The organism is Sphingomonas sp. EC-HK361 (assembly GCF_902498785.1).
GTDB lineage: Bacteria > Pseudomonadota > Alphaproteobacteria > Sphingomonadales > Sphingomonadaceae > Sphingomonas.
In genome coordinates this window covers 1-113,712 of record NZ_LR701494.1, presented here as the reverse complement: position 1 = coordinate 113,712, position 113,712 = coordinate 1, and the positions used below count along the sequence as shown (strand labels likewise).

General features: G+C 67.5%; 103 protein-coding genes and 1 tRNA gene (1 of these 104 only partly in view). 48 read left to right on the top strand and 56 right to left on the bottom strand.

The features are described 5' to 3' along the window. The 4 genes in view from coaBC to BOS5A_RS07660 are tightly spaced (at most 52 nt apart) and all read left to right on the top strand, a layout consistent with a single transcriptional unit that may run on beyond the window. Positions 1-476: the 3' portion of a bifunctional phosphopantothenoylcysteine decarboxylase/phosphopantothenate--cysteine ligase CoaBC gene (gene coaBC / locus BOS5A_RS07675; RefSeq protein WP_151954654.1), read on the top strand. Its footprint begins 706 nt before the window's first position; only the last 476 of its 1,182 coding nucleotides appear in the window; its start codon lies beyond the left edge, outside the window; it ends in the stop codon at positions 474-476. Between the two features lie 52 nt (positions 477-528). Further along, a complete protein-coding gene (dut, locus tag BOS5A_RS07670; RefSeq protein ID WP_151954653.1) occupies positions 529-975 on the top strand; it encodes a dUTP diphosphatase in 447 nt (148 codons plus the stop codon). After that, entirely contained in the window at positions 972-1,403 is a 432-nt protein-coding gene (locus tag BOS5A_RS07665; RefSeq protein WP_234419266.1) for a hypothetical protein, read from the top strand. Before dut ends, BOS5A_RS07665 begins: the two co-directional genes overlap by 4 nt. Next, on the top strand, positions 1,400-2,161 hold the full coding sequence (locus tag BOS5A_RS07660; RefSeq protein WP_151955894.1) for a molybdopterin-synthase adenylyltransferase MoeB: 762 nt from the start codon (positions 1,400-1,402) through the stop codon (positions 2,159-2,161). Before BOS5A_RS07665 ends, BOS5A_RS07660 begins: the two co-directional genes overlap by 4 nt. Here the strand turns inward: BOS5A_RS07660 and galU are convergent. Next, a complete protein-coding gene (galU, locus tag BOS5A_RS07655; protein WP_151954652.1) occupies positions 2,158-3,027 on the bottom strand; it encodes a UTP--glucose-1-phosphate uridylyltransferase GalU in 870 nt (289 codons plus the stop codon). The genes BOS5A_RS07660 and galU overlap by 4 nt on opposite strands. Before the next feature lie 115 nt (positions 3,028-3,142). On the opposite strand from galU, the gene wecB reads away from it, so the two are divergent. The 4 genes from wecB to BOS5A_RS07635 all read left to right on the top strand — a co-directional run bounded on the left by wecB (position 3,143) and on the right by BOS5A_RS07635 (position 6,824). After that, the gene (wecB, locus tag BOS5A_RS07650; RefSeq protein WP_151954651.1) at positions 3,143-4,270 is read left to right on the top strand and encodes a non-hydrolyzing UDP-N-acetylglucosamine 2-epimerase; all 1,128 of its coding nucleotides are present in this window, start codon (positions 3,143-3,145) and stop codon (positions 4,268-4,270) included. Then, positions 4,254-5,552: a UDP-N-acetyl-D-mannosamine dehydrogenase gene (gene wecC / locus BOS5A_RS07645; protein WP_151955893.1), complete on the top strand. Its 1,299-nt coding sequence runs from the start codon at positions 4,254-4,256 to the stop codon at positions 5,550-5,552. The genes wecB and wecC overlap by 17 nt, the downstream gene beginning before the upstream one ends. A gap of 81 nt (positions 5,553-5,633) precedes the next feature. Continuing rightward, positions 5,634-6,392, top strand: coding sequence for a metallophosphoesterase (locus tag BOS5A_RS07640; protein WP_151954650.1), 759 nt, complete (start codon positions 5,634-5,636; stop codon positions 6,390-6,392). Positions 6,393-6,581: 189 nt separating this feature from the next. After that, positions 6,582-6,824 (top strand): hypothetical protein, encoded by a 243-nt coding sequence (locus BOS5A_RS07635; protein ID WP_234419265.1) that lies wholly within the window; start codon positions 6,582-6,584, stop codon positions 6,822-6,824. 122 nt (positions 6,825-6,946) lie between these two features. Here BOS5A_RS07635 and BOS5A_RS07630 read toward each other — a convergent pair whose 3' ends face one another. Together BOS5A_RS07630 and BOS5A_RS07625 are read right to left on the bottom strand one after the other, a co-directional pair. Then, the gene (locus BOS5A_RS07630) at positions 6,947-8,218 is read right to left on the bottom strand and encodes a spinster family MFS transporter (RefSeq protein ID WP_442800509.1); all 1,272 of its coding nucleotides are present in this window, start codon (positions 8,216-8,218) and stop codon (positions 6,947-6,949) included. A 79-nt stretch (positions 8,219-8,297) separates the two neighbouring features. Beyond that, positions 8,298-10,715 (bottom strand): TonB-dependent receptor, encoded by a 2,418-nt coding sequence (locus tag BOS5A_RS07625; RefSeq protein WP_151954649.1) that lies wholly within the window; start codon positions 10,713-10,715, stop codon positions 8,298-8,300. Positions 10,716-10,879: 164 nt separating this feature from the next. On the opposite strand from BOS5A_RS07625, the gene BOS5A_RS07620 reads away from it, so the two are divergent. After that, entirely contained in the window at positions 10,880-11,533 is a 654-nt protein-coding gene (locus BOS5A_RS07620) for a TetR/AcrR family transcriptional regulator (protein ID WP_151954648.1), read from the top strand. A 42-nt stretch (positions 11,534-11,575) separates the two neighbouring features. Here BOS5A_RS07620 and BOS5A_RS07615 read toward each other — a convergent pair whose 3' ends face one another. The 5 genes from BOS5A_RS07615 to rpmF form a co-directional block, all read right to left on the bottom strand. Then, a complete protein-coding gene (locus BOS5A_RS07615; protein WP_151954647.1) occupies positions 11,576-11,953 on the bottom strand; it encodes a MerR family transcriptional regulator in 378 nt (125 codons plus the stop codon). 4 nt (positions 11,954-11,957) lie between these two features. Next, entirely contained in the window at positions 11,958-12,257 is a 300-nt protein-coding gene (locus tag BOS5A_RS07610) for an integration host factor subunit alpha (RefSeq protein ID WP_151954646.1), read from the bottom strand. 79 nt (positions 12,258-12,336) lie between these two features. Then, complete coding sequence (locus BOS5A_RS07605; protein WP_151954645.1) at positions 12,337-13,305, bottom strand: beta-ketoacyl-ACP synthase III; 969 nt, start codon at positions 13,303-13,305, stop codon at positions 12,337-12,339. After that, positions 13,302-14,360 (bottom strand): phosphate acyltransferase PlsX, encoded by a 1,059-nt coding sequence (plsX, locus tag BOS5A_RS07600; protein ID WP_151954644.1) that lies wholly within the window; start codon positions 14,358-14,360, stop codon positions 13,302-13,304. Before plsX ends, BOS5A_RS07605 begins: the two co-directional genes overlap by 4 nt. 35 nt (positions 14,361-14,395) lie before the next feature. Next, the gene (rpmF, locus tag BOS5A_RS07595) at positions 14,396-14,575 is read right to left on the bottom strand and encodes a 50S ribosomal protein L32 (RefSeq protein ID WP_151954643.1); all 180 of its coding nucleotides are present in this window, start codon (positions 14,573-14,575) and stop codon (positions 14,396-14,398) included. Between the two features lie 218 nt (positions 14,576-14,793). Here rpmF and BOS5A_RS07590 point away from each other — a divergent pair, with 218 nt between their 5' ends. Beyond that, positions 14,794-15,237, top strand: coding sequence for an MAPEG family protein (locus BOS5A_RS07590; protein WP_151954642.1), 444 nt, complete (start codon positions 14,794-14,796; stop codon positions 15,235-15,237). A gap of 4 nt (positions 15,238-15,241) precedes the next feature. On the opposite strand, the gene BOS5A_RS07585 is transcribed toward BOS5A_RS07590, so the two are convergent. Continuing rightward, positions 15,242-15,901, bottom strand: a complete 660-nt coding sequence (locus tag BOS5A_RS07585; RefSeq protein WP_151954641.1) for an MBL fold metallo-hydrolase — start codon at positions 15,899-15,901, stop codon at positions 15,242-15,244. 80 nt (positions 15,902-15,981) lie between these two features. Here BOS5A_RS07585 and pabB point away from each other — a divergent pair, with 80 nt between their 5' ends. The 4 genes from pabB (at position 15,982) to msrA (BOS5A_RS07565) (ending at position 19,958) form a co-directional block, all read left to right on the top strand. Further along, positions 15,982-17,763 (top strand): aminodeoxychorismate synthase component I, encoded by a 1,782-nt coding sequence (gene pabB / locus BOS5A_RS07580; protein WP_151954640.1) that lies wholly within the window; start codon positions 15,982-15,984, stop codon positions 17,761-17,763. A 35-nt stretch (positions 17,764-17,798) separates the two neighbouring features. Further along, positions 17,799-18,998, top strand: a complete 1,200-nt coding sequence (locus tag BOS5A_RS07575) for a pyridoxal phosphate-dependent aminotransferase (RefSeq protein WP_151954639.1) — start codon at positions 17,799-17,801, stop codon at positions 18,996-18,998. Between the two features lie 169 nt (positions 18,999-19,167). After that, positions 19,168-19,311 (top strand): hypothetical protein, encoded by a 144-nt coding sequence (locus BOS5A_RS07570; RefSeq protein WP_199857285.1) that lies wholly within the window; start codon positions 19,168-19,170, stop codon positions 19,309-19,311. Then, positions 19,311-19,958 carry a peptide-methionine (S)-S-oxide reductase MsrA gene (gene msrA / locus BOS5A_RS07565; protein WP_151954638.1) on the top strand — a complete coding sequence of 216 codons (648 nt, stop codon included), beginning with the start codon at positions 19,311-19,313 and terminating at the stop codon, positions 19,956-19,958. The genes BOS5A_RS07570 and msrA (BOS5A_RS07565) overlap by 1 nt, the downstream gene beginning before the upstream one ends. Positions 19,959-20,097: 139 nt before the next feature. Here the strand turns inward: msrA (BOS5A_RS07565) and pdeM are convergent, their stop codons facing one another. Beyond that, positions 20,098-20,760 (bottom strand): ligase-associated DNA damage response endonuclease PdeM, encoded by a 663-nt coding sequence (gene pdeM, locus BOS5A_RS07560; protein WP_151954637.1) that lies wholly within the window; start codon positions 20,758-20,760, stop codon positions 20,098-20,100. 119 nt (positions 20,761-20,879) lie between these two features. On the opposite strand from pdeM, the gene BOS5A_RS07555 reads away from it, so the two are divergent. Next, a complete protein-coding gene (locus BOS5A_RS07555; RefSeq protein ID WP_151954636.1) occupies positions 20,880-22,823 on the top strand; it encodes a potassium transporter Kup in 1,944 nt (647 codons plus the stop codon). Positions 22,824-22,955: 132 nt separating this feature from the next. Here BOS5A_RS07555 and BOS5A_RS07550 read toward each other — a convergent pair whose 3' ends face one another. From BOS5A_RS07550 to BOS5A_RS07525, 6 genes are all read right to left on the bottom strand, one after another. Continuing rightward, on the bottom strand, positions 22,956-24,362 hold the full coding sequence (locus BOS5A_RS07550; protein ID WP_234419264.1) for a M20/M25/M40 family metallo-hydrolase: 1,407 nt from the start codon (positions 24,360-24,362) through the stop codon (positions 22,956-22,958). A gap of 19 nt (positions 24,363-24,381) precedes the next feature. Continuing rightward, a complete protein-coding gene (locus BOS5A_RS07545) occupies positions 24,382-25,335 on the bottom strand; it encodes an aspartyl protease family protein (protein ID WP_199857282.1) in 954 nt (317 codons plus the stop codon). A gap of 75 nt (positions 25,336-25,410) precedes the next feature. Further along, positions 25,411-26,355 carry a retroviral-like aspartic protease family protein gene (locus BOS5A_RS07540; RefSeq protein ID WP_151954633.1) on the bottom strand — a complete coding sequence of 315 codons (945 nt, stop codon included), beginning with the start codon at positions 26,353-26,355 and terminating at the stop codon, positions 25,411-25,413. 44 nt (positions 26,356-26,399) lie between these two features. Further along, positions 26,400-28,829 carry a ligase-associated DNA damage response DEXH box helicase gene (locus tag BOS5A_RS07535; protein ID WP_151954632.1) on the bottom strand — a complete coding sequence of 810 codons (2,430 nt, stop codon included), beginning with the start codon at positions 28,827-28,829 and terminating at the stop codon, positions 26,400-26,402. A 48-nt stretch (positions 28,830-28,877) separates the two neighbouring features. Next, entirely contained in the window at positions 28,878-29,765 is an 888-nt protein-coding gene (locus BOS5A_RS07530) for an AraC family transcriptional regulator (protein WP_151954631.1), read from the bottom strand. Then, entirely contained in the window at positions 29,762-30,694 is a 933-nt protein-coding gene (locus tag BOS5A_RS07525; RefSeq protein ID WP_151954630.1) for a helix-turn-helix domain-containing protein, read from the bottom strand. The genes BOS5A_RS07530 and BOS5A_RS07525 overlap by 4 nt, the downstream gene beginning before the upstream one ends. An 82-nt stretch (positions 30,695-30,776) precedes the next feature. On the opposite strand from BOS5A_RS07525, the gene BOS5A_RS07520 reads away from it, so the two are divergent. The 6 genes from BOS5A_RS07520 (at position 30,777) to BOS5A_RS07495 (ending at position 37,565) form a co-directional block, all read left to right on the top strand. Continuing rightward, positions 30,777-31,817: a ligase-associated DNA damage response exonuclease gene (locus BOS5A_RS07520; protein WP_151954629.1), complete on the top strand. Its 1,041-nt coding sequence runs from the start codon at positions 30,777-30,779 to the stop codon at positions 31,815-31,817. A 108-nt stretch (positions 31,818-31,925) separates the two neighbouring features. Next, positions 31,926-32,993: a type III polyketide synthase gene (locus tag BOS5A_RS07515; RefSeq protein ID WP_151954628.1), complete on the top strand. Its 1,068-nt coding sequence runs from the start codon at positions 31,926-31,928 to the stop codon at positions 32,991-32,993. Continuing rightward, complete coding sequence (locus tag BOS5A_RS07510; RefSeq protein ID WP_151954627.1) at positions 32,990-33,679, top strand: methyltransferase domain-containing protein; 690 nt, start codon at positions 32,990-32,992, stop codon at positions 33,677-33,679. Before BOS5A_RS07515 ends, BOS5A_RS07510 begins: the two co-directional genes overlap by 4 nt. Next, positions 33,658-34,758 (top strand): NAD(P)/FAD-dependent oxidoreductase, encoded by a 1,101-nt coding sequence (locus tag BOS5A_RS07505; protein ID WP_151954626.1) that lies wholly within the window; start codon positions 33,658-33,660, stop codon positions 34,756-34,758. The genes BOS5A_RS07510 and BOS5A_RS07505 overlap by 22 nt, the downstream gene beginning before the upstream one ends. A gap of 31 nt (positions 34,759-34,789) precedes the next feature. Next, a complete protein-coding gene (gene msrB, locus BOS5A_RS07500) occupies positions 34,790-35,194 on the top strand; it encodes a peptide-methionine (R)-S-oxide reductase MsrB (RefSeq protein WP_151954625.1) in 405 nt (134 codons plus the stop codon). A gap of 82 nt (positions 35,195-35,276) precedes the next feature. Next, complete coding sequence (locus tag BOS5A_RS07495; RefSeq protein ID WP_151954624.1) at positions 35,277-37,565, top strand: transglycosylase domain-containing protein; 2,289 nt, start codon at positions 35,277-35,279, stop codon at positions 37,563-37,565. On the opposite strand, the gene BOS5A_RS07490 is transcribed toward BOS5A_RS07495, so the two are convergent. From BOS5A_RS07490 to BOS5A_RS07480, 3 genes are read right to left on the bottom strand one after another with little or no spacing between them, the layout of a single operon-like run. Beyond that, a complete protein-coding gene (locus tag BOS5A_RS07490; RefSeq protein ID WP_234419263.1) occupies positions 37,535-38,215 on the bottom strand; it encodes a M48 family metallopeptidase in 681 nt (226 codons plus the stop codon). The two genes, BOS5A_RS07495 and BOS5A_RS07490, sit on opposite strands and share 31 nt — an antisense overlap. Then, a complete protein-coding gene (locus BOS5A_RS07485) occupies positions 38,212-38,652 on the bottom strand; it encodes a YcgN family cysteine cluster protein (RefSeq protein ID WP_234419262.1) in 441 nt (146 codons plus the stop codon). Before BOS5A_RS07485 ends, BOS5A_RS07490 begins: the two co-directional genes overlap by 4 nt. A 4-nt stretch (positions 38,653-38,656) precedes the next feature. Beyond that, positions 38,657-39,265, bottom strand: coding sequence for an SCO family protein (locus BOS5A_RS07480; RefSeq protein ID WP_234419261.1), 609 nt, complete (start codon positions 39,263-39,265; stop codon positions 38,657-38,659). A 52-nt stretch (positions 39,266-39,317) separates the two neighbouring features. Here BOS5A_RS07480 and BOS5A_RS07475 point away from each other — a divergent pair, with 52 nt between their 5' ends. Then, positions 39,318-39,911, top strand: coding sequence for an ankyrin repeat domain-containing protein (locus BOS5A_RS07475; RefSeq protein ID WP_151954622.1), 594 nt, complete (start codon positions 39,318-39,320; stop codon positions 39,909-39,911). A gap of 554 nt (positions 39,912-40,465) precedes the next feature. Here BOS5A_RS07475 and BOS5A_RS16250 read toward each other — a convergent pair. Further along, positions 40,466-41,296, bottom strand: a complete 831-nt coding sequence (locus tag BOS5A_RS16250; protein ID WP_151954621.1) for a cold-shock protein — start codon at positions 41,294-41,296, stop codon at positions 40,466-40,468. Positions 41,297-41,574: 278 nt separating this feature from the next. Between BOS5A_RS16250 and BOS5A_RS07465 the strand changes: the two genes are divergently transcribed. The 5 genes from BOS5A_RS07465 to rpoN all read left to right on the top strand — a co-directional run bounded on the left by BOS5A_RS07465 (position 41,575) and on the right by rpoN (position 45,918). After that, the gene (locus tag BOS5A_RS07465) at positions 41,575-42,195 is read left to right on the top strand and encodes a ribonuclease D (protein ID WP_151954620.1); all 621 of its coding nucleotides are present in this window, start codon (positions 41,575-41,577) and stop codon (positions 42,193-42,195) included. Beyond that, positions 42,188-42,826 carry an LPS export ABC transporter periplasmic protein LptC gene (lptC, locus tag BOS5A_RS07460; protein WP_151954619.1) on the top strand — a complete coding sequence of 213 codons (639 nt, stop codon included), beginning with the start codon at positions 42,188-42,190 and terminating at the stop codon, positions 42,824-42,826. The genes BOS5A_RS07465 and lptC overlap by 8 nt, the downstream gene beginning before the upstream one ends. Positions 42,827-42,834: 8 nt before the next feature. Continuing rightward, complete coding sequence (locus tag BOS5A_RS07455) at positions 42,835-43,392, top strand: LptA/OstA family protein (protein ID WP_151955888.1); 558 nt, start codon at positions 42,835-42,837, stop codon at positions 43,390-43,392. Between the two features lie 99 nt (positions 43,393-43,491). Beyond that, on the top strand, positions 43,492-44,268 hold the full coding sequence (gene lptB, locus BOS5A_RS07450; protein ID WP_199857279.1) for an LPS export ABC transporter ATP-binding protein: 777 nt from the start codon (positions 43,492-43,494) through the stop codon (positions 44,266-44,268). 150 nt (positions 44,269-44,418) lie between these two features. Beyond that, on the top strand, positions 44,419-45,918 hold the full coding sequence (gene rpoN, locus BOS5A_RS07445; protein ID WP_151954618.1) for an RNA polymerase factor sigma-54: 1,500 nt from the start codon (positions 44,419-44,421) through the stop codon (positions 45,916-45,918). A 167-nt stretch (positions 45,919-46,085) separates the two neighbouring features. On the opposite strand, the gene gyrB is transcribed toward rpoN, so the two are convergent. The 8 genes from gyrB to plsY form a co-directional block, all read right to left on the bottom strand. After that, positions 46,086-48,587: a DNA topoisomerase (ATP-hydrolyzing) subunit B gene (gene gyrB, locus BOS5A_RS07440; RefSeq protein WP_151954617.1), complete on the bottom strand. Its 2,502-nt coding sequence runs from the start codon at positions 48,585-48,587 to the stop codon at positions 46,086-46,088. A gap of 68 nt (positions 48,588-48,655) precedes the next feature. Next, complete coding sequence (locus BOS5A_RS07435; protein WP_151954616.1) at positions 48,656-49,600, bottom strand: GGDEF domain-containing protein; 945 nt, start codon at positions 49,598-49,600, stop codon at positions 48,656-48,658. 44 nt (positions 49,601-49,644) lie between these two features. Continuing rightward, a complete protein-coding gene (locus BOS5A_RS07430) occupies positions 49,645-50,409 on the bottom strand; it encodes an OmpA family protein (RefSeq protein WP_151954615.1) in 765 nt (254 codons plus the stop codon). Positions 50,410-50,496: 87 nt separating this feature from the next. Next, a complete protein-coding gene (gene recF, locus BOS5A_RS07425; protein ID WP_151954614.1) occupies positions 50,497-51,540 on the bottom strand; it encodes a DNA replication/repair protein RecF in 1,044 nt (347 codons plus the stop codon). Between the two features lie 127 nt (positions 51,541-51,667). Next, the gene (locus BOS5A_RS07420) at positions 51,668-52,459 is read right to left on the bottom strand and encodes a Coq4 family protein (protein ID WP_151954613.1); all 792 of its coding nucleotides are present in this window, start codon (positions 52,457-52,459) and stop codon (positions 51,668-51,670) included. Positions 52,460-52,640: 181 nt separating this feature from the next. Further along, positions 52,641-55,208: a type I DNA topoisomerase gene (topA, locus tag BOS5A_RS07415; RefSeq protein ID WP_151954612.1), complete on the bottom strand. Its 2,568-nt coding sequence runs from the start codon at positions 55,206-55,208 to the stop codon at positions 52,641-52,643. Between the two features lie 92 nt (positions 55,209-55,300). Next, complete coding sequence (gene dprA / locus BOS5A_RS07410; protein ID WP_151955886.1) at positions 55,301-56,407, bottom strand: DNA-processing protein DprA; 1,107 nt, start codon at positions 56,405-56,407, stop codon at positions 55,301-55,303. After that, positions 56,404-57,012 (bottom strand): glycerol-3-phosphate 1-O-acyltransferase PlsY, encoded by a 609-nt coding sequence (gene plsY, locus BOS5A_RS07405; RefSeq protein WP_234419259.1) that lies wholly within the window; start codon positions 57,010-57,012, stop codon positions 56,404-56,406. The genes dprA and plsY overlap by 4 nt, the downstream gene beginning before the upstream one ends. 99 nt (positions 57,013-57,111) lie before the next feature. Here plsY and murI point away from each other — a divergent pair, with 99 nt between their 5' ends. Further along, positions 57,112-57,909, top strand: a complete 798-nt coding sequence (gene murI, locus BOS5A_RS07400) for a glutamate racemase (RefSeq protein ID WP_151954611.1) — start codon at positions 57,112-57,114, stop codon at positions 57,907-57,909. Between the two features lie 19 nt (positions 57,910-57,928). Here murI and ppc read toward each other — a convergent pair whose 3' ends face one another. The 3 genes from ppc to BOS5A_RS07385 are packed head-to-tail and all read right to left on the bottom strand — an operon-like array spanning position 57,929 to position 61,685. Beyond that, positions 57,929-60,616: a phosphoenolpyruvate carboxylase gene (ppc, locus tag BOS5A_RS07395; protein ID WP_151954610.1), complete on the bottom strand. Its 2,688-nt coding sequence runs from the start codon at positions 60,614-60,616 to the stop codon at positions 57,929-57,931. A 39-nt stretch (positions 60,617-60,655) separates the two neighbouring features. After that, positions 60,656-61,087, bottom strand: a complete 432-nt coding sequence (locus tag BOS5A_RS07390; RefSeq protein WP_199857277.1) for an EF-hand domain-containing protein — start codon at positions 61,085-61,087, stop codon at positions 60,656-60,658. A gap of 31 nt (positions 61,088-61,118) precedes the next feature. Further along, positions 61,119-61,685: an HNH endonuclease gene (locus BOS5A_RS07385; protein ID WP_151954608.1), complete on the bottom strand. Its 567-nt coding sequence runs from the start codon at positions 61,683-61,685 to the stop codon at positions 61,119-61,121. Positions 61,686-61,768: 83 nt separating this feature from the next. Between BOS5A_RS07385 and gluQRS the strand changes: the two genes are divergently transcribed. From gluQRS to egtD, 5 genes are all read left to right on the top strand, one after another. After that, the gene (gene gluQRS, locus BOS5A_RS07380; RefSeq protein WP_151955884.1) at positions 61,769-62,641 is read left to right on the top strand and encodes a tRNA glutamyl-Q(34) synthetase GluQRS; all 873 of its coding nucleotides are present in this window, start codon (positions 61,769-61,771) and stop codon (positions 62,639-62,641) included. Between the two features lie 10 nt (positions 62,642-62,651). Further along, the gene (locus tag BOS5A_RS07375; RefSeq protein WP_151954607.1) at positions 62,652-62,879 is read left to right on the top strand and encodes a twin transmembrane helix small protein; all 228 of its coding nucleotides are present in this window, start codon (positions 62,652-62,654) and stop codon (positions 62,877-62,879) included. Between the two features lie 4 nt (positions 62,880-62,883). Further along, positions 62,884-63,447 (top strand): cob(I)yrinic acid a,c-diamide adenosyltransferase, encoded by a 564-nt coding sequence (locus BOS5A_RS07370; protein WP_151954606.1) that lies wholly within the window; start codon positions 62,884-62,886, stop codon positions 63,445-63,447. Between the two features lie 74 nt (positions 63,448-63,521). Beyond that, positions 63,522-64,781, top strand: coding sequence for an ergothioneine biosynthesis protein EgtB (egtB, locus tag BOS5A_RS07365; protein WP_151954605.1), 1,260 nt, complete (start codon positions 63,522-63,524; stop codon positions 64,779-64,781). Continuing rightward, complete coding sequence (gene egtD, locus BOS5A_RS07360; RefSeq protein WP_151954604.1) at positions 64,781-65,758, top strand: L-histidine N(alpha)-methyltransferase; 978 nt, start codon at positions 64,781-64,783, stop codon at positions 65,756-65,758. The genes egtB and egtD overlap by 1 nt, the downstream gene beginning before the upstream one ends. Positions 65,759-65,836: 78 nt before the next feature. Here egtD and BOS5A_RS07355 read toward each other — a convergent pair whose 3' ends face one another. Next, positions 65,837-66,955 carry a DUF1176 domain-containing protein gene (locus BOS5A_RS07355; protein WP_199857276.1) on the bottom strand — a complete coding sequence of 373 codons (1,119 nt, stop codon included), beginning with the start codon at positions 66,953-66,955 and terminating at the stop codon, positions 65,837-65,839. Positions 66,956-67,028: 73 nt separating this feature from the next. Here BOS5A_RS07355 and BOS5A_RS07350 point away from each other — a divergent pair, with 73 nt between their 5' ends. Beyond that, positions 67,029-67,898 carry a 3-hydroxybutyryl-CoA dehydrogenase gene (locus tag BOS5A_RS07350; RefSeq protein WP_151954602.1) on the top strand — a complete coding sequence of 290 codons (870 nt, stop codon included), beginning with the start codon at positions 67,029-67,031 and terminating at the stop codon, positions 67,896-67,898. 88 nt (positions 67,899-67,986) lie between these two features. Here the strand turns inward: BOS5A_RS07350 and msrA (BOS5A_RS07345) are convergent, their stop codons facing one another. Then, positions 67,987-68,529 (bottom strand): peptide-methionine (S)-S-oxide reductase MsrA, encoded by a 543-nt coding sequence (gene msrA / locus BOS5A_RS07345; protein ID WP_151954601.1) that lies wholly within the window; start codon positions 68,527-68,529, stop codon positions 67,987-67,989. 67 nt (positions 68,530-68,596) lie between these two features. On the opposite strand from msrA (BOS5A_RS07345), the gene galE reads away from it, so the two are divergent. Then, entirely contained in the window at positions 68,597-69,592 is a 996-nt protein-coding gene (galE, locus tag BOS5A_RS07340) for a UDP-glucose 4-epimerase GalE (RefSeq protein WP_151954600.1), read from the top strand. Then, entirely contained in the window at positions 69,592-70,425 is an 834-nt protein-coding gene (locus BOS5A_RS07335; RefSeq protein WP_199857406.1) for an HpcH/HpaI aldolase/citrate lyase family protein, read from the top strand. The genes galE and BOS5A_RS07335 overlap by 1 nt, the downstream gene beginning before the upstream one ends. 1 nt (position 70,426) lies before the next feature. On the opposite strand, the gene recG is transcribed toward BOS5A_RS07335, so the two are convergent. Then, a complete protein-coding gene (gene recG / locus BOS5A_RS07330; RefSeq protein WP_151954599.1) occupies positions 70,427-72,481 on the bottom strand; it encodes an ATP-dependent DNA helicase RecG in 2,055 nt (684 codons plus the stop codon). Between the two features lie 158 nt (positions 72,482-72,639). Here recG and BOS5A_RS07325 point away from each other — a divergent pair, with 158 nt between their 5' ends. Both BOS5A_RS07325 and mfd read left to right on the top strand, forming a co-directional pair. After that, positions 72,640-72,906 (top strand): FAD assembly factor SdhE, encoded by a 267-nt coding sequence (locus BOS5A_RS07325; protein ID WP_151954598.1) that lies wholly within the window; start codon positions 72,640-72,642, stop codon positions 72,904-72,906. Between the two features lie 118 nt (positions 72,907-73,024). Continuing rightward, on the top strand, positions 73,025-76,483 hold the full coding sequence (mfd, locus tag BOS5A_RS07320) for a transcription-repair coupling factor (RefSeq protein ID WP_151954597.1): 3,459 nt from the start codon (positions 73,025-73,027) through the stop codon (positions 76,481-76,483). 113 nt (positions 76,484-76,596) lie between these two features. Here the strand turns inward: mfd and BOS5A_RS07315 are convergent, their stop codons facing one another. After that, on the bottom strand, positions 76,597-77,022 hold the full coding sequence (locus BOS5A_RS07315; protein WP_151954596.1) for a YybH family protein: 426 nt from the start codon (positions 77,020-77,022) through the stop codon (positions 76,597-76,599). Further along, the gene (locus BOS5A_RS07310) at positions 77,019-78,527 is read right to left on the bottom strand and encodes a bifunctional diguanylate cyclase/phosphodiesterase (protein WP_199857275.1); all 1,509 of its coding nucleotides are present in this window, start codon (positions 78,525-78,527) and stop codon (positions 77,019-77,021) included. Before BOS5A_RS07310 ends, BOS5A_RS07315 begins: the two co-directional genes overlap by 4 nt. 106 nt (positions 78,528-78,633) lie before the next feature. Here BOS5A_RS07310 and moaA point away from each other — a divergent pair, with 106 nt between their 5' ends. The 3 genes from moaA (at position 78,634) to BOS5A_RS07295 (ending at position 80,608) form a co-directional block, all read left to right on the top strand. Further along, positions 78,634-79,695, top strand: a complete 1,062-nt coding sequence (moaA, locus tag BOS5A_RS07305; RefSeq protein WP_151954594.1) for a GTP 3',8-cyclase MoaA — start codon at positions 78,634-78,636, stop codon at positions 79,693-79,695. Next, complete coding sequence (locus tag BOS5A_RS07300; RefSeq protein ID WP_151954593.1) at positions 79,692-80,471, top strand: NAD kinase; 780 nt, start codon at positions 79,692-79,694, stop codon at positions 80,469-80,471. The genes moaA and BOS5A_RS07300 overlap by 4 nt, the downstream gene beginning before the upstream one ends. Positions 80,472-80,533: 62 nt before the next feature. Next, a tRNA-Asn gene (locus BOS5A_RS07295) sits at positions 80,534-80,608 on the top strand. Positions 80,609-80,659: 51 nt separating this feature from the next. On the opposite strand, the gene BOS5A_RS07290 is transcribed toward BOS5A_RS07295, so the two are convergent. Further along, the gene (locus BOS5A_RS07290) at positions 80,660-81,238 is read right to left on the bottom strand and encodes a class I SAM-dependent methyltransferase (protein ID WP_151954592.1); all 579 of its coding nucleotides are present in this window, start codon (positions 81,236-81,238) and stop codon (positions 80,660-80,662) included. A 182-nt stretch (positions 81,239-81,420) separates the two neighbouring features. Here BOS5A_RS07290 and BOS5A_RS07285 point away from each other — a divergent pair, with 182 nt between their 5' ends. After that, positions 81,421-82,017 carry a CC0125/CC1285 family lipoprotein gene (locus BOS5A_RS07285; protein ID WP_151954591.1) on the top strand — a complete coding sequence of 199 codons (597 nt, stop codon included), beginning with the start codon at positions 81,421-81,423 and terminating at the stop codon, positions 82,015-82,017. Between the two features lie 74 nt (positions 82,018-82,091). Here BOS5A_RS07285 and secA read toward each other — a convergent pair whose 3' ends face one another. The 4 genes from secA to BOS5A_RS07265 form a co-directional block, all read right to left on the bottom strand. Then, the gene (gene secA / locus BOS5A_RS07280; RefSeq protein ID WP_151954590.1) at positions 82,092-84,842 is read right to left on the bottom strand and encodes a preprotein translocase subunit SecA; all 2,751 of its coding nucleotides are present in this window, start codon (positions 84,840-84,842) and stop codon (positions 82,092-82,094) included. 110 nt (positions 84,843-84,952) lie between these two features. Beyond that, positions 84,953-85,210: a hypothetical protein gene (locus BOS5A_RS07275; RefSeq protein WP_151954589.1), complete on the bottom strand. Its 258-nt coding sequence runs from the start codon at positions 85,208-85,210 to the stop codon at positions 84,953-84,955. A gap of 49 nt (positions 85,211-85,259) precedes the next feature. Then, positions 85,260-85,634, bottom strand: a complete 375-nt coding sequence (locus tag BOS5A_RS07270) for a type II toxin-antitoxin system VapC family toxin (protein WP_199857274.1) — start codon at positions 85,632-85,634, stop codon at positions 85,260-85,262. Further along, positions 85,618-85,920, bottom strand: coding sequence for a type II toxin-antitoxin system Phd/YefM family antitoxin (locus BOS5A_RS07265; protein WP_151954587.1), 303 nt, complete (start codon positions 85,918-85,920; stop codon positions 85,618-85,620). The genes BOS5A_RS07270 and BOS5A_RS07265 overlap by 17 nt, the downstream gene beginning before the upstream one ends. A gap of 80 nt (positions 85,921-86,000) precedes the next feature. Between BOS5A_RS07265 and argJ the strand changes: the two genes are divergently transcribed. Then, entirely contained in the window at positions 86,001-87,227 is a 1,227-nt protein-coding gene (gene argJ, locus BOS5A_RS07260) for a bifunctional glutamate N-acetyltransferase/amino-acid acetyltransferase ArgJ (protein WP_151954586.1), read from the top strand. Between the two features lie 74 nt (positions 87,228-87,301). Here the strand turns inward: argJ and trxA are convergent, their stop codons facing one another. From trxA to BOS5A_RS07210, 10 genes are all read right to left on the bottom strand, one after another. Continuing rightward, on the bottom strand, positions 87,302-87,625 hold the full coding sequence (trxA, locus tag BOS5A_RS07255; RefSeq protein WP_151954585.1) for a thioredoxin TrxA: 324 nt from the start codon (positions 87,623-87,625) through the stop codon (positions 87,302-87,304). 51 nt (positions 87,626-87,676) lie between these two features. Further along, complete coding sequence (addA, locus tag BOS5A_RS07250) at positions 87,677-91,117, bottom strand: double-strand break repair helicase AddA (protein ID WP_151954584.1); 3,441 nt, start codon at positions 91,115-91,117, stop codon at positions 87,677-87,679. Further along, positions 91,101-94,070, bottom strand: coding sequence for a double-strand break repair protein AddB (addB, locus tag BOS5A_RS07245; protein WP_151954583.1), 2,970 nt, complete (start codon positions 94,068-94,070; stop codon positions 91,101-91,103). Before addB ends, addA begins: the two co-directional genes overlap by 17 nt. Continuing rightward, entirely contained in the window at positions 94,063-94,818 is a 756-nt protein-coding gene (locus BOS5A_RS07240) for a nucleotidyltransferase family protein (RefSeq protein ID WP_151954582.1), read from the bottom strand. Before BOS5A_RS07240 ends, addB begins: the two co-directional genes overlap by 8 nt. Then, positions 94,815-95,798, bottom strand: a complete 984-nt coding sequence (locus BOS5A_RS07235) for an aminoglycoside phosphotransferase family protein (protein ID WP_151955882.1) — start codon at positions 95,796-95,798, stop codon at positions 94,815-94,817. Before BOS5A_RS07235 ends, BOS5A_RS07240 begins: the two co-directional genes overlap by 4 nt. Positions 95,799-95,824: 26 nt before the next feature. Next, positions 95,825-96,265: a tRNA (adenosine(37)-N6)-threonylcarbamoyltransferase complex ATPase subunit type 1 TsaE gene (tsaE, locus tag BOS5A_RS07230; RefSeq protein ID WP_151954581.1), complete on the bottom strand. Its 441-nt coding sequence runs from the start codon at positions 96,263-96,265 to the stop codon at positions 95,825-95,827. Next, the gene (locus BOS5A_RS07225) at positions 96,262-98,613 is read right to left on the bottom strand and encodes a sensor histidine kinase (protein ID WP_151954580.1); all 2,352 of its coding nucleotides are present in this window, start codon (positions 98,611-98,613) and stop codon (positions 96,262-96,264) included. The genes tsaE and BOS5A_RS07225 overlap by 4 nt, the downstream gene beginning before the upstream one ends. A gap of 176 nt (positions 98,614-98,789) precedes the next feature. Beyond that, positions 98,790-101,003, bottom strand: coding sequence for a catalase/peroxidase HPI (katG, locus tag BOS5A_RS07220; RefSeq protein ID WP_199857273.1), 2,214 nt, complete (start codon positions 101,001-101,003; stop codon positions 98,790-98,792). A gap of 116 nt (positions 101,004-101,119) precedes the next feature. Next, the gene (locus BOS5A_RS07215; RefSeq protein ID WP_151954579.1) at positions 101,120-101,401 is read right to left on the bottom strand and encodes a hypothetical protein; all 282 of its coding nucleotides are present in this window, start codon (positions 101,399-101,401) and stop codon (positions 101,120-101,122) included. Next, positions 101,401-102,399 (bottom strand): glycerophosphodiester phosphodiesterase, encoded by a 999-nt coding sequence (locus tag BOS5A_RS07210; protein ID WP_151955880.1) that lies wholly within the window; start codon positions 102,397-102,399, stop codon positions 101,401-101,403. The genes BOS5A_RS07215 and BOS5A_RS07210 overlap by 1 nt, the downstream gene beginning before the upstream one ends. 133 nt (positions 102,400-102,532) lie before the next feature. On the opposite strand from BOS5A_RS07210, the gene BOS5A_RS07205 reads away from it, so the two are divergent. The 5 genes from BOS5A_RS07205 to BOS5A_RS07185 are packed head-to-tail and all read left to right on the top strand — an operon-like array spanning position 102,533 to position 107,811. After that, positions 102,533-103,051, top strand: a complete 519-nt coding sequence (locus tag BOS5A_RS07205; RefSeq protein WP_151954578.1) for a 2Fe-2S iron-sulfur cluster-binding protein — start codon at positions 102,533-102,535, stop codon at positions 103,049-103,051. Then, on the top strand, positions 103,048-104,034 hold the full coding sequence (locus BOS5A_RS07200) for an FAD binding domain-containing protein (RefSeq protein ID WP_151954577.1): 987 nt from the start codon (positions 103,048-103,050) through the stop codon (positions 104,032-104,034). The genes BOS5A_RS07205 and BOS5A_RS07200 overlap by 4 nt, the downstream gene beginning before the upstream one ends. Positions 104,035-104,089: 55 nt before the next feature. Beyond that, positions 104,090-106,303: a xanthine dehydrogenase family protein molybdopterin-binding subunit gene (locus BOS5A_RS07195; RefSeq protein ID WP_151954576.1), complete on the top strand. Its 2,214-nt coding sequence runs from the start codon at positions 104,090-104,092 to the stop codon at positions 106,301-106,303. 10 nt (positions 106,304-106,313) lie between these two features. After that, positions 106,314-107,234 (top strand): XdhC family protein, encoded by a 921-nt coding sequence (locus tag BOS5A_RS07190; RefSeq protein ID WP_151954575.1) that lies wholly within the window; start codon positions 106,314-106,316, stop codon positions 107,232-107,234. Then, positions 107,221-107,811 carry a nucleotidyltransferase family protein gene (locus tag BOS5A_RS07185; protein ID WP_151954574.1) on the top strand — a complete coding sequence of 197 codons (591 nt, stop codon included), beginning with the start codon at positions 107,221-107,223 and terminating at the stop codon, positions 107,809-107,811. Before BOS5A_RS07190 ends, BOS5A_RS07185 begins: the two co-directional genes overlap by 14 nt. Positions 107,812-107,820: 9 nt before the next feature. Here the strand turns inward: BOS5A_RS07185 and BOS5A_RS07180 are convergent, their stop codons facing one another. The 5 genes from BOS5A_RS07180 to BOS5A_RS07160 form a co-directional block, all read right to left on the bottom strand. Further along, on the bottom strand, positions 107,821-109,029 hold the full coding sequence (locus BOS5A_RS07180; RefSeq protein ID WP_151955879.1) for an ABC transporter permease: 1,209 nt from the start codon (positions 109,027-109,029) through the stop codon (positions 107,821-107,823). A gap of 100 nt (positions 109,030-109,129) precedes the next feature. After that, complete coding sequence (locus BOS5A_RS07175; RefSeq protein WP_151954573.1) at positions 109,130-109,849, bottom strand: ABC transporter ATP-binding protein; 720 nt, start codon at positions 109,847-109,849, stop codon at positions 109,130-109,132. Further along, positions 109,842-111,233, bottom strand: a complete 1,392-nt coding sequence (locus tag BOS5A_RS07170) for an efflux RND transporter periplasmic adaptor subunit (RefSeq protein ID WP_151954572.1) — start codon at positions 111,231-111,233, stop codon at positions 109,842-109,844. Before BOS5A_RS07170 ends, BOS5A_RS07175 begins: the two co-directional genes overlap by 8 nt. Then, positions 111,233-112,702 carry an efflux transporter outer membrane subunit gene (locus tag BOS5A_RS07165; protein ID WP_151954571.1) on the bottom strand — a complete coding sequence of 490 codons (1,470 nt, stop codon included), beginning with the start codon at positions 112,700-112,702 and terminating at the stop codon, positions 111,233-111,235. The genes BOS5A_RS07170 and BOS5A_RS07165 overlap by 1 nt, the downstream gene beginning before the upstream one ends. A gap of 114 nt (positions 112,703-112,816) precedes the next feature. Further along, the coding region (locus BOS5A_RS07160; protein WP_151954570.1) for a biotin/lipoyl-containing protein at positions 112,817-113,712 on the bottom strand (896 nt) is incomplete at its 5' end.

Here is a 113,712-nt window from a genome sequence, read left to right as displayed (position 1 = left end):
TTGCGCTGCCGACGCCGCGAGGCGTGACCCGCGTCAATGTGGAAACGGCGCGCGAAATGGCGGCGGCCGTCGATGCCGCTCTGCCCGTCGACGCCGCCGTCATGGTCGCCGCGGTCGCCGACTGGCATGTCGAGCAGGCAAGCGCTCAGAAGATCAAGAAAGGTGATGCGGCGCCATCGATCGCGCTGGCGCAGAATCCCGACATCCTCGCGGACTTGTCGCGCAGCCCGGATCGCCCGGGGCTGCTGGTCGGCTTTGCCGCCGAAACGGAGCGGGTAATCGATCACGCGACGGCAAAGCGCGCGCGCAAGGGCGCCGACTGGATCGTCGCCAACGACGTTTCGGGCGACGTGATGGGCGGCGATTCGAACAGCATCCATCTTGTTACCGCCGATGGCGTGGAAAGCTGGGACCGGGCGACCAAGGACGTCGTGGCGTACCGGCTGGCGGAGAAGATCGCCGCCGCGCTGGGGTGATTCAAAGGGGCGCCGTTCGACTCGCTGCTGGCGTTACGATATGGCGACTCCGATGACCTCGCCGATCCGGATTCAGCTCAAGCGTCTGCTCAATGGCGACGACTTGCCCCAACCTGCCTACGCCACCGATGGCGCGGCGGGGATGGACATCGTGGCCGCCGAAGACGTGACTCTCGCTCCCGGCGCGCGCCACGCGGTCGCGACGGGGTTCGCGGTCGCCATCCCGCCGGGGTACGAGATTCAGGTCCGTCCGCGCTCCGGCCTTGCGCTCAAGCACGGCATCACCTGCCTCAACACGCCGGGCACGATCGACAGCGATTATCGCGGCGAGGTGAAGGTGATCCTCGCCAATCTGGGCGACGCGCCCTTCGCGGTCGTGCGGGGCGAGCGGATCGCGCAGCTTGTCCCCGCGGCGGTGCAACCGGCAACGCTCGATCTCGTCGAGGAACTCGACGAAACCGCGCGCGGCGCCGGCGGGTTCGGATCGACCGGTCGGTGATCGCGCTCGCCTTCATTGCGGCCGCCTTGATCGGGGACGCGCAGACCGTGGTCATCCCGCCGTCCGTGCCCGCGCCGGTTCAGGCCCCCGCGACCATTGCACCCACGGACTGGACGACGCTTCCCGACCTTCGGCTGATCCGCCCGGCGCCGCTCCCTGCCTCACTGTCCGATTTCGTTCGTGGCGAGGTTGACGCGGGACGCTGCGCGAGCGCTCGCCACACTATCGCGGGCGGCTACACCCTCGCCGTCAACCTGATCGTCCGGATCGGCGCCAACGGAACCGTGCTCGAAGTGGTCCCCCGCGCGATCGGTTGCCCGACGGTCGAGCAATATGCGAGCGGCATCGTGTCGCGCATGGCGCGCGGCAACGTGCTGCCCACCGCGGGCTGGTTCCGCACCGCGATCGTCTTTGCATGGCCGCAGTGACGCTCGGGCCGGACGAACTTCAGCGCTACGCCCGGCACATCGTTCTGAAGGAGTTCGGCGGGGCGGGCCAGCGACGGGTGAAGACCGCGCGCGTCGCGGTGATCGGCGCCGGCGGGATCGGATCGCCAGCGCTCCAGTATCTCGCCGCGGCCGGGGTGGGGCGCATCGCCGTCATCGACGACGACCGGATCGATCCGTCGAACCTGCAACGCCAGACGCTGTTCGCCGCGGACGATGTCGGCATGCCCAAGGTGGAGGCCGCATGCGCTAGGCTCGCAGCGCTCAATCCGCACGTCGAGGTTACCGCGCACACGGCGCGGCTGGGGAGCGAGAATGTCGGCGCGCTACTCGGCGACCATGAGGTCGTTCTCGACGGCTGCGACAATTTCGCGACCCGGCTCATCGTCGCCGATTACGCGCTCGCGGCTCACATCCCCCTCGTCTCGGCCGCTGTCGGCCAGTTCGAAGGCCAGCTCGCCGTCTATCGCGGGTGGGAGGCGGAGAAGCCCTGCTATCGCTGCTTCGTCGGCGGCAGTCCGGAAACACCGGGCGCAAGTTGCGCCGAGGACGGCGTGCTCGGCCCGGTTACCGGCATCCTCGGCAGCCTCGCCGCGCTCGAGGTGCTGCGCCAGATCGTCGGTTTCGGCACCGACGGCGCGGGCACGCTGCTGCTCGCCGACCTGCTGTCGCTCCGTTTCCGCACGCTTGCGCTGCCGAAGGACCCCGGCTGCCGATGGTGCGGCGACGCGTCAGCCTAATTCAGCAACGCCCTAGCAAATTCGCGCACGACAGGCCCGATATCCTCGCGTTGCAGCGCCAGCGCGAGATTGGCCTGGATATACCCCGCCTTGTCACCGCAATCATAGCGTGCACCGTCGAAGGTGTAGCCGTGGAACGGCTGGCGCCCGATCAGCTGCGCCATCGCATCGGTCAGCTGGATTTCGCCGCCGGCGCCCTTTTCCTGCGTTTCCAGGATACGCATGACCTCGGGCTGGAGGATGTAACGGCCCGGGATCATCAGGTTCGACGGCGCGGTGCCTCGGGCGGGCTTTTCGACGAGCGCGGTGACCTCGGTCAGCCGCCCATAGACCTTGCCGGGTGAGATGATGCCGTATTTGTCCGTCTCGCTGTCTGCCACTTCCAGCGCGCCGATGACATTGCCGCCGACCTGGCGATATGCCTCCACCATCTGGCTGAGAAAGCCTGGCGTGCCAGCCATCAGCTCGTCGGGCAGCAGCACCGCGAAGGGTTCGTCGCCAACGATGTCGCGCGCGCACCATACCGCGTGTCCCAGCCCCAGCGGCTCCTGCTGGCGGACATAGACCGGCGAGCCCGGCTTCTGGCGCAGCCCCTCCAGCGCCGACAGGCTCTTGCCCCGCGCGCGCATCGTGTCCTCGAGCTCATAGGAGATGTCGAAATGATCCTCGAGCGCGCTCTTGTTGCGCCCCGTCACGAAGATGATCTGCTCGATTCCCGCTTCCAGCGCCTCCTCGACCGCATACTGGATCAGCGGCTTGTCGACGACGGTCAGCATCTCCTTCGGCATCGCCTTGGTGGCGGGCAGGAAGCGCGTGCCCAGCCCCGCGACGGGAAGAACGGCCTTGCGGACGGGTTTGAAGGTCAAAGCATGCTCCGGGTTTTATGACTGCTGCGTCGAATATCGCACGCCCGTGCGCGCCGCAATTTGGGCAAGCGGCGGCTTAGCTGCAAATTAAGCCAATCCACCCTACCCTTTTGCGATGGCCAGCAGAACCGTTCTCGTCATTTTCGGCACCCGCCCCGAAGCGATCAAGATGTTTCCCGTGGTTCGCGCGCTCGCCGATCGTGCCGGAATCACCGTGCGGACGTGCGTGACCGCGCAGCACCGCGGGCTGCTCGACCAGGTGCTCTCGATCGCCGACCTCGTGCCCGATATCGATCTCGATCTCATGGAGCCGGGGCAGACGCTCGACCGGCTGACGGCGCGGCTGCTCACGGCGCTCGGCGGCGTCATGGACCGCGAGACGCCCGATCGCGTGATCGTCCAGGGCGACACCGCAACCGCGATGGCTGGCGCACTCGCCGCCTATTACCGCAAGGTGCCGGTCGCCCATGTCGAGGCCGGGCTTCGCTCCGGCGACATCTACCATCCCTGGCCCGAGGAGATTAACCGCCGGATCGTCGCGCCGATCGCCGACCTGCACTTCGCGCCGACGCAGACCGCCGCCGCCGCCCTTGCACGCGAGAACATCACCGACGGCGTCCACGTGACCGGAAACACGGTCATCGATGCGCTGCACTGGACCGGCGCGCGGATCGCGGCAGACCCCTTGATGGCGGCCGGCCTCGATACGACGCTCGCGCGCTTTGCCGGCAAGCGGATCGTCCTCGTCACCACCCACCGGCGCGAGAATTTCGGTGACGGCATGGCCGCGATCGCGCGCGCCATCGCGCGGATCGCCGCGCGCGACGACGTCGCGGTGCTGTTTCCCATGCACCCCAACCCGAACGTCGCGTCGGTCATGGACGCCATCCTTGGCGATGCGCCCAATGTCGCGCGCATCGCGCCGCTGGATTATCCCCACTTCATCCGCGCGCTCGGCGCTTGCGATCTCGCGCTTACCGATTCGGGTGGCGTGCAGGAGGAAGCCCCAGCCTTCGGCAAGCCGGTCCTCGTCATGCGTGAGACGACCGAAAGGCCAGAAGGCGTGGCAGCAGGCACCGCAAGGCTCGTCGGCACCGACGAAGACCGCATCGTTTCCGAAGTCTTCACCCTTCTCGACGACAAGGGCGCCTACGCCGCGATGGCCCGCGCCCACAATCCGTTCGGCGATGGCCACGCTGCCAAACGGATTGCGGGGATCGTCGCGGATGCTTTCGGACTCTGATCTCAAGGTCGTCGTCCTCGGTCTTGGTTATATCGGCCTGCCGACCGCCGCGGTCATCGCGCGGACGGGCGCGGCGGTCCTCGGCGTCGATGTGACACCCGCGGTCGTCGAGACGGTCAATTCCGGCAAGGTCCATATCGAGGAGGTCGATCTCGACGGCCTCGTCTCCGGCGTCGTCGCGCGCGGCAGCCTGCGCGCCTCTCTCGAGATCGAGCCAGCGGACGTCTTCGTCATCGCGGTGCCAACCCCGTTCAACGCGGATCACGCGCCCAATATCGGCTATGTGCTGCGCGCCGCGACGACGATCGCGACCGTGCTGAAAGCGGGTGACACGATCATCCTCGAATCGACCTCGCCCGTCGGAACGACCGAAAAGGTGCGCGATCTCCTCGCCGATCTCCGTCCCGACCTGAAGGTGCCGGGCCGCAGCGGCGATCAGCCCGACATCGCGATCGCCTATTGTCCCGAACGCGTGCTGCCCGGCCGCATCCTCGTCGAGCTGATCGACAACGACCGGGTCATCGGCGGCATCACCCCGCGATGCGCACGCAAGGCGCTGTCCTTCTACCGCCGCTTCGTGCGCGGCGCCTGCGTGACGACGAACGCGCGCGCGGCCGAAATGACGAAGCTGACCGAGAACGCGTTTCGCGACGTGAACATCGCGTTCGCCAACGAGCTGAGCCTGATCGCCGACACCATGGCCGTCGATGTTTGGGAGGTGATCCGCCTCGCCAACCGTCACCCGCGCGTCAACATCCTCTCGCCCGGCCCGGGCGTCGGCGGGCACTGCATCGCGGTCGATCCCTGGTTTCTCGTCGATGCCGACCCCGACAACACGGCGCTGATCCGCACTGCACGCGAAGTGAATGACGGCAAGACCGACAGGGTCGTCGAGAAAGCCACCGCGCTGATCGAATCGATGCCCGGCGTGCCGGTCGCGTGCATGGGCCTCGCCTTCAAGGCGAACATCGACGATTTCCGCGAAAGTCCCGCGCTGAAGATCGTGGCCGAACTCGCCCGTCGATTCGGCCAGCGCATCCGCATTGTCGAGCCCTATGCGACCGCGCTTCCGACCGCCTTCGCCGGGACGGGGGCGCGCCTGATCGACATCGATACGGCGATCGAGGACTGCGGCATCATGATCGTCCTGGTCGATCACGATCTGTTCAAATCGGTCCCCGCCGAGGAGCGCGTGGGCAAGGCTGTGCTCGACACGCGGGGAATCTGGGGCAACGCGCTACCTGCGGCTGCACCGGTGGTCCCCCTGCTTCGCGCGGGCTGAGCCACAGCCCTACCTCTCCCGGCGCGTTGCGCACCGCGCGATGCAAGCCTATCTGGCGCGCATTCCCTAGATCGGTTGTGCATGCTTTCCAGATTGTTGAAATCGCGCCGCGCGCCGGCGCCGCTTCCCACCATTCCCGACGGTCAGCGGGTCTATGCAATCGGGGATATCCACGGCCGGCTCGACCTGCTCGACGATCTCATCGCACGGATCGACGCCGACGATTCGCGCCGTGCGCCTGCCGAAACGACGATCATCGTCCTTGGCGATCTCGTCGATCGCGGGCCCGAATCGGCCGGGGTCGTGGATCGGCTCGCGGAATTGGCGGAAGACCGCGGCAACCTCCGCTTCCTCAAGGGCAATCACGAGGAGCTTTTCTTGAGCGCGCTCGATGGTGACGCAAAGGGTCTGCGCATGTTCGCGCGCGTCGGCGGGCGCGAGACGGCACTCAGCTACGGGATCGACCCGATCGCGTATGAGCGCGCCGATTTCGGGCAGCTCCATGCGTTGCTCATTGCCGCGGTCCCCGATCGGCATGCCGCGTTCCTGCGCGATTTCGAGGACATCATCCGAATCGGCGACTACACGTTTGTTCATGCGGGGATTCGCCCCGGCGTCCCGCTCGACGAGCAGTCACCGCGCGACCTGCGCTGGATCAGGGAGCCTTTTCTGAGCGCCCGCGAAACCGGCGGGATGATCGTCCACGGACACACTATTACCGAATCGCCGGACGAGCAGGCCGGCCGCATCGGAATAGACACGGGTGCTTACCTTCACGGCATCCTGACCGCGCTGGTCCTGGACGGGCAGGAGCGCGGCTTTCTTCAGAGCGCCGGCTGACGAATCTTTCCAAGATCGGCCGACAAGCCTTTCGCACCGATCGCAATCTTGATAGGCGTCGCCCGATCGGCAGCACGTGTTGCAATGCGGCAACGTGTTCAGTGCAAAGGCCGATCGGTTCTGTTTGCGGTTGCGCCCAAAAATCTTTTGTGCGATTGCCGCCGTGAAGTTTCCAAGAGGGAGTTTATCATGCGTTTTGCAAAGTATATGGCGGCGTTTGCCGCTGCCTCGATGGCGGTTGCTCCCGCGGTTGCGGCTCCGAATGCCGCTTCGAGCCTGTCGGTCGCCAAGTCGGCTCGCGTTGCTGCTCCGACCACCGGCGCCAAGAAGGCTGCTGGCGGCGGTATCATCATCGCCGTTCTCGCAGCGGCTGCGGTCATCGCGGGCATCGTGATCATCGCCGACTCGGACGACAACGCTTCCAGCAACTAAGCTGGTCAGCAGTTTCGAAGAAATAGCGGCCTTCGGGCCGCTATTTTTTTGCCCGACGAAGATCGAGAGGCGGCGGAAAGGCGGGGGATCGGGCGTTCGACCCGCGCGCTTGCTGCCATCGTTCAGTCTACCCAATCCTCCGCCAGCGTCCGCGAGCCCAGCCACATGAGCAGCCCGGCGAGGAGGTAGAAGACCAGCCCGGAGAGCATGGCGTAGCGCAGCGCATCCTCCGCGAAACGCGCGGTGAAGCCATCGCTGAGCGCGCCCATCACCCATGTTCCGGCGCCGAGCCCGATCAGATTGTTGATGAGCAGAAAGGTCGCGCTGGCGGTCGCGCGCATATGCGCCGGCACCAGATGCTGAACCGCGGTGATGACAGGGGCGAGCCACACATAGGCGAGCGCCTGCGGGATCAGCAGGAACAGAAACGCCGCGGTCGTCGTGTGCGACAGGATGCCGGCTGCGAAGAGCGGCACCGCGATGAAGAAGCTGATCGCCGGCGCCTTGGCATAGGCACCTTTGGCCCGCGCACCGAGCCGGTCGCCGAGCACGCCGCCGAGCATCACGCCGGCAACTCCGCCGATCAGCAGAAGTGCGCCGTAGAATTTGCCGGTCGCGACCAGATCGAGCGCGAAGCTGCGCTTCAGCAGCGACGGCAGCCAGAAAGCGAGACCATAGCCGCACATCGAGCTGGACGCCGCGCCGAAGGACAGCAGCCAGAAGCTGCGCTTTGCGGCCAGAATTCCGAACACGCGCGCGATCGGCACTGCGTCCGCTGGCGCAGCGGCGCGCCTGGGTTCGCGCACGACGAGGCGAAACAGCGGCGCGATCGCCAGGCCTGCGATCCCCACCGCCAGAAACGCGGTGCGCCAGTCGATCGCGCTCGCCAGATAACCACCGAGCATCACCCCCGCCGCCGAGCCCAATGGGATGCCGAGCGAATAGACCGCCAGCGCCCGCGCGCGCGACGAGGGCCGGAAATAATCCGTGATCAGCGCATAGGACGGCGCGACCCCGCCGGCCTCCCCCACCCCGACACCGACACGCGCGAGGAAGAGCTGCCCGAAGCTGCCCGCCAGTCCGCACAGCGCGGTGAAGGCGCTCCACACGCCGAGGCTGACGGTGATGACCCAGCTGCGGCTCGTGCGATCGGCGAGCCATGCGAGCGGGATCGCGAGGGTCGAGTAGAGCAGCGCGAAGGCAAGCCCGCCAAGCATCCCGAGCTGGCTATCGCTGAGTGACAGATCCGCCTTGATCGCGGGCGCAAGAATGCCGAGGATCTGCCGATCGACGAAGTTGAAGGTGTACACGAGCAGCAGCATCGCCAGCACCGCCGCGCGATATCCGCTCGACGCTGCCGGCGCGGGCAAGGACGTGTTTGCCGTTTCAGTCATGCCGGTTCCCGGTATCGCTGCACAAGAAAAGGGGCCGGTCGCGCAGGTGCGCCGGCCCCGTTCCCTTGCCCCTAATCGATCAGAACTTCGCGGAGAAGCTCGCAAAAACCTGCCGCGGGTTGCCGTAGAAGGCCGTCGCGATGCCCTCGCGACCAAGCGTCGCTACATACGGCCCGTTGGGGACCGGCTGATTGGCGATGTTGACCGGATTTCCGGCGACGTCGGTGCGGATATATTGATAGCCGCTCGTATTGTACTTCTTGTCGGTCAGGTTGCGGCCATACACGCCGACAGAATATTGCCGCGTATCACCAAAGGCATAGGTGACGCCCGCATCCCACAGCGTGTAGCCCGGCTGATCGAGAAACGGACTCGCCGTCTCGAACTGATGGGTCAGGCTGCGATAGCTGACGGTTGTGTTGGCGGTGAAGAGGCCGTCGGCAACCGGCACCGCACCGGTCAGCGTGCCCGAGGCCGTCCATTTTGGCGTGTTCTGGAAGACACGGAACTGAGACACGTCGGATCCGGTCGGGCCGATGAAGCGATCGTATTTCGCGTCGATATAGCCCATCGTGCCGGCCAGCGAGACCAGCGAGCCGATACCCGCGAAGTCGCGCGCCAGCGCCGCATTCGCCTCGAGCTCGACGCCCTTGATCCTGGCCTTGGCGGCGTTGGTCGTGATGCCGATGAAGGTGGTGATCCCGTTCACGGTCTGCGCCGCGGAACCGGGCACCTGCACGTCGTTGTAATCGGAATAGAAGCCGTCGAGCGCGAAGGTCAGCCGCCGGTCGAACACCGCGCCCTTCCAGCCGATCTCGTAGCTCTTCACCGTTTCAGGATCGAACGAGAGATAGTCGTAGATCTGCTGATAGGTGGGCGCGACCGCGGGATTGGGTCGCGGCGCCGACGCCCCCGACCCGCGCGGATCGAAGCCGCCGCCCTTGAAGCCTTCCGAATAGGACGCGTAGATCATGTGATCGGGCGTCGGCTTGAAGCTGAGCGACGCACGCGGGGTAAAGCGCTTGAAGTTCGCCTTGCCGCGGAAATTCGTCAGCGGCGCGCCAAGCACCACCGCACTGCCGCCGAACTCGGACGAAAGACCCCCGATCTTGTTCGCCTTGAAAACATAGGCGTTGCGTTCGTCCCACGTATAGCGACCGCCGAGCGACAGGCTGAGCTGGGGCGTGAAATCATAGGTGAAATCGCCGTAGATCGACGAGGTTTCCGTCTTCACGTCGCCGGCCGTGTTCGCGTTGAGCGTAGGGAAGCCGAGTTGTGCGCCCTGCTGAAACAGAAGCACGTCGAAGACCGTCGAAGCCTTGGCGCCCAGATAGTAGAAGCCGACCAACCCGTTCAGCTTGTCCGACTTGTAGAGCAGCTGGAATTCCTGGCTCGTCTGCTCGTTGCGGTAGATGGCGGGCACGTCGACATCGACCGCAGGCAGCGCGTCGAAGTCGATCGGCGTCCGCGACGTGTCCTTGCGCCACGCTGAAATGCTCCGCAGCGTCAGGCGATCGGTCAGCTCGGCATTGGCGGTCATCGACAGGCCACCCGCCTGCACGTCCTGCTTGGGGACGTTGAGCCCGGCCCGGGTGTCGAAGACGTCATCCAGCACCGGCGCGCCAGAGAGGAGGCCCGGAATGAGACGATGCCCGTTGCGCGGGTTCGACGTATCGTGGGTATAGTCGCCGGTCAGCCGGACGAAGAGGCGCGTGTCCGGGCTTTCGAACTCGATCGTGCCGCGGGTCGCCCACAGGTCCTTATTATAGTTGTCGATACCGAGGTTGACGTTCTCGCCGAACCCGTCGCGCGACAGGCGCGCGCCCGCGACGCCGACCTTGAACATGTCGCCGATCGGCGCGGACAGGCTGACGATCGCATCGGCCTGGTTATAGCTGCCATAGGTGCCCTTGACCTTCAGCTGCACGTCGCTCGGCAGCTTCTTGGTGACGTATTTCACCGCGCCGCCAATCGTGTTGCGACCGTAGAGCGTGCCCTGCGGTCCGCGCAGGACCTCGATCCGCTCGACGTCGTAGATATCGAGGACCGCCGCCTGCGGGCGATTGAGATACACGTCGTCGAGATAGACGCCGATCCCCGCCTCGAACCCCGGCACCGGGTCCTGCTGGCCAACGCCACGGATGAAGGCGCTGAGCGTCGAATTGGTGCCGCGCGATACCTTCAGCGTCGTGTTCGGGGTCGTGTTCTGGATATCGGTCAGATCGATCGCGCCGATCTTTTCCAGCTTGTCGGCGGTGAAGGCCGTGACCGCGATCGGCACCGACTGCAGCGTTTCCGCCCGGCGACGCGCCGTGACCAGGATTTCGCCATTGTCGGGCGTATCCTGCGTGTTGGCGGCGGTGTCCGTCGGATCGGCGGTGGCGGCTGTCGTGGTCCCCTCGGCCGGCGTCGTCTGCTCCTGCGCCAATGCCGGCGCCGACAGGATGGCGAGCGAAGCGGCCCCGAGATTGAGGAACGCGCGCAGATCACGAATCATCGAAATAACCCCTCCCCTTGTAGCGCTGACCCCGATTCCACGACCGGGTTGTGCACCGTTCGAGCAGGGCTATACTGAAACATGAACCAGGATTCAACTTGGTCTTGCGCCGATTGTGGAAATGGCGTGTTGGGGAGGACACAGGCGTGGCGGAGGGGAAGAGGATGGGCAGGACGGCCGGCGCGACGCCCGGCACCGATTCGGCCGATGCCGTGTCACCGGCAAGCGAGGGAAAGGCCCCGCGCACCGAACGCGGCCGCCGGACGCTTCGCGCGATTCTCGATGCCGCCGCTCTGGAATTCGGCGAACGCGGTTTCCACGACGCGTCGATCAGCGACATCACGCGCCGTGCGGGCGTCGCGCTGGGGAGCTTTTATACCTATTTTGACTCGAAGGACGCCGTCTTCCGCGCGCTGGTGCGCGATATGTCGGATCAGGTGCGCGACCACGTCGCCCCCGCGATTCGCGCCGCATCCGACCAGATTTCGGCCGAGCGCGCCGGACTCGAGCAGTTCCTGACCTTTGCCCGCGGGCACAAGGAAATCTACCGGATCATCGACGAAGCCGAATTCGTCGATCCCGAAAGCTTTCGCAGCCACTATGCGGTGACCGCCGACCGCATCGCCGCGCGCCTGCGCGTCGCCGCCGACCGCGGCGAGATCATCGCGGACATTGGCGACGTGCACGCCTGGGCGATCATGGGAATGAACGTGTTCCTGGGGCTTCGTTTCGCCGTGTGGGGCGAGGACCGCAGCGCAGGCGAAGTTGCCGATATCGTGGCCGCAATGCTGCGCGACGGGATCACGCCAAAGGATTAGGCGATGGTTCGAGTGCGGCCGTTCGGCGCACCGAAACCGGGGCTAGCGCGCGTCCGTGCGTAGAGCGCCCGCCAGCGCGTCGCGGATCGCGATCAGATCGGCGAGCGGCTTCGGCGTGTCATCGTCATCGCCGCCGGGAGCGTCACCGCCGGCGATCACCCCGCCCTCACGCGCCAGCAACTGCTGGACGCCGCGGACCGTATACCCGTCGCGGTTGAGCAACGCGTCGATACGCTGGACGAGCCGGACGTCGTCCGGGCGATAATAACGGCGGTTGCCGGCACGGGTCACAGGCCGCAGCTGCGGAAACCGCGTCTCCCAATAGCGCAGGATGTGCGGCGGCAGCCCCGTATCGCGCGAAAGCTCGCCGATCGTGCGGAATGCACCGGCAGCCTTCGCGGGGCCGTCGCCTGCCGCCATCGTGTCAGCCAGCGGAGACGATGCGTTCCCGCATCATCTGGCTGGCGCGGAAGGTCAGAACGCGGCGCGGCGCGATCGGCACTTCGACGCCGGTCTTCGGATTGCGGCCGATCCGCTCGCCCTTGTCGCGCAGCACGAATGTGCCGAAACCAGAAATCTTGACGTTCTCGCCATTGGCGAGCGCGCCGCACATCTTGTCGAGAATCTGTTCGACGAGGCGCGACGAATCGGCGCGCGACAGACCGACCTGCGAATGCAGCGATTCGGCCAGATCGGCCCTTGTAAGTGTACCCCCGGTGGTCATGGCATCTCCTTCCCCCGCGCGAAGATTATCACAGCGAAAGTCTCAAGCGAAAGAAATTTATCGGTAAGTTCGAAACGCCTCAGAAACGAACGACAGCCGCACCCCAAGTGAATCCCCCGCCCATCGCCTCGAGAACGATCACATGCCCCGCCTTGATGCGCCCGTCACGAACGGCCGCATCGAGCGCCAGCGGCACCGAGGCGGCCGACGTGTTGGCATGGCGGTCGACGGTCATCACAACCTTTTCGGCAGGCAGCCCCAATTTGCGGGCGGTCGCATCGAGGATGCGGGCGTTCGCCTGATGCGGCACGACCCAGTCGACATCGGCGGAGGTCAGCCCGGCAAGCCCGAGCGACTCCTCCATCACCGCGGCGAGATTGACGACGGCGTGGCGAAAAACCTCACGCCCCTTCATGCGCAGCTTGCCGACGGTGCCCGTCGTGGATGGCCCGCCATCGACGTAGAGCAGTTCGTTGTGTCGCCCGTCCGCGTGAAGCTTGGACGCGAGAATGCCGCGCCCACCATCGTCGGCGCTGTCCTGCGCCTCCAGCACGATCGCGCCCGCGCCGTCGCCGAACAGCACGCAGGTCGTACGGTCTTCCCAGTCGAGCAGCCGGCTGAACGTCTCCGCGCCGATGACGAGCGCGCGCTTCGCGGCACCACTGCGCAACATGCTGTCGGCGACCTGCACCGCGTAGAGAAAGCCCGAACACACCGCGGCCACGTCGAACGCGACGCAATCGTCGATGCCGAGCGCGGCCTGCACCTTGGTGGCGGTGGCGGGGAAGGTCTGGTCGGGCGTGGCCGTCGCGAGCACGATCAGGTCGATCGCCTGCGCCTCGATGCCGGCAGCGGCGAGCGCGGCGCGGCTCGCATCGGTTGCGAGCGTGCCCGTCGTTTCGTCAGGACTGGCGATGTGACGGAAGCGGATTCCGGTGCGCTCGACGATCCAGTCGTCCGAGGTATCGACGCGCTTCGCCAGTTCCGCGTTCGACACGCGGTGCGCGGGAAGTGCCGAGCCGGTGCCGGTGATGACGCTGCGAATCATGCCGCATCCGCCGCGGAAGCCGACGCTGCCGGCGCCGCCTCGAAATTGCGCAGATCGTCGATGATCCGGCGGGTCAGGTCGTTCTTCACCATCTTGGCCGCATTGCCGATCGCAGTCGCGACGCCGAGCTCGTTGGCGCCGCCATGGCTTTTTACGACGAGGCCATTGAGACCAAGAAACACCGCGCCATTGTGATTGTTAGGATCGAGGTGATCGCGCAGCAATTCGGTCGCCGGCCTGGAAATCAGGAAGCCGATCTTCGAACGCACCGAACTGCGAAACGCGCGCTTGAGCAGATCGGCCACGAAGCGCGCGGTGCCTTCGGCGGTCTTCAGCGCGATATTGCCGGAAAAGCCGTCGCACACGATCACGTCCACATCGCCACGCGCCAGCCGGTCGCCCTCGACGAAGCCGGTGAACGCCATCGGCAGATGGGTCGCGTCCTTCAGCGCCTGCGCCGCGTCGCGGACTTCATCCGTGCCCTTCTGATCCTCGCTGCCGATGTTGAGCAGCGCGACGCGCGGGTTGGCGAGATCGAGCGTGGTGCGCGCGTAGGCCGCGCCCATGACCGCGAACTGGACGAGGTTGCGCGCGTCGCAATCGGTATTCGCGCCGAGATCGAGCATCACGACGTCGTTGTCGCCAAGCGTCGGCAGCATCGCCGCAAGCGCTGGACGATCGATCCCCTTCATCGTGCGGAGCGCCAGCTTGGCCATCGCCATGAGCGCGCCGGTATTGCCCGACGATACGGCGGCGCCGGCGCGGCCCTGTTTCACCAGGTCGATCGCCATACCCATCGATGTCGTCTTGGCGCGCCGGATCGCCTGGCTCGGCTTGTCGCTCGAGCCGACGACGTCGGGCGCGTGGACGATCTCGGCATGCGCGCTGAGATTGGGGTGGGCGTTCAGCCCGTCTGCGATCGCCTGCTCGTCACCGACCAGATAGAACCGCATGTCCGGGAAGCGGTGTCGCGCACGCGCGACACCCGCCAGCATGACCGCCAGCCCCTTGTCACCGCCCATCGCATCGACGGCGATCCAGGAACTGTCGGACATGGGCGGGCAACTTCCCTTCGGCAGTGGTGGTGGCGTCAGCCTTCGGCCGAGACGACTTCGCGACCGTTATAATGGCCGCAGGCGCCGCACAGATTGTGCGGGCGCTTCAGCTCGCCACAGTTCGGGCATTCCTGGAACGACGCGATGCTCAGCGCGTCATGGGCGCGGCGCATTCCACGGCGGGAGGGCGAAGTCTTTCTCTTGGGGACGGCCATTGCGGCACCTTGATTCTGGTATGAACGACAAAACCGACAGGTCCGGCAGAACCATGAGCCGCCGGCGCAAGCACCGGCCGCGCAGGCGTCCGGACGCGTCGCGAAGGGTGCGGCTATAGCGAAAAGCGCGGACGTTGCAAGCGCGCGCCACGCCTGCCATCGTCGCAGCCCTTGCCAAAGGCGCGGGATCGCGGCCTGGCGAACCAGGGGGGATGCCGATGTCGACGGTCTTGTTGCCGATCACGCTCGTCAGTGCTGGCGCGATGGCGCTGGTCAACGTCTGGCTCGGTTACCGGGTCGGGCAGGTGCGCACGGCCGAAAAGGTGAGCGTCGGCGACGGCGGCAACGAACGCGTGATTCGGCGGATGCGCGCGCACGCCAATTTCGCCGAATATGCGCCCTTCGTCCTCGCGCTCGTCGGGCTGATCGAATTCACGAGCGGGACATCGACATGGCTCGCGGTTGTCGCAGGGCTGTTCGTCGTCGCGCGCATTGTGCACGGCATCGGCATGGACGGGCGCGGCCAGGGGCGGACGATCGGAACGATCGTGACCCTGCTGACCCTCGCTGGGCTCGGGCTTTATGCCATCGTCCTGCCCCTGATCGCCGATCGGGGCAGCGTGCCCTCCGCCCCCGTCCCGCCGGCACTCGCGCGCGGCTGACGCGTCAGGCCGCGAGCGCGCGGTCGCTGACGAACATGTTGTGCTGGCGCTCGTGCGCGAAGGTGCTCGCGCCGCCGTGGCCGGGGATGAAGCTGGTGTCGTCGCCGAGCGGCCACAGCTTCGTGACGATCGATTCGATCAGCTGCTTGTGATTGCCGAGCGGGAAGTCGGTGCGACCGATCGATCCCTGGAACAGCACGTCGCCGACCTGCGCGAATTTCGAGGGCGCGTGGTGGAAAATGACATGACCCGGTGTGTGGCCGGGCGTCTCGTAGACGTCGAGGTTCAGATCGCCGATGCTGACCGTGTCGCCTTCGACAAGCCAGCGATCGGGTTCGAACACCACGCCGCGAATGCCGTAGTTGCGGCCGTCCTCGTCGAGCCGCGCGAGCCAGAACCGGTCGGCCTCATGCGGTCCCTCGATCGGCACGCCCAGCGCCTCGGCGAGCGGCTTCGCCTCGCCGGCATGGTCGATATGGCCGTGGGTGAGCAGGATCTTTTCCGCTGTCAGCCCGTGATGCGTGAGCGCCGCCTGCACCTTGTCGATATCGCCGCCCGGATCGACGATCGCCGCCTTCATCGTCGCGGTGCACCACAGGATGGTGCAGTTCTGCTGGAGCGGGGTGACGGGCACGATCGCGGCGCGCATCGGGGGATTGGTCATGCCCCGCCAGATAGGCCGCGTATGCGACGCGCACAATCGGCGCTTGCGCGAACGGCGAAGCCTCGGCATCGCTGACAGCCATGCTGTCGGCCGCGACTGCCCCCTTCGTGCTGCTCGACGATGCGCGGGAGAGCGGCGTCCCGGCGCGACTGTATCGCAATCCGGTACAGATCATCGAAGCGCGAACCATCGCCGAGGTTCGCCCTGCGCTTGAGGCCGTCCGCGAAGGGGCGGCCTCAGGGCTGCACGCCGCCGGCTTCCTCGCCTACGAAGCCGGTGCCGCGTTCGAGCCGAGCGTCGGCGATCTACCGATGGCGGACATCCCGCTTCTCTGGTTCGGCCTCTTCGATGCGGTCGAGACGATCGCCGCCGACGATGTCCCCGCGCACCTCCCCGACCCGGCGGGCGCGTGGATCGGCACGCCTGAGCCGTCGATCGACCGCGCGAGATATGACGTGCAGCTCGAACGAGTCTTGGCGCTGATCGCGGCGGGTGATCTCTATCAGGCGAACCTGACCTTTCGCGCGGCGGTGCCGCTGCTCGGCGATCCGCTGGCAGCCTATGCGCGGCTGCGTGCCGCATCGCGCGCGGGCTGGGGTGCGGTGGTGGCAACCGGCAGCGACACGATCCTGTCGCTATCGCCCGAGCTTTTCTTCGCGCTGGATGGCGGTGCGCTCGAATGCCGACCGATGAAAGGCACCGCGCCGCGTGGGACCAGCGCGGCGGAGGATGCACGGCTTGCGGCGGACCTGGCGGCAGATGCCAAACAGCGCGCCGAAAACCTGATGATCGTCGATCTCATGCGCAACGACCTGTCGCGCGTCGCGACGCCGGGCAGCGTCGCGGTGCCTGCACTCTTCGAGGTCGAGCGTTACCCCACCGTCCACCAGATGGTCTCGCGCGTCACCGCCGAACTTGCGTACGGAAATGACGCGATCGACGTGCTGGCCGCACTCTACCCGTGCGGTTCGATCACCGGCGCGCCCAAGGTCCGCGCGATGCAGGCGATCCGCGATATCGAGGACAGCCCACGCGGCATCTACACCGGCGCGATCGGCCATATCGACCCGGACGGCGGTGCGACCTTCAACGTCGCGATCCGCACGCTTCATCTGAAGCCGGGCAGCGACACCGCGACGCTCGGTATCGGCTCCGGCATCGTGGCGGACAGCCGCGCGGACGAGGAATGGGCGGAGTGTCTCGCCAAAGCCGCCTTCGTCACCCGCGATGCGCCGCGGTTCGACCTGTTCGAGACGATGCGCTTCGACCCCGTCGAAGGTCTCCTCCACCTCGAGGATCATCTGGGGCGCATGAGGGATAGCGCCGAGACCTTCGGGTTCGCCTTCGACCGGCACGAAGCGCGCAACGAACTCCAGGCGGCGACCTTCCGGTTGCGAGAGCCGGCGCGGATCAAGCTCGCGCTGGCGCCCTCCGGCGCGATCGCGATCGAGGTAAGGTCGCTGCCCGCCACGCCCGACCGGATGCGGGTCGCCGTCGTGCCGCTGCCCGTCGCGTCCAGCGATATCCGTCTGCGCCACAAGACGACCGCGCGCGGCTTCTACGACGCGGCGCGGCACGCGGCTGATGCCGATGAGGTCGTGTTCGTGGATGCCGACGGTTTCCTGACCGAAGGCAGCTTCACCAATGTCTTCGTCGAGCGCGAAGGCCGCCTCGTAACCCCGCCGCTGTCGCGCGGGCTTCTGCCCGGTGTATTGCGCGCACGGCTGATCGCGGACGGCGCAGCGATCGAGGGCGACCTGACCCCCGCCGATCTCGCTGACGGCTGCTATATCGGCAATGCGCTGCGCGGGTTGATGGTTGCGGATGTTACGGTTGCCGCAAGGTCATCCGCATCGCTATAGCGCGCGCGCCTCCAGACGCCGAAAGGCCCGCTGCCATGAAGACCTCCGCCGCGCTCGACCGCATCAGCCCCTCGCCGACGCTCGCGATCACGTCGCGCGTCATGGAGCTGAAGCGCGAGGGTATCGACGTGATCGGGCTGGGCGCGGGCGAGCCCGATTTCGACACGCCCGATTTCGTCAAGGATGCCGCGATCCAGGCGATCCGCGACGGCAAGACGAAGTATACGAACGTCGACGGCACACCCGAGCTAAAGGCGGCGATCGCCGCGAAGTTCAAGCGCGACAACGACCTGGATTACACCGCGCAGCAGATCAGCGTGAACGTCGGCGGCAAGCACACGCTGTTCAATGCACTCGTCGCGACGCTCGACGCGGGCGACGAAGTCATCGTGCCGGCACCCTATTGGGTCAGCTATCCCGACGTCGTGCAATTTGCAGGCGCGACCCCGGTCGTCGTGCAGGCGGGCGCTGCGCAGAATTACAAGCTGTCGCCGGACGCGCTGGAGGCCGCGATCACCCCGCGGACCAAATGGGTCATCCTGAACTCGCCGTCCAACCCGACCGGCATGGCCTATACCGCAGCCGAATTGAATGCGCTGGGCGAGGTGCTGCTGCGCCACCCACACGTCTGGGTCTTCGCCGACGACATGTACGAGCATATCGTCTATGATGGCTTCGAATTCGCGACGATGGCGCAGGTCGTGCCCGAGCTTTACGAGCGCACGCTGACCGTCAACGGCTGCTCCAAGGCCTATGCGATGACCGGCTGGCGGATCGGCTTTGCCGGCGGCGCGCCGTGGCTCATCAAGGCGATGGGGAAGCTCCAGTCGCAATCGACCTCGAACCCCTGCTCGATCGCGCAGGCTGCGGCGACCGCCGCGCTCAACGGCGACCAGTCGTTTTTGGCGGAGCGCAACACCGCCTTCCAGTCGCGCCGCGATCTCGTCGTGTCGATGCTCAACCAGATCAACGGCGTGACGTGCCCGCGGCCGGAAGGTGCGTTCTACGTCTATCCCGAGATTTCGGGGCTGATCGGCAGGTCCACGCCGGCGGGCAAGCGGATCGAGACCGATACCGATTTCGTCGGCTACCTGCTCGATGACGCGCGGGTGGCGGCGGTTCAGGGTGTCGCATTCGGCCTATCTCCGGCGATGCGCATCAGCTACGCGACCTCGGAAGGATTGCTGCGCGAGGCCTGCGAGCGGATCCAGACGGCGTGCGCCGCCCTGCGATAATCCCCTGCGATGATCGGGGCGCGGTGAGCATCGCCGCCTAGCTGGCAAATGAACGGGTCGCCCACGGCCCGTTAATCCAGTGTTTCTAAAAACGACATTATCGCAGGATCGCATCATTCCGATCTGGCGGCCGTAACTATTCACCAGTCAGATCCGAAAAGGACGGGCAATGCGTGCGCTTCTGAAATCCAGCTTCCTGTGGCAGTTCGTCGGCGGTTTCGCCATCGGCGCCGTGGGGCTCGTCGCGGTCCAGTCGGCGGACGCGATGCACGTGCATGCAAAGGCGCCGACGCAGATCGAGGCGAATCGCTGATGAAGGCAGCGCTCACCGGACTGGCCATCATTGCCGCGGCGCTGACTGCCGGCCTTGCCGCCGCTGAGCGCGCCGTCCCCCTTCCCGCGCCCGCGCAGGACGTGCCGGCGACGCCCGGCATGCAGACGGCGGTGCTTGCCGGCGGGTGCTTCTGGGGCATGGAAGCCGTGTTCGAGCATGTGAAGGGCGTGAAGTCGGTCACCGCGGGTTACGCCGGTGGCACGAGCGCCACGGCCAACTACGCGCAAGTCAGCAGCGAACGGACCGGCCATGCCGAGGCGGTTCGCATCAGCTACGATCCGCGCGTTGTGAGCTATGGCACGCTGCTCCGCGTCTATTTCTCGATCGCGCACGATCCGACCGAGCTGAACCGCCAGGGGCCGGACACCGGCATCAGCTATCGCTCCGCGATATTCCCGCAGACGCCGCAGCAGAAGATCGTCGCTGCGCGATACATCGCGCAGCTGTCGCGCGCGCACAGTTTCCCCAAGCCGATCGTGACGAAGCTGGAGGGCGGGCGCTTTTTCCCGGCGGAGGCGTATCATCAGAACTTCTTCGACCGGAACCCGACCCATCCGTATATCGTGATGTGGGACAAGCCAAAGCTGGCGGCGTTCCGCGCGGGATTTCCGCAGCTGGCGGTGTAGCCCGTAAATCCTCCCCTAGAAGGGGAGGTGGCAGTCGCGCTAGCGACTGACGGAGGGGTATTACCCTCTCGATAGCGCGACACCCCTCCACCAGCTTCGCTGGTCCCCCTCCCCTTGCAGGGGAGGATTTAGGTCGCGCTCAAGCCGCCAGCGGGAATCGCAGCAGGCGGTTATCGACCGGCACCAGCGCCTCAGCCACCCGCCCTACCGCACGCACGATCTCGGGGTGCCCGGCATCCAGCCCCCCCGTCAGCGACCCGAAGGCCGGCAGCACCAGCTTGCGCGCAGTTGCCACGAAACACCGCCGCGCGACGAGCTTGCCGCGCACCCGTATGCGCAGCTTCGGGTGGAAATGCCCTGACAGCTCGGGTCGCGGATCGCCGGGGTCGGCCTCGTGACGCAACACAAGGCCGTCGACCACCACCTCGTCCACCACCGCGCCGCCGCAGCGATCGACCACCATGCGATCGTGATTCCCCGTGATCCATGTCCAGCGCGTCGCCGCCGTCAGCGCCAAGAGCGCCGACCGCGCAGCGGCAGGCAGACGGTCGCAGCCTTCGATGTCGTGGAAACTGTCCCCCAGACACCAGATCTCGGCGGGCGCGTAGCTTGCGACGATCGTCGTCAGATCGCCGAGCGTCGCCAGCGAGTCATAAGGCGGCAGCATCTGCCCGCCCTTCGCGAACCAGCTCGCCTTTTCCAGATGCAGGTCGGCGACCAGCAGCGCACGCCGCGCCGGCCACCACAACGCGCCTTCGGGCAGCGCGACAAGCTGCTGATCGCCGAACGAAAAGGGAACCATGCCCGTCCCATGCCGTAGAAGCGGGAGCCGATCAACGCTATCGTCGCGGATGATTGCGCTTGCGCGTCCCGTCGAAGGGCGTAGAGCGCGCCGTCCGATCAGAAGGTCCCCTTGCGCCCATGTCCGTTGCGACCCAGCCCGGAACCGCCCCCTCCCCTGCCGCTTCCCATCATCATCCGGCGCTGATCGCGCTGACGGTGGGCGCGATCGGGGTGGTGTTCGGCGATATCGGAACGAGCCCGCTCTACGCCTTTCGCGAGGCGCTGGCGCAATCGGCCGGGGACGGCATCGATGCCAGCGAAATCCTCGGCGTGCTGAGCCTTGCGCTCTGGACGCTGACCCTCGTCGTCACGGTCAAATATGTGTCCTTCCTGATGCGTGCCGACAATCAGGGTGAGGGCGGAGTTCTGGCGCTGACCGCACTGGCCAGGCGCGCGCTGGGCATGCGCAGCCGGATCGCGCTGCTGCTGGGTGCGGCGGGGGCCGCACTATTCTATGGCGATGCGATCATCACGCCCGCGCTATCCGTGCTCTCGGCGGTCGAAGGCTTGCGGACGATTCCGGGGATGCAGGATGTCTTTCATGAAGGCACGATCCGCTTCCTGACGATCGTCATCCTCGTCGCGCTGTTCATGATCCAGCGCCGCGGCACCGCGAGCGTTTCGGCGCTCTTCGGGCCGGTCTGCATCTTCTGGTTCCTCGTCATCGGCGCGCTCGGCATCTGGCATATCGCCGACGAGCCATCGATCTTTCGGGTGATCAACCCGTGGTATGGCATCGCCTTCATGCGCGATCACGGCGTCATCGGGCTGTTCGTGCTCGGCGCCGTGTTCCTGACCGTCACCGGCGCGGAAGCGCTGACCGCCGACATGGGGCATTTCGGCCCGGTGCCGATCCGGCTCGCGTGGTTCCTGCTCGTCTTCCCGGCGCTGATGCTCAACTATCTCGGGCAGGGCGCCTTCGCGCTGAACGCCCTGGAGGCAGCACAGGCTCAGGGTGTGGTGTTCAAGAATGCCGACTGGTTCTTCCTGATGGCGCCCGATACGCTACGCCCGTTCCTCGTCATCCTCGCGACGCTCGCCACGATCATCGCGAGCCAGGCGGTCATCACCGGCGCCTATTCACTGACCCAGCAGGCGATCCAGCTCGGCCTGCTGCCGCGGCTGCGCATCCGCAACACCTCGGCGCGCCATGCCGGGCAGATCTACCTGCCCGCGATCAACTGGCTGCTCCTCGCAGGCGTCCTGCTGCTCGTCGTCCAGTTCAAGAATTCTTCGGCGATGGCGGCGGCCTATGGCATCGCGGTGACGGGCACGATGCTCATCACGACGTGCCTTGCCTATATCGTCGTACGGCACAGCTGGCACTGGAGCCGCGCGCGCTCCGCACTCGTCGTCGCGCCGTTCCTCGCGCTCGACACCATCTTCTTCGGCGCGAATATCCTGCGCGTGATCGAGGGCGGCTGGGTGCCGCTGGTCGTCGCCGCGTTCATCGGGCTGATGATCTACACCTGGGTGCGCGGGCGCGGCATCGTCCGCGCGTTCGAACAGCGCCAGGCGATCCCGCTCGTCGATCTCGCCGCCGCCTTGTCGAAGCGCCCGCCCGAGCGAGTCGAGGGCACGGCGGTGTTCCTGACCGCCAACGCCGAGAGCGCCCCGGGCGCGCTCCTCCACAATCTCAAGCACAACAAGGTGCTGCACAGCCAGAACCTGATCGTCACGATCCGCACCCGGGATCGTCCGACCGTGAGCGAGGACGAGCGGATCGAATCACGGCGGATCGACGACAATTTCTCGGTTGTCGTCCTGCATTACGGGTTCATGGAATCGCCGGATATTCCCGCCGCGCTCGGTTTCGGTGGCGCGACGGGGCTGATTGCGAACCCGATGCGCACGTCCTTCTTCATCGGCCGCAACACGCTGAAGCCCACCGCCGAAGAAGGCATGCCGCTATGGCAGGACCGGATCTTCATGTTCCTGCAGAGAAACGCGAGCGACCCCACCGACTTCCTGAAGATTCCGCCCGGCAAGGTGCTCGAGCTAGGCGAGCAGGTTACGGTTTAATTCCTCTCCCTTTGGGAGAGGGAGGGAGCCGCGCTTGCGCGGCGGAAGGGTGAGGACAGCTTGAGCACAAGCAATTGCCCTCACCCCGCGCCGCTTTGCGGCTTGCCCCTCTCCCGCCGGGAGAGGGGGGACCTACCCCGCATACGCCTTCACCAGATCGTAGAGATAATCCCGCCCGTCGTAGAGCGATTTCACCCGAATGCGCTCGTTCAGGCCATGGATGCCGCCGAAATCGGGATCGATAAAGATACCGGGCGCACCGTAGACCGGGATACCGATCGCCTCCAGGAAGATTCCGTCGGTCGCCCCGGTGGACATCAGCGGCAACAGCGGCACGCCCGGGAAGTGCGTCTTCGCGACCGCCTCCATCGGCCCGGTGATCTTCGGATCGAGCGGCGGCGGCACCGCGACCGGGCGCACCGGCTGGTTGGTGGTCACGGTCACCTTCGGACCTGCCAGTTCCTTGAGCTTCGCCGCCGTCGCCTCGACCGTTTCGCCGGGAAAGATGCGGCAGTTGACGTTCGCGGTCGCCTTTTGCGGCAGCGCATTCTCGGCATGCCCGGCATTCACCAGCGTCGCGACGCACGTCGTGCGCAACGTCGAGTGCATTGCCTTGTCGCGGCTGACGATCGCATCCGCCCCCTTGTCGTTCGGATTGGCGAGCAGCCGCGTGATCGCTGCCCCCACCTCGCCGCCCTGCCCCTTCGCCGTCATGGCGAAGAAGGCGCGCGTGGTGTCGGTGAACTTCACGGGGAACTCGTAACCCTGCACCGCCTTCAGCGCGTCCGCGAGCTCGTAGATCGCGTTTGCGGGGATCGGTTGCGAGCTGTGCCCGCCCGGGTTCGTCGTCGTGAAGGTATAGTTCTGCGCCGCTTTCTCCCCGACCTGTACCGCCAGCAACTGCCGGTTGCCGGCCGCATCGGTGCGCCCGCCGCCACCCTCGTTCAGCGCGAACTCGGCCGCGATCAGATCGGGCTTGTTCTTCGCCAGCCACTGCGCGCCGTTGAACGCGAAGGTCGTTTCCTCGCCGCACGTCAGCGCGAGCTTGATCGTGCGCCTTGGCCGATAGCCCTCCTTCCGGAAGCGGATGAACGTATCCGCCCAGATCGCCGCCATCGCCTTGTCGTCGACGGTGCCGCGCGCGTAATAATAGCCGCCTTCCTCGACGAGCCTGAACGGATCACGCACCCAGTCCGCGCGCTTGGCGGCGACCACATCGAGGTGCCCGAGCAGCAGCATCGGCTTCGCCGCAGCATCGCTTCCCGCCAGAACCGCGACGAGCCCGCCGTCCTTGGGATGGTCAGGCACCGAGAACAGCGTGACGTCGCCGTCCGTAAACCCCGCCGCCTTCAGCCGCGCCGCGATCTGCCCCGCCGCCTGGGTGCAGCTCCCTTCGTCGACGACGGTGTTGGTCTCGACCAGCTCTTTGTAGAGTCCGAAGAACGACTTCTGATCGGGGCGGGTCTGCGCGGCGGCTGGTAGGGCACCGGCCAACGCCAGAACCCCCAGCGACACGCACGTCGTTCGAACCTTCGGCATCATGGTCCCCCTTCTTCTGCTATTGTCGGAAGAAACTTGTGCATGGAGACCCGGCCCCGCACAATCGGCTGAAATCGATCGGCGGGCGCGGCAGGCTGAACTGGATCTCGCGATTGGCAAAGTCGATATCGACGCGCCGAAACAGACGAAGCGTGTCCATGCCAAGGATGAGCGCCGGGGTGCGATCGAGCCCGAAGCGGGCAAAGGGCGGTGCGTCCGCGAACGCAAGGCCCAGATTGCCGAACCGGACGTCGCCGATCATTACGTCGTTGACCGCGACGTAAGTCGCGTCGAACGACTGCCCTGTGACCGAAACGACTGATATCGGTCCCAACCGCCGGGGGTCCCGCCTTGCAAGCGCGCGCATCGCGCTGTTACCGACGGAGATAGGCGAGCCCGTATCGATGACGACGGATATCTGCTGGCCTTCGAATTTGGCATTGGTGACGATCAGCTGCCCCAGTCGATCGCGCGCGCGCACCACGAAGTCGCCGCTCGCCCGCTTGTGCGTGGGCACCAGCGTCATTCGCTTGCGGCCGAAATCAATCGAAACCCTGTGTCCCTGCAGTGCATCGATTCCGAGCATCCCCGGAGCACCGAGATTAGCGACTGCGAGCGACGGTGCCTCGATCGACGCGGTGCCGATACGACTGACACTGAGCAAGGGCACATGCACGGTTTGAACCTCGCTGACGCCGGCAAAGCCGAACAGCCGCGCGCGCTTGCCGCGGCCAAGGCCGAGCGATGCCGCCAGTTCCCTCGATATGACCGATCGCTCCGCCCCGGTATCGACAACGAAGGGGTAGGGTCCTTGCGCCCCGATCTTCACCGGGACGGTCATCCGGTTGGCGCTTTCCCTGAACACGACGACCTGCTCGGCCGGCACAGGTTGCGAGGGCGCGGTCGATTGCGCGAGCAACGGATCAACCGCAACCGTCAGGGCCAGTAACGCGCCTGCCGCTCTTGCAATCATCCGCTCCATGACGCGGAAGACTGCGCCTCCCCAGCGGCGCGGACAAGCACGGTAATATCTGCTGGCGATTATCGTTCAGCCGCGCCGTGCCTCGCGCGGCATCAACAGGCGCACTTCGCGATTGGCGAAGTCGATATGGACGCGGCGGAACAGGCGGAGCGCGTCCATGCCGAGCAGGATCGCAGGCTTGTCCTTCAAGCCGAAGGTCGCGAAGGGCGGCGCATCGGCAAATGCGATCGGCAACGCATTGATCGAAAGATCGCCGATCTTGATCGTGTCGAGCGCGGTGTAGTCCGCCTGCAGTGTCCCACCCGTCACGCTGATGAGCTGGATCGGCGCATCGGGCTGCTTGCGGCGCATGACCTTACGCCGCAGCGCCTCGTTGCCCATCGAAACCACCGACCCGGTATCGATGATGACGCGCACCCGGTCGCCCTTCACATAGGCGTCGGTAACGACGAGCTGGCCGAGCAGACTACGCGCGCGGATCACGATTTCATCAGGGTCGTGGCGCTCGGTTCGCGTTTTGCGCGACGACGGCGTCAGCGCCATCGTCTGCCGGTCGAAATCGATCGCGACCGCGTGACCCTGCAAGGTATCGATACCAAGCATCCCCGGCGCGCCGAGATTCGTGCCATCAAGCGCTGGCGCCTCGATCCGTTCGCCGCCGATCGTGCTGACCCGGATATCGGGGATGACGACGGTGCTGACCGAGCTCCCCCCGGTCATCGCCATCACGTGCACATCGCGTCCGCGCGCAAGCTTCAACTCGTTGGCAAGCGCGCGCGAGATCACGGTGCGCTGCGCGCCGGTATCGATGATGAAATCGAACGGCCCTGCGCTCGCGATCTGGACGGGCACCGTCATGCGCGGGCCGTTGACGCCGAATGTCAGCTGGTCGGCAAGACTGGGGATCGCCTCGTTGACCGCCTGGGGAACGCCCGCTGGCGTGGTTACGACGTCGCCCGGCGACTGGAGGGCGAAAGCGAGCAGCGGCAGGGCGAGCCACGCGTGCAACATGCTGCGCAGCATACGCCCGTTTCGGGCGCGTCCAAAGCGGGAAATCAATCCAGCCGCATCGCCTCCGCCGCGAGCGCCTCGGCCTCGACCAGAAGCGCGTCGTCGGCGCTGTTCGTCGCCACCCGCTCGCGGCCGATCAGCGTCAAAACGGGCACCGCCAGCGGCGTCACGCGGTCGCGGTCGATATGCAGCATCGTGTCCGCTGCACGCCCCAGCAGATCAGCGAGGCGGCCGACATCGGTCATCCGCGCGCGCGCATCCGCCCACGCCGCCTCCAGCAGGATATGATCGGGATCATATTTGCGCAGCACGTCGTAGATCAGGTCGGTGGAAAAGGTGACCTGCCGTCCCGTCTTGCGCTTGCCGGGATGCTGGCGCTCGACCAGCCCGCCGATCACCGCGACCTCGCGGAAGGCGCGCTTCAGCAGATGCGATTGCTGCACCCAGTCGACGAACTCGTGCTCAAGGATGTCGGGCGAGAAGAGCGAAGCGGGGTCGGTCACCTGCTTGAGCGAGTAGGTCGCCAAGGCGTAATCGTTGGCCACGAAGCCAAGCGGTTGCAGCCCTTGCGTCTCCATCCGCCGCGTCAGCAGCATGCCGAGCGACTGGTGCGCGTTCCACCCTTCGAAGCTATAGGCGACCATGAAATGCCGCCCCTCGCGCGGAAATGTCTCGACCAGGAGTTGCCCCGGCTTCGGCAGCGCCGATCGCAGCGCCTGATATTCCAGCCATTCGCGCACATCGTCGGGGAAACGCGGCCATTGCTCCGGCTCGGCGAGGAAGTGCCGGACGCGGTCGGCGAGGTTGGTGGAAAGCGGCATGCGCGCGCCGCCATAGGTCGGAATGCGCGCCGGCCGCGTCGTCGCGCGGACCAGCAGATCCTCGGTGTCGATGCGCTGCACTTCGAGGCTGAGGCCTGCAAAGAAGAAGGTGTCGCCGGGGCTCAGCGTCGCGGCGAAGCCTTCCTCGACCTTACCCAGGCTGCGACCGTTCTTGAACCGCACGGTCAGCATCGTCGCCTCGACGATGATCCCCGCGTTCATCCGGTGCTGGATGACGAAGCGCGGATGGGTCACGCGCCATTTGGCCTGTCCTGAGCCCGTCGAAGGGCCGTCGCTCTCCTGCGTCAGCCGCTTGAACCGGTCGTATGCCTTCAGCGCATAACCGCCGTCGCGAATGAAGCCGAGGACCTTGGCGAACAGATCGTCCGACAGCGCCGAATAAGGGAGCGCCGATCGCACCTCGTCGAGCAGTTCGCTTTCCACGAAGGGCGCCGCACACGCGCATGCCATGACATGCTGCGCCAGGACGTCGAGCGCGCCCATGCGAAACACGTCGGGATCGAGCTCGCCCGCCTCCACCGCATCGAGCGCGGCGCGCGCCTCGAGATATTCGAAGCGGTTGCCCGGCACGACGATCGCCTCCGACGATTCGTCGAGCCGATGGTTCGATCGCCCGATCCGCTGGAGCAGCCTTGACGACCCCTTGGGCGCGCCCATCTGGATCACGCAATCGACATCGCCCCAATCGACCCCGAGATCGAGGCTGGCGGTCGCGACGAGCGCGCGCAACCGCCCATCGGCCATCGCCGATTCCACCTTGCGCCGCGCCTCCTGCGCCAGCGATCCGTGATGCACGCCGATCGGCAGCGACATTGCGTTCACCTTCCAGAGATCCTGGAAGATCAGTTCGGCAAGGCTGCGCGTGTTGCAGAAGACGATCGTCGTCCTGTGCGTCTCGATCTCCGCCATGACCTGTTCCGCGGCATAGCGCCCCGAATGCCCCGCCCACGGCACGCGGCCCTCGGGCAGCAGGATCGCGATGTCGGGATCGGCGCCGGGCTCGCCGCGCACCAGCGTCACCGTGTCGATATCGCCATCGGGCGCCAGCCACGCGCGGTAGCCGTCGGGATCGGCCACCGTTGCAGACAGCGCGGCGCGGCGCAGGCCGGGCGCGATCCGCTGCAACCGCGCCATGCACAGGCTGAGCAGGTCGCCGCGCTTGCCCGTCGCAAAGGCGTGGACTTCGTCGACGACGATCCGCTTCAACCCGGCGAACATCGTGAAACTGTCAGGATAGCTCAGCAGAAGCGACAGAGACTCTGGTGTCGTGAGGAGGATTTGCGGCGGCTTGATGCGCTGGCGGGCCTTGCGATCGGACGGCGTATCGCCGGTTCGCGTCTCGATGCGGATATCGAGTCCCATCTCGGTCACGGGGGCCATGAGGTTGCGCTGGATATCGACTGCAAGCGCCTTCAGCGGCGAGACGTAGAGCGTGTGCAGCCCCTCACCCGGGTCTGCGATCAGGTCGGCAATGGTCGGCAGGAACCCGGCAAGCGTCTTGCCCGCGCCCGTCGTCGCGACGAGCAGCGCATGGCGCCCGTCGCGCGCGGCGTCCAGCATGCCGATCTGGTGACTGCGCGGTGCCCAGCCCCGATCGGCGAACCAGCGTTCGATAACAAGCGGGAGCTGCATCGACCCCTAAATGCGGTTCGCGCTGCCTCGCCGCAACCGCTCGCGGCCTTACGTCGCGCTGGCGGGATCGATCCCCTGGTCGATCATCTTGCGATGCTGGCGCAGCATCAGCCCCGGCGTCAGCAGCGGAGTCGCGGTCTGCCTGAACTGGTTGGGGGTCATGCCGGTGAAGTGGCGAAACTCGCGGTTGAGGTGCGACGCATCGTAGAAGCGCATGTCGGCGAGCGCATCGGCATCGGGGACAGCAAAACCGCGCATTACCGCCGCGATATCGAGGAAACGGCTGCGGCGAAGCACGGTCTTCGGCCCGTGCCCGAAATGCGAGCGGACGAGGCGGTCGAAATGACGCGAGGAATAGCCGAGCGCCGCCGCAGCATCTGCCACCGCTACCGTCGGATCGTTGCGCGCCATCGTCTCGAACGCTGCCATCGCGGCGTGATGAGGCCGACCGAGCGCGGCAACGCGCGCGCGCACGACGGCTTCCATGCGCGCGAATGTCGTATCGACATCGTCGATCTCGCTTGCCGCCTCCCGCAGCGCGCTCGCGAAGTCGCCGGTCATGGAGATGAACTGGCCCGCAAACAGATCGGTGGATTCCTGCTCGATCGCGAACCACCCGCCGGGGCGGATTGCGAAGCCGGCGACCGCCATCGATCCGCGGGCGCGGACTTTCAGCGGGACGGCTTGCGGACCGAAGATCAGCGGCCCGTCGCGCGATACCCACTGGTCCGTCCAACCCTGCCAGTCGCCGCGGACGAGGATGCGGACGAAGCCCGTTTCGTTCAGCAGAAAGTCTTCCGTGAACTGCGCGTCGGGCTGGTCGATGATCGTGATGAAGAATCGCGCGATGAAGGGCGCGAGGTCGTCCGGCGGAACCCGCAGGTCGGACAGCGGATGGCCGAAGCGCGATTGCCCGGTTCGCGCGACCAGCGTCACGGCGCGGGGCCCTGCACCGGCCGGACCCAGGGGGGCGGCACGTCATGCGGATGCGCCGTTGCATCGAACAGTTTCAGCTGCTGGCGCACCTCGATCCCTGCGGTCAGCAGCGGGGTGCGCGCCGCGCGAAACTGCGCCGGCGTCATCTCCGCGAAATGGCGGAACTCGCGGTTGAGATGGCTCTGGTCATAATAGCGCATCGCCGCAAGTTCATCGGCCGCGGGGACGGCAAGCCCGCGCATCACCGCTGCCATGTCGAGGAATCGACTGCGCCTGAGAACCGTCTTCGGCATATGCCCGAAAAAGGTCCGCACCCGCCGTTCCAGCCGCTGCTGCGGCACGCCGAGCATTTCGCAGATCCCCGCAACGCTGCGCGACGGGTCGTGCCGCGCGACGGCTTCGAACTGCTCGGCGATCGGATCGGACTCGCGCACGCTTTCCTCGACCATCAATCGCACGACCTTTTCCAGCCGCGCGAAGGTTTGTTCATGATCCGCCACGTCGGCACAGGCCCAGCGCAACCGCGCGGCCAACTCGCCCGTCACCGACTCCAGCCGATCGGCAAGCATATTCGCCGATCGATCGCAAAAGGTGAACCACGAAGCGGGACGAATGACGATGCCGGCAGCGATCACCGGGCCGCGACATCGCACCCAGAACGGTCTTTGCTGCGCACCGAAGACCATCGGCCCCTCATGGGCGTGCCACGCGCCGTCCCGGCGCATCGCCCACCCGTCTCCGATCGGCACACGAAGATACCCCCATTCGTGCATCAGAAAGTCTTCCAGCACCGCATCGTCGGGCTGGTCGAATTGCGTGATCACATATCGAACGACATGACGGGCGAGATCGGGAGAAGGGGTTCGACTGATGGACAGCGGAAGGCCCGTGCGGGATTGCGCCGTCCGCGGCGATAGCTGCCCGGTCATCGGATATGGCTAGGCCGGGGGTGGTCTCCGCGCAACGACGGTAACATATTGGCGTTTTCCGATTTCGGGACACCACAGGGCCATGGTTGAACGACGCGCGCACAAACCGGGCGCAAAGCGCCTCGGGGACTGGCTGGAGCCGCACCCGCACGGCCTCTACGTGCGCCCGGCCGACGCCTGGATCGACCCGTCCGAGCCGGTCGCGAAGGCACTCGTCACGCACGGCCACGCCGATCACGCGCGCGGCGGGCACGGCGCGGTATGGGCCACGCCCGAAACGCTGGCGATCATGGAGACGCGCTACGGCCCGCAGGCGGGCAACCCGGTCGCCTATGGCGAAACGATCCGCATGGGCGCGGCGGACAACGGCGTCGAGATCGGCTTCGTGCCGGCCGGCCATGTCCTCGGGTCTGCACAGATCGTCCTCGATTACCGCGGCGAACGCATCGTGGTCTCGGGCGATTACAAGCGCCGCCCCGATCCGACCTGCACGCCGTTCGAACCCGTCGCTTGCGACGTCTTCGTGACCGAAGCGACCTTCGGGCTGCCGGTGTTCCGCCATCCCGAAACGGGGGACGAGATCGACAAGCTGATCGCCGCGCTTCACGCCAATCCCACCCGCTGCGTCCTCGTCGGCGCCTATGCGCTGGGCAAGGCGCAGCGCGTGATCGCGGAGTTGCGCGAACGCGGGCACGCAGCGCCGATCTACATCCACGGCGCGCTGCAACGGCTGTGTGACCTGTATGCCGAGCACGGCGTGCGGCTTGGCGAACTGATCCCCGCGACCGGCGTGCCGAAGGCGGCAATCGCCGGCCATATCGTGCTATGCCCGCCGTCCGCGCTCAACGATCGCTGGTCGCGGCGGCTGCCCGATCCGATCACCGCGATGGCGAGCGGCTGGATGCGGGTGCGCCAGCGCGCGCGGCAGAAGAATGTCGAGCTGCCGCTGATCCTGTCCGATCACGCCGACTGGGGTGAATTGACCGATACCCTGACCGAGATCGCGCCGAAGGAGGTATGGGTCACGCATGGCCGCGAGGACGCGCTCGTCCACTGGTGCATGACCCGCCAGATCAAGGCGCGCGCGCTGGCGCTTGTCGGGTTCGAGGACGAGGACGACTGAGTCCGCCGCGCCTGTTGCAAGAAACCGAAGAGCGGCGCACACTTGCAATCGGGGCCGACAGGGTCCTTCAGGCGTTGTCGCGTCCTGCTTGTGTTGCAAAGGGCGTCCGTGCCGGCTTACCTCCACGCGATCGGAACGGCAGTTCCCGATCACGACATCCATACCGCCTTCGTCGCCTGGGCGCGCCAGCGGCTGGCCGAGCCGCGTCACGCGGCGCTGTTCGACCGGATGGCGGCGCGATCGGGGATCGCACAGCGATGGTCGGTGCTGCCGCGCGGGGCAGACGGCGAATCACCCGTTACCGCCCAAGGTTTCTACGCGGCCGACCCGCTGCCCGGTACCGCGGCGCGAATGGCGCTCTACGCGCGTTATGCGCCCGCGCTTAGCCTCGCCGCGATCACCGCGCTTGGCGATCAGATCGCGCTGGACGGCATCACTCACCTCGTCGTCGCGAGCTGCACCGGGTTCGTGGCACCAGGAATCGACCAGATCATCGCGCGCCGCCTTGGCCTCTCGCCCTCGGTCGAGCGGCTGCTCGTCGGCTTCATGGGCTGCTACGCCGCGGTCGCCGCGCTGCGCAGTGCACGCCATATCGTCCGCTCGGACCCGCAAGCCCGCGTGCTCGTCGTCACCGTGGAGCTGTCGACACTGCACCTCCAGCCCGCGACCGAGCTCGAGCCGCTGCTCGCCATGCTGCAGTTCGGCGATGGCGCCGCGGCGGCGCTGGTGACGGGCGAGGCGGGCGGCTTCGCGATCGATGCGCCGTTCGCGACGACATTGCCCGATTCGCACGACCTCATCCGCTGGGACATCACCGATTCCGGCTTCGCGATGCATTTGTCGGGCGAGGTGCCGGCGCGGATCGCGGCGGGGCTCGCCGATGCCGATTTCGCCCGCGCGGCGACGGGCGGACGGCCGGTCGAGGCGATCGACGGCTGGGCGGTGCATGCTGGCGGACGATCGATCCTCGACGCGGTCCAGAACACGCTCCATCTGCCCGCCGACGCGCTCGACGCATCGCGTGCGGTGCTCGCCGCCAACGGTAACATGTCATCGGCGACGCTGATGTTCGTGCTCGCCAGGCTGCTTGCAGGCCCGCCGATCGCCAACGGCGTCGCGCTTGCCTTCGGCCCCGGTCTGGCCGCTGAAGGCTTCGGATTCCGGAGCGCGGCGTGATGCTCGGCGTGCGCGCCCAGGCCGAGGAGTTGATGGACGCGGACGATCTGGACGCGGCGACCTATGCCGCGGTCGTCGGCGATCTCGCGAAGGTCAACGTCGTCACCATGGCCGCGCGTCCGACGCTCGCCTTCCTGAAACGCGCAGCGGCGACGCGTCGCCATCTCAGGATATTGGACGTCGGGTTCGGCGATGGCGACATGCTCCGCCGTATCGCGCGCTGGGCGGAGCGGCACGATCTTGCGGTCGATCTCGTCGGGGTCGATCTCAATCCGCGCAGCGAAATAGCCGCGCGCGCGCATACACCCGAAAACGTGGCGATCCGCTGGATCACCGGCGACTATGCCGACCTTGCCGGACATGGGTGGGATTGCGTGCTTTCCAGCCTCGTCGCGCATCACATGACGCACGATCAGCTTGTGGCCTTCCTGCGCTTCATGGAGGCGGAGGCGCGAGTCGGCTGGCTCGTCAACGATCTCCACCGCCACGGCTTCGCCTATCGCGGCTTTCCGCTCCTCGCCACGCTCGCGCGCTGGCACCCGATCGTCCGCCACGACGGCACCCTCTCGATCGCGCGCAGCTACCGCCGGGACGAATGGCCGCCGATCCTCGCCGAGGCCGGGGTGAGCGGCGCCCGAGTCTTCCGCGCCTTCCCGTTTCGCTTGTGCGTCGAACGCCTGCGCTGATCGTCGGCGGCGGGCCCGCCGGTGCGGCGGCGGCGATCACACTCGCCCGTGCCGGCGCGCCGCATCTGCTGATCGAGCGCACCCGCGAGACGGGCGACATGCTGTGCGGCGGGTTCCTGAGCTGGCGCACGCTCGAAACGCTCGCCGCGATCGGCATCGATGCGGACGACCTCAACCGGCAGCCGATCAACCGCATCCGGCTGTTCGCCGGCTCCCGCCATGCCGAGACGCGCCTGCCCCGCCCCGCGCGCGGGGTATCGCGCCACCGGCTCGACGGCCTCTTGCTCGACCGCGCGGCGCAGGCGGGCGCCGCGATCGAACGAGGTATCGCCGTGCGATCGATCGAGGCCACGACCGCACGGCTGAATGATGGCGCCGAAATCGCCGCCGATGCGCTGTTCCTCGCCAGCGGCAAGCATGATGTGCGGGGCGCAGCCCGTCCGGCAAGCGCACGCGGCGACGATCCGGCGATGGGCCTGCGCGTGCGGTTGCCGCCCTCCGCGACACTCGACCGGCTCGTCGGCGACGCAATCGAGCTGCACCTGTTCGACGGCGGCTATGCCGGGCTCGATCGCCAGGAGGACGGCAGCGGCAACCTCTGCCTCGCGGTGCGCCGATCGGCGATGCGCGCAGGGGGCGATCCGCTGGCGCTCATCCGCACCCTCGGCGAAACTGCGCCGCATCTGGGCGAACGGCTCGTCGATCTTCCGGACGCACCGGCCGATGCCGTCGCCAACGTCCCTTATGGCTGGCGCGCGACCCGGGGCGAGCCCGGGCTGTTCCGGCTCGGCGACCAGGCCGGGGTCATCCCGTCGCTCGCCGGCGAAGGCATGGGGATCGCGCTCGCGAGCGGCAGCGATGCCGCTGCCGCGTATCTGCGCGGCGGCGCGGCGGCAGCGCGAGCGTGGCAGGCCGGCTTCGCGCGCGCGACCCGCCGCCCGATCGGCATCGCCGCATTCATCTGGCATCTCGCCGAACGTCCAGCGACCGCGCGCTGGCTGATCGATGCCGCGGCCGCCTTCCCGCCGGCCGTCCGCGGCATCGCCCGGCTCACGCGATTGCCCGGGACAGGCCATTGACGCAGGGCGGTGGGCTTCCGACATTCGCGTCATGGACCATCTCACCCTCTCCGAAACCGAGTGGCGCAAGCGCCTGACCCCCGAGCAGTTCCATGTGCTGCGCGAAGGCGGGACGGAGCGCGCGTTCGCCGGCCGCTACACCGACAACAAGGCGGACGGCACCTACACGTGCGCCGCGTGCGACGCACCGCTGTTCGATTCCGCCGACAAATACGACTCGGGATCGGGCTGGCCCAGCTTTACCCAGCCGATCGCGGCGGATGCGGTGACCGATCACAGCGACCGCAGCCACGGGATGGTGCGCACCGAAACCCGCTGCGCGCGCTGCGACAGCCATCAGGGGCATGTCTTCCCTGACGGGCCGCCGCCCACGGGCCTGCGCTATTGCATCAACTCGATCTGTCTCGATTTTCACCCCCGCGACGCAGTGGCCTGAGCGGCCGCGATGCGGACGGAGGCGATCCGTCCGCATCGCTTGTTAAGCACGCCGCAAGCCGGTATCCGCCACGGCCACACCTATGGCCCGCGCCCCCTCCCCCCGATCGCCCCGATCCAGTGTCCCGCAGCCGCGCTCGCCGTGGCGCAAGCGCCTCGGCCTCGCCCTCAAGATCGCGATCGCGCTTGCGGTGCTCGCCGTCGCGGCGCTGGTCATCGCGGTCTATGTCGCGCGCGCGCAGCTGCCGAGCTTCGACCAGCTAAAATCCTCGCCCAACGGCCAGATGATCCGCGTCCACGCCGCCGACGGCACGGTGCTTGTCTCGCTCGGGCCGAGCTATGGCGAGTGGCTGCCCTATGATCGCATCCCGCGCGTCATGCGGGATGCGACCGTCTCGGTCGAGGACAAGCGGTTCCGCTCGCACCTCGGCGTCGATCCGATCGGCGTCGCGCGGTCGCTGAAGGTCCGGTTCGATCGCGGGCGCTGGGTGCAGGGCGGCTCGACGATCACGCAGCAGCTAGCGCGCAACATCTTCCTGTCCAGCCAGAAGAAGTTCGGCCGCAAGTTCCGCGAATGGATCCTCGCGCTCGCAATGGAGCGAAAGTTCACGAAGGACCAGATCCTCGAGCTTTATCTGAACAAGGTCTATTATGGCGGCGGCGCTTACGGCATCGACGCCGCCAGCCGGAAATTCTTCGGCCACGGCGCCTCGACGCTCGACCTGCCCGAAGCCGCGATCATCGCCGGGCTGGTGAAGGCGCCGTCCAACTATTCGCCCACCGCCGATGCCGACGCCGCGGTGTCGCGCGCGGGCGTCGTGCTGAACACGATGGTCGAAAACGGCGCGATCACCGCCGAGCAGGCCGCGAGTGCCGATCCGCATGCCGTCAAGCTCGCCCCCGAGCCGAAGCAGAACAGCGTGCGCTACTTCACCGACTGGGCGCTGCCGCAGCTCGATACGCTGATCGACGAGACCGAAAAGCCGCTCGAAGTCTGGACGACGCTAGACCTGTCGATGCAGCGTGCAGCGGACTCCGCGATCCGCGCGAACGTGCCCGCAGGCGCGCAGGGCGCGCTCGTCAGCCTCGACCGTGACGGCGCCGTCCGGGCGATGGTCGGCGGCAAGGATTATGTCGCGTCAATCTACAACCGCGCCACCCAGGCGGTCCGCCAGCCGGGGTCCGCCTTCAAGCTCTTCGTCTATCTCTCCGCCCTGGAGGCCGGCAAGAAGCCGGAAGATACCGAAGTCGACGAACCGGTGACCATCGACGGCTGGAGCCCGCGCAACGATTCGCGCCATTTTTCCGGTCAGGTGACGCTGCGGACTGCCTTCGCCTATTCGCTCAACACCGTCGCGGCGAAACTCGGCCAGCAGGTCGGCTTTTCGACTGTCGCCGACATGGCGCGCCGCTTCGGCATCACGACCCCCGTCAACACCCACCCCTCGATGGTCCTCGGCACTTCCGACGTGCGTGTCATCGACATGACCCGCGCCTTTGCCAGCGTGGAGAACAAGGGCGTCGCGGTGACGCCGTTCGGCATCACCCGTGTCGTGGCAGACGGTCAGGTGATCTACGAGCATGAGGTCGATCGCAGCCACGTCCTCGTCGCGCCTTATGTGGCGGCCGAGATGACCGACCTCCTCCAGACCACCGTCAACACCGGCACCGGTCGCGCCGCGCAGATCGGCCGGCCGGTCGCTGGCAAGACGGGCACGACGACCTCGTCAAAGGACGGCTGGTTTCTCGGCTTCTCCAGCGGCCTCACGACGGGTGTGTGGATGGGCCGCGACGATGCGAAACCGGTCGCCGGGCTGCATGGCGGCACCGCACCCGCCAAGGCCTTTGCCGCCTATATGCGTGTCGCCGTCGCCAAGCGGCCGATCGAGCAGTTCGAAACCCAGGTCACGCTCCCCGAATGGCAGCAGAACATGGACGAGGAGAGCTATTTCGGCCAGCCCGACAACGGCGTCTTCGTCGATGAGAACGGCAACCCGGTAAGCCCGCCCGATGGCGCGCCGATCCCCGACGATCAGGGCGTTTATGGACCGGAACGTCCCGCCTATCCGGACCAGCAGGGCTATCCCGACGGCGTCCCGCCCCAGCAGCAGCCGCAACCGCAGCAGCGTGACCCGCGTGATCCGCGCGCCGTTCCGCCGGCGCAGGACGGCGCGCCCCAAAGTCAGGGGCAGGGTCAGCAGCTGAACCAGGACTGGATCGACCGGGTCACCGGTCGCGATCCGCGCCGCGATGCGGCACCGCGCGATCGTGCGCCCAATCGATCGGGGGGCGATGAGGGCAACGGCGGGCGGGCGCCGCGTGACGGCTACCCGCCCCAGCCCTATGCCGGCGACGACCGCCCGAACCAGTGAAGCGCCGCGCCGTTCGCCTTCAGCCAGCGGCGTTCGGGAGTCGGGTCGCGGCCTAAGAGATCGGCGACAAGCGCGTGGAAGGCCGGGCTGTGGTTCATGTGCACCCGGTGCGCGACCTCGTGCGCGACGGTCGCCTGCCGCACGGCGGGCGGCGCGAGGATCAGTCGCCAGCTGTAGCGGATCGCGCCTGACGCAGCGCAGCTCCCCCACCGACCGCGCGGATCGCCGACGCTGACCCGCTCCACGCTGACACCTGCGCGGCTCGCGACCTCCGCCGTCTCCACCGCAAGGATTCGAAGTGCCTCGCGCTTCAGCCAGGTCTCGATACGCCGCGACAGGTTTTCCTGCGGCCCGCCAGTAACCAGCCGATCGCCATCGACCGTGACAGCGCGCGAACCGCCCTCGCGCCAGCAGATCGTCAGGTCGCGGCCATCACAGGGCACGCTGGCGCCATCCACGAACGGACGCGCCTGAGGCAGCGCCGCACGCTGCGCCGCGATCCAGTCGCCATGCGCCTCTGCCCACACCAGCGCGGATTTCAGCGCCGCACGCGGCGGCAGGACAAGCCGGACGCGCCCGCTCGCGGGATCGACGCTCAGCTTGGCGCGCCTCGCCTGCGGATGGCGCACGACCTCCAGCGGCAAATTCACAATTCGCGGTCCACGACATGGAACTCCAGGTCGCCTGCGTCGTCCTCGCTGATCGTCCATCCGCGCACCGACTGGCCGGCGCGGTGCACCGCCTCGCGGTCGCAGCAGACGAGATAATGCCATGCCGGAAGCTGCTCGCCCGCCGCGCGCAGCCGGTAGGCGCAGGTCGTCGGCAGCCAGTCGATGGCGCGCACATTCGCCATCGTGAGGCGCACGCATTCGCTGACAAAGGCATGGCGATGGCGGTAGTTCGAGCACTGCCCGGCCCGCCGGTCGAGCAGCTTGCACGCGACATTGGTAGCGACGAGCTCGCCAGTCTCCTCATCCTCCAGCTTGTGGATGCAGCATTTCCCGCATCCGTCGCACAGCGCCTCCCACTGCGCGCGGTCGAGCTTTTCGAGCGGCGTGTCTTCCCAGAAGCGCTTGCTGTCGGTCACGGGGTCAGGTCTTCGCCCATCGCTGGATTTCGTCGGCGATCTCCGCGGGCTTGCCATCCTGCGGAAGCAGCGCGAGCGGCTTGCCATCGGGATCCATCAGATAGGCCTGCCGGCTGTGGTTGACCATATAGCCGCCACCCGGCGTCGTCTCACCCTTGGCATAATAGACGCCGTATTCCTGGGCGATCGCTGCAATCGCGTCCGGCGATCCGGTGAGTCCGACCATGCGCGGATGGAACGCGCCGACGAATTGCTTGAGCACCGCCGGCGTATCGCGCTCGGGATCGACCGACACGAAGATCGGGGTGATCCGCTTCGCCAGCGCAGCGTCGCGCGCTTCCAGCGTCTTCAGCCCCGCGGCGAGGTTCTGGACATCGACCGGGCAGACATCGGGGCAGAAGGTGTAGCCGAAATACATGATGCGGTATTGGCCGGCGAAGCTCTTGTCGGTCACCGCGCGACCGTTCTGGTCGGTCAGCGCGAACGGGCCGCCGATCTTCGCGCCGGCAAGCGGCGGGCGCTGATCGGCCCTGGGTTCCGACGAGCAGCCGGCGGCGGCAAGGATCAGGGCGAGCGAAGCAAAGGCGCGCATGTTCATGGCGGGGCCAGCCATGATCTGTTAGGCAGCCCCACGCAAGTCGCAGATAGGGATCGCTGTTTTCGCCATGAACGCCCGCCATATTCTGGTCGGCCTCGCGCTCGTCGCGTCGTCCGCCACCGCGCAGCTGTCGCAGTCGCCAAGCTACAAGTTCCTCGAGGCAGTGCGCAATTCGAAGAACGACGACGTTACCAACATGCTCGACACGCCGGGCCAGACGCTCATCAACTCGCGCGACCGGACAACCGGCGAAGGCGCGCTGCACATCGTGATCAAGCGGGGCGACTCGCTTTATCTTCGCTATCTGCTGACCAAGGGCGCCGACCCCAATCTGCGCGACGGCAAGGGGAATACCCCGCTGATGCTCGCCATCGAGGGCGGGCAGAACGACCTCGTCGATATTCTCCTCAGGAACAAGGCGAACCCCAATCTCGGCAATTCGGGCGGCGAGACGCCGCTGATCCGAGCGGTGCAGAAGCGCGATCTGAACCTCGTGCGCGTGCTGCTGAACGGCGGAGCCGATCCGGACCAGACCGACAACCTCGCCGGCCAATCGGCGCGCGACTATGCCCACAATGACGACCGCGCGACCGCAATCGCCAAGGTGATCGACGAGACGCCGAAAAAGGCACGCCGCGCGGTGTCGGGTCCGCGATTGTAGTCGCCCGCCCTATCGTCCCTATTGGCTTGTCGAAGGACGGCTCGCGGCATTCGGCGCAAATTCAAAGCGTGCGCTCCGCTTCGCGTGGTCCGGCCATAGACCGTGGAACGCGGTCGCTAATCGACAAGAGGTTGAGAGAGGGGCAAGAGCGGATCCCGTTAAACCGGGCTCACCTGCGTTCCCGTTCGTTTCGAGCGCAATCGAGAAACCGCAGCGGAGTAACGCGCGATCGTTTCTCGACTTCGCTCGAAACGAACGGGTCAGGCCTGATTTTGGATGCTCTCTAAGCCTCGAAGAATGACGATGGCAGAGTGGCTTATGGGGTGCGCGCTGCAATGACCTGCCGCCCACGCCGAGCAAGCGACCACTCGATTAGACGCAGAATATGGATGAAGCTCACAAGCGAGCCATCTTCGGGTGCCAGCGTCTCGGCTCTAAGAGACGTCTGCTCTTTGCGCCTTAGCGCCTCCTCTGAACCTCGCCTCTCCCAGACACAAAAAACCGGCCGGCCTCGCTATCGCGAAGGCCGGCCGGTTTTTTATCTGGTCAGGCGATCAGGAGCCCGGGGTCAGGTTGACCGCGGCGTATTTGCCACGCCGATCGACCTCGATCTCGAACTCCAGACGGTCGCCTTCGTTCAGCGTCGGCATGCCGGCACGCTCGACCGCCGAGATATGGACGAACGCGTCGGGCTGGCCATCGTCGCGCTGAATGAAGCCGAAGCCCTTCATCGCGTTGAAGAACTTGACCGTGCCGGTCGCCTTTTCGCCGGTCAGCTGGCGCTGCGGGCCACCGGCGCCGGCACCACGCGGTGCGCCGCCGAAGCCACCCTCGCGCGGCTCGCGCGGCGGTGCACGATCGGTCACTTCCATCGGCTCGCCGTCGATCTTCAGCTCGGTCGCCGAGATGCGGCCACCACGATCGACGAGGGTGAAGCCGAGCGGCTGACCCTCGGCCAGACCGGTCAGGCCGGCCTGCTCGACCGCCGAAATGTGAACGAACACGTCCTCAGCGCCATCATCGCGCACGATGAAGCCGAAGCCCTTCTGCGCGTTGAAGAACTTGACCACGCCGGTGCCTTCGCCAACGACCTGGGGGGGCATGCCGCCACCGCCGCCACGACCGCCGCCGAAGCCGCCACCACCGCCGCCGCTGCGGAAACCACCGCCGCCGCCGCCGAAGCCGCCACCGCCGCTGCGGAAACCGCCACCGCCGCCGCCGAAGCCGCCGCGATCACCGCCACCAAAGCCGCCGCCGCCAAAGCGATCACCGCCACCGGAAAAGCCGCCGTCAAATCCGCCACCGAAATCGTCGCCACCGAAATTGTCGCGCTTATCGCGGCCACGCCCGCCGCGATTTCCGCGGCCGCCCTTGTCGAAACCCATAACCCTGTTCGTCTTCCCGGTTCGCCCGATCGCTCCGTCAGGACTGGCGCGCCGGACGACGCACGCTAACCCCGGCACAAACCACATGCGCCTATTGAGCCGGTCATAGCGTATCGTTTCACGGTGGGCGAATAGATTCGTCGTCGATTCAGGCAGCAAAACGGCGATCCGCGCGCGACTGTCGCGCCAAAGGCACAGCTTGCCGCTTGGCGGCCCTTTGGAGACGCCCTTCGCAAAGCGGCATTGAGCGTTCCGCTCCGCCCCGCTACGGCAGGGCAATGACGGTTCATCTGCACGAAGAAGACATCCCGGCCGGCCTCTTCGCGGACGGCGCCTCGATCGCGGTCGATACCGAGACGATGGGCCTCATCACCCCGCGCGACCGGCTCTGCGTGGTTCAGTTGTCCGATGGCGGCGCGGACGAGCATCTGGTGCGCTTCGCCGCCGGCAGCGACTATGCCGCCCCAAATCTGCGCGCGCTGCTCGCCGATCCGGGTCGCGACAAGCTGTATCACTTCGCCCGCTTCGACGTGGCCGCGATCCGGCATTATCTCGGCGTCGTGGCCGCGCCGGTCTATTGCACCAAGATCGCGTCGCGTCTGGTGCGCACCTACACCGACCGCCACGGGCTGAAAGAGCTGGTGCGCGAACTGCTGGGCCAGGAAATCTCGAAGCAGCAGCAATCCTCCGACTGGGGCAGCCCCGAACTCAGTGACGCGCAAAAGGATTACGCCGCGTCCGACGTGCGCTATCTTCACCGGCTGCGCGAGGAGCTGGACCGCCGGCTGGCGCGCGAGGAGCGTATGGACCTTGCGCAGGCCTGTTTCGATTTCCTGCCCCACCGCGCCGCGCTCGATCTGGCCGGCTGGCCCGAAATCGACATCTTCGCGCATGTCTGAGGCCGCGCGCCGCATCCGGTCCGAACGCGCGCGCTGGGCAGCGCCGGGTAGCCGGCACGACCGTGTGATCGGCGTGACGCAGTGGCTGCTCCCGGTCCTGATCGGCGTGCTGAGCGCGTTTGTCATCGTGTGGCCGCTGTTTCGCGGTAGCGACGTGTCCTTCCTGCTCGACAAGAACCAGGTCGAGGTCGCGAAAGAGCGGCTGAAGATCCAGGCGGCGCAGTATCGCGGGCAGGACGCGAAGGGGCAGCCCTTCTCGCTGAATGCGGGCTCCGCTATCCAGAAGAGCTCCGCCCAGCCGATCGTTGAGTTGAACGCGCTCGCGGCACAGATCGGCCTGACCGATGGCCCGGCGCAGCTGAAGGCCGATCGCGGGCGCTACGACATGGATTCCGAACAGGTGAAGGTCGACGGCCCCGTCGCCTTCCGATCCGCGGGCGGCTACACGCTCGACACCTCGGACGCGACGATCGACCTGAAGTCGCGCCAGCTGCGGGGCACTGGCGAGGTCACCGGCACCGTCCCTCAGGGCAATTTCCGCGCGGACAGGATGCGCGCCGACCTCGAAAGCCGCACGGTCACGCTTGACGGCAATGCCCGCTTGCGCATCAACCCGCGAGCGCCGAAATAGCGGCCATGATGCGCCGCGCCGTTCCCGCCCTGTTGCTGCCCGCCCTTCTGCCCGCCTTTCTGGTCGCCGGTGGTGCCGCCATCGCCCAGATCAGGCATGATTCGGCCGCCCCGATCGATTTCGGCGCCGACCATATCGAGCTGCAGGACAAGGCGAATCGCGCGGTCCTTTCCGGCAATGTCGCGGTGCGCCAGGCCGACATGACGCTGAACGCCGCGCGGATGACCGTCGCCTATACCGGCCAGGTCGTCGGCGGCAGCCCGCAGGTTTCGCGGCTCGACGCGTCCGGGGGCGTGCTGGTGAAGCGCCCCGATCAGACCGCGCGTAGCCAGTTTGCGGTCTATGATCTCAACCGCCGCGTCATCACGATGCTCGGCGCGGTCAGCCTGACCCAGGCGGCGAACACGATCCGCGGCGGCCGGCTGACGATCAACCTCGATACCGGCCGGGCGGTCATCGACGGATCGTCGGTCGCGGGCGGTGGGTCCAGCAGCACGCCGGGCAGCGTCAGCGCCGCGCCGTCAGGCCGCGTCACGGGCACCTTCTCGGTGCCGAAGCGCAACTAGGGTCCGTAAAAACCGCCACGCTTCGTCGCGCCGGGGGTTGGCCTCGCGGTCCTTGTCATGCATGAATCCTGCCAACCAAGCGGAGCCACGGGCCAGACGATGGACGCAGTCACCCCCCTGGATACGGTCGAGCCGATCCACGAGACGCCGGTCATGGACGGCCTGTCGGTCGTCTCGATCGCCAAATCCTACGACAAGCGCGTGGTCCTCACCGACGTGTCGGTATCGGTCGGGCGTGGCGAAGTCATCGGACTGCTCGGCCCCAATGGCGCCGGCAAGACGACCTGTTTCTACTCGGTCATGGGGCTGGTGAAACCCGATTCGGGCCGCATCATGCTCGACGGCGAGGATATCACCGGGCTGCCGATGTATCGCCGCGCCATCCTCGGCCTCGGCTATCTGCCGCAGGAAACGTCGATCTTTCGCGGGCTTTCGATCGAGAAGAACATCTCGACCGTCCTCGAGCTCTCCGAGCCCGATCCCGCCGCGCGACGCGAAAAGCTCGATCGCCTGCTCGACGAGTTCGGCCTGACGCGGCTGCGCGAATCGCCGGCGATGGCGCTGTCTGGCGGCGAGCGGCGCCGCGCCGAGATCGCACGCGCGCTCGCCGCCGATCCGTCGATCATGCTCCTCGACGAACCTTTTGCCGGCATCGACCCCATCTCGATCGCCGACATCCGCGATCTTGTCTGCCAATTGAAGCAGCGCGGCATCGGCGTCCTCATCACCGATCACAATGTCCGCGAAACGCTCGACATCGTCGACCGTGCCTACATCATCTATGACGGCCGCGTGCTGTTCACCGGCTCGCCGGCCGAACTCGTCGCCGACGCGAACGTCCGGCGGCTGTATCTTGGCGAGGGCTTCTCGCTGTAGCGGCATGTATGTGATCTGTCCCTTAATCCTCCCCTGGAAGGGGAGGGGGACCAGCGAAGCTGGTGGAGGGGTATCCCCAGAACGGTCGGGCGCTACCCCTCCGTCAGGCTTTCGGCCTGCCACCTCCCCCACCAGGGGAGGATTTTGCGCATGAGCCTGGCCCCCCGCCTCGATTTGCGCCAGTCGCAATCGCTGGTGATGACGCCGCAGCTTCAGCAGGCGATCAAGCTGCTGGCGCTGTCCAACCTGGAGATCGAAGGCGTAATCGCCGAGGAGATCGAGCGCAATCCGCTGCTCGAGGCACTGCCCGCGGCCGAGGACGCACCGACGATTGCCGCGGAAACCGCCGCCCCTGCCCGCGACGAACCCGCAGGGGCTGACGAGCTCGTCCTTGGCGGCGAGGGCACGGGCGAAGCGGCGCTCGACGTCGATATCACCGCCGAACGCTTCGATGACGGGCCGAGCGACTCCGCCGGGCCGATCGACGGCACGCTGGGCCTGACCGGTGCGAGCGGCGGCGGCGCCGGCAGCGAGGACGGCCTCGACTTCGACAGCTTCGCCGCCGAGGACCTCAATCTGCACGACCACCTGCGCGCGCAGGCCGGCAGCGTTCTGTCCGGCATCGACCTGCTCATCGCAGAGCATCTGATCGATCAGATCGACGACGCCGGCTATCTGACCGCCACCTTGCGCGAGATCGCCGACCAGCTGGGCGTGCCGCTCGTCCGCGTCGAGGACGCGCTGGCGGTCATCCACACCTTCGATCCCACCGGCGCGGGCGCGCGCGATCTTGCCGAATGCATCGCGCTCCAGGCGAAGGACGCCGATCGCTACGATCCGTGTATGGCGCGATTGATCGACAATCTCGATCTCGTCGCGCGCGGCGAACTCGCGCGCCTCAAGCGGATGTGCGGGGTCGACGACGAGGACATGGCGGACATGATCCGCGAGCTGCGCGGCTACGATCCCAAGCCCGGCTGCCGCTTCGGTGGCGAGCCGATGCAGGCGGTGGTCCCCGATCTCTACGTCGCACGCGCCAAGGACGGCTGGCGGATCGAGATCAACAGCGCGACGCTGCCGCGCGTCCTCGTCAATCGACGCTATTACACCGAGCTTGCCGGCGGCAAGCAGGACAAGGCATCAAAGGCCTGGCTCGGCGAAATGCTGGCGAGCGCGAACTGGCTCGTGAAGGCGCTCGACCAGCGCCAGCGCACGATTATCCGCGTGGCGACGGAGATCGTGAAGCAGCAGGAGGCGTTCTTCCTTCACGGCGTAGCCCACCTCCGCCCGCTCACCCTCGCCCGGGTGGCCGAGGCGATCGAGATGCACGAATCGACCGTCAGCCGCGTGACCAGCAACAAATATCTCAGCTGCGCGCGCGGGCTGTATGAGCTAAAATATTTCTTCACCAGCGCGATCCAGTCCGCGGACGGCGGCGACGCCGTGTCGGCGGAGGCGGTGAAGCAGGCGATCCGCGGACTCATCGCGAACGAGGGCGCGAAGATCCTGTCGGACGATACGCTCGTCGATCTGCTGAACGCCAAGGGCTTCGACATCGCGCGGCGCACGGTCGCCAAATACCGCGAGGCGATGGGCATCGGCAGCTCCGTCCAACGCCGCCGCGCCCGCGCGCTGGAGGGTGTTGGCTGAGCGGCCGGTATAGATCGACCCATCCCGTTCGTCTCGAGTAGGGATCGAGCTCGTCGAGAGCCCGTATCGAGAGATCGGCGGGCGGGCTGCGACCTCTCGATACACCGTCTCGACAGGCTCGACGGCTACTCGAGGCGAACGGAAGGGGGGCGGTCAATCTTCCGAAATCAAACGTCCAGATTCGCCACGCTCAGCGCGTTGTCCTGAATGAACTCGCGTCGCGGCTCGACCACGTCGCCCATCAGGCGGGTAAAAATCTCGTCCGCCATGTCAGCCTGCGCGATCTCGACACGGAGCATCGAGCGGGCGGACGGATCGAGCGTGGTTTCCCACAATTGCTCGGCGTTCATCTCGCCCAGCCCCTTGTAGCGCTGGATCGACAGGCCCTTGCGGCCGGCCGCGAGCACGGCGTCGAGCAGTTGCGAGGGACGCGAGACGAGCGTTTCGCCCTTGCCGACGACACCCGTGGCAACGGGCGCCTCTTCGGCTTCGTCGACTGCGACGTCCGCTTCGGTCTCGGCCGCGGCGGCCGCCTTTGACGACACGAGCTTCGAGGGCAGCAGATAGCTTTCGGCCTGTTCGACCGCGAGCGCATGAAGCTTGCGCGCCTCCGCCGACAGCAGGAACGTGCCTTCGACGACATGATGATCGGTCACGCCGCGCCATAGCCGCTCGAAATGATAGCCGCCTTCCTCGCTGATCCGCGCCGACCAGCGCGCCTCGGCGTCCGCCGCGTCGAGCCGGGTGACCGCCGTCGCCAGCCGCGCCGCACGGTCATCGCGCGACGACACCGGATCGAGCCCGCCGCCGAGCGCAAGCGCCTCGACGATCATCGGATCGTAGCGGCGGGGAACATAGCGCATGAGGGTGCGCATCCGGCGCGCATGCTCGACGAGGTCGCGCAGGTCTGCGCCGCTCCGCGACCCCCCTTGCGTCTCCAGCACCGTGCCCGCGACACCGCCCTCGATCAGATACTCGTCGAGCGCCGCGTCGTCCTTCAGATACACTTCCGATCGCCCCTTCGCCGCCTTGTAGAGTGGCGGCTGCGCGATGAAGAGGTGCCCTGCCTCGATGATCTCGGGCATCTGGCGGTAGAAAAAGGTGAGCAGCAGCGTGCGGATATGCGCGCCGTCCACGTCTGCGTCGGTCATGATGACGATCTTGTGGTAGCGCAGCTTTTCCAGCTTGAAGTCGTCGCGGCCGATGCCGGTGCCCATCGCCTGGATGAGCGTGCCGATCTCGCGGCTGCCAAGCATCCGGTCGAAGCGCGCACGCTCGACGTTCAGGATCTTGCCCCGCAGCGGCAGGATCGCCTGGAAATGCCGGTCGCGGCCCTGCTTCGCCGAGCCACCGGCGGAGTCACCCTCGACCAGGAAGAGTTCGGACTTTGCGGGGTCCTTTTCCTGGCAGTCGGCGAGCTTGCCGGGCAGCGAGGCGATGCCCATCACCGATTTGCGGCTCGCCTCGCGCGCCTTCTTCGCGGCTTCGCGCGCGGCGGCGGCGTCGATCACCTTCTGGACGATCTGCCGCGCGTTCTGCGGGTTCTCTTCCAGCCAGTCGGCCATCTTGTCGGCGAGCAGCGATTCGAGCGGCTGGCGCACCTCCGACGAGACGAGCTTGTCCTTGGTCTGCGAGCTGAATTTCGGATCGGGCAGCTTCACCGAGACGATCGCGGTCAACCCCTCGCGCATGTCATCGCCCGTGAGCGCGATCTTCTCCTTCTTCAGAATTCCGGATTTCTCGGCATAGGCATTGAGCGTGCGGGTGAGCGCCGATCGGAACGCCGCCAGATGCGTGCCGCCATCCCGCTGCGGGATGTTGTTGGTGAAGCACAGCACGTTCTCGTAGTAGGAATCATTCCACTCCAGCGCGACGTCGATGCCGATATCGTCGCGCTGCCCGGCAATCGCGATCGGCTCGGGAAACAGCGGCTGCTTGGCGCGGTCAAGCCACTTCACGAACGCGGCGATCCCGCCTTCGTAGAACAGCTCGACCGTCTTCGGCTCCTCGTGCCGCGCGTCGGTCAGGAACAGCCGAACGCCCGAATTGAGGAAGGCGAGCTCGCGGTACCGGTGCTCCAGCTTCTCGAAATCGAACTCGACGATCTTGAAGGTCGCAGGGCTGGGCAGGAAAGTAACGCGCGTGCCCTTCTGCCCCGGCGCCGCCTTGCCCGTCACCTTGAGCGGCGCGACCGCATCGCCGAACGCGAAGCGCATCTCGTGCTGCTCGCCATCGCGCCAGATGGTGAGATCGAGAAACTCGCTGAGCGCATTGACGACCGAAACGCCGACGCCGTGCAGTCCGCCCGAAACCTTGTAGGCGTTGTCGTCCGACGTGTTCTCGAACTTACCCCCGGCGTGGAGCTGGGTCATGATGACCTCGGCCGCCGACACGCCTTCCTCGGGGTGAATGCCCGTCGGGATGCCGCGGCCGTTGTCGGTCACCGAAACCGAGCCGTCGGCGTTCAGCTGGATGTCGATCCGGTCGCAGTGTCCTGCCAGCGCCTCGTCGATCGCGTTGTCCGACACCTCGAACACCATGTGGTGGAGGCCGGAGCCGTCGTCGGTATCGCCGATATACATGCCGGGGCGTTTGCGGACCGCGTCGAGGCCCTTCAGCACCTTGATCGAGGAGGCGCCGTAGTCGTTCGCATTCTGGGGTTCTGCCATAGCGAGTATATAGGGTTGGCGCGCCCGAAACGAAAGCGAAATGGCGCCGTGCGATACGCCCGGAATGGTCAGCCGATGCGGCGCCCTACATCGGCTGGTCCGGCGAGCCGCGCTCGTCCGCGCCCGGCGCGCTTGGCGGCATACAGCGCCGCGTCCGCCTCCGCGAACAGCGCCTCCGGATCGGGGCGGAGCGGCCCCGCAAAGGCGATCCCCGCCGACGCGCCGACGCGAAAGGACCGGCTGCGCCACGTCGTCGGCAAGGCGCAACGCTCCAGCGCGCGATCGACCGCGTCACGCACCTGCTCGCTGCCGGACGATCCGGGCATCACGACCGCGAACTCGTCGCCGCCGATCCGCGCGATCGTGGTCGCCGTCGGGAAGCACGCGGACAGCCGCTCGCCGATCGTGCGCAGGCACGCGTCGCCCGCGGCATGGCCGAACCGGTCGTTGACCAGCTTGAAATCGTCGAGGTCGATGAGGATCAGCGCACCCAGGTCGTCACTTGCGCCCGCCTCGAAGAAGCGGTGCTGGAAGGCGGTGCGCCCGGCGAGCCCGGTCACCACGTCGTTATCGGCCAGCCGGCGCAGCGCATCCCAGCGCGCGCGTTCGTCGGTCACGTCCTGCTTGGTGCCGTAGAGCGCGACGGCGCGGCCGGCATCCATCACGACATCGGTCGTCAGTCGCATCCACCGCGGGGTGCCGTCCGCACGGACGATGCGTGCATCCAGTGTGAAGCCGCGACCATAGCGGACCGCGTCGGCGCGCAGGCGCTCCATTTCGACACGCGACGGTTCGTCATAGAGCAGCACGGTTTCCTGCCGCGAGATGGCGGAACCCCGCGCGAGCCCGAACAGGTCATAGACGCCTGCGCTCCACGTCAGCGTATCGCTCGCCAGATCGCAAGCCCACACGCCGATACCGGCCGCCGCGGTCGCGCGGTCGAGCAGCGCCGCGATGCCCGCGGGCGACCCGGTCGGCATGTCGATCAGCGAATGCGGGAAGGCGCGGTGCATACCCCGCCCTAACGATCGAGCCGTTAAGGCGGGGTTGCCGCAAGTTAATTTGCCGCAGCGAAACGATCCGCGCGCTGGCCGAGCAGGGTAACCTCGACCCGGCGGTTCTGGCGCATGCCCGCGGCCGTCGCATTGGTCGCGACCGGCTGATGCTCGCCGTGACCCTGAACAGAGAAGCGCGCGCGGGTCACGCCCATCTGGTCGAAGGCGGCGCGCACCGAATCGGCGCGGCGCAGCGACAGCGCATCGTTGTGCGCATCGGTACCGCGCGAATCGGTGTGCCCGTCGATCGCGACGCGCACCCCGGCATTGGCGCGCAGATAGGCGGCGAGCGGACGCAGCTTCTCGATCGCGCCCGGGCGCAGCACCGAACTGTCGGTCGCGAACAGCACGTCTTCCTGCAGCGTCAGCGTCGCGCCGCGCGGCGTCTGGCGGAAGTGATAGTCGCGCATCGCGCCGCGATCCCACCCGCCGCGCACGGGGCCGTCACGCTCGACCACGACGACGCGGGTCGGATGATCCCAGTCGAACCGCGCGCGATTCGGGCCGGCGGCGTCGGCAAAGGCGCGGTTCGCGGCGCGCGCTTCTCGCGGGTTGATGAAGCCGTCGTCGTTCCAGTCGAAATTGCGCATCACGAACGCGCGCCCGCGCACCGTGCCGCGCAGTTCGGGGTAGAGGATGGGAACGCCCGCCCCGTCCAGACGATAGGCGCGGTCGCCAGGCCCCCAGTCGAGCCGGCGCTGCGCATCCGCCGGCATCGCGGCGAGCATCGTGGTGGCGAGGGCCGCACATATCAGGGGTGTCTTCATCGCAATTCTCCTTCGTAGCCCCCGCTACGCGCGCCGAATTGCCCGGTTTCGGGTGAATTGCCGATGATCCGCCCCGACAGCCGCGGTTCAGGCCAGCGGCAGCGCAATCCGCGTCGCGGCGTCGATCCCTTCGAACAACGCCGGCTCGGTTCCCGTCATCCACACCTGTCCCCGGCCGCTCAGCCGCGCAAACAGCGCCGAACGCCGTGCCGGATCGAGGTGCGCCGCCACCTCATCGAGCAACAGTACGGGCGCACGCCCAGTCCGTTCGGCGACCAGATCGGCATGAGCAAGAACGATCGACAACAGCAGCGCCTTCTGCTCGCCCGTCGAGGCGAGCGCGGCCGCGCGATCCTTGTCGCGGTGGGTGACGATCAGGTCGCTGCGGTGCGGGCCGACGAGCGTGCGACCCGCTGCCCCGTCGCGCCCGCGGCCCTCGGCGAGCGCCGCGGCAAGCGCCGGCGCATCGCCTGCCCATCCCTCCAGCGACAAGCCGGCGCTCGGAAACTCGCCGTTCGGGATTGCCAGCCGGTCGGCGAGCAGCGCCGCCGTCTCTGTCCGCGCCGCCGATATCGCCGCGCCGTGCGTCGCCATCTGGCCCTCCAGCGCACTCAGCCATGCCGTGTCGGGCATCTCCTCCACGATCAGCCGGTTGCGCGCGCGCATGGCAGCTTCATAGCGCGCGGCGTGAACCGCATGGGCGGGCGCGAACGCCAGCGTCAGCCGATCGAGGAAGCGCCGCCGCTCGCTCGCCGGCTCGACGAACAGCCGGTCCATCGCCGGGGTCAGCCACAGCACCGACAGCCGCTCGGCCAGCGCATTGGCGGAGGTGGCCGCGCCGTTGATCCGCACGATCCGTCGCTCGGTCGCTGGCGGCTGCGTGCCGGTCGCGATCGTCATGTCGCGGGCGAGGTTCGCGGCGATGCCGAAGCCGCCCGACCCATCCTCACGCGCCATCTGGCCAAGCGGCGCGCGGCGCAGCCCACGCCCAGGCGCGAGCAGTGATACCGCCTCCAGGATGTTGGTCTTGCCGGCCCCGTTCGCGCCCGTCAGCACGACGAACCCGTCGCCCGGCGTCAGCGTCAGCGCGGCGTGATTGCGGAAATCGGTAAGGACGAGGCGCGACAGCATCGCCTCCGCCCTAGAAGAAAGCCGGGCGCACTGGAATCACCCAATCTCCGTTCACCCTGAACGCAGTCGAAGGGCACGTCGTTGCGCCTGGCCTTCGACTGCGCTCAGGCCGAACGGAACGGTTTGATCAGGCCAGCGCTGCGTCGACCGCCTGCGCTTCGGCCTTCGCCTTCTGCTTGCTGGCATAGGAAGCCAGCGCCGCGCCAAGTTCGCGCTGCGCCCGCCGATAGGCGACTGGCTCGCGGATGTTCAGCCGCGCGCGGACTTCGTCGATCGGCTGGTGGAGCAGGACATCCCAATCCTCGCCCAGCAGCCAGTGCGCCTGCTTGCCGTGGCGATAGCCCTCCCACACGCCCTTTGCGAACAGCGTCGATTTCGTCTCGCGCAGGCTCTTCAAGGCCGCGCCCGCACCGATCCATGCCCAGCCGAGGCCGCCGGTCTGCGCATAGCTGAACGCCACCAGTGCTGCTTCGCCGAGCGTCTCGTCGGCCTTGTAGCCGGTCAGGACGTGCCACAGATCGTGGACGTCGCGCGTCCGCCGGCCGAACCAGGCATAGGGGTGGCGGATCTGCTCCAGCGGGTTGTCGATGTTCGACACCTCGACCAGCCCTGCCGCCGTATAGCCCGTCTCGGCCAGGAAATCGCGGTAGGCCGCGCCCAGCGTGCCGGGCGCGAAGCCGGCGACATAGTCGGGATCGGACAGCCGCTCGGCCAGCTCGACCCGCTCATACGCCATCCGCGCCCCCGCCGGGTCCTGCAACAGCCGGTCATAGCCTTTGCGCGTGGACGTGCCGTTCAACGACCGCATGATGATGAACACCTGCTGCGTGTCGTCGCCATTGGCGAGGAGCTTGCGCAGCGCACGGAGCGCGGCGCCCCAGTTGCGCTTGTAGCTGTCGGCGATTCGGGCTTCGGTCATGCGCGATTCCTTACTGACACGTGTGTTAATAAGGAATGAGCGGGGTTGGGTCAAGCTCCGTCCAATCCTCCCCTGAAAGGAGAGGTGGCAACGCGTAGCGCTGACGGAGGGGTAGCGCCCTCTCGATAGCGCGACACCCCTCCACCAGCTTCGCTGGTCCCCCTCCCCTTGCAGGGGAGGATTAGCCGGCCTTCTTCTTCGCCGGCGCCTTCTTCGCCGCGGCCTTCTTCTTCGGCGCGGCCTTTTTCTTCCCCTTCGCCGGCCCCGCCGCCGCGCGCGCATCGATCAGCTGCGCGGCCTCCTCCAGCGTCAGCGCGTCGGGCGCGATCGTCTTGGGGAGCGTCGCGTTGGTCGTGCCGTCGGTGACGTAAGGACCATAGCGGCCCTCCATCAGCTTCAGCTCCAGCTCGGTGCGGGGATGTGCGCCAAGCACCTTCAGCGGCTCGCGACTTCCGCGCTGTGGACGCCTACCGCCAGCCGCTGCGTCGGCCAGCTTCACGACCGCGGCGTTCATTCCCGTCTCGAAAACCTCCGCGGTCGAGGAAAGCCGCGCATATTTCCCGTCATGCGCCAGATATGGGCCATAGCGGCCGATCGAGGCCGTGATCGGGTTGCCGCTCTCCGGATGCGAGCCGACCGTGCGCGGCAGGCTCAGCAGCTTCAGCGCCCATTCGAGATCGAGTTCGCCCGGCAGGTCTTTCGGGATCGACGCACGCTTTGCCTCCTTGCCCTCACCGAGCTGGATATACGGCCCGAACCGCCCCGATTTGCGTTCGACCGGCAAGCCGGTGTCGGGGTCCTGCCCCAGCGTCTCCGGGCCTGTATCCTCGCCGGCATCGCCGCCCGGCTGCGCGAAGCGGCGGGTGTATTTGCAGTCCGGATAGTTGCTGCACGCGATGAACGCGCCGAACTTGCCGCCGCGCAGTGCCAGCTTCCCGACCCCGCAATTGGGGCAGAGCCGCGGATCGCTGCCGTCCACCTTTTCGGGGAACAGGTAGGGCGCCAGGAAGGTGTCGAGCTCCGCGGTGATCGCCGAGGGCTGCTGCTCCATGACCTCGGCCGTGCGCGGCTTGAAGTCGCGCCAGAACGCTTCGAGTACGGCCTGCCACGCGGCACGGCCGCCCGACACGTCGTCCAGCTCTTCCTCCAGCTCGGCGGTATAGTCGAACCCAACATATTTCTCGAAGAAGCGCTCGAGGAACGCCGTCACCAGTCGGCCGCTTTCCTCGGCGAAGAAGCGGTTCTTCTCGACGCGGACGTAAGCACGGTCCTTCAGCGTCTTGATGATCGATGCATAGGTGGACGGCCGCCCGATGCCGAGCTCCTCCATCCGCTTGACGAGGCTCGCCTCCGAAAAGCGCGGCGGCGGCTGGGTGAAATGCTGCTCGGCCTCGACACCCTTCTTCGCGGGCGCGTCGCCTTCCTTCATCCGCGGCAGGCGCTTGGCGTCGTCGTCACCGGCGTCGGCCTGTTGGCCAGAGCCGGCAACAAATCCCTTGTCGTCTTGGCCCTCTTCGTAGAGCGCGAGATAGCCGGGGAAGAGGACCACCTGCCCGGTCGCGCGCAACATGTGACGCCCGGTGCCGTCGGCGAGTTCGATCGTCGTGCGCTCCATCCGGGCCGACGCCATCTGGCTCGCCAGCGCGCGCTTCCAGATCAGCTCGTAGAGCCGCGCATGGTCGCCGCTGCCGACCCGATCCTTGCCGAAATCGGTCGGGCGGATCGCCTCGTGCGCTTCCTGCGCGTTCTTGGCCTTCGTCTGATACTGGCGCGGCTTGTCGGGCACGTAGCTGGCGTCATAGCGATCGGCGACCGCCCTGCGCGCCGCCGAGATGGCGCTGCCGTCCATCTGCACGCCGTCGGTGCGCATATAGGTGATCGCGCCGTCCTCGTAGAGATTCTGCGCGATCCGCATCGTGTGATCGGCAGAAAAACCCAGCTTGCGCGCCGCCTCCTGCTGGAGGGTCGAGGTCGTGAAGGGCGGCGGCGGGTTGCGGCCCGCTGGCTTGGTTTCGACCGACTGGACGCTGAACCGCCCCGCCTCGACATCGGCCTTGGCCTTCAGCGCGTCGCCTTCCGCGCCGATCGACAGCCGATCGAGCTTCCTGCCCGCCCACTGCACCAGCCGCGCGGTGAACGGCGCGCCGTCCTGCTCCAGCTGCGCGGTGACCGACCAGTATTCCTGCGCACGAAACGCCTCGATCTCGCGCTCGCGCTCGACGATCAGGCGCAGCGCCACCGACTGCACCCGCCCGGCGGATTTCGCCCCCGGCAGCTTGCGCCAAAGCACCGGCGACAGCGTAAAACCGACGAGGTAATCGAGCGCACGCCGCGCGCGATAGGCATCGATCAGATCGGTATCGAGCTCGCGCGGGCGCTGCATCGCCTCGGTCACCGCCGCCTTGGTGATCGCGTTGAACGTGACGCGCTCGACGTCCTTCGGCAGCGCCTTCTTCGCGCGCAGCACCTCCTGCACATGCCAGCTGATCGCCTCGCCCTCACGGTCGGGGTCGGTCGCGAGGATCAGCCGGTCGGCCCTTTTCGCCTCGTCGGCGATCGCTTTCAGCTGCTTGGCCTTGTCGCCGTAATTCTCCCACTCCATCGCGAACCCGTCATCGGGGTTCACCGACCCGTCCTTCGGCGGCAGGTCGCGGACATGGCCGTAACTCGCGAGCACCCGGTAGTCGGAGCCCAGATATTTCTCGATGGTTTTCGCCTTGGCGGGCGATTCGACGATGACAAGCTGCATGGGGGCCTTTGGTGAAGTCTCTCACGTATACGCGCGAGGGTGGCGATGCCCGGCGATGTGCGTCAAGTGGGGCGCTGCCCGCAAGCCGCAAGTCAGGACAGGCTGACGCGCGCGCCGGCGTGACGCTCGATCCGTCCGGCAAGTTCCAGTTCGAGCAGCACCGTCTGGACGATCGCGGGACTCAGACCGGCCTGACGGATCAGCTCGTCGACCGCGACCGGAACGGGCGCGAGCAGCGCGACGACCACGCGGCGGTCGGCATCGTTCGCATCCTCGAGCGGCGGCGCGCCATAGGACGATCCCGGCGCGCGAACGGCGCGGACGTCGATCGGGCGGACCTGTTCCAGGATGTCGGCCGCCGACTGCACCAACGTCGCGCCTTCGCGGATCAGCAGGTTGCAGCCCTGCGCGCGCGGATCGAGCGGATGGCCGGGCACCGCCATGACTTCGCGCCCCGCCTCGCCCGCCAGCCGCGCGGTGATGAGCGAGCCGGATTTGGGCACCGCCTCGACCACGACGGTGCCCACCGACAGACCGGCGATGATCCGGTTGCGATAGGGGAAGTGGCGTGCACGCGGCTCGGTCCCCGGCGGCATCTCGGCGATCAGCAGCCCCGTCTCGGCGATGCGATCCTGCAGCGCCGCGTTTTCCGGGGGGTAGGCGATATCGATGCCGCCCGCGATCACCGCGATCGTCCCACCGTCGAGCGATCCGACATGCGCGGCCGTGTCGATCCCGCGCGCCAGACCCGAGACGACGCTGGCGCCCTCGGCGGCGAGGTCGTGCGCAAGGCTGCGCGCGAAGCGACAGGCCGCAGCCGAGGCGTTGCGCGCGCCGACCATCGCGATGCACGTCCGCCGCGCCAGCGCGATATCGCCGCGGACAACGATCGCGGCCGGCGCATTGTCGAGTTCGCACAGCAGCGGCGGATAATCGGCGTCGTCGAGAAAGAGGTGCCGGGCGCCGAGTTTCGCCGCCCGCGCGATCTCGCGTCGCGCATCGTCGTCGGTCGCGATCGGCGGGGGCGCCCCGCCGCCCCGGCTCGCGAGCATGGGCAACGCTGCGATCGCCGCATCGGCGCTGCCGAAGCGGGCGATCAGCTGGCGATAGGTCACAGGGCCGACCTTCGGCGTGCGGATCAGCCGCAGCCGCGCGGTCGCGGCCTCGCCGTCGTTCGCGTTGTCGTCCCCGCGGCTCAGGCGCTCTTCGCCCCGCCGATCCGCGGCTCGGTACCCTCGATCAGACGACCGAGGTTCGCGCGGTGCGTCCACAATACCAGGGCGGCAAGCGCCAGGAACAGGGGCACCAGGTCCATCCGATCGACCGCGGCGGCCGACACCGGGGTGCTGACCGCCGCCGCCATCCCCGCAACGGAGGATATCCGCAGCGTCGCCAGCAGCCCAAGCCACACCACCGCATAGACAAGCCCGACCGGCCAGTGCAGCGCGAGCACGATCCCCATCAGCGTGGCGACGCCCTTGCCGCCGCGAAAGCGCAGCCAGATCGGATAGCAATGCCCGATGAACGCGCCAGCCGCGGCCAGCTGCTCCTCACCGGGCAGCAGCGCCGCGACGATCATGACCGCAGCGAAGCCCTTCAGCATGTCGAGCAGCAGCGTTGCCGCCGCCAGCCCCTTGCGACCGGTACGCAGCACGTTGGTGGCGCCGATATTGCCCGATCCGATCTGGCGCAGATCGCCCGCGCCGAACGCGCGCGTCAGCAGGATGCCGAACGGGATCGAGCCCAGCAGATAGCCGATCAGCAGCGCAGCCGTCGGGTTGATCCAGAGCGTTTCGGTTGCCAAGACTCGGCGTTTCCCCCGTTTGTTCCCGATGCCTAGCGCATCCCGTGACGCTCTGACAACGATCTGTATCAACTTGGCGCTTTTCGTTAGAGCGCGCGCATGGATGCCGCCGACCGCCCGATCCTGTTCTTCGATTCTGGCGTGGGCGGCCTGTCGATCGTCGCGCCGGCGCGCGCGCTGTTGCCGGACGCGCGCTTCGTCTATGCGGCCGATTCGGCTGGCTTCCCCTACGGCACCAAGTCGGAAGGCGAGATCGCGGCGCGCGTGCCAGCACTCCTTGGTCGGCTGGCGGAACGCTACCGCCCGCGGCTGATCGTCATCGCCTGCAACACCGCCTCGACCATCGCGCTGCCGGCGGTGCGATCGGCGCTTGACCTGCCGATCGTGGGGACGGTGCCCGCGATCAAGCCTGCCGCCGCGATTTCCAAGACGCGGACGATCGGGGTGCTCGGCACCGACGCCACTTTGCGGCAAGCCTATGTCGACGACCTCGCGCAGCGGTTCGCCGCCGACTGCACGGTGTTGCGCCACGGCTCCGCCGCGCTCGTCGAGCTCGCGGAGGCCAAGCTGCGCGGCGAAGCGAACGACCCCGCCGCCTACCGCGCGGTGCTGGCCGGGCTCTTCGATCAGCCGGGCGGCGCCGCGATCGACGTCATCGTCAACGCCTGCACCCACTTTCCGCTGGTGGAGGACGAGCTTGCGACGGCCGCGCCGCGTCCGGTTGTCTTCGTCGATGGCGGTCCCGGCATCGCGCGGCGCATCGCGTTTCTGACCGCGGGCCAAAGCTGGCGGCGGACCGGTGGCGACGTCGCCGTTTTCACCGCACTCACCGATCGCGAACGCGCGCTTGCCCCGGCGCTCGCGGCCCGTGCATTTTCCACGATCGAGGCGCTCTAGTTTCCCCGTTGCTGCGCATTCAGCCGCTGTTGCGCAGCGCCGTCGCGATCGCGTTGATCGACAGGAGGATACCCTCGCCGATCCGCGCATCGTCCTCGCCGGCGCGGTGACGTTTCATCAGCTCGATCTGGAGGAGGTTCAGCGGCTCGATATAGGGAAGCCGTAGCCGGATGGACGCGTCGAGCGCCGGGTGCTTTTCCAGCAGCCGCGACTGCGCGGTCGCGGTGAGCAGGCCGTCATGTGTTGCCTGCCAGCCGTCGCGGATTCGCCCGAACACCGTGTCACGCAACGTCGCATCTTCCACCAGCCCGGCATAGCGCGCCGCGATCCCCATGTCGGATTTCGCGAGCACCATTTCCATGTTGGCGAGCGTCGCGGCGAACAGCGGCCAGCCCTCGGCCATCTCTGCGAGCAGCGCCTTGTCCTCGAACGCCGCCATCGCCTGGCCGACGCCGTACCAGCCCGGCAGCATGACGCGCGCCTGCGCCCAGCTGAACACCCAGGGGATCGCGCGGAGATCCTCGATCGCGTCGGATTTCTTGCGGGCGGCCGGCCGGCTGCCGATCTTGAGGCCGGCGATCTCCGCGATCGGGGTCATCTGGCGGAAAAACGTAGTGAAGCCGTCGGTGCCGTAGACGAGGTTGCGATAGGCGCGGAAGGCGGCATCCGACAGCGCGTCCATCGCCGCGCCGAACCGCGCCGCCTCGCTGTTCGAAAGCGGCGGCGGCTCGAGCGTGGCGAGCAGCGTCGCCGCCGCCATGGCCTCCAGATTGGTCGCAGCACTCTCGCGCGTGCCGTATTTACCCGCGATCACCTCGCCCTGTTCGGTGATGCGGATGCGGCCCTGCACCGTTCCCGGCGGCTGTGCGCGGATCGCCGCGAAGGCCGAGCCGCCGCCGCGCCCCACCGCGCCGCCGCGGCCGTGGAACAGCTGCATCCCGACGCCCGCCGCCTCGAAGATCGGTTTCAGCGCGGTCGAGGCCTTTGACAGCTGCCACGTCGAGGTGAGGTAGCCGCCGTCCTTGTTCGAGTCGGAATAGCCGATCATCACTTCCTGATGGCCGCGCGCGGCGGTGATCGCCTTGACCTCGGGCAGCGCGAACCATTCGGCCATGATCGCGGGCGCGGCTTCGAGGTCCTCGATCGTCTCGAACAGCGGCACCGCCATGATCGCGGCGCTCGCTTCATCGCCTGTGCGGTAAAGCCCGACCTCCTTCAGCAACAGGTTCACCTCGAGCAGGTCGGACACCGATTTCGCCATCGAGACGATATACTGGCGGATCGCGGCCGGGCCGTATTGCGCATGCGCCTCCGCCGCCGCTTTCACGATCGCGAGTTCGCTGCGGGTCTCGTCGGAATAATCGGCAAAGGCACTGGCGAGCGGCCGCGCGTTCGACAGTTCGTGGCGGAGCAGCATCACCCGCTGCGCTTCGTCGAGCGCGAGGTAATCCGCCTCGACGCCCGCGACCCTGAGCAGCTCGGCGACGACGCGTTCGTGGACGGCGCTGTTCTGGCGAAGATCGAGTGTCGCGAGGTGAAAGCCGAAGACATCGACGGCGCGGATCAGCCGCCCCAGCTGGCCGCCCGACGCCAGCACCCCCTCCCCGTCCGCGCGCAGCCCTCGCGCGATCGTGACGAGATCGGCGCGAAAGGACACCGGGTCGGGATAGGGATCGCCCATCAGCCAATGGGCCCGGGGCGCGGGCTTCCCGGTCAATGCCTGATGGGTCGCAGCGAGGCGCGCATAGACGCCGGACAGGGCGCGCCGATAGGGCTCGTCGCTGCGGCTCTCGGCTTCGTCGCCGCTCCGCTCGGCGAGGGCCAGCACGTCATCGGCCACGTGGGCATGGCCGGTTGCGATCGAAAGCTCGGCGCCAAGCGCGTGCACCGCATCCAGATAATGGCCGAGCACCGCCTCGCTGGCGACGGCGAGCGCGGTGCGGAGCGAATCCGCGGTGACGAACGGATTGCCGTCGCGGTCGCCGCCGATCCAGCTTCCGGGGCGCAGGAAGCTCGGCACGCGCTCGCCGAGCGCGCGGTCCCAGCGCTGGTAGAGCGCAGGGATCGTCGGCAGGAACACGTCGCGCAGATAGCTGAGCGCTGTCTCCACCTCGTCCTTCACATACAGCCGCTCGCGGCGCAGCACGCGGGTCTGCCAGAGCAGCGCGATCTGGCGGCGGATCGCCTCGTCCACGTCGTCGCCGTCCGGCGTCGTAGGGGCGCCGCTGTCGCGCACCGTCATCAGCGCGGCGATGCGATTGCGGTGGTCGATCATGCTCTTGCGGCGCACTTCGGTCGGGTGCGCGGTCAGGACGGGCGCAATGAGCGCGTGGTTCAGCAGTTCGAGCACCCGGGTGCGGTCGATTCCTTCCTTCGCCAGCGCCTTCAATGCGGCGGCGACATCGGCGTCCGGGTCGGCAGCGATGCCCTGCCGGTCCTCGGCGAGATTGGCGAGCATCGAGAAGAGCATGAAGCCGCGGACGAAATCGAGCGTCTCGTCGAGGCTTAGCGTTTCCAGATGCGGATCGGACGCTGCGTCGCTGGCGCCCTCGCCCCCGCCAATTCGGTGCCGTTCGACCGAGGCAGCGCGAATCGCCTCGGTCCGATCGAACAGCCGCTCCCCGCCATAAGCGCGGATCACATCGCCGAGGACGCGCCCCAGATAGCGGATGTCGGGATTGTTGGTGACGGGGGGAAGGGCTGCCATCGCTTCATGCTGCACCGCACTATCGCCCCGGTCAACGCATCAGCGGCTTGGCGCGTTCGAATTCGCTGGCGCGGCGGAGTTCTCGCCCGTTGCCTGCTGCGCTTCCGCGCGGCGGCGTTCTTCGGTGGTCACGCTGCCGTCCTTGTTCAGGTCCCAGCTGTCGAACCGCGCGAGCAAGCCCTTGCTGAACTCGTCCGCTGAAATCACACCATCGCCATTTTTGTCGAGCCTTGCCAGCCGAGAATCCTGCCGCGGCAGCTCGTCCTTGGTGATCTTGCCATCCGCGTTGCGATCGAGCGCTTGGAAGCGCCGCTCGATCGAGCTGCCGAAGTCGAGGCGGGATGTGACCGAGGGCGGGATATAGTTGCTGACCGCCGCGATATTGTCGGCATGGTCCTCGCCCTTGCCCGAACAGGCCGCCACCATCAGCGCCGCGACAATCATCGGCGCCCCGCCACGGACATTCAGCATCGACGTCTCCCTCTTCGCCCGGCTAGCTTGGTCAGGCTTCCAGTTCAACGTCCCAATAGAGCCAATCGTGCCACGTCTCGTGCAGGTAGTTGGGCGGGAAGCGCCGGCCATGCTCCTGCAGATGCCAGTTGGTCGGCCGGATCGGCTCGATGTGGAGCGGCATGTGCGCCTGCTTCGGCGTCCGCCCGCCCTTTTTGAGGTTGCAAGGCGCGCAGGCGGTGACGACATTCTCCCACGTCGTCCGCCCACCCTGCGCGCGCGGGATGACGTGATCGAAGGTCAGATCGCGGCCGTGCCCGCAATATTGGCACGAGAACTTGTCGCGCAGGAACAGGTTGAACCGGGTGAAGGCGGGAAATTGCGAGGGCCGGACAAACTGCTTCAGCGCGATGACCGAGGGCAGCTTCATCGTGTGGGTGGGGCTATGCACCTCGCGCTCATAGTGCGCGACGATATCGACGCGGTCGAGGAACACCGCCTTGATCGCGGTCTGCCAGGGCCAGACGCTCAGCGGATAATAGGAGAGCGGGGTATAATCGGCATTCAGGACGAGCGTGGGGCAACTGTCGGGATGGCGGATCAGATCGGGATGAAACACGTATCCTCCCAAGGCTTGCCAGCCCGGAAGCCATCCGGCCCGGCGTGTCGGTGGTCGCAATCGCCTACGTCCGTGACGCCATGATGACAGCGAGCGACTCGCCCGGTCAAGAGTCGGCGTGCGTGATCGGCCGCTTTGCGCCGAGTCCCACGGGACGGTTGCACATCGGCCACGCGCTCTCCGCCATCCGCGCGCATGATCTGACCCGCGCGGCTGGCGGGCACTTCCTGCTGCGGATCGAGGATATCGACGGCACGCGCAGCCGGGCGGAGCATGTCGAGACGATTCTGGCCGACCTCGCCTGGCTGGGACTGGCATGGGACGGGCCGGTCGTCTTTCAGTCGGAGCGGCTGGCGCTCTATGCCGCCGCGCTGGCGACGCTAAAAGCGCGCGGGCTCGTCTATCCCTGCTTCTGCACGCGCGCCGAGATCGCGGCGAGCGCCTCCGCACCGCACGGCGATGCAGGGCCGGTCTATCCGGGCACCTGCCGCGCGATCGACCCGTCGGCGCGGATGGACGACGCGCATTGCTGGCGGCTCGACATGGCGAAGGCGGTGGCGGAAGCCGGGCCGCTGACATGGTGGGACGAGTGCACGGGCGAGGTCGCCGCGAATCCGCTGGCGCAGGGCGATGTCGTGCTGGCGCGCAAGGACGTGCCGTCGAGCTATCACCTCGCGGTGACGGTCGACGATGCCGCGCAGGGCGTGACTGATGTGGTGCGCGGACAAGACCTGTTCGATGCGACGCATATCCACCGGCTGCTCCAGGCGCTGCTGGGGCTGCCGACACCGCGCTATCACCACCATCCATTGCTGCTGGGTGCCGATGGTCAACGCCTCGCCAAGCGGCATGGCGCACCGACACTGGCGGCGATGCGCGAGGCCGGGGCGGATGGGCGCCCGCTGGCGGACGAAATCCGTGCCGGACGCCTTCCCAACGGCGTCGCAAGCGCCTAGCCTTGCGGCCATGCAGACCTTCCTCGTCATCCTCCTGATTGCCGCGATGATCGCGACGGTCGTGGCGCTCGTCCGCGGGATCGTCACCTTCCTTCAGCAGTCCACCGCAGAGGCGCATGGCGATGCGCCAAGCGCGTCGGCGCTGAAATCGAACCGGATGATGCAGCAGCGTATCCTGTTCCAGGCGATCGCGGTGGTGATCGTCGTGATCCTGCTGTTCGCCGCCGGCCGGACCTGAGCCGCTGGTCAAGCTCAACAAGATCTACACGCGCACCGGTGATGACGGCACGACCGGCCTCGTCGACGGCAGCCGCGTGTCCAAGGCCGACGCGCGGATGGCGGCGATCGGCGATGTCGATGAGGCGAACAGCGCGATCGGCGTCGCGATCGCGGCGCTTGGCGAGCACCCGTTGGCGGCGGCGCTGACCCGCATCCAGAACGACCTGTTCGATCTCGGCGCCGACCTTGCGACACCAGGCGACGATTTCGCGCCGTCTGAGATGACGCTCCGGATCGTCGCCGCGCAGCCGGCGCGGCTGGAGGCGGAGATCGACGCGATGAACGCGGCCATGCCGCCGCTCACCAGCTTCATCCTGCCGGGCGGCTCGTCGGGCGCGGCCGCGCTCCACCTCGCCCGCGCGATCGTGCGGCGGGCAGAACGTGCGGCAGTCGCGGTTGCGGCGCCGATCAACCCTGAGGCCTTAACCTACCTCAATCGGCTGTCGGATTTTCTGTTCGTCGCGGCACGATCCGTGAACAAAAACGGGGCGGGAGACGTTCTGTGGGTTCCTGGGGGCGTGCGTTAAGTCCAGCGTAGCGTGGAAAGCCCCTTGTATTCCCGCGTGTTGTAATCCCACGTGTTCACGATCTGGAGAGAGCCATGCGCGCACCTGCCGCGGCATCCATCCAAGACCAGCCGCTTGCCCGCCGTTACGAATCCGTCCGCGCGCTGAGTCTTGCGCTCGCCGCACCCCTGTCCGATGCGGACGCGACGGTGCAGTCGATGCCCGACGCGTCGCCCGCCAAATGGCATCTGGCGCACACGACGTGGTTCTTCGAAACCTTCGTGCTGCGCGATTCGGTGCCTGGCTACCGGCTGCATGACGAACGCTGGCCGTTTCTGTTCAACAGCTATTACGAGGCGGAAGGCCGCCGCCATGCCCGCGACCGCCGCGGGATGATCACGCGGCCGACGCTGGACGAGGTGCGGGCATACCGCGCGCATGTCGATGCGGCGATGGCGGCGGCGCTGCCGACGCTGGGGGATGACGCCCGGGCAATCGTCGCGCTCGGCTGCCACCATGAGGAGCAGCATCAGGAACTCCTCGTCACCGACATCCTACACCTGTTTTCGGAGAATCCGCTCGAACCGGCGCTGTGGCCTGCGGCGCGCAAGGTGCCGGTGGCAATGCCAGGGCCGGTAGGCTGGATTTCACCCTCCGGCGGAATCGCGACGATCGGCCATGACGGAGGCGCTTTCGCGTTCGATTGCGAGGGGCCGCGCCATGAGGTTCTGCTGACACCGCACGCCATTGCAGACCGCACCGTCACCAACGGCGAATGGGCGGCGTTCATCGCCGATGGCGGCTATGCCGACGCGCGCCACTGGCTGTCCGATGGCTGGGCGTGGGTGAAAGCCGAGGGTATCGCCGCGCCGCTCTATTGGGAACAGCGCGATGGCGCATGGACCCGCTTCGGGCTCGATGGCCGCCGCCCGATCGATCCTGCCGCGCCCGTCACCCATGTCAGCTTCTTCGAGGCGGATGCCTATGCGAGTTGGGCCGGCGCGCGGTTGCCGACCGAGGCCGAATGGGAAGCCGCCGCGCAAACGCACGATGCGAACATCGGTCACTTCATGGACGCCGCCGGGCCGGTCGAGCCACGCCCCGCCACCGAAGGCCCCGCCTTCTTCGGCGATGTGTGGGAATGGACCGGCAGCGCCTACCGCCCCTATCCCGGTTTTCGCGCGGCCGAGGGCGCGGTCGGAGAGTATAATGGCAAGTTCATGAGCGGGCAGTTCGTGCTGCGCGGCGGTTCGTGCGCCACGCCCCGCGGCCATGCGCGCGCCTCCTACCGCAACTTCTTCTATCCCCATCAGCGCTGGCAGTTCACCGGCGTCCGGCTCGCAAAGGACCTGTGATGCTCCGCCAGGAAATCGAGGACGGCCAGGCCTCGCTCGCCGATCCGCAATTCCGCGCCGACGTGCTGCGCGGGTTCGAGGCGCGGCCGCGCGCTATTCCGGCGCGCTGGTTCTACGATCACCGCGGATCGGAGCTGTTCGAGGCGATCACCGACCTGCCCGAATACTACCCGACCCGCACCGAGACCGCGATCCTCGAAGCGCTTTGCCCGACGCTGACCGACCGGATCGGCGAGGGCCGCGCGGTCGTCGAGTTCGGCTCCGGCTCCTCGACCAAGACACCGATCCTGCTGCGCCATGCGAAGCCGTCCGCTTATGTCCCGATCGACATTTCGGGCGAATTCCTGCGCGAGTCCTCGCGCGCGATCAGCCAGGCCTTTCCCGACCTGCTCGTGCTGCCGTTCGAGGCGGACTTCATGCGCCCGCTCGCTTTGCCTCGGACGATCGCGGAGGCGCGGAAGCTGGGGTTCTTTCCCGGATCGACGATCGGCAACATGATTCCGTTGATGGCGGTCGATCTGCTCCGCGCGATGCGGGCTTCGCTCGGGGTCGGCGCGATGCTGCTCATCGGGATGGACCGGATCAAGGATGCGGACGTGCTCGTCAACGCCTATGACGACGCGCAGGGCGTGACGGCGGCGTTCAATTTGAACCTGCTGGATCGCATCAACCGCGAGCTTTCGGGCACAATTCCTGTCGATGCCTTCCGCCACCGCGCTATCTGGAACGACGACCGCGCGCGCATCGAAATGCACCTGGAGGCGGAGCGCGACGCCGCCTTCACGATCGATGGACGGCCGTTCACGATCGCAGCGGGCGAGACGATTCACACCGAGAACAGCCACAAATACGGCCCACGCGACGCACGCATCCTGTTGCGGTCGGGCGGGTGGACGCCGGTCACGGAATGGACCGACCCCGAGGACAGGTTCGCGGTATATCTCGCCGAGGCGCAGGCGGAGCGGCCAGCGCCCTAGTCCGGCGCTCGTCGTGCTCCCGCGAAGGCGGGAGTCCAGACTGGGTCCCCGCCTTCTCGGGGACACGAAGGACTTGCCCTACCTACGCACGACCTTTGCCCGCCACGTCGTGATGTAATCGATATTTCCCCGGCACTCGCCCATTTCGGTCTGCTTCGAAAGGCGAAACCGGGTGCCGTCCCAGACGAACTCCTGCGAAACCCCGCAGTCGCCGAGCCCTCGCCCCTTGGCGTAGCTCGACAGCACGCCCTTTGCGAAGTCGCCATTGATGACGCTGTGCACGGGCGTCTGCGAATCCGCGCCCGTCGCTTCGAATCCCGACGGGCTGTCGACCTGCGCCGGTGTGATCGCGACACCGTCGACGACGAACAGCGCGCCGATCAGGTTGTAGGCGCCGGTCGAGCACGGCAGGATCACCAGCGTCTTCCCGCCGCCAAGCGCGCCGAGAACGGGCTTCACGTCGACGCCGTCCGGCATCGCGCACGCGCCCGTTCGGTTCATCTCGGCGATTTGCGTCGCACTCGGGGTCACGGGCTTGCCCTCGGCCTTTACCGCGAGGATCGTCGGCGGAGATGGCGCTATCGTCGTGTCCGGCTTGCCGCCCCGCGCGACGATCGCGCTCTGCGTTCCGGCCCGCCCCTGCGCCGCGTCGATATAGCGTAGCGCCGCCGACGCGCCTTTCAGCGACACGCGGCCGATCCGCCCGGCCTTGCCCATCACGTCCATCGTCGTGCCGTTGGTCATCGCCCGCGCGAGCGCCACCGCGTCAGCACCCCTCACCCGGCCATCGGCCGCCGTGCCCGCGATCCGCTTACCGTCGATCAGGATCGCCGCCGGCGCGATATTATCCTCACGCGGAGAGGCCGAGACGGTGATCCCACCCGGCTCCCCCGCTTCCCGCAACAGCGCGACGGTCACCGCTCCGTCGAAATCCCCCTCGGGCAGCAGCGATCCCACCTGGCAGGTCAGCACATTGTCGCACCCTACCGTCCAGTCGCCGAAGGTCTTAAGCATGCCCGGCTTCGGCGTCGCGCGGGAATCCGTCGGGGCCGCTGCCACCGGCGTCGCCGGTGACGACGCGGGTGACGATGGGGCGCTGGTCGCCGCGACCACGTTGAACGCCGCTGCGTTGTCACTGCCGCGGTCGTCCCCGCAAGCGACCAGCGCAAGGCACCCCATCAAGCCGACGACCCGCATATTTCTCTCCTTTTGCGCCAGCCTAACCAAGCGGCTAGGAGGCCGCCAGTCACGGATTTCAGGAAGATTGGCCATGCAGACGATCGGCGTCATCGGCGCGGGACAGATGGGCGCGGGGATCGCGCAGGTTTCGGCGCAGGCGGGCTATCGCGTGCTCCTCACCGATGTGTCGCTGGAGCGTGCCGAGGCGGGCAAGGCGGGGATCGCGAAGCAACTCGCCCGCGCGGTCGAGAAGGAGAAGATCGACGCGACCGCGCGCGATGCGGCGCTCGCGCGGATCGAAGCCGTCGAGGGCGTAAGCGCAATGGCATCCGCCGAACTCGTCATCGAGGCGGCGACCGAGCGCGAGGAGATCAAGCGCGCGATCTTCGCCGATATCGGCAAGGTGCTGGGCGCGGAGGCGGTGCTGGCATCGAACACGTCGTCCATCCCGATCACCCGGCTGGCGCAGGCGACGCCCGATCCGGCGCGCTTCGTCGGCGTTCACTTCTTCAACCCCGTGCCGGTCATGGGGCTGATCGAGCTGATCCGCGGGCTTGCCACCTCGGATTCGACGGTGGCGATCGTCGAGGATTATGCGAAGGCGCTCGGCAAGCGCGTGGTGCGGGCGAACGATGCGCCGGGCTTCATCGTCAACCGCGTTTTGATGCCGATGCTGAACGAGGCATGCTTCGCGCTGGGCGAGAGGGTGGCGACGATCCCCGATATCGACGCGGCGTGCCAGCTGGGCCTGAACCATCCGATGGGGCCGCTGACGCTGGCGGATTTCATCGGGCTGGATACGTGCCTGGAAATCACCCGCGTTCTGTTCGAGGGGACCGGCGACCCGAAGTTCCGGCCGGCGCCGCTGCTGGTGAAATATGTCGAGGCGGGGTGGTTCGGCCGCAAGACCAAGCGCGGGTTCTACGACTATTCCGGGGATACGCCCGTCCCGACGCGGTAGCAGCCGACAGTATTCCCGCGTAGGCGGGAATCCAGAGTCGCGAGAGTTGCGCTTCGTTACTCTGGATTCCCGCCTTCGCGGGAATACGTTACGCCTCCACCGCGGCCTTCGACCTTGCCGCGAAGCTCTTCCTGAGCTTCTGCAATTTCGGCGGGATCACCGCCATGCAATAGGGGTTCGACCGACCCGAGGTTTCCCAGTAATCCTGGTGATACCCTTCCGCCGGATACCATTCCGCCAAGTCCTCGATCGTCGTCACGATTGGCTGCGAATGATCTGTCTGAGCCCGCGCGATCGCCTCATTCGCCTGTTCTTCCTGCATCACCGTCGTCGGGAAGATCGCCGAGCGATACTGCGTGCCGACATCATTGCCCTGCCGGTTCAGCTGGGTCGGGTCGTGCGTCGCGAAGAAGATGTCGAGCAGGTCGCCGTAAGACAGCTGTTCGGGATCGAAGCCGATACGGATCGCCTCGGCATGGCCGGTGTCGCCGCCGCACACCTGCTTGTAGGTCGGGTTAGCGACATGGCCCCCAATATAGCCGCTCTCGACGCTTTCCACGCCGATCACGTCCTTGAACACCGCCTCGGTGCACCAGAAGCATCCACCCGCCACAATCGCATAGTCGGTCATCGCAGTCTCCTTTGCCCGAAAGATAGGAAGCCGCTAACGCGAGCGGAATAGCTGGAGCGCGCGTGACATGATCGACGGCAAGGTGATGGTGACGGGCGGGGCCGGCTATATCGGCAGCCACGCGGTGCTGGCGCTGTGTGATGCAGGCTATCAGGTCGTCGTTATCGACAATCTCGTCACCGGATTCGACTGGGCGGTCGATTCTCGCGCGACGCTGGTCGAGATGGCGGTAGAGGACTCGCGCGTCGCGGAGGTGATCCGCGAACACCGCGTGCGCGCCGTGATGCACTTTGCCGGATCGGTCGTGGTGCCGGAATCGGTCAGCGATCCGCTGAAATATTACCGGAACAACGCCGCCGCCTCGCGGTCGCTGATCGAAAGCGCGGTCGCGGGCGGCGTGCCGCACTTCATCTTTTCCTCCACTGCCGCGACCTACGGCACGCCCGACCGCGTGCCCATCGCCGAGGGTGATCCGACCGTGCCGATCAACCCCTACGGGATGTCGAAGCTGATGACCGAGGCAATGCTGCGTGATGTCGCGGCCGCGCATCCGATGAACTACGCGGCGCTGCGCTATTTCAACGTGGCGGGCGCCGATCCGCAGGCACGCTCGGGCCAGTCGACGGTCGGCGCGACCCATCTCATCAAGATCGCGGTCGAGGCGGCGACGGGCAAGCGCGACGCGGTCGGCGTCTACGGCACCGATTTCGACACCCCCGACGGCACCGGCGTGCGCGACTATATCCATGTGTCGGATCTTGCCGCAGCGCACGTCGCGGCGCTGGAGCTGCTCGTCGCGGAACCGGCGAAGAGCCACACGCTCAACGCCGGCTATGGCCGCGGCTTCTCGGTTCTCGAGGTGCTCGACGCGGTCGATCGGGTCACCAACCGCACGATAGAGCGCCGTCTGGAAGGCCGCCGCGCTGGCGATCCCGCGATGCTCGTCGCCGACAATGCCGCGATCCTCGCGACGCTCGACTGGCGACCCGAGCGCGACGACCTCGACGGGATCGTCCGCGACGCGCTCGCCTGGGAACGCAAACTCGCGGAGATGGGGCGGTGATCGGCCGGCTGCGCTCGCTGCTGTTCGTGCCGGGCGACCGGCCGGAACGGATGGAAAAGGCGCTGGGCCTCGGTGCCGACGCGCTGATCCTCGATCTCGAGGATTCGGTCGCGCCGGAGAAAAAGGCGGAGGCGCGCGGCGCGGTCGTCCGCTTTCTCAGCGAACGGATCGGTGACGTCGCGATCTTCGTGCGGATCAACCCCGTGACGAGCGACGAAGCGGCAGAGGATATCGCCGCGCTGTCGGGGGTGCCGATCGACGGCATCGTCCTGCCCAAGGCGGAAGGTGCCGCCTCGGTCGAGGCACTGATGACGCGGCTCCCCGGCGACTATTGCGTCCTGCCCGTCGCGACGGAAACGCCCGCTGCGATCTTCGAGCTCGGCAGCTACCGCCTTGTCGGCTCCCGGCTCGCGGGGCTGACCTGGGGGGCGGAGGATCTGCCCGCCGCGATCGGCGCGGCCTCCGCGCGCGAGGCCGATGGCCGCTACACGGCACCCTACGAGATGGTCCGGTCACTGACCCTCTTCGGCGCGCACGCCGCCGCCGTGCCCGCGATCGAGACGGTCTATCCCGATTTCCGCGATACCGATGGCCTTGCCGCCTATGCCGCGCGCGGGCGGCGTGACGGCTTTACCGGCATGATGGCGATCCACCCAAGCCAGATCGCAGTCATCAACGCCGCCTTCACGCCCTCGGCAGAAGAGCTCGCGCACGCACAGGCGGTGGTCGACCTGTTCGCCGCCAATCCCGGCGCGGGCGCGCTGCAGCTCGACGGAAAGATGGTGGACGCGCCGCATCTGAAAGCAGCCCAGCGGCTGCTCGCGTCGGCTTAGCTCAACCCGACCGCAAGAGCGCGACACCGGCGTCGCGCTCGAACAGATAGAGCGCCGTCCGCGCCGCCTGCCCGCGCGGCCCCTCCAGCCCGCCGTCGCGGTCGATCAGCAGCCGCGCATCGTCGGTCGCCGCGGGCAGGAGTTCCGTCAGGATTTCCGGCGTCGCAAGTCGAAACGCCGCCTCGCCCGACTGGCGCGTGCCGAGAATCTCCCCGCCGCCGCGCAGGCGCAAATCCTCCTCGGCGATGCGGAAGCCGTCATTCGTCTCGCGCATCAGCGCGAGCCGCGCGCGCGAGGTTTCCGACAGCGCGCTCCCACGGATGAGCAGGCACATCGATTGCCCGCCACCGCGCCCGACCCGGCCACGCAACTGATGAAGCTGGGCAAGCCCGAAGCGATCGGCGTGCTCGATCACGATCAGCGTCGCGTTGGGCACGTTGACCCCCACCTCGATCACCGTCGTCGCGACGAGCACCCCGGTGCGCGCCGACGCGAACGCCTCGACCGCGGCATCCTTTTCCACCGGCCGCATCCGGCCGTGGACGAGACCGACACGCTCCGCCCCGAACCGCGCGGCGAGCATCGCGGCCCGCGCCGCCGCCGCCGCCATGTCCGATTTCTCGCTCTCCTCCACCAGCGGGCAGACCCAATAGGCCTGCTTTCCCTCCGCCAGATGGCGGCCGAGCGCGTTGACGACCTCGTCGAGGCGATCCTCCGAGATCACGCGCGTTTCCACCGGCTCGCGCCCCGGCGGCATCTCGTCGAGGCGGCTCTGATCCATCTCGCCATATTGGGCGAGCGTCAGCGTACGCGGGATCGGGGTCGCGGTCATCGCGAGCAAATGCGGCGGGCGCTGGCCCTTCGCCTGCAGCAGCATCCGCTGCGCGACGCCGAAACGGTGCTGCTCGTCGACGATGACGAGGCCGAGATCGCGATAGGTGACCGCCTCCTGAAAGATCGCATGGGTGCCGATCAGGATGTCGATCTCGCCCGACGCCAGCCCCATCAGCGTCGATTCGCGCGCGCGGCCCTTGTCGCGGCCGGTGAGGACGGCGATGTTGACCGGCAGTCCGCCAAGCAGCGCCCGCAGCGTGTCGTAATGCTGGCGCGCGAGAATTTCGGTCGGCGCAAGAAACGCGCCCTGCGCGCCAGCCTCGACCGCGATCAGCAGCGCCTCGGCGGCGACAACCGTCTTGCCCGAACCGACATCGCCCTGGAGCAACCGCAGCATCGGCGCGTCCTGCGCCAGATCGCCCTCGATCTCACGGATCGTGCGCGCCTGCGCCCCGGTGAGCGGATAGGGGAGCGTCACCCGGTTGCGCAGCCGCCCATCGCCTTTCAGCGCCCGCCCGCGACGCTTTCGGGTGTCCGCCCGCACGATCATCAGCGCGAGCTGGTTCGCGAACAGTTCGTCATAAGCGAGCCGCTCGCGTGCCTTCGCGTCGGCGGGGTCGGCGTGGATCGCGGCAAGCGCGGCGAGCCAGCCCGGCCAGCCATGCTTTGCTTTCAAGCCCGGCTCGATCCATTCGGGAAGGTCGGGCGCGCGGGCGATCGCCTGTTCGGCGAGCGCAGCGACACGGCGCGAGGTGATGCCTTCGGACAGCGGGTAGATCGCCTCGCGCTCGCGCAGCGCGCCCTCCTCCAACTGCTCGGGATGGATGATCTGGAGTTCCTGCCCATACATCTCGAGCTTGCCCGAGACGCGGATCGGCTCGCCAAGCGGATAGAGCTTCCGCACCCAGCCCGACGAGCCGCCGAAATGGACGAGGCTGACGTGATTGCCCGCCGCATCGAAGGCGTTGACGCGGGTCGGTCCGCGGGCAGAGCTGGAGGTCCTGATGTCGCGCGGGGTCAGGGTGATCGCGATCGTGCGCCCGGCATCCGCCGCATCAAGCTCGGTGCGCGGCAGACGATCGATCCACCCGCTCGGCAGATGGAAGGCGACATCGACGACGCGCGCGAGTCCCAGCCGTTCCAGCGGCTTGGCGAGCGCTGGCCCAACGCCCTTGAGCGCCGCGACCTCTGCGAAGAGTGGATTGAGGATATCGGGTCGCATGCCTATCTGTGCGCGAACACTCCGTTCGGGCTGAGCGTGTCGAAGCCCCGTTCTTCGCTTCGGTAGGAGAAAAGACGGCCCTTCGACAAGCTCAGGGCGAACGGAGAAGATTGATCCTCGCGCCAATCGGCGACGGGGCGTTTGCCTATGGAGCCGTGATGGACCGCGAGACCCGACTGAAGCGCCTGCACTTTCGCGCCCACCACCGTGGCACGCGCGAGGCCGACATGATGATCGGCGGGTATTTCGACGCGTATTCCGCAGGCTGGTCGGCGAACGAGATCGATCTGTTCGAAGCGCTGCTGGAAGAGCAGGACGTCGATATCATGGCCTGGGCGCTCGGCACGCAATCGGTCCCGGCGCGTTGGGAGGGGTCGATGATGCAGGCGATGCGGGATATCGATTACGTGGCGGTGGCGAAGTAGCGGCCGAAGTCTTTGAAGCCATTTGTATTCCCGCGAAGGCGGGAATCCAGCCTGGGCTCCCGCCTTCGCGAGAGCACATTTTGACCTAGGCCTCTCGCGTACGTTCGCAGGAACCTCCATGCCCGACCTGAAGACCATCCTCGCCGCCAAGGCCCCGCTGACCCTTTCGGGCGTAACAAACGGCTTCCTGCCCCCGCTCCTCGCCGATCTCGCGCGTGCCGCGACGACGCGGGCAGTGTTCATCGCCCCCGACGAGAACGCGATGCGCGCCATCGCCGCGACCGCACCGTATTTCGCGCCCGAGCTGGAGGTCGTCACCTTTCCGGCCTGGGACTGCCTGCCCTACGATCGCGCGTCGCCGACGCTGCGGGTGATGGCAGAGCGAGTTGCCGCGCTCCACCGGCTGCAGGCGAAGGCGACGCGTCCGCAGCTCGTCGTCACCACCGCCAATGCGGCTGCGCAGCGCGTGCTGACCCCGTTCCGCATCCGTCAGCTCGTGGCGAAGCTCGCGCCGGGCGAGCGGATCGGGCGTGACACGCTCGGCGCGCTGCTGCAGGCGAACGGCTATGTCCGCACCGATACCGTCCACGACGCGGGCGAATATGCAGTGCGCGGCGGCATCGTCGATCTGTTCCCGAGCGGGGAGGAACAGGCGCTGCGGCTCGACTTTTTCGGCGACGAGATCGAGAGCGTGCGCACCTTCGCGCCCGAGGATCAGCGCACGACGGGCCGCATCGACGGGTTCACCCTGCTACCGGCGTCCGAAGCGCTGCTCGATGACGAATCGATCAAGCGTTTCCGCGCGCGCTACCGCGACCGCTTCGGCGCGACCGCGACCGGCGACCCGCTCTACCAGGCGGTGAGCGAAGGGCGGCGGCTGGCGGGGATGGAGCATTGGCTGCCGCTGTTCGAGGACAAGCTGTCCACGTTCTTCGACCATCTGGGAGAAGGTGCCATCGTCGTGCGCGATTCGGGCGTCGCGGCGGCCGCCGAGCAACGTTTCGAAGCGATCGCCGATTATTACGAGAACCGCATGCGCGCGGAGGGATCGCAGCCAGGAAGCTATCGCCCGCTGTCCGCCGCGTCGCTCTATCTCGACCCAGCGGAGTGGGCCGCAGGGCTTGCCGCCGCGCCCGCGCATCTCGTCAGCCCGTTTCACGAGCCCGAAAGCGCGACCGTCCTCGATTTCGATGTCGATGGCCCGCGCGATTTCGCGCCCGAGCGCGCGAACGCAGCGAACGTCTATGAGGCGGTCGTCGATCACATCGGCAAGCTGCGCAAGGACAAGCGCAAGGCCATTCTCGCCAGCTATTCGGTCGGCGCGCGCGATCGGCTCGCAAACCTGCTGAACGATCACGGCCTGACCGGCGCGAAGGCGGTCGAGACGTGGCAGGAGGCGCTCGGCGTCGGCGAAACGCAGACGGCGCTCATCGTCCTGCCGCTCGACCACGGCTTCACCGCGCCCGGAATTGCGCTGCTGACCGAGCAGGACATGCTCGGCGACCGGCTGATCCGCCGCGCCAAGCGACGCAAGTCGGCCGACGCGTTTCTCGCCGAGCTCGCGACGCTGTCGCCGGGCGATCTCGTCGTGCATGTCGATCACGGCATCGGCCGCTATATCGGGCTGACCCAGATTCCGGTCGCCAAGGCGCCGCACGACTGTGTCGCGCTGGAATATGCGGGCGGCGACAAGCTCTACGTGCCGGTCGAGAATCTCGAGGTCCTGTCGCGCTACGGATCGGGCGAGGACGGCGCGGCGCTCGACCGTCTCGGCGGCGAGGCGTGGCAGCGGCGCAAGAGCCGCATGAAGGAACGCATCCGCGAGATCGCGGGTGAGCTGATCGCGGTCGCCGCCGAACGCGCGCTGCGCGAGGGGCAGGTCGCGGAACCGGATCACAGCGGTTACCCCAGTTTCGTCGATCGTTTCCCGTATGAGGAAACCGACGATCAGGACCGCGCGATCGGCGATGTGCTCGGCGATCTCGGCGCGGGCAAGCCGATGGACCGGCTCGTCGTCGGCGATGTCGGCTTCGGCAAGACCGAGGTCGCGCTGCGGGCGGCCTATGTCGCGGCGATGGCGGGGATGCAGGTCGCAGTCGTCTGCCCGACGACGCTGCTCGCGCGCCAGCACGCGATCAACTTCTCGAGCCGGTTCGAGGGGTTTCCGATCGAGATCGGGCGGCTGTCGCGGCTCGTCGGTGCAGCGGAGGCGAAACAGGTCAAGGACGGTCTGGCAAACGGCAGCATCGACATCGTCGTCGGCACTCACGCACTGCTCGCCAAGGGCGTCGACTTCAAGCGCCTCGGCCTCGTCATCGTCGATGAGGAACAGCGGTTCGGGGTGACGCACAAGGAGCGGCTGAAGGCGCTGAAGGCGGACGTCCATGTCCTAACGCTCACCGCGACGCCGATCCCGCGCACGCTGCAGATGGCGATGTCGGGCCTGCGCGAGCTCTCGGTGATCCAGACCCCGCCGGTCGATCGCCTCGCGGTGCGCACCTATGTGATGCCGTGGGATCCCGTGGTGCTGCGCGAGGCACTGCTGCGCGAACATTATCGCGGCGGGCAGAGCTTCCTCGTGACGCCGCGCATCGCCGACCTGCCCGATATCGAGGAGTATCTGCGCAAGGACGTGCCGGAGATCCGCTACGTCATCGCGCACGGCCAGATGGCGCCGGCGCAGGTCGAGGAACGGATGAGCGCATTCTACGACAAGCAGTTCGAGGTGCTCGTCTCGACCAGCATCATCGAAAGCGGGATCGACATCCCGAGCGCCAACACGATCATCGTCAACCGCGCCGACCGCTTCGGCCTCGCCCAGCTCTATCAGCTGCGCGGGCGGGTCGGGCGATCGAAGACCCGCGCCTACGCCTATATGGTGACCCCGCCGGAGCGACAGATGACCGACACCGCAGAGAAGCGGCTGAAGGTGCTGAGCGACCTCGATTCGCTGGGGGCCGGCTTCCAGCTGGCGAGCCACGATCTCGACATTCGCGGCGCGGGCAACCTGCTGGGCGATGAGCAGTCCGGGCATATCCGCGAGGTCGGCTACGAACTCTACCAGGCGATGCTGGAGGAGGCGATCATGGACGCCAAGGCCGGCGGCGCGTTCCAGCGCCCGCGCGACTTCTCCCCCCAGATCACCGTCGATGCGCCGATCCTGATCCCGGAAGAGTATGTCCCCGATCTCGACCTTCGCATGGGGCTCTACCGCCGCCTGAACGAGCTCGACGACCGCCGCGAGATCGATGCGTTCGCTGCCGAGATGATCGACCGGTTCGGCCCGCTGCCCGACGCGACCGACAATCTGGTCAAGGTCATCGAGATCAAGCTGAACGCTAAGATTGCGTGCGTCGCGAAGATCGACGTCGGACCCAAGGGCGCCCTCGTCGCCTTCCACGACGACAAGCCGCCGAACATCGACGGGCTGCTCGCCTATGTGGAAAGGCTGGGCGGCATCGCGAAGCTGCGCCCGGATTCGAAGCTGGCGCTGACGCGGAACTGGCCGGACCCGCAGGCGCGGCTGAACGGCGCGCTGCAATTGTCGAAGGGGCTGGCGAAGGCGGCGGGGTCCTGACTCCCCTCCCTGGAAGGGAGGGGCCGGGGGTGGGTTGCTCTCCGGTTGGCTCAGCGTTTGTGGAAGCCCACCCACCCCTCCCCTCCCTTCCAGGGAGGGGAGTATTCTCGCTCCTAGCTGCTGTGATCCGAAATGATCCGCCAGCCCTCTTTCCGCCGCTCGAACAAGAGCGTCGTCAGCCCGGTTTCGGTCTTCGCTCCCGTCAGCGTCCAGCGCGCGACGAAGAGCATGTGCACGGGGCTCAAAGTTCGCCACGCGACGGGCTGAAACGCGAGCCGCCCGCGCGTGTTCGTGCCGTTCGCGAAGCTCTTCGCATAACGCGCGGCGATTGCGTCGCGCCCTCGCGCGATCTCGTTACCCGCGGCGTAGATGGCGTCCGAGGCATACACCGCAACGAAGGCATCGAGATTCCCGCCGTTCCAGCCGGCGGCGCTTTTCGCCATTTCCGCCGTGATCGCCTGCTGCGCCGATTGCGCCTGCGCGGCCGCGGGCGTCGCCGCCACAATCACGACCGCTGTCGCCGCCAGAATATGCCTCATCGCCCCTCCACCAGATCGACCAGCGCCGCGCCGGTCAGCGGCGGCGCGCAGAGATAGCCCTGATACAGCGTGCAACCCTCCGCCGCGAGCAGATCGCGCTGGCGCGCATCCTCCACCCCTTCCGCGATCGTCTCCAGCCCCAGCGAACGCGCCATCGCGATGACCCCGCGCACCACCACCCGGTCGCGGTCGGAGCCGGCGATGTCGACGGTCAGGCTGCGATCGATCTTCAGATAGTCGAGCGGCAGCGCTTTCAGATAGGCGAGGCTGGAATAGCCCGTCCCGAAATCGTCGATCGCGACGTGGCACCCCGCGCCGCGAAGATGCGACAGCAGGCGCGCGGCCGAATTGAGCTCGGCGATCAGCCCGCTTTCGGTGATCTCGACCGTCAATCGCCCGCGCGCGAAGCCGCTGGCATCCACCTGCGCGAGCAGCCTCGGCGCGAAGTCGCTGCGGGCAAGATCGGCCGCCGTCACGTTGATCGACAGCCGGAGCCGCGCGAGCGATTCGGGCCACGCCGCCGCCGCCGCGATGGCCGCCGCCTGGACATGCTCCGACAGCGGCAGCGCAACGTCCGCGCGCTCAGCCGCGGCGAACAGCAGTTCGGCACCGATCTCGCCGCGGGTCGGGTGCGCCCAGCGCGCCAGCGCCTCCACTCCGCTGATCGCTCCGGTCGCGATCACGACCTGCGGCTGGAAGAGGACGCCGATCTCGCCATTCTCGATCGCGCGGTGGACGTCGATCGCGAGCTGCTCGACAAGCACCGATCCGGTCAGCGGCGACGCCGACGGCTCCTCGATCCGCAACCGCAGATGCCGCAGCGTGTCCGCCACATCGCCCTGCACGACGGGAAGCACCGCGACTCGGCTGCCGAGCAGAATCGCGGTGCGATCGATATCGAACGGCTCCGCCAGCGCCTGCTCGATCGCGTCGTCGCTCGCCCCGGCCGGGTCTGGCCAGGCGATCAGCACCTCCGCCCCGTCGAGCCGCTCAACCTGCGCACCCGGCCCGACCACGCTCCGCAGCCGCGCCAGCACGCTCTCCAGCAGCCGGTCGCCGCGTGCACGGCCATAGGCGGCGTTCACGACATCGAACCGGGTCAGCGCGATGAGCGCCAGCGCCACCGGGCGCGCCGCCGTGACCCACGCCGGCACCACCTCGCTCTCCCCCCGGCGGCGCGCGGGCGAGGGCAGGTCGCGCAGGCGGCGGACGTGGCGCACCGCCAGCCGCAGTGTGCGCGCGACCTCGGCCGGATCGGCGTTCGCGCTCACGACATGCGTCGCCCCCGCCTCGATCGCGGCATCCGCGTCATCGGCGCCGACGATCGCAACAAGCGCCTGGCGCCGTTGCCGGGCCTCGTCCGCCGCATCCTCGACCGCCATGATCGTCGTGACCACGATCACCGCACCGTCATCAGCAATCCGCAACCCCGCCTGCAGCGCCGCCGCCGCGATGCCCGGCGCGTCACCGTGGATCGAAACGGCGTCCGGCGCGTCTGTCTGCATGTGTTCCTGTCGCTCCCCCACACGCATCGCTGTAGCCCGAGCCGCAGCCGGCGCAAATGCCGCGTGGCCCTTCACATCGCCGGCGTGACGTCCTAGCTCGGCACAGATGGCCGACGCCCCCGCACCCCGCGACGTTTTACCCCCGGAGGCTTTGCTGTCGCCGCCGTCCGGGCTCGTCGACGGCTTCGGACGGGCAATCCGCTATCTGCGCATTTCCGTGACCGATCGCTGCGACCTGCGCTGCCGCTATTGCATGGCGAAGCAGATGACCTTCCTTCCGCGCGCGGCGCTGCTGAGCCTGGACGAACTGGCGATCATCACCGAACGCTTCATCGCCCGCGGGGTGCGCAAGGTGCGCATGTCGGGCGGCGAACCGCTCGTGCGGCGCGATGTCATCGACCTCGCGCGGCGCCTCGGCCGCCATGTCGGCGCTAATGGTCCGCAAGGGGGCCTCGACGAGCTGACGATGACGACCAACGCGACCCGGTTGGCGGACCATGCGGGCGCGCTGTTCGATGCCGGCATGCGGCGGATCAACGTCAGCCTCGACAGCCTCGACGCCGGGACATTCCGCTTCATCACGCGCCACGGCGATCTCGATCAGGTCCTCGGCGGCATCGCCGCGGCACGCGACGCGGGGCTTGCGGTCAAGATCAACATGGTCGCGCTGAAGGGCCTGAACGACGACGCCATCGCCGACATGCTGCGTTGGTGCATCGCCGAGGGTCACGACCTGACCCTCATCGAGACGATGCCGCTCGGCGCCATCGATGAGGATCGCGCGGATCGGTTCGTGCCGCTGACCGCCGTCTTCGACGACCTCTCCGCGCTGTTTCCGCTGGTGCGCGACGACAGCAGCACCGGCGGTCCGGCACGATACTGGCGCGTGGAGGGGACCAGGACGCGGCTGGGGCTGATCTCGCCCCTTACCAACAATTTCTGCGACGGCTGCAACCGCGTCCGGCTGACGACGGAGGGCAAGCTTCACGCCTGCCTGGGGCATGAGGAGGCGGTCGATCTGAAGGCCGCGCTGCGCCAAGGCGGCGTCGCCGGGCTCGATGCAGCAATCGACTCGGCGGTCGCAACGAAACCGCGCGCGCACGATTTCCGCATCGGCGCCGGGGAGGCGCCGGCCGTCAGCCGCCACATGAGCGTGACTGGCGGATGACCCTCTACCCACGGCGCGCGCTCGTCAGTTCACCGACCCCGCCGGCGCAGGCGGCCGCAAACGCGCTCGCCGACGCATATGACTGGGTCGATATCGAGAAGGCCGACGTCATCATCGCGCTCGGCGGCGACGGTTTCCTGCTCCAGACGCTCCACACGATGCTCGAATGGCGCAAACCTGCGGTGCCAGTATTCGGCATGAACCTCGGCACCGTCGGCTTCCTGATGAACGAATGGCGCCCGCACGACATCGACAGTCGGCTGGAGCGCGCGAAGGCGTTCAAGGTCACGCCGCTGCTGATGACCGCGACCGGGATCGACGGTCGCATTCACCGCCTCCCCGCGATCAACGAGGTGTCGCTGCTGCGCGAGACGCGGCAGACCGCCAAGATCGAGATCACCGTGAACGACCGCATCGTGCTGGAAGAACTGGCCTGTGACGGCATCCTCGTCGCGACCCCCGCCGGCTCGACCGCCTACAACCTCTCAGCGCAGGGACCGATCCTGCCGCTCGGCTCGGGCATGGTCGCGCTGACCCCGATCAGCCCGTTCCGCCCGCGGCGCTGGCGCGGGGCGATCCTGCCCGACAAGGCGCGGGTGTCCCTGCGCATCCTCGAACCCGACAAGCGGCCCGTCTCCGCCGTCGCGGACCAGCGCGAGATTCGCGACGTGGCGCAGGTCGATATCGCGATGGACCGCGCCCGCGAACTGACGCTGCTGTTCGACCCCGAACATGCGCTCGACGACCGGATCACGATGGAGCAGTTTCTGTCATAATCGGCCCACAATCTGGGTTGCATCCCGCCGCGCGCGGGCTATAGACGCGCCCTCGGCAACGATCCCTGATAGCTCAGCGGTAGAGCTCTCGACTGTTAATCGAGCGGCCGTAGGTTCGAATCCTACTCAGGGAGCCACCGAAGCGAACGCCGCGATGCGGTTGCGCTCATCGCCTTCTTTCCCGACAATCACGCAGTCTTGCGATACACCCAGACCCGCGCTGGGGGCACGTTGCGCCAGCTCGTCCCCGCCAGCCGCACGCCCAGGCCATTGCGGCGTTCGACAGGCGGGCGCAACCCATAGGAGAACTGCACGAACAGCCCGTGGCCGGGTAGCCGATCGAGCATGCCCTCGATCAGTTGTTGCCCGCGCTCGCCGGGAAAATTGCGCAGCGGAATCCCGGAAATCACCGCATCGAACGGCTCATCGCCTTCCAGATGCTTCAGATCGAAGGCGTCGCCCTGGATGACGGTGATGCCGGGGAACTTCTTCGCGATCGTCCGCGCGAAACGCGCATCGGCCTCGATCGCGACGATTCGGTCGGGCGCGATGCCGTGCGCGACGAGCGCGCGGGTGATCGATCCCGTGCCCGGCCCCAATTCCAGCACGCGGCCATGGCCGATCGAATCCACCTCCGCCGCCATCAGCCGGGCAAGCCGCGCCCCCGACGGCGCGATCGCGCCGACCGCGCGCGGGTTGCGCGCCAAGCGGGTCGCGAAGTGGAGCCAGTCCTTCATGCCCCCGTTCTTGATGCCTGCGTGCTTCATGCCGCGCGCTGGCTAGCGCCCCCGGCGCTTTGCCGCCAGCCCCCAAACACGCTCGAACCTGCCGCGACCGGGCGCCGCGACGAACCGTTGGTTGACGGAGCCAAGTCGTTCATCGCACGTTCCACTGGGGGACACTAAAACGCAGGAGCGTTTCGCCCCTCGGCGAACACGGAGACGGACAAATGAGAGCAAGTAAACTGGGTCGCGGTGCCGTCATCGCCGCACTGGCCGGAACGACGCTGCTGGTGTCGGCCTGCGCCACGGAAACCCCCTACCGCCCGGCGACGGGATCGGGCTTCAACCGCACCGGCTATAGCGAGCGGCAGGTCGAATCGAACCGGTTCCTGGTGACGTTTGCCGGCAATACGGTGACCGATCGCGACACGGTGGAGCGGTATCTGCTGTTCCGTGCGGCCGAACTGACGCTCCAGAACGGCTATGACTATTTCATCATGGTCCAGCGTGACACCGATCGTCAGGCGCAGACCTATTCGACGCCCGGTTTCGGCCCGCGCTATGGCTTTGGCGGGTTCTGGGGTCCCTCGTGGAATTTCTACGGTCGGCCTTATGGCTGGCGCCGGTTCGGTGGCGGCTTCGGTTATGGCGGCTTCGGCGGGTTCGGCTGGGACGATTTCGACGTCCGCACCGTCGATCGCTACGAAGCGAGCGCCGAGATCGTGATGCGCAAGGGCAATCCCGGCCCCGACAACGTCCGCGCCTTCAATGCGCGCGAAGTCGCCGACCGGATCGGACCGACGGTGGTGCTGCCCAAGCGGTAAAGCAACCAGCTTCGTCTTGTAGAAAAGGCCCCGCGGAGACGATCCGCGAGGCCTTTTTTCTCATGCCGCAGTCCTCATTCCACCGGCGCGCCGACCGCACCGTGGCAATGCTTGTATTTGCGCCCCGAACCACACGGGCACGGCGCATTGCGGCTAACCTGCCCGTCCCAGGTCGAGGGATCGGTGCCGAGATCCGACGCCTGCGGCTGTGGCATCTGGAGCGGCGGCAGCTGGGTCGTCACCCCCGAAAACGCGCCCGCGTCGAAATCGCGCGTGTCGTCCTCGCCCGAGAACGGATCGAAATGTGTGGTGATGAAGTCGGGAAGCTCGGGCAATTCCGGAACCGGCTGCATCTGGAACTGGGCGTGCCCGATCGTGCGCGTCACATCCTCGCGGATCGCATCGAGCATCCGCTGGAACAGCATGAACGCTTCCTGCTTGTATTCGTTGATCGGGGTCTTCTGCGCATAGGCACGCAGATGGACGACCTGGCGCAGCGCATCGAGCGTCGACAGGTGCTCCTTCCAGTGATGGTCGAGCGTCTGGAGCATGATCGACTTCTCGATCTGGCGCCACGTATCGGGCTCCAGCTCCGATTCCTTCTGCGCGACCATCGCGTCAGCCTCTGCCTTCACCCGCTCCAGCACGATTTCGGGATCGATCGATTCCTCGTCCAGCCACGCCTCGACCGGCGGCTCGATGTTGAGCAGTTCGGTTAGCTGTGCCTTCATGCCCGCCACGTCCCACTGTTCGGGATAGCTGCCGACCGGACACGCCTCGCCGACGACCGCGTTGACCGTCTCGGTGCGCATGTCCTCGACCACATCGCCGATCGTGTCCGCATCCATGATGTCGGCGCGCTGTTCGTAGATGACCTTGCGCTGATCGTTCATCACATCGTCATATTCGACGACCTGCTTGCGGATATCGTAGTTGCGCGCCTCGACCTTCTTCTGCGCGGTCTCGATGGCCTTTGACAGCCACTTCGACCCGATCGCCTCGCCGTCCTCGATGTTCGACCGCATCATCTTGGCGAACAGCGTATCCGGGCCGAAGATGCGCAGCAGATCGTCGTCGAGGCTGAGGTAGAAACGGCTGAGCCCCGGATCGCCCTGACGCCCCGAGCGGCCGCGCAGCTGGTTGTCGATGCGCCGGCTCTCGTGCCGCTCGGTGCCGAGCACGAACAGCCCGCCCGCCGCCAGCACCTCGGCCTTTTCGGCGGCGATTTCCTGACGGATGCGCTCGATCGCGGCATCGCGCTCCGGACCTTCAAGCAGATCGGCAAGCTCGTCGCCAACCCGAAATTCCAGATTGCCCCCCAGCTGGATGTCGGTGCCGCGACCCGCCATGTTGGTGGCGATCGTCACCACGCTCTTGCGGCCGGCCTGTGCGACGATGTGCGCCTCACGCTCGTGCTGGCGCGCGTTCAGCACCTCATGCTCGACACCCTCCTGGGTGAGGAATGCCGACAGCAGTTCCGACTTCTCGATGGACACGGTGCCGACGAGCACCGGCTGGCCCTGCTCCGCATGCGTGCGGATGCGCTTCGCGATCGCCGCGAACTTCTCCTCGGTCGACTTGTAGAACTCGTCCTCCTCATCGACGCGCTGCACCGGCACGTTCGTCGGGATGGTGACGACGTTCATCTTGTAGATATCGTAGAATTCCGCCGCCTCGGTCGCGGCGGTGCCGGTCATGCCCGAAAGCTTGGGATACATGCGGAAATAGTTCTGGAAGGTGATCGAGGCCATCGTCTGGTTCTCGGGCTCGATCGTCACGCCTTCCTTCGCCTCGACCGCCTGATGCAGGCCATCGGACCAGCGCCGCCCGTCCATCATGCGCCCGGTGAATTCGTCGATGATGACGACCTTGCCGTCCTTCACGATGTAATCCGTGTCGGCCTTGAACATCTTGTTCGCGCGGAGCGACTGGTTCAGGTGGTGGACGACCTGTGTATTCTCGAAATCATAGAGGTTCGTGCCCTGGAGCAGCCCCGCCGCCTCCAGCATCCGCTCGGCGCGCTCGGTGCCGGCTTCGGTCAGGATGATCGACTTCTGCTTCTCGTCCTTCTCGTAATCCTCCTCGCCGAACTGCTTCACGACCGCATCGACCTGCATGTAGAGATCGGACTTGTCGTCGGTGGGACCGGAAATGATGAGCGGCGTGCGCGCCTCGTCGATCAGCACCGAATCGACCTCGTCGACGATCGCCATCGCGAACGGGCGCTGGACCATCGACGCGCGATCATATTTCATGTTGTCGCGCAGATAATCGAAGCCGAATTCGTTGTTCGTGCCATAGGTGATGTCCGAATGATACGCGTCGCGGCGCTGCTCGTCGGTCAGGTTCGGGATGATCGTGCCGACCGTCAGGCCGAGGAAGCGGTAGACCTGCCCCATCCAGTCGGCGTCGCGCGCGGCAAGATAGTCGTTGACCGTGATGACGTGGACGCCCTGCCCCGGCAGCGCGTTCAGATAGGTGGCCAGCGTCGCAACGAGCGTCTTGCCCTCACCGGTGCGCATCTCGGCGATCTCGCCGCGGTGAAGGACGATGCCGCCGACCATCTGGACGTCGTAATGCCGCTGGCCGAGCACGCGGCTCGCCGCCTCGCGAACGGTCGCGAAGGCTTCGGGAAGAATCTGGTCGAGCGTCTCGCCCCCCGCCAGCCGTTCGCGGAACCGCCCGGTCTGCTGGGCAAGGTCCGCGTCCGACATCGCCTGGAGCGTGGGTTCGAAGCTCGCGATCTTCGCGAGCGTTGGGCTGAGCGACTTGACGTAACGATCGTTCGACGAGCCGAAGAGCGATTTGGCGATGCTGCCGAGCATGACGGTGGTGTCCTGATGGTCTGAACGCGCGGGCCTGCGTGAAAGCGGGCCGCGCCGATTGGGAGAAAATGTCACGAGGATCGCCGCAATTTCGGGCGACGGGCATCTCGCTACTCGCGCCGGCGGCTCGCATAAATCGGAGCAAACGGATTCACGAAAACCAGGACAAATGCGGTCGGGAACGCCTGCCGGGCAAGCGTCGGCAAAGACATTACAGGGCGAATGGTCTGTGTCCGCACGACCGTAGCGGCCGCAACTGCAGTCGCCCGCCGCTCCGCCACCGCCTGGACCGCCTGCCCATCCCGCACGCCGCCACCGACGCCGGTCAGCGCCGAAATCAGGGCAGAGAGAAGGAGCAGAAGGTTCATCGCAGGCGGGACATAGGAAGTCGGCGGCCTTCCGTCCAATCCAATTCGCTTACCAGATGACGCGCACGGGATACTGGCGGATCGTGGCGTCTGCCGTCACGATCGGCAGGTCCGAATGAACGGCAAAGGCGATTAGCATGCGGTCGACGGGATCGAGGTGCAGCAGTGGCAACAACCCGGCGATGACCGAGCATGCAGCTGGATAGTCCATGATCGACGCGCCCAGTTGCGTCGCGATTTCCGCAAATGGCAAGTCCGCACCGAAACGCCCGCGTCGATTGAGGTCGACGAACTCGTAGGCCGTCACCGCGCTGATGAGAACCTGCTGGTCCGGATCGAGGATAGCGTTTCGCGCCGCCTCACTCAGCCGGGGATCGCCAATCCCCACCCAGACCAGCGCATGGGTATCAAGCAGGATCGCCAAATTTCTTCCGATAATGCTCTTCCCACTCGGCATCCGACATCGTCATCGACCGGATATCGAATTGCGGCATCGTCTGGAATTTGTGGCGCCACATCCCGATAGCCGCGCGACGACCGGTCGCGATCCGCTCGCGCGCCTGCTGGCTTGCCTCGATGCCGCTGACCGGAATCAGCCGCACCTGCGGTTCGCCGGCCTTGGCAAGAACGACGTCTTCGCCGCGCACGGCCGCCGCGACCAGTTCGGACAATCGCGTCTTGGCTTCTCCGATGTTGACGTGAATCGTCATGGAACGAAGATGGCTTGGCCAACCCTCTTGGTCAAGCTTTCGGCCGTGACATTCGTCTTGGGCGGATTATGTCGCCCTGCATGCACACGTCCATCTCCCCGCTCGCCTTGCCCTTCCCCGAAATGCCAGCCATCGCGGGCGTGTCGGTTCGCGTCGCGCGCGCGCGATATAAGACCTGGGATCGGTGCGATCTGACCTTCGTGACGGTCGATCCCGGCACCGCGGTCGCGGGCGTGCTAACGCAGAGCAAATGCCCCTCTCCCGAAGTGGAGTGGTGCCGCAAGGCGCTGGTTCTGGGCGAGGCGCGCGCGCTCGTCGTCAACGCGGGCAATTCGAACGCCTTTACCGGCAGCCGCGGGCGGGCAGCGGTGGAGGCGATCGCGGCGCGGACGGCGGGGCATCTCGGGTGCAAGCCTTCCGATGTGTTCGTCGCCTCTACAGGGGTGATCGGCGTGCCGCTGCCGATCGACAAGGCCGAAGCCGGGCTTGATGCGGCGTTCACCGCCGACCCCGCCGACTGGCGCGCGGCGGCGGAGACGATCGGGACGACCGACACCTATCCCAAGGGCGCGGTGACCACTGCGGTCGTCGACGGGCGCACGGTGACGCTCGCCGGCATCATCAAGGGATCGGGGATGATCGCGCCGGATATGGCCACGATGCTTGGCTTCATCTTCACCGATGCGGCGGTGGAGGCGGACTGGCTCCAGCGCGCGCTGCTCTCCGCCAACGCGCCGAGCTTCTCGTGCATCACGGTGGACGGCGACACCTCGACCAGCGACACCGTGCTCGCCTTCGCGACCGGCAAGGCGGGCAACGTGCCGCTTACCGATGATGACAGCCCCGGCGCCGATGCCTTCCGCTCGGCGCTGAACGACCTGTGCCGCCAGCTCGCGATGCTCGTGGTGCGCGACGGCGAGGGCGCGACGAAGCTGATCGAGATTGCTGTGACCGGCGCCGAGAGCGACCGATCGGCCCACCGCATCGCGATGAGCATCGCGAACTCGCCGCTGGTGAAGACCGCGATCGCGGGCGAGGACGCGAATTGGGGCCGTGTTGTCATGGCGGTCGGTAAGGCAGGCGAGCCGGCCGAGCGCGACAGCCTGTCGATCCGCTTCGGCGATACGGAGGTCGCACGCGACGGTCTGGCGGTCGAAGGCTATGATGAGGCGCCAGTCTCCGCCCATCTGAAGGGCAAAGAGATCGAAATCGGGGTCGATCTTGGGCTGGGCGATGGCCGCGCGACCGTTTGGACGTGCGACCTGACCCACGGCTACATCTCGATCAACGCCGATTACCGAAGCTAGCGCGGGCACCCACACACGCAGGCCGGAATCCGTCGATCAGATCCCGGCCTCCCATGCCATCAACCGTAAAGTCGTTAAGCCAGCGCGTCCTCGAGCCACGCCTTGATCCGGCCCTTCGGCTCCGCGCCGACCTTGGTCGCGGCAGGCGCGCCGCCCTTGAACAGGATCATCGTCGGGATGCCGCGCACGCCGTATTTGCCCGGCGCGTCGGGGTTTTCGTCGATGTTGATCTTGGCGATCGTCACCTGCTCGCCGAGTTCGTCGGACAGCTCCTCCAGGCTCGGCCCGATCATCTTGCACGGCCCGCACCACTCCGCCCAGAAATCGACGAGCACCGGCTTGTCGGCGCCGAGCACGTCGGCATCGAAACTGGAATCGGTGATCTTCTTGGTGGCCATCGGAAAATTCTCCTTGCTTGAAGGGCAATCTAGGGATGCGCGGGGTCGCACTCAAGCGCCGGCGGCCAAGCCTTCCTCGCGCGCGGTCAAGCGCGGCTTGTGCGCCTCCAGCATGTCAGGCGGCAGCGTGATGAGGCGGGGCGCGGCGGTATAGAGCAGCGCCGCCTCCACCGTCGCTGCCGGAAAGATTACCTGCAGCGCGGCAGCATAGGCGGCCATCTGGCGCAGGTGATATTCGGGCACTTCCTCGATCCCGCGCGGCACCTGGCGACCCGTCTTGAAATCGACAATGCGCACCTGATTGCCACGCACCAGCAACCGATCGACCGTGCCGGCGACAACCAGCCCGTCGCCGACGACGGCGGTGATAGGCGCCTCAGCGAGCGAATCGGGACCGAAGAGATCGGCCATCGCTGGATCGGCCAACACCGAAAGCACGGCCCCCGCGATTGTCGCGCGCGTGTTCGAATCCTCGACCTGCCCGACTTCGGCCAGCCATCGATCCGCCGCACGTTCGCGATCGGCGGGGGCGATGCCGGGCAGTCGCTCGAACAGCGCATGGATCAGCCGCCCGCGCTCGGCCGCGGCACGCATCGCCGGCGTCGGCGGCGGATCGGGGACCGCGTCGTCGCCGAGCGAGGACGGCGAGAGCGGGCGCGGCGGGCGGGCCTCCTGCGGCGCGGCTGTATGCGCCCAACCGGGCAAGGCGGGCGCCACCGCGACGCTCGGAGCGGCACGCTTGCCCCGCACCGCCGGTTGCGGCGCGCGCCCCTCGAAGTGCCGTTCGCCCTCCACCGTCGGCGCGCCCAGCGCTTCGAGCGCGCGGTCCGCGGCGGCATACCAGCTCGCCTCGGGCGGCACGCCATTCCACTTCGCGCTCAGCGACCCCGCCACGACCAGTCGCTCTTCCGCACGCGTCGCCGCGACGTAGAACAGCCGCCAATGCTCCGCCCGCTCGCGCGCCTTCGCGTCGTCGATCACCGGTGCCAGCGCCTCGATCCGCTCGGCGGTGCGCGGGCGGATGACCGGGATCGCCGCGTCGAGTCCCTCCGGCGTCCAGCGCAGCACCGATCGCGGCGAGGAATCGGGGTCCGACGTCGCGTCGGCCAGGATCACGACCGGCGCCTGCAGGCCCTTCGCCGCGTGCGCGGTCATCACCCGCACCGCATCCGATGGCGCCCCGGCATCGCGCACGATCTCGACATCGCCGCGGTCGAACCAGTCGAGAAAGCGCTGGAGCGACGGCGTGCTCTGCGTTTCGAAGGCGAGACTCGCGTTCAGAAGCTCCTCGATCGGGTCGCGTGCCTCTTCGCCGAGGCGCCGGATGAGCTGGCGCCGCCCGTCGAGCGGCCCCGACAGGATCTCCTCGAGAAACTGATACGGCGTGGTGAAATCGGCGCGCGCCAGCAGGCCGAGCAGGGCCGAAAGATCGATCGCTGGATTGCGTTGCAGATGCCGCCAGAGACTCCCCGAGCGCGGCGCGGCCGCCGCCAGCAGCTGCTCCTGCGACCAGCCGATCAGCGGTGAGACGAGCAGACTCGCAAGGCTCAGATCGTCGTCGGGCTGCAGGACGAAGCGCACCGCGGCCAGCAGGTCCTGCACCGCGAGCGGCGCGTTCAGCCGGAGCCGATCGACGCCCGCGACCGGCACCCCCTCGGCATGCAGGCGGGCGACGAGCAACTGCGCCAGATCGCCGCGCCGCTTGACGAGGATCATCACATCGGCTGGCGTGACCGCGCCGCCACGCAGCGGCAGCCCCTCATCGATCCAGCCGCGCACCATCCTGGCGATCCGCGTCGCATTCTCGCGCACGGCATCGTCGATCCAGCCCTCCTCGTCGTCGCCGGAGCCGCCTGCGACGACGGGCGGCAACAGCGTCACCGTTCCCGCCCCCGGCACCTGGCTCGCATGCGGCTCGACCCCGTCGGCGAGGCCGAGCGCATCGGCGCCGACGGTGTCGATCACCGAATCGACGAATTCCAGGATCGGCTCGGTCGAGCGGAAGGAATGGACGAGCGACAATTGCGCCATCGGCGCGCCGCGCTCGTCATCGGGCATGTCGTCATCGCCCCGCGCCGCGTTCGCCTTCGCGTCGAAAAACACCCGCGCGGCTTCGAAGAATTGCGGATCGGTGCCCTGGAAGCCGAAGATCGCCTGTTTGTAGTCGCCGACCGTGAACAGCGTGCGCGTCGACGGCGCATGGATGCCGCGCCCGACGAAGAATTCGTCCACCAGCGCACGCACGATCGTCCACTGCGCGACGTTGGTGTCCTGCGCCTCGTCGATCAGGACATGCTCGGTCGTCTGGTCGAGCTTGTAGCGGATCCAGTCGCCGATCCCGTCCTGCTGGAGCAGCGCCACCGTCGCCGCGATCAGATCGTCGAAATCGACCGCGCCCTGCGCGCGCTTGGCGGCGGCATAGGCGCGGGCATAGTCGCGGCCGACCTCGAGCGCCGACGCGAGCAGATCGGCATAGGCGGCCTGCACGCGCAGGTTGAGCAGGCGGCCGCAGTGCCCATGCATCCGCATCGCGAGATCGGCATAGGCCGGGTCGGATGGCGCCTGCCCCCTGTCAAATGACCGCGGATCGCCGTCCGCTTTCGCCCAGACCGCATGGAGCTGATCGAGCGTCGCGGCACGCTGCTCACGTTCGGCCGCGAGCCACAGGCCGATCGCGTCGGCGCGCCCGATGCCCCCCTTCGTTCCCCATGCACGGTTGAGCGCAGCGATCGTCTCCAGCGCCTCGCGGTCGATCGCGTCGTCCCCGCACGCGTCGAGGATCGCTGCCTCGACATCGCCCGCGGGCAGATCGAACGCGCGCCGAAGGAAGGGCGGGATACCGGATGGCAACGCCTCCAGCGCGTCGCGGGCCCGCGCGCAGTCGCGCAGGAAGCCTTCCGCCCCCTCCTCGCCCAATCGCAGCGACAGCACGCCGATCGCCTCCACCGGCCCGCTGCGTCCCGCCGCCTCTGCCTCGACGAGCATCGCCGCCAGCGCCTCGCGCGCCAGCAACGTCTCTTCGCGCGCCTCAAGCGGCCGGAAACCGGGCACCAGCCCCGCCTCGACCGGAAAACCGGCGAGCAAACCCTGGCAAAAACCGTGGATCGTCTGGATGCGCAAACCACCGCCCGGCGCTTCGAGCACCTTGGCAAACAGTGTCCTCGCGCGGTCCTTCAGAACAGGGTTTGGACTCTCACCGAGGGCGGAAAGGTCCATGCTCAATTCCGTCGACGGCATCCGCACCCACGCCGCCAGCCGCTGGCTGATCCGCCCTGCCATCTCGGCCGCGCCTGCCTTGGTGAAGGTCAGGCACAGGATCGCAGCCGGATCGACACCGGCGAGGAGCAGGCGGAACACCCGTGCCGCGAGCACCTGCGTCTTGCCCGTCCCGGCCGACGCCGACAGCCAGACATGCGTCGCCGGATCGCTGGCCTGCCCCTGCGCGCCTTTCAGCGGAGGTAGCGGTTTCGCGAAGTCAGCGGTCACGGCCATACCACTCGTCGCGGCGCATCAGCTGGTCGTAGTCGGCAAAGGGCGCGTATTCGGGGACAAGCTTGGCGGTGAAGGACTCGTCCCCGGTCAGCCATTTCCCCGCCGCCTCGCTGAAATTGTGCGCGGCGATCGCGGTGAAATCCTCGGTCTTGATCCGCCCGTATTTTTCGGCCGCGTCGACCGGGGTCGAGATCTTGCCGAAACCATCACCGTCACGCGCCATCGACCAGTATTCGAACGCCATCGCGGTGCCCGCAAGGCCTTCGAACCCGCCACGTTCCGCGATCAACCCCAGCAGCCCCAATTGCTGGCTGTAACCCGCGCGCACCGCCTTGGCGGACGGCGCCGAACCGGTCTTGTAGTCGATGATGCCGAGCGTGCCGTCCGCCAGCCGGTCGATCCGGTCGAACCGGCCGGACAGCGTCACGCCCGCAATCTCGATTCCCCCCTGCCCTTCGGCACGCAGCACGTCGCGCCCCTCTGCCCGGTTGGCGGCGATACGATCGGCGATCCAGTCGATCGCGGCGATCAGGCGCGGCTGCCACAACGCGCGCAGCAGCGGGTGCGCCGCCGGATCGTCGAGCATCGCCAGCGCGCGCGGACGCAGCGCATCGAGCGCGCAGTCATCCTCCTTCGCCCAAGCCTCCAGGACGCCGTGGACTGCGGTGCCGCGCCACGCCGCCGACGGATCGGCATCGATCGCGTCGAGCGGCATCAGCTTCAGCACGCGCCGCGCGTAGAATGCGTAAGGGTCCGCCTTCAGCCGATCGACCTCGGTCACCGAGATCGCGGTAGGGCGAAGCGCGCGCGCCGGCATCGGCGCTGGGCGATCGGCCGGGACATGCTCACCCGGCGCGTCGAGCGCGTGCGTCCAAGCCTCCAGATCGCGCGCGCGCTCGAACCGCTCGCCCGCCAGCGCCTCCAGTCGCAACCACAGTCGCGACGCGATCGCAGGCCCGCGCGCGTCGCGTCGGCTGCGCGTCACCAGCACCTCTGCCGCGCCAAGCGCCTGCCCGAAATCATGCGCCGCGACGCCGATGCGCTGCTCGAGCCCCGCCAGCCCGAGTTCGGCACGGATGCGCGGCGCGAGCCACGGATCGGGCGCAGGCACCGACGGCCAACTCCCCTCGTTAAGTCCACCGAGCACCACAAGGTCCGCGCTCTGCAACCGCGCCTCGATCAGCCCATAGATGGCAAGCCGCGGATGCCCGCCTTGCTGCGGACGCACCGCAACCTCGTCCATCAGCGTGCCGAGCATCGTCGCCAGTGTCTCGGCCGAAAGCCCCGCCGGCCCCCGCGCCGCCTCGCGTTCGAGGTCGGCGAGCATCTCCGCCGCCGCGCGCCCCGCCGGCCCCGCCCAGACCGCATCGCCGGCGAGCGCCGACGCCGCCTCGCGCAGCGCGCCGACCATTTCGGTGAGCGTCCGCGCCGCGCCGAGCGTGCGCTCGACCGGCTCGAGAACCGCCGCCGCTTCCGGCCACCACGCCGCAGCGGCCGCGCGAATGCCGCGCTCGCGCTCCGGGCCATCGGCCAGATGCGCCGTCACACCCGAAAGACCCGGGGCACAGCGCGGTCCGCGCAACGCACGGTCGAGCAACCGCACGCCGTCCGTCCATGCAGCGCGCGTCTCGCCGGATCGAACGAGCGGATGTTTGAGCAGGCTCATCAGCGCGAGCGGCGCGAAGTCCTGCGCGACCGCCTCCAGGATCGCGATCATCAACGTGCCGGGCGGCAGGATCGACAGTGGCCTTCCCGCCGAATCGTCCACCGTGATCCCCCAGCGCCGGCACAGCGCCGCCACGCGCCGCGCGAGCCCGCGATCGGGGGTTACCAGCGCCGCCGTCCGCTCGGGCGCTTCCAGCGCCTCGCGCAACGCAAGCGCGATCGCCTGCGCCTCCTCCGCCGGGGTCGCGAGTTCGGCAAAGGTCACGCCGGTGAGCCGGCGATGCTCGGGCCGGAGATCGCCCCACCGCGCGGTAAGCTCGGGCGGCGCAAGCGCAGCGGCGATGGCGCGTCCGCGCGCGATGCTCGCGTCGAGATCGCTGCCGTCGCGCCAGGTGGAGAACTCGCCCCGCGCAACCCCCATCCGTTCGACCAGCAGCTTCAGCTGGAACTGCGGGTGCGTCTCGATCGATCGCCGGCGCCGCCCGGTGACCGGATCGGGCGCGTGCGGCCCGATCATGTCCCATTCCTCGTCGCTAAGGCCGGTGCCGAGCCCCGCAAGCACGACCAGACCGTTCGGCAGGTCCGCGATGCAGCGCAGCGCCTGCGCGACGGCGGGCGCGGGATCGGATATGCCGGCCGCGCACACGAACCCTTCCGGCGGCGTAGCCTTCCAGCGCTCCGCCATTCGCCGCAGCAGTCGCGAACGTCGGTCCGCCGCATCGATCCGCCCAAGCCGCGCCAGCTCCTCGGGCCAGCGATCGATGACGAGATTGAAGAGATCGAGCGAAGTCTGCCAGTGTCGCGGAAGGTCGGGCGCGATATCGAGGTCGCGCAGCCGCCGCGGCGACACCTCCTCGACCGTCAATTGATCGAGCGTCCGCGCCAGATCGCCGGCGAGCCGCACCGCCTCCGCCCCGTCGATCGGCCGGCCGCCCGCGGCACGCTCGTCCTGCACCAGCCGCGCGAGGATCATCCGCCGGGCGAGCGGATCGATCGCTGGCGACACCGCCTCGCCATCGCCCGCGGGATCGAGCGCCGCCGCGCTTGCCTCTCCCGCCTCGATATCGCCCAGCACCACGAGCCGCGGCAACAGCAACGCCCCCCCGCTCGCGCGCACGAACGCCTGCGTCACCGCGAGCTTGGACCTGTTGTTGGGTAGCAGCACCATGCCGCGTGCGAGGCTCAGTGGTTCGCCGCCAAAGCGCCGGATCAGCCCCGCGACCAGCGCATCCGCGAACGCGCGGTGCGCCGGGATAGTGTAGAGCCGGGGCCGCCGGCCCTCAGCCATCGGCAAGGATCGCCTGCGTCCGCCCGATCGCCGCCGGCGTGCCGACATCGAACCACAGTCCCTGGTGGACGAGGCCGTAGGCGCGCCCCGTCTCGATCGCGCGGTTCCAGAACAAATTTGTGGAGAACGGACCGTCCGGCCAGTCGCGGATGACGCGCGGCGACAGGATCTGGACACCGGTATAGACGAAGGGCGCCAATCGGCCGCTCTGGCGCCGCTTCACGATCCGCCCCTGCGCGTCGAGGTGGAAATCACCCTGCCCGCCGTGATTGTGCGCGCGCGCCAGCGGCACGAGCAGTAGCAGCGCATCCATCGTGGCATCGTCCCACCGCGCAGCCAGCATCCGGATCGCGTCGGTCGGGCCATCGACCCACAGATTGTCGCTGTTGACCACGAGGAACGGGTCATCGCCGATCAGATCACGCGCCTGGACGATGCCGCCGCCGGTCTCCATGAGCCGCCCACGCTCGTCCGACACCGTGACCGCAATCCCCTTCACCCGGTTGGCGAGGTGCGCCTCCAGCGCGTCGGCAAGGTAATGAACGTTGACGATCGCTCGCTCCACCCCGGCAGATCGCAACCGGTCGAATACGTGATCGAGCAGTGCCTTGCCCGCCACCTCGACCAGCGGCTTGGGCCGGGTCGCGGTCAACGGGCGCATCCGCTTGCCGAGCCCCGCCGCCATCACCATCGCGGTCTTCGGCACGGGCGCGCCAGGATCGGGACGGAGATTGACGGGCCGGGTCATGCGCGGGCGTCCGTCCCGCTCAACACCATCGGATCGCCGCGCAGTTCGGGCGGGATGTTCGCGTCGAACCAGTCCGCGACCGGCGCGAGCGCGGGGAAGGACAGGTCGCGCTCGAGATAGGCCCAGACGCGCGGACACATGCCGGGATAGCGCGGCTTGCCGTCGCGCTTCCACAGCCGGGTGAAGATGCCGATGATCTTCGCGTTCCGCTGCGCGCCGAGGACGTGATAGGCGTCGAGGAAATCGTCGCCCTCGCCCGTCGCCTGGCGGTAGCGCGCGAGCATCATGTCCTCCAGCGACGGCTCCACATCGCGTCGCGCATCCTGCAGCAGCGAGACTAGGTCATAGGCCGGATGCCCCGCCAGCGCGTCCTGGAAGTCGAGCAGCCCGAGCACGCGGCCATCGCCGGGCAGCATCAGATTCTCGGCATGATAATCGCGCAGCACCACCACCGGCGGCGCATCGACCCAGCGGCCGAAGACATCGCCCCACGCGCGCGTGTAGCCCGCGACATCGACGTTGAGCCCGATCGCCGGGCAATACCATTCGGTGAGCAGCGCCGCCTCGCGGTGAAGCTCCCGCCGGTCATAGGGCCTGAGCGCCCCTGCCGGGTGCCCGCGCAGCGCGACGAGCAGGTCGATCGCGGCGGCATAGAGATCGGTCGCGGCGTGGGGTGCGGCATCGATCGCCTCGCGCATCCGGGCGTCGCCGAAATCCTCGATCAGGACCAGTCCCGCCGCCTCGTCGCTTGCCAGGATCGCAGGCGCGGGAAAGCCGCGTTCGACCAGCCAGCGCGCGATCGCGAGGAAGGGGCGCGGGTCCTCATGCGGCGGCGGCGCGTCCATCAGCACGGCCCCGCGCTCTCCCATGCGCACGCGGAAATAGCGACGGAATGACGCGTCCCCGGCGAGCGGCAGGATGTCCGCTCCGCCCCAGCCATGCGCGGCGAGAAAGGCAGGCGCGCCCGCAGGCGGCGTCATATCAGGGGTCGCCGCTCCCGGCAGCGTCAGGCTTTCCATCGGCCTTCCCATGCCGCTGGCCGCACCCAAGTCAAGCATCGTGCGCCGTCCGGTTCGATCGCCAGCGTCAGCGCGAGCGCGTCGGGCCATGCGTGGGCCCCCGCACGCTCCGCCCACTCGATGAGCAGCACGGAATCCGCGCGTGCCTCGTCCAGACCAAGCTCCTCGATCTCGGCAACGGCGTCGATCCGGTAGAGGTCGATGTGCAGCACCGGCATCCGCACTTCAGGCGGTTGATAGGGCTGGACGATCGCAAAGGTCGGGCTCGGCGCCTCGCCTGCTAACCCGAGTGCGGCGAGGAATCCGCGCGCGATGCTCGTCTTGCCCGCGCCGAGCGGCCCGGCGAGCGTGATGACGTCCCCCGCCCGCGCCACCCGTGCGAGGTCCGCTCCGATCGCCTCGGTGGCTGCCGCGTTCTTCAGGATCATCGCCGCGGCAGCTCGATCGTGACGAGCGTCCCCGCGCCGGGTTCGCTCACCAACTGCACCGTGCCGCGGTGCGCCTCGACGAACTGCTTCGCAAGCGGCAGGCCGAGGCCGAGCGCGCGCTCGCCCTCGCCCGTCACACCCGGCCGTGCGAAGCGATCGAAGGCGTGCGCCACGGCATCCGCATCCATCCCGGCGCCATCGTCGGACACCACGATCCGCGCCCGCGTCGCGCTGCCGTCGGCGTGGAGCAGCACACGACCGCCCTCTGTAACCGCGCTGATCGCGTGGCGCAGCAGATGCTCGACCGCCTGCCGGATCCGCTTCGGGTCGCCCGAGGCGCGCCCCACCGTGCGCGAAATCTCCACCACGAAATCGACCTTCCGGCGCGTCGCCAGCGGCATCAGCGTATCGACGGCGGCACGCGCCACGTCGCCCAGATCGATGTCCTCGCGGGTCAGCGCCGCATTGGCCTCCGACTGGGTGAGGTCGAGCACATCATCGACCAGCACGCCGAGCCGCTCGACCGAATCGAGGATCGCCTCGACATAGCCGTCCGCGTCCTTTGACAGCTTGCCGGCATAGCCGCCGTGAAGCATCTCCGCGAAGCCGCTGATCGAGGTCAGCGGCGTGCGCAGTTCGTAGCTCATGTTCGCGACGAACGCGGTCTTCACGCTGTCCGCCGCCACCAGCGCTTCGTTGCGGTCGCGCAGCGCCTGCTCGATCCGGCGGCTGTCGGAAATATCGAGCATCGTGAAGAGCGCGTTGCCATCCGGAAGAGGGACTGCGGCGAACTCGAAATGCCGCCCATCGGCAAACGCCACCCGTCCGCCGCGCTGCTGGCGATCGATCGTGGCGGATCGCACCAGCTCGCCGATCAGCGACGCGCGGGCAGGGTTGGCGAGACGATCCGCAGCGGCCTGCGCGAAGGTATCGACGCGCGGATGCGCGCTCAGGAACTCCTCCTCGAACCCCCACAGCGCCCGGAAGCGGTTGTTCCACAGCTGCAAGCGGCCGTCCGCCGCGAAGACGCCCAGCGCCTCGAACAGATTGTCGAAGGTCGCGGTGCGCACCCGCAGCAGCGTGTCGCGCGCGCTCGCCAGCTGCACCTGCTCGGTCCGGTCCTCGAAGATCAGCAGCAGGCCGCCATCGGGCAGCGGCTGCGCGACGACGCGAATGTGCGTGCCGCCGACGAGATGCCACGTCTCCTCGATCGCGCCCTCTGCGGGCACGAACCAGTCGCGCCGCTCCGCCTTCCATCCGGGAAAGTCGCGCACTTCCGGCAGCCGGTTCGCCTCGCGCATGCGATCGAGCACGCGGTCGAACTCAGGACGGTCGGCCAGCCATTCGGTGCGCATCGCGAACATGCGGCGAAACGGCTGGTTGCAGAAGATGAGGCTGCGATCGGCGCTGAACTGCGCGACCCCCGCCGACAGCCGGTCGAGCATCGCGCGCTGCGCCTCGCCGAAACGGACCAGCCGCCCCTGCGCCTGCTCCAGCTCGTCGATATCGAGCGCGAACCCGGCGACCCCGCCGGTCGGCAGCGGCACGTCGATCACCCGCATCATCCGCCGCGCGCCGTCGATCGTCACCGGCACCGCCTGATCGTGCGGTCGCCCGCCCTCCTTCGCTGCTGCCGCCCCGGCAAGCGGCCCGCCCGCGCCGACCGCCTCGACCAGTTCCAGCCCGCGCGCGATGACCTCCCCCGCATCACGCGCCTCGACCGCGGCGACATACGCGCTGTTCACCATCGACAGCTTCAGGTCGCCGCCGCGATACCACATCGGCAACGGCGCCGCCTCGATCAGCCCGGTCAGCGCATCATAGGCCTGCGCCAGCCCGTCGCGCTCGTCGCGCAGCCGCGCCATCCGCGCCTCGCTGTCGGTCGCGTCGAAGACCCAGATCACGACCGCGCCCGGCGTGCCGAAACCATCGCCTGCCCGCGCGCCGCGGAGCACCAGCGTGCGAGCACCGCCCTGCGGGATGATCACAAGCGAGAAGTCGCGCCCCGCCGTGCGCGCCGCCTCGACCCCGCGGGCGAGCGCAGCGTGGTCCTCCGCGCCCAATCCGGCACTGTCGCCGCGCAGCCCGCCAAGATCGGCCGGGGCACGGTCGAAGCCGAAGACCGTCGCCAGCGCGGGCGCCATGTCGATCCGCCGATCCGCGCGAACGGTGAACGCCATCGCCGGCGCGCTGGCCAGCAGCGCCGCCAGTCGCACGTTCGTTTCCTCCGCCGCAGCCGTCGCCTCGCGCAGGCGCAGTCCCTTATAGAACAAAATCCCGGCGCCAAGGATGAGGAGCGCCAGCAAACCGCCGCCCAGCGACACGGCAATTACCGACAGTTCGACCAAGCCAGCCCCTCTTGCGCCCGTATGCTTACCATCTGGCGGGTACTACGTGCGCTCGCCTTCTGCCAGCCACGATCCGCAGATGCCGCTCATCGCGCATCCATTTAGCGGCAAAACGGAATCCGGCGCACCGCGCCAGACCCCGTCCCTGTCCGCCCGGTGCGACCCGAAGCGTGGCGTCAGCGCAGGTCGAACCGGTCCGCGTTCATCACCTTCGTCCAGGCGCGAACGAAGGCGTTGACGAAGTGGCCTTCCGCATCCTCGGTGGCATAGGCCTCGGCGAGCGCGCGCAGTTGCGAGTTCGACCCGAAGACCAGATCGACCCGCGTGCCGGTCCATGTCTGCTCGCCCGTCTTGCGGTCCCGGGCAACGAAGGTGCCGTCATCGACCTTCGCCCATGTCATCGTGAAGCTGGTGCCAAGCAGATTGCGGAAGAAGTCGTTGGTCAGCTGTCCCGGCCGGTCGGTGAACACGCCGTGCCGTGACCCGCCATGATTGGCGCCCAGCACGCGCAGGCCGCCCACCAGCACCGTCATCTCGGGTGCGGTCAGGCCGAGCAGATGCGCGCGATCGACCAGCAGTTCCTCGTCGGAATAGACCGAGCTTTCGCCGACATAGTTGCGGAAAGCGTCGATGCGCGGCTCGAGCGGATCGAAGGACTGAGCGTCGGTCTGGTCCTGGCTCGCATCGGTGCGGCCCGGCGTGAAGGGCACCGTCACGTCATGCCCCGCATCCCTCGCGGCTTTCTCGACCGCTGCCGAACCGCCTAGCACGATTACGTCGGCAAGGCTCACGCCCCTGCCGAAATCGCGCTGGATACCTTCCAGCACCGACAGCACCTGCGCCAGTTCGGCTGGCTCGTTGACCGTCCAGTCCTTTTGCGGCGCCAGCCGGATCCGCGCGCCGTTGGCCCCGCCGCGCTTGTCGGTGGCGCGGAAGCTGGATGCGGACGCCCACGCCGTCTTCACCAGCTGTGAAACGCTGAGCCCCGATGCGAGGATACGCTGCTTCAGATCGGCGACGTCGCCATCGCTCATCGCAGCGCCAGTCGCGGCAGGCACGGGGTCCTGCCAAAGCCGCGGTTCGGCCGGCACTTCCGGGCCGAGCAGGCGGACGAGCGGACCCATGTCGCGATGGGTCAACTTGTACCATGCCTCGGCAAAGGCCTTCGCGAACTGATCGGGGTTCTCGTAGAACCGGCGCGAAATCTTCTCATAATCCGGGTCGAAGCGCAGCGACAGGTCGGTGGTCAGCATCGTCGGGCGATGCATCTTTGTCGGATCATGCGCATCCGGCACGTCCGCCGCCGCGTCCTTCGCGACCCACTGCTTCGCGCCGGCCGGGCTCGTCGTCTGTTCCCATTCGTTCTCGAACAGGTTCTTGAAGAACAGGTTCGACCATTTGGTCGGCTCCTGCGTCCACGTCACCTCCAGCCCGCTGGTGATCGTATCGCCGGCATTGCCCTTGCCGAAGCTGTTGGCCCAGCCAAGCGCCTGCATCTCGATGCCCGCGCCCTCCGGCTCGGCGCCGACATATTGATCGGGCACCGCGGCGCCGTGGGTCTTGCCGAAGGTGTGACCGCCGGCGATCAGCGCGACCGTCTCCTCGTCGTTCATCGCCATGCGCGCGAACGTCTCGCGGATGTCCTTTGCTGCGGCAACGGGATCGCCGCTGCCGTTCGGGCCTTCGGGATTGACGTAGATGAGCCCCATCTGGACCGCGGCGAGCGGGTGGGCGAGGTCGCGGTCGCCCGAATAGCGCTCATCGCCCAGCCATTCGCGCTCGGCGCCCCAGTTCACGCTCTGGTCCGGTTCCCACACATCGACCCGGCCACCGCCAAAGCCAGCAGTCTCGAAGCCCATCGATTCCAGCGCGACATTGCCGGTGAGAACCAGCAGGTCGGCCCAGCTGAGCTTGCGCCCATATTTCTGCTTGATCGGCCAGAGCAGCATGCGCGCCTTGTCGAGGTTCGCGTTGTCCGGCCAGCTGTTGAGCGGGGCGAAGCGCTGCTGCCCAGCGCCCGCGCCGCCGCGCCCGTCGCCGATGCGGTAGGTGCCGGCCGCGTGCCACGCCATGCGGATAAACAACGGGCCGTAATGGCCGAAATCCGCCGGCCACCAATCCTGCGACTCCGTCATCAGCGCGGTGATGTCGGCCTTTACCGCATCGAGGTCGAGCGACTTGAACGCCTCGGCGTAATCGAACCCATCATCCATCGGATCGCCCGAGGGCGGGTTGGTGTGGAGGACCGAAATGTCGAGCTGATTGGGCCACCACAGCCGGTTGGTCATCTCGAAGAGGACGGCGGCGCCATCGACACGCGCGCCCTGAATCGCGCCGTCCTTGGTCGGCCCACCCGATGCGCCCATGGGGCACTGGCTCTCGGCGTTCATCGCATCTCCAATCATTTCTGCTCGGGGTTATCGAAGGGCGATCCTCGACCCACACCGCTGATCTGTCCAATCACTTAAAGTCATGAGACTGATCGAGTGACGCAGCATAGCGTCGACTATTGGTCCACCGCGGCCTGATAGCCGTCATAGCCCTGGCAGCTCTGCGGATCCTTGCGGCAGCGCTTCTCGTAATCGCGGCGCTCGCGTCCTTCGCGCGCTTCCTTCTTGCGCATCTTGCGGCCGTAGTTGCGATCGGCCTCGTCCTGGCTCGTCGTCGTCCAGTCGACCACCTGTCCTGCCGCCTGGAAGGGTGCCTTCACCACGCTCGCCACCGTTTTCACGCACCCGCCAAGGCCGAGCGCCAGCGGCAAGGCCAGAACAATCAGCATCTTACGCATTACTCGTGCTCCCCGCGCCCGCCATTACGGACCTCAACTCCCAATGCCGTAAAATCGGTGAAAAAGCCATCGATGCCCTGCGCCAGCGCGGCGCGGATTTCGCCCACCACGTCGCCCGCACCGCGCGGATTGATCCCCTTGCGAAACCGGGAGGGCAGGAAATAATTCTCCGCGCGGTAGGTCCAGGGATGGACGCGCAGCCCCGCCGCATGGGCGTCGGCGACGAGCGCGGTTGGCGCGTCCCCGTTCCACAGCTGCGCCTTGTTCGGGCCGATTCCCCAGGCATAGCGCGCGATCGCTCTCAACCCGTCAGCGGTCGTCATCGCGGCGTAGCTCGGCGCGGCGCCGTCCGCAGGCCCGCCCGCGCCATCGACGAGCTGGATCAGGCGAATTTTCGTGAGCGTCGCGATATGCTGCAGGTTCTTCACCTCGAACGACTGGATGAACACCGGCGCATCGGCCGAGTCCCACCCCGCGTCGCGTAGTTGGTTCACCAAAAGCGTGTCAGTCGGATGGTCGATGCTCGCGAAATAGGTCGGATGCTTGGTTTCCGGATAGATGCCGATCGTGCGCCCTGTCACCTTCGTGGCGCGCTTGGCGAGCGCGATGATCTCGGCGAGCGTCGGAATTTCGAACCGGCCGTCGAACTTCGCATTGGCCGGGCGCAGCAGCGGCAGGCGCTCCTTCGCGTGCAGCGTCTTCAGCTCGGCAAGCGTGAAGTCCTCGACGAACCAGCCGGTGTGTTTCTCCCCGTCGATCGTCTTCGTCGTCCTGCGGTCCGCGAATTCGCGGTGCCCGGCGACGTCGGTCGTATCGGTGATGTCGTTTTCGTGCCGCGCGACGAGGATGTCGTCCTTCGTCGGCACGAGGTCCGGCTCGATGAAGTCCGCGCCTTGCTCGATCGCGAGTTCATAGGACGCGAGCGTGTGTTCGGGGCGCAGCCCGCTCGCGCCGCGGTGCGCGATGACGATCGGGGCGGAAAGCGCGTTGCTGGTCATCGGCGCAGTCTGCGCCGCGACAGGCTGCGACGCCAGCGCGATGAAGACGAGGCCAGTGACCGGGCCGGTGAAGCGGATTGCGGAAACCAACCGGCGCGAAAGCGTTTCGAAAGCGAACTCCAAGGGGCGAGCCATGCATTTCACCATCAACGGCGCGACGCTGAACGCCGAACCCGACATCCGCGCCTCGCTGCTCGACGTATTGCGCGAACATCTGGGGCTGACCGGCACCAAGAAGGGCTGCGACCACGGCCAGTGCGGGGCGTGCACGGTGCTGGTGAACGGGCGGCGGATCAATAGCTGTCTCACGCTGGCGGTGATGCATCAGGACGATGACATTATGACGATCGAGGGACTTGGCACGCCCGACAATCTCTCGCCCATGCAGGCGGCGTTCGTGAAGGCTGACGGCTATCAATGCGGCTATTGCACACCGGGGCAGATATGCTCGGCGGTCGGCATGCTGGATGAGGTGGCGAAGGGCTGGCCGAGCCATGTTTCGGCCGACCTGGCCCGTCCCGGCTTCGACGACGACGAGATTTCGGAACGGATGAGCGGCAATCTGTGTCGCTGCTCGGCCTACCCGAACATCGTTGACGCGATCCGCGAAGTTGCCGCGGCCGACACCGGGCTTGCGGAGGCGGCGGAATGAGGACGTTCGATTACGCGAGGGCCGACAGCCCCGAAGCCGCGGTCCGGGCCAGCGGCGCGGGCGTGAGGTTCATCGCGGGCGGCACCAACCTGCTCGACCTGATGAAACTGCAGATCGAAACCCCGACGAAGCTCGTCGATATCAGCCGGCTCGATCTGGCCGGGATCGAGGAGCGCGGGGATGGCGGGCTGACGATCGGCGCGCTCGTTCCGAACAGCGATCTCGCCGCCGATCCGCGCGTCATCGCGAAGTATGAAGTATTAGCGCGCGCGTTGCTCGCTGGCGCATCGGGGCAGCTGCGCAACAAGGCGACGACGGGCGGCAATCTGCTCCAGCGGACGCGCTGCTGTTATTTTTATGACATCGCCGCGCGCTGCAACAAGCGTGACCCCGGCAGCGGTTGCGATGCGCGCGACGGGTTCAACCGTATCCTCGCGGTGCTGGGGACGAGCGAACAGTGCATCGCGACCCATCCCGGCGACATGCCCGTCGCGATGCGCGCGCTCGATGCGACGATCCTGACGCTCAAGCCGGACGGCGACCGGCGGCGGATATCGATCCACGATTTCTACCGCCTCCCCGGCGAAACGCCCGAGATCGAGACCGTGCTGGAGCCGGGCGAACTCATCACCCATGTCGAGCTGCCCGCCCCCGTCGAGGGTGCGCGGCACCTCTACCGCAAGGTCCGCGACCGCGCGTCCTATGCCTTCGCGCTTGTTTCGGTCGCGGGGGTGGTGCGGGTAGCGGAGGGGAAGATCGCCTCCGCTACCCTCGCTTTCGGCGGACTCGGTCCAATGCCCTGGCGCGACGAGGGCGTGGAGGCGGTGCTGGTCGGCGAGGCGCCGGGCGACGACGCGTTCAACGCCGCGGCCGATGCGCTGCTCGCCGATGCACGCGGGTTCGGCGCGAACGATTTCAAGATTCCGCTGATGCGCCGCACGCTCATTGCGTCGCTGCGGCAATTGACGGGGATCGCAGGATGAATCCCCGCATCGCAGGCACCGAAACGCGCGCCGTTCGTCGGCAGGAGAACCGGGCATGACCGAATACCGCATGGACGCAGCGCATGAGGGCCTGGCGCTCGATCGCGGGGTGCAGGGCGTGCTCGGCCAGCCGATCGACCGCAAGGACGGCCCCGCCAAGGTCGCCGGCGCCGCGACCTATGCCGCGGAGTTCGCGTTCGACCGGCCGATCGCCTACGGCGTCGCGATCACAGTCGCCGCAGCCAAGGGCCGGGTGACGCGGATCGACACGGGAGCGGCGGAACGCCTGCCCGGTGTCCTCGCCATCATCACCGACGATCCGCGCCTGCCGCGCGAAAGCCCGCTGATCCGCGCCGAGATGATGAACCGCGTCACCGGCACCTTCGAAAGCTATGGCGAGATCGTCGGCGTCGCCTTTGCCGACAGTTTCGAGGCCGCACGCGCTGCGGCGCTCGCGGTGGACGTCGTCCATGTCGCGGAGAACGGCGACTACGCCATGATGGCGAACGCCGACGCAGCGAGCGGGCCGGCGGAGGGCGCGATGCTGCCTGACGTCGTGAAAGGCGATCTCGACGCCGCGATGGCGTCCGCCGATGCCGCGATCGACGTCACCTACGACACGCCGCGCCAGGTCCATGCGGCAATGGAGCCGCATGCGGCGATGGCGGACTGGAACGGCGATACGCTGACGCTCTACGGCTCGATCCAGCTCTTCGGCTTCGCGCAGGGCATGATCGCGAAGTCGCTCGATCTGGCGCCGGACAAGCTGCGGATCATCTCACACTATATCGGCGGCGGATTCGGCGGGAAGATCGGCGGGCCGGAAACGGTGCTTGCCGCGATCGGCGCGCAGCGACTCGGCCGGCCATGCAAGGTGTCGCTGACCCGGCAGCAGCTCTTTCATTCGGTCTATGGCCGGTCCGACACGCAGCAGCGGTTGCGCCTCGCGGCGAACAGCGAAGGCACGCTGACCGGGATCGGGCAGGACAGCCATGTCAGCCAAAAGCCGGGCGGCGGCTTTTTCGAGCCCGTGGCGCTCGGCTCGGTCGGGCTCTACGCAGCGCCCGCGCGCCGCTTCACGACGAAAATCGTGACGCTGAACCTCACCCCCACCGGCGCGGTGCGCGCGCCGGGCGAGGCGGTGGGGATGATCGGGCTGGAATGCGCGGTGGACGAACTTGCCGAGAAGCTCGGGATCGATCCGCTCGAACTGCGCCGCCGCAACGAGCCTGAGGTCGATCCGACGAGCGGCAAGCCCTTTTCCTCGCGTCGCCTGCTCGATTGCTTCGACGAGGGTGCGAAGGCGTTCGGATGGGATGCGTGGAACCCCCAACCCGGCGCGCGGCGTGAAGGCGAATGGCTGATCGGACTCGGCATGGCGACCGCGGCGAGGGTCAATTTCCTAGCGGACTCGTCGGCCCGCGTGCGGCTGTCGGGCGATGGCCATGCGACCATCGAAACCGACATGACCGATATCGGCACCGGCACCTACTCGATCCTGGCCCAGGTCGCGGGCGAAGCGCTTGGCCTGCCCGTCGATCACGTGGACGTGCGGCTTGGCGACAGTGACTTCCCGACCGGCGCAGGGTCGGGCGGGTCGTTCGGCGCCGCCTCCAGCGCATCCTCGGTCGCGCTCGCGTGCGAGGATGTCGTTGCGGAGATCGCGAAGCGTATGGACGCCAAACCGTCCGACATGACCCTGAAGGACGGCCACGCCATCGCCGGCAATCGGCGCGTCGCGCTGTCCGATCTGGTCGGCGACGCGCAGATCGAAGCGATCGGTACGATCCATCCGGGCAAGAACAACAGCAGCTTTTCGCAAGCCACCCACGGCGCCCAATTCGCCGAGGTCCGGGTCAATGCGGTGACCGGCGAGACGCGTGTGAAACGGATGCTCGGCGTCTTCGATTGCGGCCGTATCCTCAATGCCAAGACCGCGCGCAGCCAGGCGATCGGCGGGATGATCTGGGGTCTGGGCTATGCGCTCCACGAACATGCCGTCGTCGATCAGCGCACCGGCGCGTATGTGAACCGCGACCTCGGCGAATATCACATTCCCGCAAATGCCGACGTCCCCCAGATCGAGGCGTCGTTCGTCGAGGAGATCGATCGTCACGCCAACCCGGTCGGCGCGAAGGGGATCGGCGAGCTCGGCATTTCGGGTGCGGCGGCGGCGGTCGCCAATGCGATCTACAATGCGTGCGGGGTCCGGGTGCGCGATTTTCCGATCACGCCCGACAAGCTGCTCGCCGGCCTGCCCGATCTCTGAAGGACGCCTGATGGCCGAAAATGATACCGTCCTCGCCGCCGCCAGCGCATGGAAGGGCGAGCCGCTGGCGCTTGCGACCGTCGTCTCCACCTGGGGATCGGCGCCGCGCCCACGGGGCAGCCATATGATCGTCCATGCCGACGGCCGTTTCGAAGGGTCGGTGTCGGGTGGCTGTGTGGAAACGGATATCCTCGCGGCCGCCGCCGGTGTCATCGCCGGCGAACCCTTTCAGCTCAAGACATATGGCGTAGCGGACGCTGCCGCGTGGGAAGTCGGCCTTCCCTGCGGCGGCGAAATTTCGGTGCTCGTCCAGCCTGTGTCGGCCGAGGGCTTTGACCCCGAACTGTTCGATCGTATCGCGGAGGCGCGCGACGCGGGACAGGCGCTGACCGTCACGACCGATCTCGATAGCGGCCAGAGCTCGCTGCGCCCCCTTGAGGGCTCGGCCTTCGTCAACCGCTACGATCCGCCGCGGCGGCTGCTGATCGTCGGCGCGGTGCAGATCGCGCAGAGCCTCGCCGCCCTCGCGCAGACGCTGGGAATCGAGGTCCTCGTCATCGATCCGCGCGCGCGCTTCCTGACGAATGAACGCTTCCCCGGCGTCACCCTCGACGATCGCTGGCCCGATGAGGCGGTCGCCGCCTATGCTCCCGGCCCGGCGACCGCCGTGGTAACGCTCAGCCACGACACGAAGATCGACGACCCCGCGCTTATTGCCGCGCTCGCCGCACCCACCGCCTATGTCGGTGCGCTCGGTTCACGTCGCAGCCATGCCGCACGGCGCGAACGGCTCGCCGCGGCGGGTGTATCGGAAACCCACCTCGACCGGATCGACGCCCCCGTCGGGCTCGATATCGGCGCGGTTGGCCCGTCCGAAATCGCGCTGTCGATCGCCGCCGCCATGATAGGAGCCTTCCATGATCGCCGCTGAGGATGTTGCCCTCGTCCTGCTCGCCGCGGGGCAATCGACCCGCTTTCCCGGCGGCAACAAGCTGGAGGCGGAGTTCCTTGCCCAGCCGGTCGGGCTGCACGTCGTTACCGCGCTCGAGGCGGTGCCGTTCCTCGCGCGCTTTGTGGTCACGGACGGGACAAAGTTGCATTTCGCCGCGTGCGAGGTCATCCACAACGACGCGCCGGAAATCGGCATGGCGCATTCGGTGAAACTCGGGGTCGCGCGCGCAGCGCAGACCGAGGCGAAGGCGGTGCTGATCGCGCTCGCGGACATGCCGCGCGTCACCGCGACGCACATCTACCGCCTGTTCGATGCGGTGGAGGGCGACGACGCGGTCGTCACCTCGAGCGACGGGGTGAACCCCTGCCCGCCCGCCGTCTTCGGCCGCGGGCGGTTCGGCTTCCTCCAGTCGCTGAAGGGCGATCAGGGTGCGCGCGACCTCGTCCGTGCCGGCCGCCACGTCGTCACCAGCCCCGCGGAGCTCATCGACATCGACACGCCCGAAGACCTGGAACGGCTGATGCAGCTCGTCCACGCCCCCGAACGGCGGGGGTAAGCGCCGCGCCTATTCGTGGCGCAGCGCGTCGATCGGGTTGAGCGCCGCCGCCCGCCGCGCGGGGAAATAGCCGAAGACGACCCCGATCACGGCGGAGATCGCAAAGGCGATCAGGTTGATCCGCACGTCGAAAATGAAGGGCACCTGCATCAGCGGCGCGATCGAGATGATCGCGATCTGTGCGATGACGAGTCCGATCAGCCCGCCAAGGCACGACAGCGCAACCGCCTCGACCAGAAACTGCAGCAGCACCTCGTTCGCGACCGCGCCGATCGCGAGCCGGATGCCGATCTCGCGCGTCCGCTCCGTGACCGAGACGAGCATGATGTTCATGATCCCGATCCCGCCGACGACCAGGCTGATCGCGGCCACCGCAGCGACGATGCGGGTCAGGAGCGTCGTCGTGCCGGTAAGCGTATCCGAAATCTGCTTGGTATCGAAGATGTTGAAATCGTCGTCCTTGCCGGCTTCCAGATGGCGAAGCTGGCGAAGCAGGCTGGTGAGCGATGCCTGCACCTGTGTGGTGTCATAGGCCTGATCGACGCCGACGAGGATGGCCGCGATCTTGTCGTCGCCGGTCAGTCGCCGCTGGACGGTCTTCAGGGGCATGAGCACTGTATCGTCCTGATCGCCGCCGAACCCGGCCTGCCCCTTGGTCGAAAGCGTCCCGATGACGGTGCAGGAAATATCGTTGACGCGCAGCCGCTTGCCGACCGGATCGGTGCGCGCGAACAGGTTCTTGACCACCGTATTGCCGAGGATGCAGACCGCCTTGCCCGCTTGCTCCTCTGCCGGTTCGAAGGTGCGCCCGGCGGTGAGTGGCCAGGGCTGGACCTTGAAATAGGCGTCGGTCGTGCCGTTGACCGTCGTCGTCCAGTTCGCGCCCGAATAGATCGCGGTGACGCTGCGCTGCACCTGCGGGGCGACCGCGGTGACGCCGTTGATCTGCCGGCGGATCGGCTCGAGATAATCGTCGGTCAGCGGCGGCGGCGGCGGACCACCACCACCGCGCCCGAACCCCTGGCCCGGCCGCACCTGAAGGATGTTGGTGCCGAGCGCGGCGATCTGCGTCTGCACCGCAGCCGTCGTCGCCTTGCCCAGCGTCACCATCGTGACGACCGCGCCGACGCCGATAACGATGCCGAGAATGGTCAGGAACGACCGCAGCAGATGCCGCCGGATCGACCGCAGCGCGAGGATGACGGTGGTGCCGAGCATCAGCGCCCGACCCCGCATGCCGTTTGCCCTGAGCGAAGTCGAAGGGCCGCGCAGCGGCTTCGACGTCGCTCAGCCCAAACGGAAATATGCCCCGATGATGTCACGCGCTCACCGCCTCACCCTGGACATGCCGGGCTTCGATCCGCTCTACCAATCCGTCCTTGAAGTGGACGACGGTGCGCGCGAACGCGGCCATGTCGGGTTCGTGGGTGACCATCAGGACGGTGATGCCGGCCGCCCGGTTGAGATCGGTCAGCAGTTCCATGATCTCGACCGAGCGTTCGGAATCGAGATTGCCGGTCGGCTCGTCCGCCAGCAGGACGTCGGGGCTGGTGACGATCGCGCGGGCGATGGCGACGCGCTGCTGCTGGCCGCCGGACAGTTCGGCCGGCGTGTGATCCCACCAGTCCTTCAGGCCCACCTTGTCGAGCGCGGCCATCGCCGCCTCACGCCGCGCCTTCTTCTCGTCGCCGCGGTAGAGCAGCGGCAGCTCGACATTCTCCAGCGCCGACGTACGCGAAAGGAGGTTGAAGCCCTGGAAGACGAAGCCGAGATATTTGCGCCGCAACAACGCGCGCTGATCGCGGTCGAGCGCCTCGACATGATGGCCGCGGAACAGGAACGTGCCGGCGCTCGGCACGTCGAGACAGCCGAGGATGTTCATCGTCGTCGACTTGCCCGAGCCTGACGGCCCCATCACCGCGACGAAATCGCCGGCGGCGATGTCCAGATCGACACCCTTCAGCGCCTGGAACTGCGTCGCGCCCTCGCCATAGGTCTTGGTGACGCCGCGCAGACAGATGAGCGGCGCGTCAGCCACCTGCACCGCCCCCGCCGCCACGCTGGCCGCCGCCCTGCCGGCGACCGCCGCCGCGTGACGAGGACTGATCGCCGCCGCCGGCAAGTTGACCGGTGATGACCTGCATTCCCGGCTTGAGATCGCCCGAGAGGACTTCGGTCTGCGTGCCGTCGGTATCGCCGGTGGTGATCTGCACCGCCTTGGGCTGGCCGTCCTCGCCCTTCACATACACCGTCTGGCTGCCGCCGCGCCCGATCGTCGCGGTGCGATCGGCGCGGTTGCCGCGGCGCGGACGGAAGGTGAGCGCACCCGTGATCCCGCCGCTGCCTTGCGCGCTCGAAGGCCCGTCGCTCGTCGGCTTGAAGCGCAGCGCGGCGTTGGGGACGAGGAGGACGTTCTTCTTCGCCGATGTCACGATATCCGCCGTCGCGGTCATCCCCGGGCGCAGCTCCTGCGTCGGGTTCGCGACCGACAGGTCGGCGGCATAGGACACGACCTGGCTGGTCGAGGTGCTGGTCGTCGTCGTGGACGAGCTTGCCGCCTGCACCGACAGGTTCGACCCGACATCGACCCGCGTGATCGTCGCCGGGAAAGTCTTGCCGGGAAAAGCGTCGACGGTGAACGACGCGCTTTGCCCCTGCTTCACCGATCCCACGTCCGCCTCGTCGATCGCGACTTCCAGCTTCATCTTGGTAAGGTCTTCGGCGATGACGAACAGCGTGGGGGTGTTGAACGACGACGCGACGGTCTGGCCGGGATCAACCTGGCGGGCGAGGACGACGCCGTTCACCGGGCTCTTGATGATCGCCCGTGCGCGCTGGGTCTGGCTCTGCGCGAGCGTCGCCTGCGCCGCCACGACGTTCGCCTGCGCGACCTTCAGCGCCGCGTTCGCGCGCTGCGCATCGGCGCGCCCGGTCTGGAGCTCGGTCTTCGATGGCACCTTGCCGCCCGACAGCTTGTAGACTTCCTCCAGCCGCGCGAGCTGCGCCTGTGATTCCGCAACTGTCGCGCGCGCCTGGTTGACGCTCGCCTGGTTGGCGGCAAGCTGCGCCTGACCCTGCCGAATCTGGTCGTCGAGCTGCTCGGGATCGATCTGGGCGAGCGGCTGACCCGCGGTCACCCGGTCGTTCACGTCCACCAGCACCTGCGTCACCAGCCCCGAAAGCTGCGACCCCACCGTCACCTGATTGGTCGGCGCGAGCTTGCCCGTCGCCGACACCGTCGTCGTCAGGTCGCCGCGCTCGACCGGGGTCGTCGCATAGTCGGTCGCCGCCGCCCCGCCCAAGCAGCTCTTGAGCAGCAGCAGAAGCAGGATGACGCCGACCGCGACCGCCCCCCATTTGGCATAGCGACGCCACGCCGGCTGCGGCTTCACACCCAGAAATTCATCGGTTTCGTCGGCCATCAATTCTGTCCCGGGGTGGTGACCCGCGGCGGGGCCGTGGGTGTCGTGGTGGCATCCCAGCCGCCGCCGAGCGCGACATAAAGCGCGACGAGTGCGGTCGCCTTGTCGGACCGGGCCTGAACCAGCCCGTTGCGCGCCGAGATCAGCGCGGCCTCCTGCGTGTTGAGCGTCGTGAAATCGGTCAGGCCGGTGCGATACTGGCTGCGCGCAAGGATCGCCGAATTGTTCGACGCGTCATAGGCGATCGCAAACTGCTTCTCGCGCTCCTCGGCGCTCCGCATCGCGACGACCGCATTCTCGATATCCTCCAGTGCGGTCAGAACCGTCGACTTATAGGCGGCAAAGGCCGCGTCGGCGGCGGCCTCGTTCGACCGCACTTCCGCGCGCAACCGCCCGCCGTTGAAGATCGCCTGAGTCAGCCCCGCGAACAGCCCGCCGGTGATCGTGTCGAGGATATTGCCGAAGCTGGTCGCATTGGCGTCCAGACTGCCGCTGATCGCGAGCGCTGGGTAAAGCTGGGCCTTGGCGACGCCGATATTGGCCGTCGCCGCGGCGAGGTTGCGTTCGGCTGCGCGCACGTCGGGACGCTGGCGAAGCGCATCGGCGGGGATGCCCGCCCCGACCGTCGCGGGGCCGCGCGGGATTGGCTTGGGCGCAGCGAGCAGCGGCTTCAGCGCACCCGGCGCCTGCGCGGTCAGCACGCCGAGCCGCGATACCGCCGCATTATATTGCTGTTCGATCTGCGGGATCGACGCCGCGGTCTGTGCGCGCGTCGCGCGCGCCTGCTCGGCATCGACCGACGAGACGAGCCCGGCCTGCACGCGGTATCCGGCGATCTCCAGATTGTCGTCCTGGATGACAAGGTTCGCCTGCGCGTTCGCAAGCTGCGCCTGATACGCGCGCGCCAGCACATAATTCTGCGCGACCTCGCTCTCGACCGACAGCAGCACCGTCGCATAGTCGAAACCGGACGCTTCATATTGCGCGCGGCTCGCCTCGACCGTGCGCCGCACCTCGCCGAAAAGGCCGACCTGATAATTGGCGTCGAGCCCGAGTGAGAAGCTGTTGCGCCCACCGCCGCCGGCCGTCGTCACCGTGCCATCGGGCAGCGTGATCGTCGTGCCGCCGCCGCGCAACGGCTCCGACCGGCTATACCCCGCAGAGCCGTTGAGACTGGGCAACAGGCTCGCCCGGCTGACCACGAGCGCCTCGCGCGCCTGCCGCAGCCGCGCGACCGCTTGCGCGACGTCGAGATTGGCGGACGCAGCCTGCTCGACGAGCTGGCCCAGGACAGGATCGTCGAATTTGCTCCACCAGCGCGTCAGATCCTCACGCGTCGGCGCAGCAGTGACCGAATAGGCGTCGGGCACGCCCAACTCCGCGGCGCTCTTCGGACGGTAGTCCGGGCCAACGGTGCAACCCGCCAATGCCGCGGCGCTTAGGAGCAGGGAACGGGTACGAAACGTCATTGCGTCATGGATGACCACCACACCGGCCGTCGTCCAGCGCTTTTGTGTCGCAATGTGTGACGATATCTGCGGCTTCGTTCAGAACGACGGGATGCCACCTCCCGTCACCGGTATCTATTCCAGCTCCAGGATGACCTGATCGACGCTGAGGCTATCCCCCGCCTTTGCCGACAGCGACTTCACCACCGCGGACTTCTCCGCGCGCAGGATATTCTCCATCTTCATGGCCTCCACGACCGCGAGCGGCTGGCCGGCCTCGACCTTGTCGCCCTCGCTCACATCGAGCCGGACGAGCAGCCCCGGCATCGGCGCGATCAGGAACTTCGACAGATCGGGGGGCACCTTCTCGATCAGATGCTCGGCATGTGGCGCGATCCGCGCAGGGAGAACGCGCACGGCGTGGCTCGCGCCGCGCGTCGTCAGTCGGAACCCGGTGCGCGTGCGCGCCAGCTTGACCGACAGCACGCCGTCGTCGGTATCGACCGAAACCAGCCGGTCGCCGGGGGTGTATTCGATCCCAATTTCCAGTTCGTAGCCATCGACGACGATCCCGTCGGTCGAGATGCTGACCGCATGATCGATCTTGCCCGCGCGCACGACCCAGTCCGCCGGCGGGCGTAGCCGTTGCCCGAGCTGCCCGTCCGCACGCCGAGCCCGGTCCGCCTCGGCAGTCGCGGCGAAAGCGGCGACCGCAGCCAGCGTTTTCAGCAGGTCGCCCGATGCGGGTGCGCCGTGGAACCCGTCGGGATATTCCTCCGCGATGAAGCCGGTCGTGATGTTGCCCGATCGGAAGCGCGGATGCTGCATCAGCGCGGACAGGAAATCGAGGTTGGTCCCCGGCCCCTCGATCTCGAACGCGTCGAGCGCGGCGATCTGGGCATCGATCGCTTCCTCTCGCGTGGGCGCCCAGGTGATGAGCTTGGCGATCATGGGATCGTAGAACATCGAGACTTCGCCGCCCTCGCGCACGCCGTCATCGACGCGGGTGTGGGCCTCCCCGCCCTCCCACC

Bases quoted from the DNA above. Each gene is read 5' to 3' on its own strand.
- BOS5A_RS07430 (WP_151954615.1), bottom strand. From the start codon at position 50,409: ATGAAGACACCCCTGATATGTGCGGCCCTCGCCACCACGATGCTCGCC.
- argJ (WP_151954586.1), top strand. From the start codon at position 86,001: ATGCACACGTCCATCTCCCCGCTCGCCTTGCCCTTCCCCGAAATGCCA.
- recG (WP_151954599.1), bottom strand. From the start codon at position 72,481: ATGCGACCCGATATCCTCAATCCACTCTTCGCAGAGGTCGCGGCGCTC.
- BOS5A_RS07610 (WP_151954646.1), bottom strand. From the start codon at position 12,257: ATGACCACCGGGGGTACACTTACAAGGGCCGATCTGGCCGAATCGCTG.
- BOS5A_RS07325 (WP_151954598.1), top strand. From the start codon at position 72,640: ATGGACCGCGAGACCCGACTGAAGCGCCTGCACTTTCGCGCCCACCAC.
- BOS5A_RS07605 (WP_151954645.1), bottom strand. From the start codon at position 13,305: ATGATTCGCAGCGTCATCACCGGCACCGGCTCGGCACTTCCCGCGCAC.
- murI (WP_151954611.1), top strand. From the start codon at position 57,112: ATGGATGCCGCCGACCGCCCGATCCTGTTCTTCGATTCTGGCGTGGGC.
- BOS5A_RS07420 (WP_151954613.1), bottom strand. From the start codon at position 52,459: ATGACCGAAGCCCGAATCGCCGACAGCTACAAGCGCAACTGGGGCGCC.
- plsX (WP_151954644.1), bottom strand. From the start codon at position 14,360: ATGTCCGACAGTTCCTGGATCGCCGTCGATGCGATGGGCGGTGACAAG.
- galE (WP_151954600.1), top strand. From the start codon at position 68,597: ATGATCGACGGCAAGGTGATGGTGACGGGCGGGGCCGGCTATATCGGC.
- BOS5A_RS07590 (WP_151954642.1), top strand. From the start codon at position 14,794: ATGTCGACGGTCTTGTTGCCGATCACGCTCGTCAGTGCTGGCGCGATG.
- recF (WP_151954614.1), bottom strand. From the start codon at position 51,540: ATGCTGTCGCGCCTCGTCCTTACCGATTTCCGCAATCACGCCGCGCTG.
- msrA (WP_151954638.1), top strand. From the start codon at position 19,311: ATGAAGGCAGCGCTCACCGGACTGGCCATCATTGCCGCGGCGCTGACT.
- BOS5A_RS07215 (WP_151954579.1), bottom strand. From the start codon at position 101,401: ATGCGTAAGATGCTGATTGTTCTGGCCTTGCCGCTGGCGCTCGGCCTT.
- pdeM (WP_151954637.1), bottom strand. From the start codon at position 20,760: ATGGTTCCCTTTTCGTTCGGCGATCAGCAGCTTGTCGCGCTGCCCGAA.
- BOS5A_RS07170 (WP_151954572.1), bottom strand. From the start codon at position 111,233: ATGGCCGACGAAACCGATGAATTTCTGGGTGTGAAGCCGCAGCCGGCG.
- BOS5A_RS07195 (WP_151954576.1), top strand. From the start codon at position 104,090: ATGACCGAATACCGCATGGACGCAGCGCATGAGGGCCTGGCGCTCGAT.
- BOS5A_RS07630 (WP_442800509.1), bottom strand. From the start codon at position 8,218: ATGACTGAAACGGCAAACACGTCCTTGCCCGCGCCGGCAGCGTCGAGC.
- BOS5A_RS07570 (WP_199857285.1), top strand. From the start codon at position 19,168: ATGCGTGCGCTTCTGAAATCCAGCTTCCTGTGGCAGTTCGTCGGCGGT.
- BOS5A_RS07640 (WP_151954650.1), top strand. From the start codon at position 5,634: ATGCTTTCCAGATTGTTGAAATCGCGCCGCGCGCCGGCGCCGCTTCCC.
- BOS5A_RS07615 (WP_151954647.1), bottom strand. From the start codon at position 11,953: ATGGCGGCAGGCGACGGCCCCGCGAAGGCTGCCGGTGCATTCCGCACG.
- katG (WP_199857273.1), bottom strand. From the start codon at position 101,003: ATGAACGCCGAGAGCCAGTGCCCCATGGGCGCATCGGGTGGGCCGACC.
- BOS5A_RS07625 (WP_151954649.1), bottom strand. From the start codon at position 10,715: ATGATTCGTGATCTGCGCGCGTTCCTCAATCTCGGGGCCGCTTCGCTC.
- BOS5A_RS07375 (WP_151954607.1), top strand. From the start codon at position 62,652: ATGCAGACCTTCCTCGTCATCCTCCTGATTGCCGCGATGATCGCGACG.
- BOS5A_RS07185 (WP_151954574.1), top strand. From the start codon at position 107,221: ATGATCGCCGCTGAGGATGTTGCCCTCGTCCTGCTCGCCGCGGGGCAA.
- BOS5A_RS07265 (WP_151954587.1), bottom strand. From the start codon at position 85,920: ATGACGATTCACGTCAACATCGGAGAAGCCAAGACGCGATTGTCCGAA.
- BOS5A_RS07555 (WP_151954636.1), top strand. From the start codon at position 20,880: ATGTCCGTTGCGACCCAGCCCGGAACCGCCCCCTCCCCTGCCGCTTCC.
- egtD (WP_151954604.1), top strand. From the start codon at position 64,781: ATGCTCCGCCAGGAAATCGAGGACGGCCAGGCCTCGCTCGCCGATCCG.
- BOS5A_RS07520 (WP_151954629.1), top strand. From the start codon at position 30,777: ATGGTTGAACGACGCGCGCACAAACCGGGCGCAAAGCGCCTCGGGGAC.
- topA (WP_151954612.1), bottom strand. From the start codon at position 55,208: ATGCAGCTTGTCATCGTCGAATCGCCCGCCAAGGCGAAAACCATCGAG.
- BOS5A_RS07575 (WP_151954639.1), top strand. From the start codon at position 17,799: ATGAAGACCTCCGCCGCGCTCGACCGCATCAGCCCCTCGCCGACGCTC.
- BOS5A_RS07390 (WP_199857277.1), bottom strand. From the start codon at position 61,087: ATGCTGAATGTCCGTGGCGGGGCGCCGATGATTGTCGCGGCGCTGATG.
- pabB (WP_151954640.1), top strand. From the start codon at position 15,982: ATGCTGTCGGCCGCGACTGCCCCCTTCGTGCTGCTCGACGATGCGCGG.
- BOS5A_RS07535 (WP_151954632.1), bottom strand. From the start codon at position 28,829: ATGCAGCTCCCGCTTGTTATCGAACGCTGGTTCGCCGATCGGGGCTGG.
- BOS5A_RS07350 (WP_151954602.1), top strand. From the start codon at position 67,029: ATGCAGACGATCGGCGTCATCGGCGCGGGACAGATGGGCGCGGGGATC.
- mfd (WP_151954597.1), top strand. From the start codon at position 73,025: ATGCCCGACCTGAAGACCATCCTCGCCGCCAAGGCCCCGCTGACCCTT.
- BOS5A_RS07545 (WP_199857282.1), bottom strand. From the start codon at position 25,335: ATGATTGCAAGAGCGGCAGGCGCGTTACTGGCCCTGACGGTTGCGGTT.
- gyrB (WP_151954617.1), bottom strand. From the start codon at position 48,587: ATGGCAGAACCCCAGAATGCGAACGACTACGGCGCCTCCTCGATCAAG.
- BOS5A_RS07205 (WP_151954578.1), top strand. From the start codon at position 102,533: ATGCATTTCACCATCAACGGCGCGACGCTGAACGCCGAACCCGACATC.
- BOS5A_RS07210 (WP_151955880.1), bottom strand. From the start codon at position 102,399: ATGACCAGCAACGCGCTTTCCGCCCCGATCGTCATCGCGCACCGCGGC.
- BOS5A_RS07525 (WP_151954630.1), bottom strand. From the start codon at position 30,694: ATGACCGGGCAGCTATCGCCGCGGACGGCGCAATCCCGCACGGGCCTT.
- BOS5A_RS07635 (WP_234419265.1), top strand. From the start codon at position 6,582: ATGCGTTTTGCAAAGTATATGGCGGCGTTTGCCGCTGCCTCGATGGCG.
- wecB (WP_151954651.1), top strand. From the start codon at position 3,143: ATGGCCAGCAGAACCGTTCTCGTCATTTTCGGCACCCGCCCCGAAGCG.
- rpmF (WP_151954643.1), bottom strand. From the start codon at position 14,575: ATGGCCGTCCCCAAGAGAAAGACTTCGCCCTCCCGCCGTGGAATGCGC.
- addA (WP_151954584.1), bottom strand. From the start codon at position 91,117: ATGGCCGTGACCGCTGACTTCGCGAAACCGCTACCTCCGCTGAAAGGC.
- BOS5A_RS07455 (WP_151955888.1), top strand. From the start codon at position 42,835: ATGCGCCGCGCCGTTCCCGCCCTGTTGCTGCCCGCCCTTCTGCCCGCC.
- trxA (WP_151954585.1), bottom strand. From the start codon at position 87,625: ATGGCCACCAAGAAGATCACCGATTCCAGTTTCGATGCCGACGTGCTC.
- BOS5A_RS07315 (WP_151954596.1), bottom strand. From the start codon at position 77,022: ATGAGGCATATTCTGGCGGCGACAGCGGTCGTGATTGTGGCGGCGACG.
- rpoN (WP_151954618.1), top strand. From the start codon at position 44,419: ATGAGCCTGGCCCCCCGCCTCGATTTGCGCCAGTCGCAATCGCTGGTG.
- secA (WP_151954590.1), bottom strand. From the start codon at position 84,842: ATGCTCGGCAGCATCGCCAAATCGCTCTTCGGCTCGTCGAACGATCGT.
- BOS5A_RS07620 (WP_151954648.1), top strand. From the start codon at position 10,880: ATGGGCAGGACGGCCGGCGCGACGCCCGGCACCGATTCGGCCGATGCC.
- BOS5A_RS07165 (WP_151954571.1), bottom strand. From the start codon at position 112,702: ATGACGTTTCGTACCCGTTCCCTGCTCCTAAGCGCCGCGGCATTGGCG.
- BOS5A_RS16250 (WP_151954621.1), bottom strand. From the start codon at position 41,296: ATGGGTTTCGACAAGGGCGGCCGCGGAAATCGCGGCGGGCGTGGCCGC.
- addB (WP_151954583.1), bottom strand. From the start codon at position 94,070: ATGGCTGAGGGCCGGCGGCCCCGGCTCTACACTATCCCGGCGCACCGC.
- msrA (WP_151954601.1), bottom strand. From the start codon at position 68,529: ATGACCGACTATGCGATTGTGGCGGGTGGATGCTTCTGGTGCACCGAG.
- gluQRS (WP_151955884.1), top strand. From the start codon at position 61,769: ATGACAGCGAGCGACTCGCCCGGTCAAGAGTCGGCGTGCGTGATCGGC.
- moaA (WP_151954594.1), top strand. From the start codon at position 78,634: ATGGCCGACGCCCCCGCACCCCGCGACGTTTTACCCCCGGAGGCTTTG.
- BOS5A_RS07465 (WP_151954620.1), top strand. From the start codon at position 41,575: ATGACGGTTCATCTGCACGAAGAAGACATCCCGGCCGGCCTCTTCGCG.
- BOS5A_RS07275 (WP_151954589.1), bottom strand. From the start codon at position 85,210: ATGAACCTTCTGCTCCTTCTCTCTGCCCTGATTTCGGCGCTGACCGGC.
- wecC (WP_151955893.1), top strand. From the start codon at position 4,254: ATGCTTTCGGACTCTGATCTCAAGGTCGTCGTCCTCGGTCTTGGTTAT.
- msrB (WP_151954625.1), top strand. From the start codon at position 34,790: ATGGACCATCTCACCCTCTCCGAAACCGAGTGGCGCAAGCGCCTGACC.
- lptC (WP_151954619.1), top strand. From the start codon at position 42,188: ATGTCTGAGGCCGCGCGCCGCATCCGGTCCGAACGCGCGCGCTGGGCA.
- BOS5A_RS07585 (WP_151954641.1), bottom strand. From the start codon at position 15,901: ATGACCAATCCCCCGATGCGCGCCGCGATCGTGCCCGTCACCCCGCTC.
- lptB (WP_199857279.1), top strand. From the start codon at position 43,492: ATGGACGCAGTCACCCCCCTGGATACGGTCGAGCCGATCCACGAGACG.
- BOS5A_RS07285 (WP_151954591.1), top strand. From the start codon at position 81,421: ATGAGAGCAAGTAAACTGGGTCGCGGTGCCGTCATCGCCGCACTGGCC.
- egtB (WP_151954605.1), top strand. From the start codon at position 63,522: ATGCGCGCACCTGCCGCGGCATCCATCCAAGACCAGCCGCTTGCCCGC.
- BOS5A_RS07480 (WP_234419261.1), bottom strand. From the start codon at position 39,265: ATGGCTGGCCCCGCCATGAACATGCGCGCCTTTGCTTCGCTCGCCCTG.
- BOS5A_RS07355 (WP_199857276.1), bottom strand. From the start codon at position 66,955: ATGCGGGTCGTCGGCTTGATGGGGTGCCTTGCGCTGGTCGCTTGCGGG.
- BOS5A_RS07310 (WP_199857275.1), bottom strand. From the start codon at position 78,527: ATGCAGACAGACGCGCCGGACGCCGTTTCGATCCACGGTGACGCGCCG.
- tsaE (WP_151954581.1), bottom strand. From the start codon at position 96,265: ATGATCCTGAAGAACGCGGCAGCCACCGAGGCGATCGGAGCGGACCTC.
- BOS5A_RS07300 (WP_151954593.1), top strand. From the start codon at position 79,692: ATGACCCTCTACCCACGGCGCGCGCTCGTCAGTTCACCGACCCCGCCG.
- BOS5A_RS07240 (WP_151954582.1), bottom strand. From the start codon at position 94,818: ATGACCCGGCCCGTCAATCTCCGTCCCGATCCTGGCGCGCCCGTGCCG.
- BOS5A_RS07475 (WP_151954622.1), top strand. From the start codon at position 39,318: ATGAACGCCCGCCATATTCTGGTCGGCCTCGCGCTCGTCGCGTCGTCC.
- BOS5A_RS07200 (WP_151954577.1), top strand. From the start codon at position 103,048: ATGAGGACGTTCGATTACGCGAGGGCCGACAGCCCCGAAGCCGCGGTC.
- dut (WP_151954653.1), top strand. From the start codon at position 529: ATGACCTCGCCGATCCGGATTCAGCTCAAGCGTCTGCTCAATGGCGAC.
- BOS5A_RS07550 (WP_234419264.1), bottom strand. From the start codon at position 24,362: ATGCCGAAGGTTCGAACGACGTGCGTGTCGCTGGGGGTTCTGGCGTTG.
- BOS5A_RS07540 (WP_151954633.1), bottom strand. From the start codon at position 26,355: ATGTTGCACGCGTGGCTCGCCCTGCCGCTGCTCGCTTTCGCCCTCCAG.
- BOS5A_RS07495 (WP_151954624.1), top strand. From the start codon at position 35,277: ATGGCCCGCGCCCCCTCCCCCCGATCGCCCCGATCCAGTGTCCCGCAG.
- BOS5A_RS07290 (WP_151954592.1), bottom strand. From the start codon at position 81,238: ATGAAGCACGCAGGCATCAAGAACGGGGGCATGAAGGACTGGCTCCAC.
- ppc (WP_151954610.1), bottom strand. From the start codon at position 60,616: ATGGCAGCCCTTCCCCCCGTCACCAACAATCCCGACATCCGCTATCTG.
- BOS5A_RS07180 (WP_151955879.1), bottom strand. From the start codon at position 109,029: ATGCTCGGCACCACCGTCATCCTCGCGCTGCGGTCGATCCGGCGGCAT.
- BOS5A_RS07435 (WP_151954616.1), bottom strand. From the start codon at position 49,600: ATGCACCGCGCCTTCCCGCATTCGCTGATCGACATGCCGACCGGGTCG.
- BOS5A_RS07235 (WP_151955882.1), bottom strand. From the start codon at position 95,798: ATGACGCCGCCTGCGGGCGCGCCTGCCTTTCTCGCCGCGCATGGCTGG.
- BOS5A_RS07190 (WP_151954575.1), top strand. From the start codon at position 106,314: ATGGCCGAAAATGATACCGTCCTCGCCGCCGCCAGCGCATGGAAGGGC.